116 protein-coding genes, 1 other RNA gene and 1 pseudogene (1 of these 118 cut by a window edge) are annotated in these 112918 nt (G+C 70.6%); 81 read left to right on the top strand and 37 right to left on the bottom strand.

All coding sequences use genetic code 11. The features are described 5' to 3' along the window. The 3 genes from BM204_RS17095 to BM204_RS22770 all read right to left on the bottom strand — a co-directional run. A protein-coding gene (locus BM204_RS17095; protein WP_091115849.1) for a hypothetical protein crosses the window boundary here: on the bottom strand, positions 1 to 60 show its start. The gene continues 483 nt to the left of window position 1, outside the view; 60 of the gene's 543 nt are visible here — the first part of the coding sequence; its start codon is at positions 58 to 60; its stop codon lies off the left edge, out of view. 136 nt (positions 61 to 196) lie between these two features. Next, positions 197 to 1150, bottom strand: a complete 954-nt coding sequence (gene dapD, locus BM204_RS17090) for a 2,3,4,5-tetrahydropyridine-2,6-dicarboxylate N-succinyltransferase (protein WP_091115847.1) — start codon at positions 1148 to 1150, stop codon at positions 197 to 199. Positions 1151 to 1168: 18 nt separating this feature from the next. Beyond that, positions 1169 to 1309 (bottom strand): PepSY domain-containing protein, encoded by a 141-nt coding sequence (locus tag BM204_RS22770; RefSeq protein WP_170259248.1) that lies wholly within the window; start codon positions 1307 to 1309, stop codon positions 1169 to 1171. A gap of 31 nt (positions 1310 to 1340) precedes the next feature. On the opposite strand from BM204_RS22770, the gene BM204_RS17085 reads away from it, so the two are divergent. The 3 genes from BM204_RS17085 (at position 1341) to ileS (ending at position 5868) form a co-directional block, all read left to right on the top strand. Beyond that, the gene (locus BM204_RS17085; RefSeq protein ID WP_091115844.1) at positions 1341 to 1688 is read left to right on the top strand and encodes a DNA polymerase ligase N-terminal domain-containing protein; all 348 of its coding nucleotides are present in this window, start codon (positions 1341 to 1343) and stop codon (positions 1686 to 1688) included. Next, complete coding sequence (locus BM204_RS17080) at positions 1685 to 2302, top strand: ATP-binding protein (RefSeq protein WP_246166439.1); 618 nt, start codon at positions 1685 to 1687, stop codon at positions 2300 to 2302. The genes BM204_RS17085 and BM204_RS17080 overlap by 4 nt, the downstream gene beginning before the upstream one ends. 230 nt (positions 2303 to 2532) lie before the next feature. Next, positions 2533 to 5868 (top strand): isoleucine--tRNA ligase, encoded by a 3336-nt coding sequence (gene ileS / locus BM204_RS17075; protein ID WP_091115841.1) that lies wholly within the window; start codon positions 2533 to 2535, stop codon positions 5866 to 5868. Positions 5869 to 5891: 23 nt separating this feature from the next. Here the strand turns inward: ileS and BM204_RS17070 are convergent, their stop codons facing one another. Further along, a complete protein-coding gene (locus tag BM204_RS17070; RefSeq protein WP_091115839.1) occupies positions 5892 to 7628 on the bottom strand; it encodes an alpha/beta hydrolase-fold protein in 1737 nt (578 codons plus the stop codon). Between the two features lie 117 nt (positions 7629 to 7745). After that, on the bottom strand, positions 7746 to 8594 hold the full coding sequence (locus BM204_RS17065; protein WP_091115836.1) for an LLM class F420-dependent oxidoreductase: 849 nt from the start codon (positions 8592 to 8594) through the stop codon (positions 7746 to 7748). Positions 8595 to 8758: 164 nt separating this feature from the next. Between BM204_RS17065 and dapE the strand changes: the two genes are divergently transcribed. Genes dapE through BM204_RS17040 form a run of 5 tightly spaced genes read left to right on the top strand, consistent with a single transcriptional unit; the run spans position 8759 to position 12126 of the window. Then, positions 8759 to 9829 (top strand): succinyl-diaminopimelate desuccinylase, encoded by a 1071-nt coding sequence (gene dapE / locus BM204_RS17060; RefSeq protein ID WP_091115833.1) that lies wholly within the window; start codon positions 8759 to 8761, stop codon positions 9827 to 9829. A gap of 8 nt (positions 9830 to 9837) precedes the next feature. Further along, complete coding sequence (locus BM204_RS17055) at positions 9838 to 10566, top strand: LOG family protein (protein WP_091115876.1); 729 nt, start codon at positions 9838 to 9840, stop codon at positions 10564 to 10566. A 10-nt stretch (positions 10567 to 10576) separates the two neighbouring features. Further along, positions 10577 to 10885, top strand: coding sequence for a DivIVA domain-containing protein (locus BM204_RS17050; protein ID WP_246166437.1), 309 nt, complete (start codon positions 10577 to 10579; stop codon positions 10883 to 10885). A 15-nt stretch (positions 10886 to 10900) separates the two neighbouring features. Beyond that, positions 10901 to 11329 carry a hypothetical protein gene (locus tag BM204_RS17045; RefSeq protein ID WP_091115832.1) on the top strand — a complete coding sequence of 143 codons (429 nt, stop codon included), beginning with the start codon at positions 10901 to 10903 and terminating at the stop codon, positions 11327 to 11329. A 23-nt stretch (positions 11330 to 11352) separates the two neighbouring features. Next, positions 11353 to 12126 (top strand): M14 family zinc carboxypeptidase, encoded by a 774-nt coding sequence (locus BM204_RS17040; RefSeq protein WP_170259247.1) that lies wholly within the window; start codon positions 11353 to 11355, stop codon positions 12124 to 12126. An 11-nt stretch (positions 12127 to 12137) separates the two neighbouring features. Here BM204_RS17040 and BM204_RS17035 read toward each other — a convergent pair whose 3' ends face one another. Both BM204_RS17035 and BM204_RS17030 read right to left on the bottom strand, forming a co-directional pair. Beyond that, positions 12138 to 12932, bottom strand: a complete 795-nt coding sequence (locus tag BM204_RS17035) for an enoyl-CoA hydratase-related protein (RefSeq protein ID WP_091115826.1) — start codon at positions 12930 to 12932, stop codon at positions 12138 to 12140. 22 nt (positions 12933 to 12954) lie between these two features. Further along, entirely contained in the window at positions 12955 to 13731 is a 777-nt protein-coding gene (locus tag BM204_RS17030; protein WP_091115823.1) for a PaaX family transcriptional regulator, read from the bottom strand. A 126-nt stretch (positions 13732 to 13857) separates the two neighbouring features. On the opposite strand from BM204_RS17030, the gene BM204_RS17025 reads away from it, so the two are divergent. Next, positions 13858 to 14025 carry a DUF3117 domain-containing protein gene (locus tag BM204_RS17025; RefSeq protein WP_091115820.1) on the top strand — a complete coding sequence of 56 codons (168 nt, stop codon included), beginning with the start codon at positions 13858 to 13860 and terminating at the stop codon, positions 14023 to 14025. Continuing rightward, on the top strand, positions 14022 to 15590 hold the full coding sequence (locus BM204_RS17020) for a leucyl aminopeptidase family protein (RefSeq protein ID WP_091115818.1): 1569 nt from the start codon (positions 14022 to 14024) through the stop codon (positions 15588 to 15590). The genes BM204_RS17025 and BM204_RS17020 overlap by 4 nt, the downstream gene beginning before the upstream one ends. A gap of 42 nt (positions 15591 to 15632) precedes the next feature. Here BM204_RS17020 and BM204_RS17015 read toward each other — a convergent pair whose 3' ends face one another. Beyond that, entirely contained in the window at positions 15633 to 16238 is a 606-nt protein-coding gene (locus BM204_RS17015; protein WP_246166435.1) for an O-methyltransferase, read from the bottom strand. Positions 16239 to 16453: 215 nt separating this feature from the next. Between BM204_RS17015 and sigE the strand changes: the two genes are divergently transcribed. From sigE to BM204_RS17000, 3 genes are read left to right on the top strand one after another with little or no spacing between them, the layout of a single operon-like run. After that, entirely contained in the window at positions 16454 to 17089 is a 636-nt protein-coding gene (gene sigE / locus BM204_RS17010; RefSeq protein ID WP_246166433.1) for an RNA polymerase sigma factor SigE, read from the top strand. Beyond that, a complete protein-coding gene (locus BM204_RS22765; RefSeq protein WP_174813037.1) occupies positions 17086 to 17529 on the top strand; it encodes an anti-sigma factor in 444 nt (147 codons plus the stop codon). Before sigE ends, BM204_RS22765 begins: the two co-directional genes overlap by 4 nt. Positions 17530 to 17586: 57 nt before the next feature. Further along, complete coding sequence (locus BM204_RS17000) at positions 17587 to 18915, top strand: S1C family serine protease (protein WP_091115811.1); 1329 nt, start codon at positions 17587 to 17589, stop codon at positions 18913 to 18915. 2 nt (positions 18916 to 18917) lie between these two features. Here the strand turns inward: BM204_RS17000 and BM204_RS16995 are convergent, their stop codons facing one another. Further along, on the bottom strand, positions 18918 to 19154 hold the full coding sequence (locus tag BM204_RS16995; protein WP_091115808.1) for a helix-turn-helix domain-containing protein: 237 nt from the start codon (positions 19152 to 19154) through the stop codon (positions 18918 to 18920). A 100-nt stretch (positions 19155 to 19254) separates the two neighbouring features. On the opposite strand from BM204_RS16995, the gene BM204_RS16990 reads away from it, so the two are divergent. Continuing rightward, positions 19255 to 19932 carry a hypothetical protein gene (locus BM204_RS16990; RefSeq protein ID WP_143099818.1) on the top strand — a complete coding sequence of 226 codons (678 nt, stop codon included), beginning with the start codon at positions 19255 to 19257 and terminating at the stop codon, positions 19930 to 19932. Then, positions 19932 to 21179 carry a CpaE/TadZ family protein gene (locus tag BM204_RS16985; RefSeq protein WP_091115804.1) on the top strand — a complete coding sequence of 416 codons (1248 nt, stop codon included), beginning with the start codon at positions 19932 to 19934 and terminating at the stop codon, positions 21177 to 21179. Before BM204_RS16990 ends, BM204_RS16985 begins: the two co-directional genes overlap by 1 nt. Here BM204_RS16985 and BM204_RS16980 read toward each other — a convergent pair. Then, a complete protein-coding gene (locus BM204_RS16980; protein WP_091115870.1) occupies positions 21142 to 22464 on the bottom strand; it encodes a hypothetical protein in 1323 nt (440 codons plus the stop codon). The genes BM204_RS16985 and BM204_RS16980 overlap by 38 nt on opposite strands. 3 nt (positions 22465 to 22467) lie before the next feature. After that, a complete protein-coding gene (locus tag BM204_RS16975; protein WP_091115801.1) occupies positions 22468 to 22824 on the bottom strand; it encodes a cupredoxin domain-containing protein in 357 nt (118 codons plus the stop codon). Between the two features lie 126 nt (positions 22825 to 22950). Here BM204_RS16975 and BM204_RS16970 point away from each other — a divergent pair, with 126 nt between their 5' ends. From BM204_RS16970 to pruA, 3 genes are read left to right on the top strand one after another with little or no spacing between them, the layout of a single operon-like run. Continuing rightward, a complete protein-coding gene (locus BM204_RS16970) occupies positions 22951 to 24402 on the top strand; it encodes a WS/DGAT/MGAT family O-acyltransferase (protein ID WP_091115799.1) in 1452 nt (483 codons plus the stop codon). Beyond that, positions 24399 to 24734, top strand: coding sequence for a DUF6912 family protein (locus BM204_RS16965; RefSeq protein ID WP_091115797.1), 336 nt, complete (start codon positions 24399 to 24401; stop codon positions 24732 to 24734). Before BM204_RS16970 ends, BM204_RS16965 begins: the two co-directional genes overlap by 4 nt. Before the next feature lie 56 nt (positions 24735 to 24790). Then, on the top strand, positions 24791 to 26419 hold the full coding sequence (gene pruA, locus BM204_RS16960; protein ID WP_091115794.1) for an L-glutamate gamma-semialdehyde dehydrogenase: 1629 nt from the start codon (positions 24791 to 24793) through the stop codon (positions 26417 to 26419). 16 nt (positions 26420 to 26435) lie between these two features. Here the strand turns inward: pruA and BM204_RS16955 are convergent, their stop codons facing one another. Next, a complete protein-coding gene (locus tag BM204_RS16955; protein ID WP_091115867.1) occupies positions 26436 to 27509 on the bottom strand; it encodes an alkene reductase in 1074 nt (357 codons plus the stop codon). Positions 27510 to 27568: 59 nt separating this feature from the next. Here BM204_RS16955 and BM204_RS16950 point away from each other — a divergent pair, with 59 nt between their 5' ends. Next, positions 27569 to 27754, top strand: a complete 186-nt coding sequence (locus BM204_RS16950) for a hypothetical protein (RefSeq protein ID WP_091115792.1) — start codon at positions 27569 to 27571, stop codon at positions 27752 to 27754. On the opposite strand, the gene BM204_RS16945 is transcribed toward BM204_RS16950, so the two are convergent. From BM204_RS16945 to BM204_RS16935, 3 genes are read right to left on the bottom strand one after another with little or no spacing between them, the layout of a single operon-like run. Beyond that, a complete protein-coding gene (locus tag BM204_RS16945; protein WP_091115789.1) occupies positions 27739 to 28224 on the bottom strand; it encodes a DUF2505 domain-containing protein in 486 nt (161 codons plus the stop codon). The genes BM204_RS16950 and BM204_RS16945 overlap by 16 nt on opposite strands. Continuing rightward, the gene (locus tag BM204_RS16940) at positions 28221 to 28703 is read right to left on the bottom strand and encodes a DUF2505 domain-containing protein (RefSeq protein WP_170259246.1); all 483 of its coding nucleotides are present in this window, start codon (positions 28701 to 28703) and stop codon (positions 28221 to 28223) included. The genes BM204_RS16945 and BM204_RS16940 overlap by 4 nt, the downstream gene beginning before the upstream one ends. A gap of 8 nt (positions 28704 to 28711) precedes the next feature. Beyond that, entirely contained in the window at positions 28712 to 29662 is a 951-nt protein-coding gene (locus BM204_RS16935) for a glycoside hydrolase family 25 domain-containing protein (protein WP_143099817.1), read from the bottom strand. 75 nt (positions 29663 to 29737) lie between these two features. On the opposite strand from BM204_RS16935, the gene BM204_RS16930 reads away from it, so the two are divergent. The 7 genes from BM204_RS16930 (at position 29738) to BM204_RS16900 (ending at position 43923) form a co-directional block, all read left to right on the top strand. Further along, positions 29738 to 34645 (top strand): NAD-glutamate dehydrogenase, encoded by a 4908-nt coding sequence (locus tag BM204_RS16930; protein ID WP_091115782.1) that lies wholly within the window; start codon positions 29738 to 29740, stop codon positions 34643 to 34645. Positions 34646 to 34726: 81 nt separating this feature from the next. Continuing rightward, positions 34727 to 36496 carry an ABC transporter ATP-binding protein gene (locus BM204_RS16925; protein ID WP_091115780.1) on the top strand — a complete coding sequence of 590 codons (1770 nt, stop codon included), beginning with the start codon at positions 34727 to 34729 and terminating at the stop codon, positions 36494 to 36496. Further along, on the top strand, positions 36493 to 38376 hold the full coding sequence (locus BM204_RS16920) for an ABC transporter transmembrane domain-containing protein (RefSeq protein ID WP_091115777.1): 1884 nt from the start codon (positions 36493 to 36495) through the stop codon (positions 38374 to 38376). Before BM204_RS16925 ends, BM204_RS16920 begins: the two co-directional genes overlap by 4 nt. Positions 38377 to 38408: 32 nt before the next feature. Beyond that, positions 38409 to 39815 carry an amidase gene (locus BM204_RS16915; protein WP_091115775.1) on the top strand — a complete coding sequence of 469 codons (1407 nt, stop codon included), beginning with the start codon at positions 38409 to 38411 and terminating at the stop codon, positions 39813 to 39815. 24 nt (positions 39816 to 39839) lie between these two features. Further along, a complete protein-coding gene (locus BM204_RS16910) occupies positions 39840 to 40739 on the top strand; it encodes an ABC transporter ATP-binding protein (protein ID WP_091115772.1) in 900 nt (299 codons plus the stop codon). Further along, positions 40736 to 41839 carry an ABC transporter permease gene (locus BM204_RS16905; RefSeq protein WP_091115770.1) on the top strand — a complete coding sequence of 368 codons (1104 nt, stop codon included), beginning with the start codon at positions 40736 to 40738 and terminating at the stop codon, positions 41837 to 41839. The genes BM204_RS16910 and BM204_RS16905 overlap by 4 nt, the downstream gene beginning before the upstream one ends. A gap of 92 nt (positions 41840 to 41931) precedes the next feature. After that, positions 41932 to 43923: a cation:proton antiporter gene (locus BM204_RS16900; RefSeq protein WP_091115768.1), complete on the top strand. Its 1992-nt coding sequence runs from the start codon at positions 41932 to 41934 to the stop codon at positions 43921 to 43923. On the opposite strand, the gene BM204_RS22760 is transcribed toward BM204_RS16900, so the two are convergent. The 3 genes from BM204_RS22760 to BM204_RS16885 are packed head-to-tail and all read right to left on the bottom strand — an operon-like array spanning position 43920 to position 47281. Continuing rightward, positions 43920 to 45251 (bottom strand): FHA domain-containing protein, encoded by a 1332-nt coding sequence (locus BM204_RS22760; protein WP_091115766.1) that lies wholly within the window; start codon positions 45249 to 45251, stop codon positions 43920 to 43922. The genes BM204_RS16900 and BM204_RS22760 overlap by 4 nt on opposite strands. A gap of 1 nt (position 45252) precedes the next feature. Beyond that, a complete protein-coding gene (locus tag BM204_RS16890; protein WP_091115765.1) occupies positions 45253 to 45678 on the bottom strand; it encodes a hypothetical protein in 426 nt (141 codons plus the stop codon). Between the two features lie 10 nt (positions 45679 to 45688). Beyond that, the gene (locus BM204_RS16885) at positions 45689 to 47281 is read right to left on the bottom strand and encodes an FAD/NAD(P)-binding protein (protein WP_218031305.1); all 1593 of its coding nucleotides are present in this window, start codon (positions 47279 to 47281) and stop codon (positions 45689 to 45691) included. 111 nt (positions 47282 to 47392) lie between these two features. Here BM204_RS16885 and BM204_RS16880 point away from each other — a divergent pair, with 111 nt between their 5' ends. Both BM204_RS16880 and BM204_RS16875 read left to right on the top strand, forming a co-directional pair. After that, complete coding sequence (locus tag BM204_RS16880) at positions 47393 to 48193, top strand: serine/threonine-protein kinase (protein WP_091115762.1); 801 nt, start codon at positions 47393 to 47395, stop codon at positions 48191 to 48193. A 13-nt stretch (positions 48194 to 48206) separates the two neighbouring features. Continuing rightward, positions 48207 to 49799: a hypothetical protein gene (locus tag BM204_RS16875; protein ID WP_091115759.1), complete on the top strand. Its 1593-nt coding sequence runs from the start codon at positions 48207 to 48209 to the stop codon at positions 49797 to 49799. On the opposite strand, the gene BM204_RS16870 is transcribed toward BM204_RS16875, so the two are convergent. After that, positions 49768 to 50619, bottom strand: coding sequence for a PP2C family serine/threonine-protein phosphatase (locus tag BM204_RS16870; RefSeq protein WP_091115757.1), 852 nt, complete (start codon positions 50617 to 50619; stop codon positions 49768 to 49770). The genes BM204_RS16875 and BM204_RS16870 overlap by 32 nt on opposite strands. Further along, positions 50616 to 51314: a vWA domain-containing protein gene (locus tag BM204_RS16865; RefSeq protein ID WP_170259245.1), complete on the bottom strand. Its 699-nt coding sequence runs from the start codon at positions 51312 to 51314 to the stop codon at positions 50616 to 50618. Before BM204_RS16865 ends, BM204_RS16870 begins: the two co-directional genes overlap by 4 nt. 115 nt (positions 51315 to 51429) lie before the next feature. Here BM204_RS16865 and BM204_RS16860 point away from each other — a divergent pair, with 115 nt between their 5' ends. The 3 genes from BM204_RS16860 to BM204_RS16850 are packed head-to-tail and all read left to right on the top strand — an operon-like array spanning position 51430 to position 55357. Further along, positions 51430 to 52740, top strand: a complete 1311-nt coding sequence (locus BM204_RS16860; RefSeq protein WP_091115753.1) for a protein kinase domain-containing protein — start codon at positions 51430 to 51432, stop codon at positions 52738 to 52740. After that, entirely contained in the window at positions 52737 to 54425 is a 1689-nt protein-coding gene (locus BM204_RS16855; protein ID WP_091115750.1) for an FHA domain-containing protein, read from the top strand. The genes BM204_RS16860 and BM204_RS16855 overlap by 4 nt, the downstream gene beginning before the upstream one ends. 11 nt (positions 54426 to 54436) lie before the next feature. After that, entirely contained in the window at positions 54437 to 55357 is a 921-nt protein-coding gene (locus tag BM204_RS16850) for an SDR family NAD(P)-dependent oxidoreductase (RefSeq protein ID WP_246166431.1), read from the top strand. Here BM204_RS16850 and BM204_RS16845 read toward each other — a convergent pair. Together BM204_RS16845 and BM204_RS16840 are read right to left on the bottom strand one after the other, a co-directional pair. Further along, the gene (locus BM204_RS16845; protein ID WP_091115746.1) at positions 55286 to 56053 is read right to left on the bottom strand and encodes a sulfite exporter TauE/SafE family protein; all 768 of its coding nucleotides are present in this window, start codon (positions 56051 to 56053) and stop codon (positions 55286 to 55288) included. The two genes, BM204_RS16850 and BM204_RS16845, sit on opposite strands and share 72 nt — an antisense overlap. Continuing rightward, positions 56050 to 56790: a FadR/GntR family transcriptional regulator gene (locus BM204_RS16840; protein WP_091115744.1), complete on the bottom strand. Its 741-nt coding sequence runs from the start codon at positions 56788 to 56790 to the stop codon at positions 56050 to 56052. The genes BM204_RS16845 and BM204_RS16840 overlap by 4 nt, the downstream gene beginning before the upstream one ends. A gap of 105 nt (positions 56791 to 56895) precedes the next feature. Here BM204_RS16840 and BM204_RS16835 point away from each other — a divergent pair, with 105 nt between their 5' ends. Genes BM204_RS16835 through BM204_RS16825 form a run of 3 tightly spaced genes read left to right on the top strand, consistent with a single transcriptional unit; the run spans position 56896 to position 60899 of the window. After that, complete coding sequence (locus tag BM204_RS16835) at positions 56896 to 58215, top strand: SLC13 family permease (RefSeq protein WP_091115742.1); 1320 nt, start codon at positions 56896 to 56898, stop codon at positions 58213 to 58215. A gap of 15 nt (positions 58216 to 58230) precedes the next feature. After that, positions 58231 to 59439, top strand: a complete 1209-nt coding sequence (locus tag BM204_RS16830) for a CaiB/BaiF CoA transferase family protein (protein WP_091115739.1) — start codon at positions 58231 to 58233, stop codon at positions 59437 to 59439. Then, the gene (locus BM204_RS16825; RefSeq protein ID WP_091115737.1) at positions 59436 to 60899 is read left to right on the top strand and encodes a carboxyl transferase domain-containing protein; all 1464 of its coding nucleotides are present in this window, start codon (positions 59436 to 59438) and stop codon (positions 60897 to 60899) included. The genes BM204_RS16830 and BM204_RS16825 overlap by 4 nt, the downstream gene beginning before the upstream one ends. Here the strand turns inward: BM204_RS16825 and ku are convergent. The 4 genes from ku to BM204_RS16805 all read right to left on the bottom strand — a co-directional run bounded on the left by ku (position 60896) and on the right by BM204_RS16805 (position 65183). Continuing rightward, positions 60896 to 61846, bottom strand: a complete 951-nt coding sequence (gene ku / locus BM204_RS16820; RefSeq protein ID WP_091115735.1) for a non-homologous end joining protein Ku — start codon at positions 61844 to 61846, stop codon at positions 60896 to 60898. The two genes, BM204_RS16825 and ku, sit on opposite strands and share 4 nt — an antisense overlap. Before the next feature lie 108 nt (positions 61847 to 61954). Next, positions 61955 to 62935: an SDR family oxidoreductase gene (locus tag BM204_RS16815; protein ID WP_091115863.1), complete on the bottom strand. Its 981-nt coding sequence runs from the start codon at positions 62933 to 62935 to the stop codon at positions 61955 to 61957. After that, positions 62932 to 63879, bottom strand: a complete 948-nt coding sequence (locus tag BM204_RS16810) for a bile acid:sodium symporter family protein (protein ID WP_091115732.1) — start codon at positions 63877 to 63879, stop codon at positions 62932 to 62934. Before BM204_RS16810 ends, BM204_RS16815 begins: the two co-directional genes overlap by 4 nt. Next, positions 63876 to 65183, bottom strand: a complete 1308-nt coding sequence (locus BM204_RS16805) for a flavin-containing monooxygenase (RefSeq protein ID WP_218031304.1) — start codon at positions 65181 to 65183, stop codon at positions 63876 to 63878. Before BM204_RS16805 ends, BM204_RS16810 begins: the two co-directional genes overlap by 4 nt. Before the next feature lie 9 nt (positions 65184 to 65192). Between BM204_RS16805 and ligD (BM204_RS16800) the strand changes: the two genes are divergently transcribed. The 6 genes from ligD (BM204_RS16800) (at position 65193) to BM204_RS16775 (ending at position 70198) form a co-directional block, all read left to right on the top strand. Continuing rightward, a complete protein-coding gene (gene ligD, locus BM204_RS16800; protein ID WP_091115730.1) occupies positions 65193 to 66128 on the top strand; it encodes a non-homologous end-joining DNA ligase in 936 nt (311 codons plus the stop codon). Continuing rightward, positions 66125 to 67045, top strand: a complete 921-nt coding sequence (gene ligD, locus BM204_RS16795) for a non-homologous end-joining DNA ligase (protein ID WP_091115728.1) — start codon at positions 66125 to 66127, stop codon at positions 67043 to 67045. The genes ligD (BM204_RS16800) and ligD (BM204_RS16795) overlap by 4 nt, the downstream gene beginning before the upstream one ends. 142 nt (positions 67046 to 67187) lie before the next feature. Then, positions 67188 to 67682 (top strand): hypothetical protein, encoded by a 495-nt coding sequence (locus BM204_RS16790; RefSeq protein ID WP_091115725.1) that lies wholly within the window; start codon positions 67188 to 67190, stop codon positions 67680 to 67682. A gap of 31 nt (positions 67683 to 67713) precedes the next feature. Continuing rightward, entirely contained in the window at positions 67714 to 68271 is a 558-nt protein-coding gene (locus tag BM204_RS16785; RefSeq protein ID WP_091115723.1) for a signal peptidase I, read from the top strand. A gap of 30 nt (positions 68272 to 68301) precedes the next feature. Further along, positions 68302 to 68997 carry a response regulator transcription factor gene (locus BM204_RS16780; RefSeq protein ID WP_246166429.1) on the top strand — a complete coding sequence of 232 codons (696 nt, stop codon included), beginning with the start codon at positions 68302 to 68304 and terminating at the stop codon, positions 68995 to 68997. Then, the gene (locus tag BM204_RS16775) at positions 68990 to 70198 is read left to right on the top strand and encodes a HAMP domain-containing protein (RefSeq protein WP_091115719.1); all 1209 of its coding nucleotides are present in this window, start codon (positions 68990 to 68992) and stop codon (positions 70196 to 70198) included. Before BM204_RS16780 ends, BM204_RS16775 begins: the two co-directional genes overlap by 8 nt. Positions 70199 to 70222: 24 nt before the next feature. On the opposite strand, the gene BM204_RS16770 is transcribed toward BM204_RS16775, so the two are convergent. From BM204_RS16770 to BM204_RS16760, 3 genes are all read right to left on the bottom strand, one after another. Then, the gene (locus tag BM204_RS16770) at positions 70223 to 70630 is read right to left on the bottom strand and encodes an alpha/beta fold hydrolase (RefSeq protein WP_091115716.1); all 408 of its coding nucleotides are present in this window, start codon (positions 70628 to 70630) and stop codon (positions 70223 to 70225) included. A 190-nt stretch (positions 70631 to 70820) separates the two neighbouring features. Beyond that, a complete protein-coding gene (locus BM204_RS16765; protein WP_246166426.1) occupies positions 70821 to 72149 on the bottom strand; it encodes an FAD-binding oxidoreductase in 1329 nt (442 codons plus the stop codon). Between the two features lie 82 nt (positions 72150 to 72231). Further along, a complete protein-coding gene (locus tag BM204_RS16760; protein ID WP_091115711.1) occupies positions 72232 to 72594 on the bottom strand; it encodes a cupin domain-containing protein in 363 nt (120 codons plus the stop codon). 154 nt (positions 72595 to 72748) lie between these two features. Here BM204_RS16760 and BM204_RS23455 point away from each other — a divergent pair, with 154 nt between their 5' ends. Then, on the top strand, positions 72749 to 75685 hold the full coding sequence (locus tag BM204_RS23455) for an ATP-binding protein (protein WP_091115709.1): 2937 nt from the start codon (positions 72749 to 72751) through the stop codon (positions 75683 to 75685). Between the two features lie 17 nt (positions 75686 to 75702). On the opposite strand, the gene BM204_RS16750 is transcribed toward BM204_RS23455, so the two are convergent. After that, positions 75703 to 75972: a DUF4242 domain-containing protein gene (locus BM204_RS16750; RefSeq protein WP_091115706.1), complete on the bottom strand. Its 270-nt coding sequence runs from the start codon at positions 75970 to 75972 to the stop codon at positions 75703 to 75705. Between the two features lie 624 nt (positions 75973 to 76596). On the opposite strand from BM204_RS16750, the gene BM204_RS16745 reads away from it, so the two are divergent. From BM204_RS16745 to BM204_RS16735, 3 genes are all read left to right on the top strand, one after another. After that, positions 76597 to 77070: a matrixin family metalloprotease gene (locus tag BM204_RS16745; protein ID WP_091115704.1), complete on the top strand. Its 474-nt coding sequence runs from the start codon at positions 76597 to 76599 to the stop codon at positions 77068 to 77070. 59 nt (positions 77071 to 77129) lie between these two features. After that, positions 77130 to 77564, top strand: a complete 435-nt coding sequence (locus BM204_RS16740; RefSeq protein WP_143099813.1) for a hypothetical protein — start codon at positions 77130 to 77132, stop codon at positions 77562 to 77564. Between the two features lie 488 nt (positions 77565 to 78052). Continuing rightward, positions 78053 to 78595 (top strand): hypothetical protein, encoded by a 543-nt coding sequence (locus BM204_RS16735; protein WP_256215759.1) that lies wholly within the window; start codon positions 78053 to 78055, stop codon positions 78593 to 78595. A 24-nt stretch (positions 78596 to 78619) separates the two neighbouring features. On the opposite strand, the gene BM204_RS16730 is transcribed toward BM204_RS16735, so the two are convergent. Then, positions 78620 to 79714 carry a tyrosine-type recombinase/integrase gene (locus tag BM204_RS16730; protein ID WP_091115700.1) on the bottom strand — a complete coding sequence of 365 codons (1095 nt, stop codon included), beginning with the start codon at positions 79712 to 79714 and terminating at the stop codon, positions 78620 to 78622. After that, on the bottom strand, positions 79714 to 80229 hold the full coding sequence (locus BM204_RS16725; RefSeq protein ID WP_170259323.1) for a helix-turn-helix domain-containing protein: 516 nt from the start codon (positions 80227 to 80229) through the stop codon (positions 79714 to 79716). Before BM204_RS16725 ends, BM204_RS16730 begins: the two co-directional genes overlap by 1 nt. 102 nt (positions 80230 to 80331) lie before the next feature. On the opposite strand from BM204_RS16725, the gene BM204_RS16720 reads away from it, so the two are divergent. The 18 genes from BM204_RS16720 to BM204_RS22300 all read left to right on the top strand — a co-directional run bounded on the left by BM204_RS16720 (position 80332) and on the right by BM204_RS22300 (position 94069). Then, positions 80332 to 80544 (top strand): helix-turn-helix transcriptional regulator, encoded by a 213-nt coding sequence (locus BM204_RS16720; protein WP_091115857.1) that lies wholly within the window; start codon positions 80332 to 80334, stop codon positions 80542 to 80544. Further along, a complete protein-coding gene (locus BM204_RS16715) occupies positions 80541 to 80843 on the top strand; it encodes a hypothetical protein (protein ID WP_091115695.1) in 303 nt (100 codons plus the stop codon). Before BM204_RS16720 ends, BM204_RS16715 begins: the two co-directional genes overlap by 4 nt. Continuing rightward, a complete protein-coding gene (locus tag BM204_RS16710) occupies positions 80840 to 81151 on the top strand; it encodes a hypothetical protein (protein WP_143099811.1) in 312 nt (103 codons plus the stop codon). The genes BM204_RS16715 and BM204_RS16710 overlap by 4 nt, the downstream gene beginning before the upstream one ends. Then, positions 81133 to 81405 carry a hypothetical protein gene (locus BM204_RS16705; protein ID WP_091115691.1) on the top strand — a complete coding sequence of 91 codons (273 nt, stop codon included), beginning with the start codon at positions 81133 to 81135 and terminating at the stop codon, positions 81403 to 81405. The genes BM204_RS16710 and BM204_RS16705 overlap by 19 nt, the downstream gene beginning before the upstream one ends. Next, positions 81402 to 82688: an AAA family ATPase gene (locus BM204_RS16700; protein WP_091115689.1), complete on the top strand. Its 1287-nt coding sequence runs from the start codon at positions 81402 to 81404 to the stop codon at positions 82686 to 82688. Before BM204_RS16705 ends, BM204_RS16700 begins: the two co-directional genes overlap by 4 nt. Next, positions 82685 to 82969, top strand: a complete 285-nt coding sequence (locus BM204_RS16695; RefSeq protein WP_091115687.1) for a hypothetical protein — start codon at positions 82685 to 82687, stop codon at positions 82967 to 82969. Before BM204_RS16700 ends, BM204_RS16695 begins: the two co-directional genes overlap by 4 nt. A 523-nt stretch (positions 82970 to 83492) precedes the next feature. Then, positions 83493 to 84938, top strand: a complete 1446-nt coding sequence (locus BM204_RS16690; protein WP_091115684.1) for a terminase large subunit domain-containing protein — start codon at positions 83493 to 83495, stop codon at positions 84936 to 84938. Between the two features lie 66 nt (positions 84939 to 85004). Beyond that, positions 85005 to 87854: a phage portal protein gene (locus BM204_RS16685; protein ID WP_143099809.1), complete on the top strand. Its 2850-nt coding sequence runs from the start codon at positions 85005 to 85007 to the stop codon at positions 87852 to 87854. After that, the gene (locus BM204_RS16680) at positions 87851 to 88249 is read left to right on the top strand and encodes a hypothetical protein (protein WP_091115680.1); all 399 of its coding nucleotides are present in this window, start codon (positions 87851 to 87853) and stop codon (positions 88247 to 88249) included. Before BM204_RS16685 ends, BM204_RS16680 begins: the two co-directional genes overlap by 4 nt. A 15-nt stretch (positions 88250 to 88264) precedes the next feature. Further along, the gene (locus BM204_RS16675) at positions 88265 to 88618 is read left to right on the top strand and encodes a hypothetical protein (protein ID WP_091115678.1); all 354 of its coding nucleotides are present in this window, start codon (positions 88265 to 88267) and stop codon (positions 88616 to 88618) included. Then, a complete protein-coding gene (locus tag BM204_RS16670; RefSeq protein ID WP_091115676.1) occupies positions 88618 to 88986 on the top strand; it encodes a hypothetical protein in 369 nt (122 codons plus the stop codon). Before BM204_RS16675 ends, BM204_RS16670 begins: the two co-directional genes overlap by 1 nt. Before the next feature lie 10 nt (positions 88987 to 88996). After that, positions 88997 to 89428: a hypothetical protein gene (locus tag BM204_RS16665; protein ID WP_091115674.1), complete on the top strand. Its 432-nt coding sequence runs from the start codon at positions 88997 to 88999 to the stop codon at positions 89426 to 89428. Next, the gene (locus BM204_RS22755) at positions 89428 to 89601 is read left to right on the top strand and encodes a hypothetical protein (protein WP_170259324.1); all 174 of its coding nucleotides are present in this window, start codon (positions 89428 to 89430) and stop codon (positions 89599 to 89601) included. The genes BM204_RS16665 and BM204_RS22755 overlap by 1 nt, the downstream gene beginning before the upstream one ends. Further along, positions 89601 to 89972, top strand: a complete 372-nt coding sequence (locus BM204_RS16660) for an HK97 gp10 family phage protein (protein WP_091115672.1) — start codon at positions 89601 to 89603, stop codon at positions 89970 to 89972. Before BM204_RS22755 ends, BM204_RS16660 begins: the two co-directional genes overlap by 1 nt. Positions 89973 to 89987: 15 nt before the next feature. Continuing rightward, on the top strand, positions 89988 to 90410 hold the full coding sequence (locus tag BM204_RS16655) for a hypothetical protein (protein WP_091115670.1): 423 nt from the start codon (positions 89988 to 89990) through the stop codon (positions 90408 to 90410). A gap of 62 nt (positions 90411 to 90472) precedes the next feature. After that, a complete protein-coding gene (locus BM204_RS16650) occupies positions 90473 to 93103 on the top strand; it encodes a hypothetical protein (protein WP_091115668.1) in 2631 nt (876 codons plus the stop codon). Between the two features lie 16 nt (positions 93104 to 93119). After that, complete coding sequence (locus BM204_RS16645) at positions 93120 to 93821, top strand: hypothetical protein (protein WP_091115666.1); 702 nt, start codon at positions 93120 to 93122, stop codon at positions 93819 to 93821. 83 nt (positions 93822 to 93904) lie between these two features. Further along, positions 93905 to 94069 (top strand): DUF4236 domain-containing protein, encoded by a 165-nt coding sequence (locus BM204_RS22300; protein WP_143099808.1) that lies wholly within the window; start codon positions 93905 to 93907, stop codon positions 94067 to 94069. A 3-nt stretch (positions 94070 to 94072) separates the two neighbouring features. Here BM204_RS22300 and BM204_RS16640 read toward each other — a convergent pair whose 3' ends face one another. Both BM204_RS16640 and BM204_RS16635 read right to left on the bottom strand, forming a co-directional pair. Beyond that, positions 94073 to 94354 (bottom strand): hypothetical protein, encoded by a 282-nt coding sequence (locus BM204_RS16640; RefSeq protein ID WP_091115664.1) that lies wholly within the window; start codon positions 94352 to 94354, stop codon positions 94073 to 94075. Further along, positions 94351 to 94662, bottom strand: coding sequence for a hypothetical protein (locus BM204_RS16635; protein ID WP_147095108.1), 312 nt, complete (start codon positions 94660 to 94662; stop codon positions 94351 to 94353). Before BM204_RS16635 ends, BM204_RS16640 begins: the two co-directional genes overlap by 4 nt. Here BM204_RS16635 and BM204_RS23670 point away from each other — a divergent pair. The 10 genes from BM204_RS23670 to prfB all read left to right on the top strand — a co-directional run bounded on the left by BM204_RS23670 (position 94627) and on the right by prfB (position 101320). Then, positions 94627 to 95769: a TadA family conjugal transfer-associated ATPase gene (locus BM204_RS23670; RefSeq protein ID WP_439895897.1), complete on the top strand. Its 1143-nt coding sequence runs from the start codon at positions 94627 to 94629 to the stop codon at positions 95767 to 95769. The genes BM204_RS16635 and BM204_RS23670 overlap by 36 nt on opposite strands. Continuing rightward, the gene (locus BM204_RS16625; RefSeq protein ID WP_091115660.1) at positions 95769 to 96623 is read left to right on the top strand and encodes a type II secretion system F family protein; all 855 of its coding nucleotides are present in this window, start codon (positions 95769 to 95771) and stop codon (positions 96621 to 96623) included. The genes BM204_RS23670 and BM204_RS16625 overlap by 1 nt, the downstream gene beginning before the upstream one ends. Positions 96624 to 96625: 2 nt before the next feature. Further along, positions 96626 to 97561: a type II secretion system F family protein gene (locus BM204_RS16620; protein ID WP_246166608.1), complete on the top strand. Its 936-nt coding sequence runs from the start codon at positions 96626 to 96628 to the stop codon at positions 97559 to 97561. A 23-nt stretch (positions 97562 to 97584) separates the two neighbouring features. Continuing rightward, positions 97585 to 97782, top strand: coding sequence for a hypothetical protein (locus BM204_RS16615; RefSeq protein WP_091115655.1), 198 nt, complete (start codon positions 97585 to 97587; stop codon positions 97780 to 97782). Beyond that, a complete protein-coding gene (locus tag BM204_RS16610; protein ID WP_246166607.1) occupies positions 97782 to 98174 on the top strand; it encodes a TadE/TadG family type IV pilus assembly protein in 393 nt (130 codons plus the stop codon). The genes BM204_RS16615 and BM204_RS16610 overlap by 1 nt, the downstream gene beginning before the upstream one ends. Beyond that, on the top strand, positions 98171 to 98626 hold the full coding sequence (locus tag BM204_RS16605) for a hypothetical protein (RefSeq protein WP_091115653.1): 456 nt from the start codon (positions 98171 to 98173) through the stop codon (positions 98624 to 98626). The genes BM204_RS16610 and BM204_RS16605 overlap by 4 nt, the downstream gene beginning before the upstream one ends. After that, positions 98623 to 99075: a Tad domain-containing protein gene (locus BM204_RS16600; protein ID WP_091115650.1), complete on the top strand. Its 453-nt coding sequence runs from the start codon at positions 98623 to 98625 to the stop codon at positions 99073 to 99075. Before BM204_RS16605 ends, BM204_RS16600 begins: the two co-directional genes overlap by 4 nt. 97 nt (positions 99076 to 99172) lie before the next feature. Continuing rightward, positions 99173 to 99628 (top strand): CAP domain-containing protein, encoded by a 456-nt coding sequence (locus tag BM204_RS16595; RefSeq protein ID WP_091115853.1) that lies wholly within the window; start codon positions 99173 to 99175, stop codon positions 99626 to 99628. Positions 99629 to 99701: 73 nt separating this feature from the next. Next, a complete protein-coding gene (locus BM204_RS16590; protein WP_170259322.1) occupies positions 99702 to 100151 on the top strand; it encodes a CAP domain-containing protein in 450 nt (149 codons plus the stop codon). Positions 100152 to 100195: 44 nt separating this feature from the next. After that, positions 100196 to 101320 (top strand): peptide chain release factor 2, encoded by a 1125-nt coding sequence (gene prfB, locus BM204_RS16585; protein ID WP_091115646.1) that lies wholly within the window; start codon positions 100196 to 100198, stop codon positions 101318 to 101320. A 48-nt stretch (positions 101321 to 101368) separates the two neighbouring features. On the opposite strand, the gene BM204_RS16580 is transcribed toward prfB, so the two are convergent. Together BM204_RS16580 and BM204_RS16575 are read right to left on the bottom strand one after the other, a co-directional pair. Then, positions 101369 to 103273, bottom strand: a complete 1905-nt coding sequence (locus BM204_RS16580) for a zinc-dependent metalloprotease family protein (protein ID WP_091115644.1) — start codon at positions 103271 to 103273, stop codon at positions 101369 to 101371. A 64-nt stretch (positions 103274 to 103337) separates the two neighbouring features. Beyond that, positions 103338 to 103973, bottom strand: coding sequence for a hypothetical protein (locus tag BM204_RS16575; RefSeq protein ID WP_091115641.1), 636 nt, complete (start codon positions 103971 to 103973; stop codon positions 103338 to 103340). A 40-nt stretch (positions 103974 to 104013) separates the two neighbouring features. Here BM204_RS16575 and BM204_RS16570 point away from each other — a divergent pair, with 40 nt between their 5' ends. From BM204_RS16570 to ssrA, 9 genes are all read left to right on the top strand, one after another. Beyond that, positions 104014 to 105981: an alpha-amylase family protein gene (locus BM204_RS16570; protein WP_091115639.1), complete on the top strand. Its 1968-nt coding sequence runs from the start codon at positions 104014 to 104016 to the stop codon at positions 105979 to 105981. 11 nt (positions 105982 to 105992) lie between these two features. Beyond that, positions 105993 to 106685 (top strand): cell division ATP-binding protein FtsE, encoded by a 693-nt coding sequence (gene ftsE, locus BM204_RS16565; protein ID WP_091115636.1) that lies wholly within the window; start codon positions 105993 to 105995, stop codon positions 106683 to 106685. Beyond that, positions 106685 to 107596: a permease-like cell division protein FtsX gene (ftsX, locus tag BM204_RS16560; protein ID WP_091115635.1), complete on the top strand. Its 912-nt coding sequence runs from the start codon at positions 106685 to 106687 to the stop codon at positions 107594 to 107596. The genes ftsE and ftsX overlap by 1 nt, the downstream gene beginning before the upstream one ends. A 93-nt stretch (positions 107597 to 107689) precedes the next feature. Further along, positions 107690 to 108913: a peptidoglycan DD-metalloendopeptidase family protein gene (locus BM204_RS16555; RefSeq protein ID WP_143099807.1), complete on the top strand. Its 1224-nt coding sequence runs from the start codon at positions 107690 to 107692 to the stop codon at positions 108911 to 108913. Positions 108914 to 108954: 41 nt separating this feature from the next. After that, on the top strand, positions 108955 to 109434 hold the full coding sequence (gene smpB / locus BM204_RS16550; protein WP_091115631.1) for an SsrA-binding protein SmpB: 480 nt from the start codon (positions 108955 to 108957) through the stop codon (positions 109432 to 109434). Next, positions 109427 to 110308, top strand: coding sequence for an amidohydrolase family protein (locus tag BM204_RS16545; RefSeq protein ID WP_091115629.1), 882 nt, complete (start codon positions 109427 to 109429; stop codon positions 110306 to 110308). Before smpB ends, BM204_RS16545 begins: the two co-directional genes overlap by 8 nt. A 59-nt stretch (positions 110309 to 110367) precedes the next feature. Next, positions 110368 to 111015 carry a maleylpyruvate isomerase family mycothiol-dependent enzyme gene (locus BM204_RS16540; protein WP_091115627.1) on the top strand — a complete coding sequence of 216 codons (648 nt, stop codon included), beginning with the start codon at positions 110368 to 110370 and terminating at the stop codon, positions 111013 to 111015. A 94-nt stretch (positions 111016 to 111109) separates the two neighbouring features. After that, entirely contained in the window at positions 111110 to 111970 is an 861-nt protein-coding gene (locus tag BM204_RS16535) for a trypsin-like serine protease (RefSeq protein ID WP_091115625.1), read from the top strand. 94 nt (positions 111971 to 112064) lie between these two features. Continuing rightward, positions 112065 to 112435: a transfer-messenger RNA gene (ssrA, locus tag BM204_RS16530) on the top strand. A 295-nt stretch (positions 112436 to 112730) separates the two neighbouring features. Here the strand turns inward: ssrA and BM204_RS16525 are convergent. Then, positions 112731 to 112918 (bottom strand): annotated as a pseudogene (locus tag BM204_RS16525) (IS1380 family transposase); the annotation flags it as partial.

Here is a 112918-nt window from a genome sequence, read left to right as displayed (position 1 = left end):
GCAGCCGACGAGGAGCGCGCCGAGGAGAGCGACGGCAACACACCGACCGACACGACTCATGGCGCAGGCCCTTCCCGAGAATCCCGCGCCCGAACCAGCAAAGCGCGACAGAAGGGACCGTACCCACGTTCACACGCCCGTGGAACCCCCTCCGTGACCCCTGTGGAGGACGAGACGGACGAGGTGAGGGACAACCTCAGTTGGCGTGGAGCGCCGCGTTGAGGGCGATGCCGTCGCCCTTCCACGGCACGGCCTCGATCGCACCGGAGACCGAGTTGCGGCGGAAGAGCACGTTGCTGGCGCCGGACAGCTCGCTGGCCTTGACGACCTTCGGCTTGCCGTCTAGGTCGGCCAGCGTGACCTTGGTGCCGGCCGTGACGTAGCAGCCTGCCTCGACCACGCAGTCGTCGCCGAGCGAGATCCCGATGCCGGCGTTGGCGCCCAGCAGGCACCGCTCGCCGATCGAGATGACGGTCTTGCCGCCGCCCGACAGCGTGCCCATGATCGAGGCGCCGCCGCCGACGTCGGAGCCGTCGCCGACCAGGACGCCGGCGGAGATGCGGCCCTCGACCATCGAGGCGCCGAGCGTGCCGGCGTTGAAGTTGACGAAGCCCTCGTGCATGACGGTCGTGCCCGACGCGAGGTGGGCGCCGAGGCGCACGCGGTCGGCGTCGGCGATCCGCACGCCCGACGGCAGCACGTAGTCGACCATCCGGGGGAACTTGTCGACCCCGAAGACTGTGACGTGCACGCCGGTCGCGCGCAGCCGCCCGCGCGTGAGCTCGAACCCCTCGACGGCGCAGGGGCCGGCCGAGGTCCACACGACGTTGGTCAGCAGCCCGAAGACGCCGTCCATGGAGATCGTGTGCGGCACAACGAGCCGCGACGACAGCAGGTGCAGGCGCAGCCAGACGTCCGCGGTGCTCGTGGGAGCAGCCGACAGGTCGGCGATCTCGACGAGCCGCACCTCACGTCGTACGTCGCGCGCCTCGTCGTCGCCCTCCAGGGCAGTGAGCGAGGCCGGGGCCTGGGCGTCGCCGGCGGACCCGAGGGCCGGGGTCGGGAACCAGACGTCGAGCACCGCGTCGGACGCGTCGAGGGTGGCGAGGCCGTGGCCCCAAGCGGCGAGGGCAGCGGGAGTCTCAGTCACGGGACCCCACCCTAGGGCTCAGTCGTCGAGCTCGGTGCGCAGGACCTCGCCGGTGACCGCGTCGATGGTGACGGTCTGCTCGGAGGCGGTGTCCTCGCCGAGCTGGACGTCCCAGGTCGCGATGCCGTCGTCGTAGTCCAGGTCGTCAAGGGCAGGCAAAGGTGTGGCGCGGGTGGGGCAGCATGGGGCTGTGAGCGTCCGCCCCGTCTTCGTCCTGCACGAGCACCACCGCCCCCGCCACCACTTCGACCTGCGGCTCGAGGAGCACGGCGTCCTTCGCAGCTGGGCGGTGCCCAAGGGCCTGCCCACCAGCTCGCAGCACGACCGGCTCGCGGTGGCCGTCGACGACCACGACCTCGACCACGCGACCTACACCGACGAGCACAAGGAGATCGCCGACCACGGCTGGTGGGAGCTGCTCGACCGCACCGACAAGCGGTCGCTCATCGAGCTGCACGGGACCGCCGGCGCGCGTCGCTACGCGCTCATCGACACCGGCCGCGACTGGTTGGTCCACCTTACGAAGGAGCAGCCGTGAACAGCGCTCAGGACGCCGGCGAGCTGATGGTCGTCATCGGCCCGCCCGCGGTCGGCAAGATGACGGTGGGGCGGGCGATCTGCGCCGCGAGCGACTTCCGGCTCTTCCACAACCACCACGTGATCGAGCCGCTCGCCGACGTGTTCGGCTTCGCCAGCCCGGCCTTCGAGGCCCTCAAGGACGACCTGCGCGTCCGGGTGATCGAGGCGGCCGCCGAGCACGGTGTGCGGCTCGTCTTCACCTTCGTCTGGCCGGTCGAGGACCCCGACGACGCCGCCACCGTGCGTCGCTACCTCACGCCGTACGTCGACCGCGGGCTGCGGATCACGTTCGTCGAGCTCTACGCGGGGCTGGAGACGCGGCTGGTCCGCAACGTCCAGCCGGACCGGGTCGCGGCCAAGCCCACCAAGGCGGACCTGGTCTGGTCCGACGCCCACGTGCGCGAGTCCCACGCCACCCAGCGGCTCAACACCGACCCCGACGACCCGACCACCCCCGCCGACACCGTGCTGCGCGACTTCGCCCACCTGCGGCTCGACAACACCGACCTCAGCCCCGACCAGGTCGCAGAGCAGGTGCTCGCCTGGCGGGCGAGCCTCGACGACGGCAACTGATTCGCGCGCGCGACGAGCGCCGCCGTACGCTGTGAGCACAGGCGTCTGAGCCGTCATCAGCGGTGAGCCTCCGGAAGAACGGCACGCGAGTGCTCACTAGACCCGGACGGGTAGGCCCGTCACAGCCGTGAACGAGTGGTCGTCCTGCACCTGGGACGGCAATCGAGGTGGTACCGCGGCTCCCCAGTCGTCCTCGTCGAGCCAGACCCGACGAGCGCAGGAGCCCGAAGATGACCTACCCGAAGACCGGCGCCGACGCCGTGCCGTCGAACCCTCGCTTCCCCGAGATCGAGGAGCGCATCCTCGACTTCTGGGCGCAGGACGGGACCTTCCAGGCGAGCATCGACCAGCGTGACGCAGGGGACGACGCCTCCAACGAGTTCGTCTTCTATGACGGACCTCCGTTCGCCAACGGGCTGCCGCACTACGGCCACCTGCTGACCGGCTACGTCAAGGACCTGATCCCGCGCTACCAGACCATGCGCGGACGCAAGGTCGAGCGCCGCTTCGGCTGGGACACCCACGGTCTGCCTGCGGAGCTGGAGGCCATGCGCCTCAACGGCATCAAGACCACCGACGAGATCGTCGAGATGGGCATCGCCGAGTTCAACGAGGCCTGCCGCGAGTCGGTCATGAAGTACACCGGCGAGTGGCGCGACTACGTCACCCGCCAGGCGCGCTGGGTCGACTTCGACCACGACTACCGCACGATGAACCCCGACTACATGGAGTCGGTCATCTGGGCCTTCAAGCAGCTGCACGAGAAGGGCCTGGTCTACGAGGGCTTCCGCGTGCTGCCCTACTGCTGGAACGACGAGACGCCGCTGTCCAACCACGAGCTGCGCATGGACGACGACGTCTACCAGAACCGTCAGGACCCGGCTGTCACCGTGGGGTACGACGTCACGACGCCGGACCCCGTCAACGGGCAGAGCCTCCAAGGCGTCAAGCTCCTCGTCTGGACGACGACCCCGTGGACGCTGCCGTCCAACCTCGCGGTCATGGTCGGTGACGACATCGACTACGTGGTCGTCGAGACGGTGTCGGACTCGGGGGCGAGCACCCGCTACCTGATCGCCGACGCCCGCCTGGCGTCGTACGCGCGTGAGCTCGGGGACGAGCCCGAGGTGACGTGGCGCGGCGTCGGCGCCGACCTGGTGGGGCTCACCTACACCCCGCCGTTCTCCTACTACCTCGGCCACGAGAACGCGTTCCGTGTCGTGGCTGCCGAGTTCGTCACGACCACCGACGGCACCGGGCTGGTGCACACCGCCGGCGCCTTCGGTGAGGACGACAAGGTGGTCACCGACCGCGAGGGCATCGAGGCGGTCATGCCGGTCGGCAAGGACGGGAAGTTCACCCACCCGGTCGTCGACTACGAAGGCCTGCTGGTCTTCGACGCCAACCTGGAGGTCATCGAGCACCTCCGCAACGCCACGTCGGGCGAGGGCAGGACGGGCTCCGTCACGCCCGGCACCGTTCTGCTGCGCCGCGAGACCTACGACCACTCGTACCCGCACTGCTGGCGCTGCCGCGAGCCCCTGATCTACAAGGGCGTCTCGTCGTGGTTCGTCGAGGTGACCGCGGTCAAGCAGCGGATGCTCGAGCTCAACCAGGAGATCCGCTGGGTCCCCGACCACATCCAGGACGGCCAGTTCGGCAAGTGGCTGGAGAACGCCCGCGACTGGTCGATCACCCGCAACCGCTTCTGGGGCTCCCCGGTGCCGGTCTGGAAGAGCGACGACCCGGCCTACCCGCGCATCGACGTCTACGGCAGCTTCGAGGAGATCGAGCGCGACTTCGGACGCCTGCCAGGGAAGGGTGACGGCGTGCCCGACCTGCACCGCCCGTACGTCGACGACCTGGTGCGCCCCAACCCCGACGACCCGCGCACGCCCGAGGAGGGGCAGTCGTCGATGCGGCGCGTCGACGACGTGCTCGACGTGTGGTTCGACTCGGGGTCGATGAGCTTCGCCCAGGTGCACTACCCGTTCGAGAACGCCGAGTGGTTCGACGGTACCGCCGAGAAGCAGGGGCACTTCCCCGGCGACTTCATCGTCGAGTACATCGGCCAGACCCGCGGCTGGTTCTACACCATGCACGTCCTGGCCGCCGCGATCTTCGACAAGCCTGCGTTCAAGTCCTGCATCAGCCACGGCATCGTGCTCGGCTCCGACGGCAACAAGATGTCGAAGTCGCTGCGCAACTACCCCGACGTCTCCGAGGTCTTCGACCGCGACGGGGCCGACGCGATGCGCTGGTTCCTCATGTCGAGCTCGATCCTGCGCGGCGGCAACCTCGTCGTCACCGAGCAGGGCATCCGCGACTCGGTGCGCCAGGTGATGATCCCGCTGTGGAACAGCTGGTACTTCTTCCAGCTCTACGCCAACGCCGCGAATGCCGCGAACGGCGGGGCCGGGGCGAACGGCGGGGCCGGGTACGACGCGCAGTGGTCGACGGCCTCGCAGGACCCGCTGGACCGCTACCTGCTGGCGAAGTGCCGCCAGTACGTCCAGTCGATGACCGCGCAGCTCGACGACTATGCCGTGGCCGACGCCTGCGACACGACCCGATCGTTCCTCGACGTCCTCACCAACTGGTACATCCGGCGCTCACGCACGCGATTCTGGAGCGACGACGCCGACCGGCACACGGGGGCGTTCGACACGCTCTACACCGTGCTCGAGGTCGTCTGCCGTGCGACCGCACCGCTGATGCCGCTGACGACCGAGGAGGTCTGGCGCGGCCTGACCGGCGCTCGCTCGGTGCACCTCGCCGACTGGCCGCTCGCCGGCGACCTGCCGGCCGACGACGCCCTCGTGGCGGCGATGGACCAGGTGCGCGAGGTCTGCTCCGCGACCTCGGCGTTGCGCAAGGCAGGCAGCCTGCGCAACCGGCTGCCGCTCTCGACGCTGACCGTCGTCGTGGACGACCCGGCTGCGCTCGCCGGCTTCGAGTCGATCATCGCCGACGAGGTCAACGTCAAGACCGTGCGGCTGCTGGGCGTCGACTCCGACGAGGCGGCCTCCTACGGCGTCGAGCAGAAGCTGACCGTCAACGCCCGCGCCGCCGGTCCCCGCCTGGGCAAGGACGTGCAGCTCGCGATCAAGGGGTCCAAGTCGGGCGACTGGACCGTGGCCGAGGACGGCACCGTCACGGCCGGTGGGCTGGCGCTGGTCGAGGGCGAGTTCGCCCTGGAGACCGTCGCCGGGTCGGCCGACGCCGACACCGCCACCGGTGTGCTGCCCAGCGGTGGCTTCGTCGTGCTCGACACCGCGGTGACGCCCGAGCTGGCCGCCGAGGGGCTCGCCCGCGACCTGGTGCGCGCGATCCAGCAGGCCCGCCGCGACGCCGGCCTCGACGTCTCCGACCGCATCGCGCTGACCGTCGTCGGCTCGACGCTCGTCCAGGAGGCGGCCCGCACCCACGAGCAGCTGATCACCAGCGAGACCCTCGCGACGTCGTACGACGTGCGCGGCGGAGCCGGCGATGTCGGTGGCGTTGGTGGCGCTGACGTGGTGGTCGGTGAGGGCGAGAAGGCGACCGTGGTGGTGGCGAGGGCCTGAGCGTGCTGCGCGGGTCGTGCGGGTCAGCGGTCCCGGAAGTTGTCCGAGTGCAGCTTGAAGGAGGCGTAGAGGTGCGGCACCCAGCACGCGTCGTTGTGGCGACCACGCGGGTAGACGACGCTGCTGTGCTCGACGCCCTTGGCGGTGAGCTCAGCATCCATGACGCGGACCGCGTCGTCGAAGTCGAAGTCGTCGTCCTGACAGGCATCGAAGAAGTACCGGTAGCGGGAGAGGAACTGCGAGGAGCGTCCGGTGACCTGGATCGTCGGTGTCTGGTCGGAGTGGCTCGCGACCTCATCGGGAGTGCCGGCCAGCGGCGGTAGGTCGAGGGCACCCATGTGGGAGGCGATGGAGGAGAAGAGCCCGGGGTGGGCCCACCCGATGGTGAACGCACCGTGGCCTCCCATCGAGACCCCCGTCAGTCCTCGCATGCCGCGGCGGTCGCGAGTGCGATAGGCCCGGTCGACGAGCGGCAGCATCTCCTTGATGAACATGGAGCGGTAGGGCGACTGCGAGGAGTCGACGTACCAGAGCGACTCCGCGTCGGGCATCACCACGATCGCCTCTGCGAGGTCACGCCGACGCACGAGCCGGTCGATGCGTCCCTGGATGTCACGCGTCGCCCACTCGGCGGCGCCGCCGTTGATCCCGTGCAGCAGGTAGATGGTGGGATAGCGCCGCCGCGGGTGGCTGACGTAGGAGGGCGGCAGGTAGACGGCGAAGTCCCGCTCCCGCCCTTCGAGCTTGGACCGGACCGAGTCCAGGAAGTAGCGCGATCGGTTGCCACGCTCGCGCAGGGCCCCCGTCGCGGGGTTCCGGGAGAAGTAGAGGAACTCCTGCGACACCTCGGCCACGACTTTGGTGCCGGAGCCGTCCTGCCCGACGATCGAGCGGTTGGTGTCTGCGATGAGCGCACCCGACCGACGGTCGCGAAGCACCTGCACCTCCGTGTCACGGACGCGCAGGGGGCCGAAGCGACGACTCAGCGACCTGAGGTCCGACACGCGTCGCTGGCGGGTGTCCCCGTCGTGGAAGAAGCGAGCGGCGAGGCTGCCGCGGTAGGTGGCCCACCGACCGGCCCGGATGGCGTCGGCCTGTCGGCGCATGACCCGGAGCACGGAGCTGCGCTCGGACCGGCTCGCCGGGGTGGCCTGGAGGCCGTAGAAGGTCTCCCTCAGGGCCGCCTTGGAGTAGAGGCCGACGGGGCCGGCGTACCAGCCGCCTCCTCCGGTGAAGTCGTTCATCCGCACGGCCAGCACGTTCGTGGCCCCGTAGCGCGGAACCGACGCCGGCACGGGGTAGAGCCGTTGCTCGAACCACTGGCTGTCGTCGTCAGGAGGGAACGTGCCCGTGCTCCCGATCCGTTGACCGTTGAGGTAGGTCACGTCCGCGTCGTCGATGCCCCCCAACGCGGCCACGAGGGGTGTTCCCTGGGCCGACGCCGGGAGCGTGAACTCCAGTCGGAACCATGCGTAGCCGTCGTAGTTGGCGAAGACCGGTTGCCCACCCTCCTGCGGCACCTGGGCGGTCTCCCAGCCCGAGTCGTCGAAGCCGGGCCGGGACCAGGCGACGTTGTCGCCGGTCTTGAGCCGCCACGAGTCCCCGGCGAGGTCGAGCGCGAAGTCCTGCGTGGTGGCAGGGGCGGTCGCGGACGGTGGGCCGGACGTCGGACCGGCCTGGGACGCGGCGACGTCCACGAGGGAAGCGGTGAGCATCCCGGCGACGAGCAGGGAGAAGGTCACGTGTGAGGAGCGCCACATGAGAGCGAGGCTAGGCGAAACAAACAGTTCTGCACAGATTTAAACGCGTCTCGTGATCGAACCTGTTCGTCTGGACGCACCGACTCGCCCGGTGCTGGCGGTCGGTCAGCCGGTCGCTCAGCCGGTGAGCCCGATCCGCCCCGCCAGCTTGTCGAGGTAGACCAGCACCTCGTCGCGCGACTTGTCCGGCACGCCCCAGATCAGGTCGGTCGCGCCGGCCTCGGCCCAGGACGCGAGGTCCTCGGGGGAGGGCCGCATCGCGATGAGCACGTGGATCTCCGGCGCGCCCGCGCGATCGGCGGCGGACCACGCCTCGCGCAGCGCGTCGGCCTTGCCACTGATGTCCTTCTCGACCGGGGTCGTCATCCAGCCGTCGGCCGTGCGGGCGATCCACTCGAACGTCTTGGGCCCGCCGCCGGCGCCGATGACCAGCGGGATGTGGGGCTGCACGGGCTTGGGGTAGGCCCACGACTTGCCGAAGCTGACGAACTCCCCGGCGTAGGACGCCTCCTCCTCGGTCCACAGCGAGCGCATCGCCTCGACGTACTCACGCAGGACCGTACGCCGCTTGGCGGGCGGCACGTGGTGGTCCTCGAGCTCGTCGGTGTTCCACCCGAAACCGGCGCCGATCGTGACGCGGCCGCCGGAGAGGTGGTCGAGCGTCGCGATCTGCTTGGCCAGCGTGATCGGGTCGGACTCCACGGGCAGCGCGACCGCGGTCGACAGCCGGATCCGGCTCGTCACCGCGGCGCAGGTGGCCAGCGAGATCCACGGGTCGAGGGTACGGGTGTAGCGGTCGTCCGGCAGCGTCTCGCCGCCGGTCGGGTGCGCCGCGTCCCGTCGTACGGGAATGTGGGTGTGCTCGGGCACGTAGATCGTGTCGAACCCACGCTCCTCAGCGGCCACGGCCAGCTCGGCGGGGGTGATCCCGCGGTCGGAGGTGAAGAGGACGAGTCCGTTGCGCATGGCTGAAGACTAGAACGTGTTTCAGTTTCGGGGAAGTGGCGGCGGACTTGGCGGGCGAGTCGGTCACTTGAGGGGGGTTGCAACACCCCTCAAGTGCAGGAGTCCCCGGACATCCGGGTACTCATGCACCCGGCCGGCCACCCCCCGGCTGGTTGACTGGCGCCGTGCACCTCGACCTCACCGCTGACGCCGTCACCCTCACCCAGCAGCTCGTCGACATCGAGTCGGTGAGCAGGGACGAGCAAGCCATCGCCGACGCGGTGGAGGCCGCACTGACCCCGCTCGAGCACCTCACCGTCATCCGGCGCGGCAACACCGTCGTGGCACGCACCGAGCTCGGCCACGCCGAGCGCGTCGTGATCGCCGGCCACCTCGACACCGTGCCGCTCAACGACAACCTCCCGAGCCGCCTCGACGAGGCGACCGGGCTGCTGCACGGGCTCGGCACGTGCGACATGAAGGGTGGTGACGCGGTCATCCTGCGTCTGGCCCAGACCATCACCCGGCCCGACCGCGACCTGACCTTCATCCTCTACGAGGGCGAGGAGATCGACACCGAGTTCAACGGCCTCCACCACCTCAGCCAGAGCGACCCCGAGCTCATGACCGCCGACTTCGCGATCCTGATGGAGCCCTCGAACGGCGTCGTCGAAGCGGGCTGCCAGGGCACGCTCCGCGTGGACGTCCGTACGACGGGCGAGCGGGCCCACTCCGCGCGCAGCTGGAAGGGCGTCAACGCGATCCACAAGGCGGCCGAGATCCTCGCTCGCCTCAACACCTACGAGGCGCGGAGGCCCGTGATCGACGGGCTGGAATATCACGAGGGACTCAACGCGGTGTTCGTCCGTGGCGGCGTCGCAGGCAACGTGCTGCCCGACGAGTGCGTGGTCGAGGTCAACTTCCGCTTCGCGCCGGACCGTTCGGAGGAGGAGGCCGAGGCGTTCGTCCGCGACTTCTTCGACGGCTTCGAGGTCACGCTCACCGACATGGCGCCCGGCGCGCTCCCGGGGCTGGACCGGCCGGCTGCCAAGGCGTTCATCGACGCCGTGGGCGGTGAGGTCAACCCGAAGTTCGGCTGGACCGACGTCGCCCGCTTCACCGCACTCGGCGTGCCGGCGGTCAACTTCGGCCCCGGCGACCCGATGCTGGCGCACAAGCAGGAGGAGCACGTGCCCGTCGACCAGATCCGCAGCTGCGAGCGCGCGCTGACGCAGTGGCTGGGAGGAGCCTCGTGAAGTCCAAGATGAAGGGCCCTGTCATGCAGCGCCGCGACCAGGTCGACGGCACCACGACCGACCAGCGCCTGCTCGACTCCCGCGGCCCCAGCGACTGGGTCCACACCGACCCCTGGCGGGTGCTGCGCATCCAGGCCGAGTTCGTCGAGGGCTTCGGGGCACTGGCCGAGCTCGGGCCGGCGATCGGTGTCTTCGGCTCCGCGCGCACCGCGGCCGACCACCCGTCGTACGCGATCGCGGAGGTGGTGGGTCGTCGCCTCGTCGAGGAGGGCTTCGCCGTCATGACCGGCGGCGGGCCGGGTGCGATGGAGGCCGCCAACAAGGGCGCCTGCGAGGCCGGTGGCGTCAGCGTCGGGCTCGGCATCGAGCTGCCGTTCGAGACCGGCCTCAACGAGTGGGTGGACGTCGGCATCAACTTCCGCTACTTCTTCGCCCGCAAGACCATGTTCGTGAAGTACTCCCAGGGCTTCATCGTCCTGCCCGGAGGCCTCGGCACCCTCGACGAGATGTTCGAGGCGCTGACGCTCGCGCAGACGCAGAAGATCACGGCGTTCCCGGTCGTGCTGATCGGCGTCGACTACTGGTCGGGCCTGCTCGACTGGCTGCGCGACACCGTGCTCGCCGACGGCAAGATCTCCCAGGGCGACCTCGACCGGCTCGTCCTCACCGACGACGTCGAGGAGGCCGTGCGGATCATGGTCGACGCCAGGCCGCAGGCCAGCGGAGCCCAGGCGTGAGGAGCCGGCCATGATGTGGGTCTTCGCCATCCTGATCGTGCTCGCCATGGGCGGGGTCGCGATGGTCGCCGCTGGTCGTGGCACCCCCCTCCAGCCGTTGTACGACGACCGCCCGTCACCGCTCGCCTCGAGCGAGGGCCCGCTCGGGAGCGAGGACCTGCGCCGCGTGAGGTTCTCGCTGGCGTTCCGTGGATACCGGATGTCCGAGGTCGACGCGCTGCTCGACCGGTTGGCCACCGAGCGCGACGACACCGACCGCGCCGAGCAGACCGATGACGACCCCGTCCGCGGGGCTCGTGGCGGCGACCCCGCCCCGTAGGGCACACTGCCCACCGTGTCGACCGAGGTCATCGTCTACGTCCTGACCGCCCTGGCGGCTCTGGTCATCGTCCTGACGCGCCTGCGACTCGGCCGTGACGACGGCGCCGCCGGCCGGCTCCACGTCGGCCGCCTGCTGCTCAACGTCCACACCGGCAGCGGCGCCACGGCACTCGTGGTCTGGCTGGTCTTCCTCGTCGCCGGGGGCTCGCTCAGCGACAACACCGCCGGGGTCGTGGGGATCGTCGCGCTCGCACTGTGGTGGGTCGTGGTCGTCGCCGGTCTGCTGATCCTGGTGCGCTGGCTGCCCAGCCGTGGCAAGCACGCCGCCAGCGGCACCGAGGACACCTGGTCCGAAGGGCCCGGCCTGTCGGTTCTCGCCCACGTCGGCATGCTCGTCGGGGTCATGGTCTTCACCTACTTCTACGCCGCACCTCCGACATGAGGCGTGGTCCCAGGATCGGCGTGATGGTGACCGCTCTGGTCCTGGCGTCCGGTCTGCTCGCTCCCTCTCCAGGCGCCGGTGCTGCGCCGCTGGAAACGGCGAAAGCTGCACGCCCCGCGGTGATCGAGAAGCGCGTCATCGGAGAGTCCGTCCGCGGTCGTCCGATCGTCGCCTGGCACCTCGGTGAGCCGGACGTCGAGGACGTTCCGACCGTCGTACTCATCTCGACGATGCACGGCAACGAGCCCGCCACCCGCCGCATCCTCGAGACGTTGCGAGACGGCGCGCCCCTGCACGGCATCGACGTGTGGGTGGTCCCGACCTACAACCCCGACGGCCTGGTGCGCGGCAGCCGCAAGAATGCCCGCGGCGTGGACCTCAACCGCAACTTCCCCTATGGCTGGAAAGACCTCGACGGCAACTACGAGTCGGGCCCCGAGCCGGCCTCGGAGCCCGAGACCCGCGCGATGATGGGCTTCCTGCGTGACGTGCGGCCCGAGCGAGTCCTGAGCTTCCACCAGCCCTTGCTCGGTGTCGACACCGCGACCAAGCGGCCGGCCTTCGCTCGGCTGGTGGCCCGCAAGCTCGACCTGCCCCGCCGCACGCTCGACTGCGGTGGCGTCTGCCACGGCACCATGACGGGGTGGTTCAACCATGGCTTCCAGGGCAACGCCCTGACCGTGGAGTACGGCGCCAGCCCCTCGCGCAAGCGCATGACCAAGATCGCGCCCGACCAGGTGCTGTCCGTCTTCGGCGCCTATCGCGGGCCGCAGAGCCTGGAGCCCGCCCGCGGCTGACGGCCGACGGCTCAGCGGCCCTCGAAGACCGGCTTCTCCTTGGCGACGAACGCCGCCACCGCAGCGCCGTGGTCGGCGGTGGCGCCGGAGAGCTGCATCATCGAGCTCTCGAACTCCAACGCCTCGACGAACGTGTGGCCCGACGCGTAGGCCACCGAGCGGCGCATCGCCCCGAGCGCGACGGTCGGCCCGGTCGCCAGCCTGGTGGCCAGCGCGGCAACCTCGGTGGCGAGGTCGTCGGCCGGCACGACACGCGTGGCCAGCCCGAGCGACAAGGACTCCTCGGCCTTGATGGTGCGGGGGAAGTAGAGCAGCTCGATCGCCTTGGCGTGCCCGACGAGCTGGGGCAGGTGATAGCTGGCGCCGGTGTCGCAGGAGAGCGCGACGTTGGCGAAGGCGAGGTTGAAGCCGGCGGTGTCGGCGACGATGCGCAGGTCGCACGCGAAGGCGAGGCTTGCGCCGGCACCGGCGGCGACCCCGTTGACCGCGGCGATGACCGGCTTGGCCATCCCGGCCAGCGCGGTGACGATCGGGTTGTAGTGCGCGTCCACGGTGTTGAACAGCTGCTCGCTGCCGCCGTTGTCGAGCAGGCCGATGTGCTCCTTGAGGTCCTGGCCGGTGCAGAACGCCCGCCCGGTGCCGGTCAGCACGACGCAGCGCGCGGCGGGGTCCTCGGCGACGGTCTGCACGATCTCGCGCAGCAGCACCTTGGTCGCGATGTCGAGGCTGTTCATCGCGTCGGGGCGGTTGAGCGTGATGGTGGCGACGCCGTCGGTGACGTCCAGGAGCACGGGAGCATCAGTCATGCCGGTCAGTCTCGCACTGACCTCACCCGTCGAGGCAGCGGACCACGAACCGGTCGGACGCCGGCTTGAGCCGCTCGGCCTCACGGGCGAACACCTCGGCCGCCGAGCGCCCGGGCCAGTCGTGGGCAAGCAGCTCGTCGGGCAGGCCCGGGTCGGCGAAGAGGAACTTCCGCCAGCCGTGGACGAGGTGGAAGCGCGCCGCGAACGCCGCCTCCTCGGGATCTGCGTGCGCGGCCAGGTGGCGTCGCAGCAGGTCGGGCGCACTGCCCAGCCACTCGTCGTACGCCGCTCGCAGGGCGTCGAGGTCCCAGGCCGAGATGGGCGGGGGGTCGACGTCGAGCGCTCGGGCGGTCCGGGCGGTCGCGCCCGCGCGGGTCAGCACCGAGGACAGCTGGCTGCGGGGGAAGGGGCTGACCCACACCCGGTCGGTGAGCTCGGCGTAGCCGAGGAAGGTGAGGTCGGCGTTGAGGCGGCTTCGCGTCGCCCGACCCGAGGGGACCTCGACGAGCACGAGCTGCCAGCTGCCGTCCCAAGGGCGCGCGGTGCGGCGGTAGACGCGGTCCGCGGCGTCGGCGAGGTGGCTGGTGGCCTGCTCCGTCGCGTAGTAGCCGCGGGCGCCGCCGATGGTGGCGGGCTCCAGCCAGCCCTGCGCGACCATGCGGGAGATCGCGGTGCGCACGGCCGGAGCGGCGATGCCGACGGCGTCCAGCAGGCGCACCAGGGAGGCGACCGGTGCCTGGCCGTCGCGGGCCTCGAGGTGGTCGCCGTAGAGGTCGAAGAGTGCCGACCGTGCGTGCATGGCGGCGAGTCTGCCAGGGCTGTGGTCCCGATCACTCCCTCGATAGGGGATAATGGACCTCAGCGTCATCAGGCAGAGAGCGGCAGGTCACCTGCGTGCTTCGATCGGGACAGGAAGAGGTGCCGCATGGCGGCAATGAAGCCGCGGACGGGCGACGGTCCGCTGGAGGTCACTAAGGAAGGACGCGGCATCGTGATGCGCGTTCCGCTCGAGGGTGGAGGCCGGCTGGTCGTGGAGCTCAACGCCGAGGAAGCCGGCTCGCTCGCCGAGGCCCTCCAGAACGTCGTCGGGTGACCAGTACGCCCACGATTCCCATCCTGCCCAGCCAGGTCTCACCCCCGGAGTTTGCGATCAGCGGGCTCCGGCCCCATGCCATCCTCGGGGTCGACGTCGTCGCCGTGCCGGTCCTGCCGGCCGACGACGACCTCGACCGTGACGGATCGGTGCTGCTCGGACCCGGTGGGGTGGAGCTCGGCGAGGTCCTGGACCTCGACCTGCTCGGGATCCTCGAGGTCAGCCGCGCCACCGGTGCCGTCGGGGAGGTCCACAGCGTCCCCGTGCCGCTGGGGGCGCCCGACAACGCCGGCCTGAGGCTGGTCCTCCTGGTCGGGGTCGGACAGCAGACCCCCACCGACTTCCGCCGCGCCGGTGCCACCCTGGCCCGCGCGGTGCACGACCGCACCGCCGTGGCCACCACCATCCCCGCGCTCGACCCCGACGAGGGCCTGAGCGCCTTCGTCGTCGGGATGATGCTCGGCTCGTTCGGCTTCCAGTGGCGCTCCACGCCGCCCGCGTCGGTGCCGGTGCCCCACGTGGTGCTCGCCGACCTCGCCGACACCGCCGAGCAGAAGGCCGTGCTCGGTCGCGCGATCGCGGCCGGCGGTGCCGGCTGGCGGGCCCGCATGCTGGCGACGGTGCCGTCCAACCTCAAGAACCCGCAGTGGCTGGCCGACCAGGCTGCCGAGCTCGCCGCCGCGGCCGGGCTCGGCTTCCGGGTCTGGGACGAGCAGGAGCTCGCCGACAGCGGCTTCGGCGGGATCGTCGGGGTCGGCAAGGCCTCGGCCACGCCGCCGCGACTGATCCGTCTCGACTACACCCCGCCCCGGGCCGATCGCAGGACGAAGACCGTGGTGCTGGTCGGCAAGGGCATCACCTTCGACACTGGTGGTCTCTCGATCAAGCCCGGTGAGGCCATGTCGACGATGAAGCGCGACATGACCGGTGGCGCCGTCGTCATGGCCGCCATGGCCGCGCTCGCCGACGTCGGCTGCGCCCTGCGCGTCGTGGGGCTCGTGCCGGCCGCGGAGAACGCCGTCTCCGGCAACTCCCTGCGTCCCGGTGACGTGATCCGCCACTACGGCGGCCGCACCAGCGAGGTCACCAACACCGACGCCGAGGGGCGCCTGGTGATGGCCGACGCGCTGGCCTACGCCGTCGCGGAGATCGAGCCCGACGTGATCCTCGACGTCGCCACCCTGACCGGCGCGATGAAGGTGGCCCTCGGCCAGCACACCGGCGGTTACTTCGCCAACGACGACGCGTTGGCGACGGTGCTCTTCGATGCCGCCGAGAAGGCGGGGGAGCCGCTGTGGCGCTTCCCGCTCTACGCCGGCTACGAGGAGAAGCTCGCCTCCAAGATCGCGGACGCCGACAACGCTGCCGGAGGTGCCGGAGCCATCACCGCGGCACTGTTCCTCCAGCACTTCGTCGGCTCGACCCCCTGGGCCCACCTCGACGTCGCATCGGCGGGCGACTCGCCCGACGACCGCTACGAGTGGAGCAAGGGCCCGACCGGCTTCGGCGCCCGGGCGCTGCTGGCCTGGCTCGGCTCCGAGGACCCGCTCGCCGGCGTGCGCTGAGGCTCGTGGGGGCCCGTCCTCACGCGCCAGGCCTCCCCGGGGTCAGTCGGTCTCGGCGAGCCACTCCTTCTTGGCGACCAGCAGTCCGTCGCCGACGGGGAGCATGACCGAGACCAGCGACTCGTGCTCGGCCACCGTCTTGCCGAGGTCGCGGATCGTCACGGTCTCCTCGTCACGGCGGGCCGGGTCGGCGACCCGGTCGTGCCACAGCGCGTTGTCGAAGACCACCACGCCGCCGGGGCGCAGCAACCGCAGCGCCTCGGTGAGGTAGGCGGCGTACTCCGCCTTGTCGCCGTCGCAGAAGACCAGGTCGTAGTGACCGTCGGTCAGGCGGGGCAGGACGTCCAGCGCAGAGCCGGCGATCGTGCGGACCCGCTGGTTGGGGAAGCCGGCCTCGAGGAACGACTCCTTGGCCAGACGCTGGTGCTCGGCCTCGATGTCGACCGTGGTCAGGACCCCGTCGGAGCGCATGCCGCGCATCAGCCACAGGCCGGAGACGCCGGTGCCGGTGCCGATCTCGACGACGGCGCGCGCGTCGATGGCCGAGGCCAGGAAACGCAGAGCGGCACCCCCGCCGGAGCTGATCGGGGTGACGCCGACCTCCTCGGCGCGCGCACGGGCGGCGGCGAGGACGTCGTCCTCGGGCACGAAGGCCTCCGCGTAGGACCAACTCGCGGGCGTGAGCGGGGTAGTGATGACAGCCTCCTGGATGCGAAAGATCGAGCGGGCAACACCGTATCGCCAGCAGGGCCCCGGGAGCGGGAACACCGCCCGTGCGCCGACCGTTGGGAGTGTGAAGCCCACTTCACGGCATGCCCTGCACAGGGCGCCTTCACAGGGAACCTTCAGACAGGACCTCTAGCGTGAGACTCACCAAGCGACGAGAGCCGCAGGACACCGACGGGGGAGCCACGATGCAGGAGACGACGAACGGCGTTCCCTCGTGGCACGAGATCGTCGAGCAGCACTCCGATCGCGTCTACCGCCTCGCCTACCGGCTGACCGGCAACCGTCACGACGCGGAGGACCTCACGCAGGAGGTCTTCGTGCGGGTGTTCCGCTCGCTGTCGACCTACACGCCCGGCACCTTCGAGGGCTGGCTGCACCGCATCACCACCAACCTCTTCCTCGACCAGGCGCGCCGCAAGCAGCGGATCCGCTTCGACGCCCTCTCCGACGAGCGCGCCGACCGGCTCACCAGCTCCTCGCCGGCTCCCGACGTCGCCTACGCCGACCAGCGCTTCGACGACGACATCGAGCGGGCCCTGGCCACGCTGCCGCCCGACTTCCGCGCCGCGGTCGTGCTCTGCGACGTCGAGGGCCTCACCTACGAGGAGATCGCCGGCATCCTCGACGCCAAGCTCGGCACCGTCCGCTCCCGCATCCACCGCGGTCGCGCCATGCTCCGCACCGCCCTGTCGCACCGCGCGCCCGCCGACGGGAGGGCCCGCTACTCCGGTCCCGCTCCCGACCCGGCAGCCGCGTGGAGCACCTCGTGATCGGGCATCTCGGCCCGCGTATCTCCGCCCTCCTCGACGGGCAGCTCTCTGCCGAGGAGACCGAGCGCGCGTGGGCCCACGTCCACCTGTGTCACCAGTGCCGCGACCTGGTCGAGCACGAGGGCTGGGTCAAGACCCGCCTGGCCGGCATGTCACATCGCGCCGACTCGGCTCCTGAGCACCTCAAGGGCTCCCTGCTCGGCGTCACGCCCGGCGAGCTCTACCTCTCCATCGCCCGCGACGACCCCCACCGCTCGCGGCGCACGGTCGGCCTGGCCGCCCTCGGCGGTGGGGCGGTCGGGGCCGCGGTCATGGGCGTCCTCGCGCTCGGGGCCGCGCCCGCGGACGCGCCGCCGCTGGACCGTCGTACGCCGGTCACGTCGGTGACCACCCCGGTTCCCTCGCCGCTGGGCGGGGCGACGCGGCGCGACCTGCCCTGAGCGGGCGCCCGGCGGTCCCGCGACGCCCGATGCCCACCCACGGGGGATGATGGTGAGGTGAACGACCCTGACCAGCCGTCGCGCCCGGACGACGCCCACGAGACCACCCAGCCCATCGCGCCCCAGGCCCAGCCGGGGCAGCCGGGCCCGCAGGTCTCGCCGTCCTGGCTGCCGCCCTCTCCGCCGCCGGCGATCCCGCCCCCCGCGCCCTGGGCCGGCTTCCCGCCCCCGGGCACACAGCCGATGCCGGTCGAGCCCGCCCACCGGGCCCCGGCCAGGCCGCGGGTCAGCGGGTGGGTCTGGCCGCTCGTCGCCTCCGTGGCACTCGTGGTCGGCGTGATCGGCGGGGTGGCCGGCAGCGTCGCCTACGACGAGCTGCGCACCGACACCCCGGGGACCACACCCGGAGGTCTCGCGGACGTCGACACCGTCTCGCTCCCGCCGCTCTCCGACGACGCGGCCGGATCGGTGGCCAAGGTGGCGCAGGAGGTGCTGCCCAGCACCGTGCAGATCTCCGCCGCGCTGGACGGCCAGGACGGTGGCGCCACCGGCTCAGGTTTCGTGCTGGACCGCCAGGGGCACATCGTCACCAACAACCACGTCGTCGAGTCGGCTGCGGAGGACGACGGCCTGATCGAGGTCGTCGACCAGGACGGAAACCGCTACGAGGCGACCGTCGTGGGTCGCAGCCCGGTCTACGACCTGGCGGTGCTCTACGCCGAGGACGCGACCGGGCTGAAGCCCGCCTCGCTCGGCTCGTCCAAGCGGTTGCGCGTCGGCGAGGGCGTCGTGGCGATCGGCTCGCCGCTGGGGCTCAGCTCCACGGTCACGTCCGGCATCGTCAGCTCGCTCAACCGCCCGGTCACCACGGGGGAGTCCGACGACCAGTCGTCCTACATCAACGCGGTGCAGACCGACGCCGCGATCAACCCCGGCAACTCCGGCGGTCCCCTCGTCGACCTGCGCGGCCAGGTGGTGGGCGTCAACTCGGCCATCGCCACCACCGGGGGAGGCACCTTCAGCGGCGAGGCCGGCAACATCGGGGTCGGCTTCGCGATCCCCGTCGAGCAGGTCATCGTCACCGCCGACCAGATCCTCAAGACCGGCGAGTCCAGCTATCCCGTCATCGGCGCCCAGGTGCAGACCGGGGTGCGCGACGGCACGGGCGCCGAGATCTCCAAGGTGCTCGGCGACAGTCCTGCCGAGGACGCGGGCCTCGAGAAGGGCGACGTCATCATCGCTGTCGAGGGGGAGCGCGTCACCGACGGCATCGCGCTCATCGTGTCGATCCGCACCCGGCAGCCGGGCCAGACGATCGAGTTCACCTACCTGCGCGACGGCGACGAGCGCACGACCGACATCACGCTGGACGGCGAGACCGGCTGAGCTCAGTCGGTGGTGTCCGCGTCGACGAAGGGGTGCTGGGCCACGAAGTCCTCGGCCTGCTTGTACATCCGGGCGATGTAGTCCTCGAGCATGCTCGACTCGACGCGCCACTGACCGCGGCCACCGATCTTGATGGCGGGCAGGTCGCCGCGACGCACCAGCGCGTAGACCTGGGCGCTCGAGGTGTTGAGCACCTCGGCGACGTCGGTGAGGGTGAGGAAGCGGGGCGTGGCGACCATGTGCCCATCGTCGCACCTCGTGCCACCTCCTCCACAGGGAGCCGCCGTCGGCTGTGGAGGAAAGCGTGACTGATCCGGTGCGACATTGCATGATGTCCCCGTGGCCAGGAATCTCGGGAGCCAGGGTGCGTCGACGCCGCCCCCTGCTGTGCGCGCCTCGACGCCCGGCTGGCGCGACCCACGCCTCTGGATCGGCATCGCGATCGTGGCCGTCTCGGTCGTCGCCGGGGCACGGTTGCTCGCCTCGGCCGACGACACCGTCGGGCTCTGGGCCGTGAGCGCCGACATGGGTGCCGGTGACGTGGTGAGCGAGGACGACCTGGTGGTCCAGCGCGTGCGCTTCGCCAACACCGCGCGGATCGACCTCTACTTCAGCGCCGACGAGGAGCTGCCCTCCGATCTCGAGCTGCTCCGAGGGGTGGGAGGGGGCGAGCTGCTGGCGCGCGGGGCCGTGGGCTCCTCGGCCGAGTCCGACGTCCTCCAGGTGCCGATCTCCGTGGCCTCCGAGCGGGTGCCGGTCTCCATCGAGGCAGGCTCGGTCGTCGACGTGATGATCGTGGCCCGACCGGCGCAACCCGGGGCCCGCGCGCCGATCGGGCCGGGCGAGGCGGCGCTCGAGGGGGTCACGGTGGTGGCCGCGCCGCCCTTGTCGGAGAGCTTCGGCACCTCCGGCGAGCGCCAGCTCGACCTCGCGGTTCCCGAGGCCGACGCCCAGGCGTTCTTCGAGCTGCTCAACTCGCTGGAGAGCCCGGTGCTCACCGTCCTGCGGCGCGGCTGATGATCGTCGTCCTCGTGGTCGCCGCCGGTGCCGCGTGGGAGTCCACGGCGCTGACCGAGCTCGGGAGGCACCGCGAGATCGTCGTCCTCAAACGCTGCGTCGACGTGGACGACCTGCTGGCCTCTGCCTCGGCCGGCCAGGCCGAGGTCGCCGTCGTGGGTCTCGACGCCCCGGGTCTCGACGCTGTCACGGTCGACCGCCTCCGCGGTCACGGCGTGCGTCCGGTGGCGGTGGTCGCCGTGGACTCGTGGGACGCCGGCCGGCTGCGGGCCTCGCGGATCGGCATCGCGACCCTCATCGCCGACACCGACCTCGCTGCCCTGCCCGTCGCCGTCACCACCCCGGAGGCGCCCTCCGCTCCCGTCGTGCAGCCGCCGGTCGACGTCGTCGAGGGCGTTGCCGTCCCGCGGGCACGGGTGATCGCTGTCTGGGGCCCGGCCGGCGCCCCGGGGCGCACCACGGTGGCGGCCGCGATCGCAGCCGAGCTGGCCCGTCGGCGACAGCGCACGATCCTCGTCGACGCCGACCCCTACGGCGGCACGGTCGCCCAGCAGCTCGGCATCATGGACGAGGTCTCGGGGCTGCTGGCCGCCGGCCGACTGGCCACCTCGGGGGACCTTGCGGAACGGTTCTTCTCCGTCCAGCGCGGCATCGACGCCCACCTCTCGGTCGTGACGGGGCTGCCCCGGGCCGACCGGTGGGTCGAGCTGCGACCAGGTGCGATCGAGCACGTCCTGGAGACCGCCCGCGAGCACGGCCAGGTCGTGGTCGACACCGGGTTCAGCCTCGAGGAGGACCCCGGTCAGGACTACGGCACGCGCCCGGCGCGCAACCAGCTCACCCTCGGGGCCCTCGCGTGCGCCGACGAGGTGGTCGTCGTGGGCACCGCCGACCCCGTGGGGCTCTCGCGCCTCGCCCGCGCGCTGGTCGAGCTCCGCGACCTCACCGAAGGTGCGCCCGTGCGCGTCGTGGTCAACCGGATGCGCCCGACCCTGGGCTGGTCGGAGAAGGACATCGCCGGCATGGTGGGCGGCTTCGCCCGGCTCTCCGGGCTGCACTTCCTGCCCGACGACCGCGCGGTCGTCGACCGGGCGCTCGTCGCGGGCCGCACGCTCGTGGAGACCGGGGACTCACCCCTGGTGCGCGCGGTCGCCTCGCTGGTCGACGCCCTCCTGGGACCCGTGGGACCGGCAGGGCCTGCGGGGTCGGTCAGGCCGCGAACAGGAGATACAGCCCACCCACGGTGAAGGCCACCATCGCCATCAGCAGCGGCAGCTGTCCGGTGAGCTGGTGCCGCTGGGGCAGCAGCTTGATCGCCCGGTCGTGGGCGGCGACGACGCCGAGCACGTGACCCACGACGACCGCGACCACCTTGACGTTGGCCAGCAGGGTCGGGTGGTAGGACAACCAGTAGTTGACCGACCAGTCGCCCGTGCCGAGGATGTCGGCCCCGTTGCTGAAAGGGTCACTCGCCTGGATCAACGTGCGTTGCCCGAACTCCACGAGGTAGGTCAGGTAGTGGGCCGCGATGTAGCCCACGACGATCGGCACGATCGAGTGGGCGAACCTGTCCGGCAGCGACCAGCGGCTGGTCCCGACCTCGACGCCCGTGAGCACGCAGCCGAGCGCGAAGACCAGGCCGGTGCCCACGCAGAAGGCGACGAGCATCAGGTTGTTGAGCAGGTAGGACGAGGTCTCGGTCGACTGGATGTACTGCACCCAGCTGGAGGAGTCGCGGAAGGAGTCGAACGCCGTGCTCCCGAACAGCACCGCCAGCACCGCCACCAGCCCGGGGCGTACGACGACCGTGTCGAGGTTGGCGAGCGGGCTGCGAAGCAGCAGGTGGCCGTCGCGCGAGCCCCAGACCGAGAGCTTGGCGACCAGGCTGGAGTAGACCTCGAAGGGGTCGGCGTGCTCGTAGAAGGTGTTGCCGAAGAGCGCGCCGCCGACGAGCATCACGGCGACGTAGATCGCGCACCACAGCCGCAGGGGGCCGAGCTCGGTCATGAACGGGTAGACGAGCTCCAGCCAGACGAACGCGAAGAGCCCGAGCGCGGCCGGCCAGTGCCCGAGCCACCGGGGGTAGTCGAATACCCCCACCTCGGGATCGCTGCCGGAGAGCTTGGCGAAGAGCAGGTTGATCGTGCGGACCGGGCTGATGGCCTTCCAGAACGGTCCGAGGAACAGCGAGAGCGGCACGAGGCCGACCCACCACCACACGTAGACGATGCCGAAGATCGGGTTGGTCAGCAGGTCCTCGCCGAAGATCGCCACGGTGACGGCGTAGGCGAAGACGACGAAGCCGAAGACCCTGAGGCCGGCGCGGAAGCCGACCGAGCGGACCAGGCCGTCGAGCCACGGCGGGACGGGGCGTTCCCCCTTGGCCTCGTCGTAGCGCGGGGTGCGCCAGGCGACGGCCAGGACGGTGAACGAGACCACCAGGGCGGCGACGGCCCCGGCGATCGCCAGCGAAGGCGAGATCGGCAGGTCGGCGGAGCCGCCGATGCCGTGGGCGAAGGGGGCCTCGCCCATCACTCAGCTGACCTCGAGCTGGACGATGACCTGCTCCAGGTCGTGCGACTCGACCTCGACGACGCCGGGCTGGTCGATCGTGAGCTTGAGCGTCGTCGTGCCGGCGGCGTACTCGAACTGCTGCTCCGGCTCCGAGTGCACGTGGATCTCACCGGGCTCGTCGGCCTTGACCACGAGGTCCACCGGCTGGCCGGCGCCGACCTCGACGCGCTCGCCGTTGGGGGTGACCGTGCCGTCCTCGAAGGTGATCTCGATCGTCTCGATGTCGCCGGTGTCGGTCGCGGGGGTGTCCTCACCGCAGCCGGAGACCAGAGTCAGCGTCGAGACGAGGATGGCCGTGGTCGCCATCAGTCGGCGCATGGTGAGATTCCTTATCGTTCGGCGGACGCGTGCCACGACCGTGACACACCTCTGTCAGAATCCCATGCGTGGCCAACGTGGCTGCTGGGGGGTCACGGTGGGCACGCACGAGGTTGGGAGAACCCGATGAGTGAGCGGTTGCGCCCGCGGGACCTGGCGTTCCTCGCCGAGGAGACGGCTCAGACGCCGATGCACAACGCCACGATCGAAATCTTCGACCCGGGCGAGTCCGGCTTCGACCACGAGCGGCTGATGGAGCTGATCCAGGACCGCATCTCCTTCGTGCCGCGCTACCGGCAGCGGTTGCAGAGCGTCCCGGGGCAGCTCGCCAACCCGGTGTGGGTCGACGACGCCCACTTCGACCTCGGCTACCACGTGAGGCGCTCCGCGCTGCCGCGTCCCGGCTCGCTCGACCAGCTGCGGGAGCTGGTGTCGCGGATCGTCTCGCGACCCCTCGACCGCAGCCGGCCGCTGTGGGAGATCTACTTCGTCGAAGGCCTGAGCGAGGGGCGCGTGGCCCTGCTCTCCAAGACCCATCAGGTGCTCGTCGACGGCGTCGAGACCGTCGACCTCGGGCAGGTGCTGCTCGACACCAGCCCGACGCCCAGGTCGATGGAGTCCGACGACTGGTATGCCCGCCGCGCACCGTCGCCGTTCACCCTCCTCGCCGGCGCCGTCAAGGACTCGCTCACCGAGCCCGACACGCTGGTCGACACCGTCCGGACCCGCACCGACGCGGCGCTGCGGACCGCCGGTGCGGCCACGGCCAACGCACGACGGGTCGCCAACGCGCTCAGCGGTCGCCGTCCGGTCAGGACGTCACCGATCTCGGGCTCGCTGTCGCAGCAGCGCCGGGTGGTCACCGTCGACACCCCGCTGGCCGACTACCGCACGATCCGGGCGGCCCACGGCGGCACCGTCAACGACGTCATCCTGGCGACCATCGCCGGTGGCCTGCGAGGCTGGCTGATGACCCGGGCCGAGTCGATGGGTGGCATCCGCCAGATCCGTGCGGTCGTCCCCGTCTCGGTGATCGACGCCGAGCTCGAGGCCACGTCGCTGGGCAGCCAGATCGCGGCCCACTTCGTCGACCTGCCGATCCTGGAGGCCAGCCCGGTCGTCCGACTGCACCAGGTCTCCTACTCGTTCCAGGCGCACAAGGAGGCCGGGCGCGGTGTCGCCGCCAACCGGTTGGCCGGCATCGCGGGCTTCGCCCCCACGACGTTCCATGCCATCGGCTCGAGGGTCGCGGCCCACGAGCGGCGCAGCTACCAGCTCAGCATCACCAACGTCCCCGGCCCGCAGTCACCGCTCTACGCGGCCGGCGCGGAGATGGTGAGCAGCTATCCCGTCCCGCCGTTGCTGCCGGGGCACCCACTCGCGATCGGGGTCACCTCCTACAACGGGCGGGTGTTCTACGGCATCACCGCCGACCGCGACCAGATGCCCGACGCCGACCTCCTCGGGACCTGCATCACCGAGTCGCTCGACGAGCTCATGGACGCCTCCAGCGGGACCCGTGTGCGGGCCCTGCGCGGTCGCAAGCGCACGCCCCGGTCGACGGCGAAGAAGCCGTGAGCGTGCGTCTCTACATCCCGGCCTCGCTGGACCTCCTCGCTTCGTGGGCAGGAGCCGGTGAGGTCTCGTGGCCGGAGGAGCCGATCCTGGCCGCCGACGTGGACGAGGAGTCCGAGTACGCCGCGCTGATGACCGCCGCGGACGCCTCGGCCGAGCTCATCGGCGGCGTCGGTCGCCGGGTGGTCGTGGTCGTGGAGGACGGCTCGACGGGTCATCCGATCGCCCTTCGCCGCGTGGTCGCCGTCCACGCCGACGTCGAGGACTTCACCGATCCCGACGACGACCTGGCGTGGTTCGCCCCGCAGGAGATCGACCAGCTGCTCCACGGCTAGGGGTGGGGAGCGAGGCCGCTTTCGACAAGTGTGTCCGGCGGTGACAACATCCCAGCATGGACGCGATCTCCTTCCCGCCGGCACCCGTCAACGAGCCCAACCTCACCTATGCACCCGGCAGCCGGGAGCGTGCCGAGCTGGTCGCGGAGCTGGAGAAGCAGGAGCGCACGCAGCTGACGCTGCGCGCCCACGTCGGGGGCCGCAAGCGCTCCGGTGGCGGCGAGGAGATCACGGTCGTCCAGCCCCACGACCACCAACACGTGCTGGGCGTCATGAAGAACTCCACGACCAAGGACGCCGAGGCGGCGGTCAAGGCGGCCGGCAAGGCGGCGCCGGAGTGGCGCGCCATGCCGTTCGACGAGCGGTGCGCGATCATGCTCAAGGCCGCCGACCTTCTCGCCGGACCGTGGCGTCAGCGACTCAATGCGGCCACCATGCTCGGACAGTCGAAGACCGCCTTCCAGGCCGAGATCGATGCCGCGTGCGAGCTCATCGACTTCTGGCGCTTCAACGTGACCTACGCCAAGCAGATCCTCACCGACCAGCCGATCGCCAACAGCCCCGGCATCTGGAACCGCACCGACCACCGCCCCCTCGAGGGCTTCGTCTACGCGATCACGCCGTTCAACTTCACCGCGATCGCCGGCAACCTGCCCACCGCACCGGCGCTGATGGGCAACACGGTCCTGTGGAAGCCCTCACCGACCCAGCAGGTCGCGGCGTCGCTGACGATGGAGCTGCTCGAGGAGGCCGGCATGCCGCCGGGCGTCATCAACATGCTGCCGGGTGACGGACTCGAGGTCTCGCAGGTCGCGCTGGCGCACCCGGACCTCGCCGGCATCCACTTCACCGGCTCCACCCCGACATTCCAGCACCTGTGGCGCACGGTCGGCGAGAACATCGCGGGCTACCGCTCCTACCCGCGCATCGTGGGGGAGACCGGTGGCAAGGACTTCATCGTCGCCCACCCCTCCGCGGACCCCGATGTGCTGCGGGTCGCGATGCTGCGCGGGTCCTTCGAGTTCCAGGGCCAGAAGTGCTCGGCCGCCTCACGCGCCTACGTCGCCCGCTCGGTGTGGAACAGGATGAAGGACGACTTCCTCGCCGAGGTCGAGGGGATCGCGATGGGCGACGTCACCGACTTCTCCCACTTCATGGGCGCCGTCATCGACCAGCGCGCCTTCGCCAAGCACCAGGCCGCGATCGCGCGCGCGAAGAGGACCAAGCACCTGACGATCCTCGCCGGTGGGCAGGTCGACGACTCCGTGGGCTACTTCGTGCGCCCGACGGTCGTGGAGTCCTCCGACCCGACCGACGAGATGTTCTCGACCGAGTACTTCGGCCCGATCCTCGCCGTGCACGTCTACGAGGACGGCGACTTCGAGAAGGTCGTCACCCAGCTCGAGTCGTTCGCGCCCTACGCCCTGACCGGCGCGATCATCGCCCAGGACCGCTCCGCCATCCGCTGGGCCCAGGCGACGCTGCGCTTCGCGGCCGGCAACTTCTACATCAACGACAAGCCCACCGGTGCCGTCGTGGGGCAGCAGCCCTTCGGCGGTGGTCGCGCGAGCGGCACCAACGACAAGGCCGGCGCGGCGGTCAACCTGCTGCGCTGGACCTCGCCGCGGTCCATCAAGGAGACGTTCGTGCCGCCCAAGGACTACCGCTACCCCTACCAGGGATAGGCCCGCCTCCCGAGGCTCAGGCCTCCAGGAACGGGTAGTCCGTGTAGCCCTCGGCGCCGCCGCCGTAGAAGGTGTCGGGGTTCGGCTCGTTGAGGGGCGCACCGGTCTGCCAACGCTTCGGCAGGTCGGGGTTGGCGAGGAACAGGCGCCCGACGGCGACCGCGTCGGCCAGGTCCTTATCCAGGATCTCCTGGGCGCTCTCGCGGGTGGTGACCTCACCGAAGCCGTCGTTGGCGATCAGCACACCGCCGAAGGTGCGGCGCAGATCCTGCACCAGGTCGAGCCGCGGCTCGGCCAGGATGCTGAGGTAGGCCAGACCGAGCGGTGCGATGGCCTCGACGAAGGTGGAGTACGTCGCCTTGACGTCCGCCTCGTCCTGCTCCGTGGCGCCTTGGATGTTGTGGGCCGGCGAGATGCGGACGCCGACCTTGTCGGCACCGATCGCCTCGGCGACGGCGCGGGTGACCTCGATGGCGAAACGGGCCCGGTTGGCCGGGGACCCGCCGTACTCGTCGGTGCGCTGGTTGGAGCCCGGTGCGAGGAACTGGTGGATGAGGTAGCCGTTGGCTGCGTGGACCTCGACGCCGTCCAGCCCGGCCTCGATGGCGCTCCTCGCGGCATGCACGTAGTCCTCGACGACGCCCGGGATCTCGGAGAGCTCCAAGGCGCGGGGGACCGGGTGGGGCTCCATGCCGTCCGCGGTGAACATCTCGGCCGGAGCGGCGATCGCGCTGGGGGCGATGGTCTCGAGGCCGTGCTTGTTGTCGGGGTGCGAGACGCGTCCAGCGTGCATCAGCTGCACGACGATGCGGCCGCCCTTGGCGTGCACGGCGTCGGCCACGCGGCGCCAGCCGGCGACCTGCTCGGGCGTGTGGATGCCCGGCGTCAGCAGGTAGCCCTGGCCCACGGCGCTGGGCTGGGTGCCCTCGGTGATGATCAGGCCGGCGGAGGCGCGTTGTGCGTAGTACTCCACGGCCAGGTCGCCCGGGACTCCCTGCGCGTCGGCGCGGTTGCGTGTCAGCGGCGCCAGGACGAGACGGTTCGGGACGGTCCAGGACTTGATGGTCAGGTCATCGAAGAGATCAGGCATGTCCAGCACAACCGGGTCGCCCGGGCAGTCATTCCGACGAGGGTGGAGAATAGGGGGCGATGAACGTCACCCTGCTGCACCTGGGCTCGCTGCATCCGATCGAGCAGGCCCTCACGCTGGTGCTCGCCTTCGGACCGTTCGCCGTGCTCGGGATCGTGGTGCTGGTCCGTCGTCGCCACGACCGGGCCGATGAGCCAGCCCCGAAACAGGCCCCGGAACAGGCCGAGGGTCAGCGCGAGAGGTAGTCGCGCCCCACCTTGTTCTCGGCCTTGAGGGCCTTGAGCAGCAGGGTGGAGATGAGCGCCTCGATCTTGCCGCCCAGCAGCGGGATGCCGACCTTGATGGCCAGGTCGACGGTCTCGGTGGTCGTGCCACCGGACTCGCTCAGCGTGGCCGTGCCGCGGATGTCGCCGGGCTTGCCCGGGATCGTCACGACGATGTCGCCGAGCAGCGGGGTCGACCACGACTCGGCCTGCACGACGTTGGTCTCGTCGCCGACGATCGTCTTCGCGAACGACGGGATCCCGGAGGTCGACTGCCACTGGTCGATCACGACCTCGGTGTGACCCTGGCTCGGCGTGGTGATCGAGATGTCGGCACGCAGCACGCCCTGGAAGTCGCAGACGGCCTGGCGGAAGGCCGGGTCGGCCAGCATGGCGGCGACCTCGGCGGCCGGCGCGTCGTAGATCAGCTCGTGGACGAGACGACGACTCAACGCTCGCCTGCCAACCAGGCCGATCCGACCCGCTGCTCGACGTCGTAGCCGGCCTGGATGCTGTCGACGAGGAGATGCTCGAGCTTGCCGCCGATGAGCGGCACCTTGACCTTGATGGTCAGCTCGACGACCTCGGTGGTGCCGGCGCCGGCCTCGACGAGGCGGATGCTGCCGGAGACGTCGGTCGGCTTGCCGGGCGCCTTGATCTCGAGCGTGCCGCCCGAGCCGTCCTTCCAGGTCTCGGTGATGATCGCCGAGGTGGTCTCGCCGACGAACTTCTTGGCGATCGAGGGCAGGCCCGAGGTGTTCTGCTCGGTGGTGACGACCGAGGTGAAGCCCGCGCCCGCCATCTCGATCTTCACGTCGCACGAGACGACGTGCTGGGCTGCACAGACCTTCTCGCGGAACGCGGGGTCGGACAGCATGGCGAGGACGGCATCAGGGGCAGCGTCGTAGGACTGCTCGGTGCGGAACAACATGTCGCACATCATGCACCCCGCGGCGACACCCGTCCCTGACAGGCCGAAAGTGCGCCGTCGAGGCCCCGCCCGGTGGTGAAGGGGACGACCTGGTCATGCGGCGGCGCGGTGATCGAGACGGGCAGCCCGCGCGCGGTGAACGTCGTGTCCACCGAGTAGCCCGAGAGCAGACCCGGTGTGTCCAGAACCTCGCTGCGAGGTTCGTAGCCGGCGTCGAGAGCGGCGACGTGGATCGAGTCCATGTAGGTGCTGAGGCCGGTGACCTCACCGTCGAAGACGTCGACGTCGACCTGCACCTCGATGGTCGATCGTGGCGGGATGCCGAGGTTGTCGGCCAGCGTCTGCGTGGTCGTGCCTGCCACGAGACCCAGCGGAGCGGTGGCCGTCACCTGGCCGCTCCCCCTCTGGACGGAGACCGGCCGAGCCTGGTCCACCACGGCCACGGCCGCAGGCACCCCGCTCAAGGTCGGCAGGGGGATGCCGGTCTCCTCCTCGATCAGGTCGGCGTCGAGCAGGAGCCAGCAGCTGTCGGGGTCGTCCGAGGTGGCGGCATCGGCCAGGGTGAGCCAGATCCGTTGGTCGACGGACACCATCTGGAGCTCGATCGAGGGGTCGCCCTCGGCGCGGAACGTCACCCGGTTGGTGCTCGACTTCCGGGCGATGTCGTAGTCACCCTCGAAGGCGATGCTGAGCCCGGGCAGCACCATGCGGGTCTGGTAGTGCCCGGTGCGGTGCTGCGCCAGGCTGGACAGCGCTCGGTCCGCCGCCCTCAGCGCGGAGCGGTGTTGCCGGTCCGGCCCGTCCTTGGCGAAGGGGTCTCCCGGGGTGGGGAACTCGTCTGGCCCGGGCAGGCTCGACTCGCTGGTCGGTGCCGGCCCCGGGGGCTCCGAACCGCCTCCGCAGGCGAGGAGCGCGGGGGACGACAGGAGCAGGACCAGACCCGAGAAGCGACGCAGCACCACGGGACCCTACGTCAGTCCGGAGCGATAGCGCCCCGTGTTGTGACAGGTGTGACCGGGGCCTAGTGTCTGAGGGTGTCAACGACGACGCAGGACGTGGACAAGACCGAGCTCCTGGACCAGGCCATCGCCCTGGCCCAGCACGGCAAGGGCAGCGGCGGACCGCCGCACGACGAGGTGCGGGCGTTGCTTCGGGCCTACTACCGTCATGTCGCCCCCGAGGACATCCTCGGGCGCAACGACGTGGACGTGTTCGGTGCGCTCGCCTCCCACTTCAAGCTGGCCGCCGACCGGCCGCAGGGCACGGCGAGCGTCCGCGTCCACACGCCGACGCTGAGCGAGCACGGCTGGACGGCCGGCGGGCACTCGGTCGTCGAGGTCGTCGTCGACGACATGCCCTTCCTCGTCGACTCGCTCACCATGGAGCTCTCGCGACAGCTGCGTGACGTGCACCTGGTCATCCACCCCAACTACGACGTCGTGCGCGACATCACCGGCGCCCTGCGGACCGTGAGCCCCGTCGATGACGGTTCCTCGATCCCGGCGCAGGGCGCCACGCGCGAGTCCTGGATGCACGTCGAGATCGATCGGATGCGCGAGGGCGACGACCCCGCCGCGATCGTCGAGGACGTCCAGCGGGTGCTGCGCGACGTCCGTGAGTCCGTCGAGGACTGGGAGAAGATGCACGCCCAGGTCCGCGCCATCGTGGCCGGCCTGGTCTCCGACCCGCCGCCCCTCGATCACGAGGAGGTGACGCAGGCGGCCGCCCTGCTCTCCTGGCTCGCCGACGAGCACTTCACGTTCCTCGGCTACCGCGAGTACTCCCTCGACCGGGCCACCATCGACGGCACCGAGGACGACGTGCTGCGCGCCGTCCCTGGCACCGGTCTCGGCATCCTGCGCGCCGACCAGGAGATGTCGGCCTCCTTCGGTCGGCTCCCCGAGCTGGTGAAGGCGAAGGCGCGGGAGAGGACCCTCCTGGTCCTGGCCAAGGCCAACTCCCGCGCGACCGTCCACCGTCCGGCCTACCTCGACTACGTCGGGGTCAAGACGTTCGGCGGCGACGGTGAGGTGACCGGCGAGCGTCGGTTCCTCGGGCTTTTCTCCAGCGCCGCCTACACCGAGTCGCTGATGCGGATCCCGTTGATCCGCGAGAAGGCCGAGGCAGTGCTCAAGCGCAGTGGGTTCGACCCCCGCAGCCACGCCGGCAAGGCGTTGATGGACACCCTCGAGACCTATCCCCGGGACGAGATGTTCCACACCGCCGTCGAGGAGCTCGGCCCGATGGCCGAGGCAGCCATGGTCGCCCGGGAGCGTCGTGGCCTGCGCACGTTCGTGCGCAGCGACACCTACGGTCGCTACGTCTCCGTGCTGGTCTACCTGCCCCGCGACCGCTACAACACCAGCGTCCGCGAGCGTTTCTCCGAGATCCTCCAGGACCGACTGGGTGGCGACTCGGTGGAGTTCACCGTCCGGATCAACGAGTCGACCACGGCCCGCGTCCACTTCGTGGTGCACCTCCCCAAGGGCAGCGCCGTCCCCACCATCGACACCCAGGACCTCGAGCGCCGGCTCACAGAGGCCTCGCGGTCGTGGCGCGACGACTTCACCGCCGCCGTCATCACCGAGTACGGCGAGGAGGTCGGCTCGATCCTGGGTCGCCGCTACCTCGACTCCTTCCCGGAGGCCTACAAGGAGGACTTCTCCGCACGCACGGCCGCTGTCGACCTGGCCCGGCTGGAGGCGATCGCGGGCGAGGAGGGCATCGACATCTCGCTCTACGAGGAGCTGGACGCCGGTCGCGGGGAGGCGCGGCTCAAGGTCTTCCGGATCGGGCAGCCGCTGTCGCTGTCGGAGATCTTGCCGATGCTGTCCTCGATGGGCGTCGAGGTCGTCGACGAGCGCCCCTACGAGCTCACCGGGCTCGATCGGGCGTCCTACATCTACGAGTTCGGCCTGCGCTACGGCAAGTCGCTTCCCGGTGATGCTCGCGCGCTCTTCCAGGACGCCCTGCGCGCGGTCTGGGACGGCTTCAACGAGATCGACGGGTTCAACGCCCTGGTGCTCGGCGCCGGCCTCACCTGGCGCCAGGCGACGGTGCTGCGCGCCTATGCCAAATACATGCGTCAGGGCGGCTCGCCGTTCGCCCAGGACTACATCGAGGGCGCTCTGGGCAGCAACGTCGAGATCACCCGACTGCTGGTGCGGCTCTTCGAGGCCCGTTTCGACCCCGGCTCCAGTGACCTCCCAGCCGACGCCGAGGCGCGCACCGCACAGATCGAGGAGATCAAGCAGCGCATCGGCCGCGCCCTCGACGACGTCGCCAGCCTCGATCACGACAGGATCCTGCGGTCCTACCTGACGCACGTCCTGGCGACGCTGCGCACCAACTACTTCCAGACCTCCCGGGTCGACGGGGCAGCGGGCGCTCCGCACACCTACATGTCGTTCAAGCTCGAGCCGTCGCACATCCCCGACCTGCCTGAGCCGCGACCCCGCTTCGAGATCTTCGTCTACTCGCCCCGCGTCGAGGGCGTCCACCTGCGCTTCGGCGCGGTCGCGCGCGGGGGCCTGCGCTGGTCCGACCGGCGTGACGACTTCCGCACCGAGGTGCTGGGCCTGGTCAAGGCGCAGATGGTCAAGAACACCGTGATCGTGCCCGTGGGCGCCAAGGGCGGGTTCTTCTGCAAGCAGCTGCCTGCCCAGGGCTCAGGGCAGCCGGCCGATCGCGACGCCTGGCTGGCGGAGGGCGTCGACTGCTACCGCACCTTCATCTCCGGGCTGCTCGACATCACCGACAACCGCGTCGAGGGCCGGACCGTGCCGCCCGCCCGGGTCGTGCGCCACGACGGTGACGACTCCTACCTGGTGGTGGCTGCCGACAAGGGGACCGCGACATTCTCCGACATCGCCAACGGTGTCGCCAAGGACTACGGCTTCTGGCTCGGCGACGCCTTCGCCAGCGGTGGCTCCGTGGGCTACGACCACAAGGCGATGGGCATCACCGCGCGTGGCGCGTGGGTCTCCGTGCGCCGCCACTTCCGTGAGATGGGGATCGACTGCCAGAGCGAGGACCACACCTGCGTCGGCATCGGCGACATGTCCGGTGACGTCTTCGGCAACGGCCTGCTGTGCTCCGAGCGCACCCGGCTCGTCGCGGCCTTCGACCACCGTGACATCTTCATCGACCCCGCGCCCGACGCCGCCACCTCCTACGCCGAGCGGCGCCGGCTCTTCGAGCTGCCACGCTCGAGCTGGCAGGACTACGACAAGACGCTGATCTCCACGGGCGGGGGTGTCTTCCCGCGCTCGGCCAAGTCGATCAGGCTCAACGCCGAGATCCGTGCGGCGCTGGGGATCGTGGGCGCCGTCGACACCATCACGCCGGCCGAGCTGATGCGGTCGATCCTGCTCGCGCCGGTCGACCTGCTCTGGAACGGCGGCATCGGCACCTACGTCAAGGCGCAGGGCGAGTCCAACGCCGACGCCGGCGACAAGGCCAACGACGCCATCCGGGTCGACGGCGGCGCGCTGCGTGCACGGTGCGTGGGCGAGGGCGGCAACCTGGGCTTCACCCAGGGAGGCCGGATCGAGTACGCCCTCAACGGCGGCCGGATGAACACCGACTTCATCGACAACTCCGCCGGGGTCGACACCTCCGACCACGAGGTCAACATCAAGATCCTGCTCGACCGGGTCGTGCTCGCGGGCGATCTGACGGGCAAGCAGCGCAACAAGCTCCTCGTCGAGATGACCGACGAGGTCGCGCAGCTCGTCCTGCGCGACAACTACGAGCAGAACCTCGCGCTGGCCAACGCCGCGGCCAACGCGGTGCCCCTGCTGCACGTCCACGAGTTCTGGATGAAGAAGCTGGAGAGCGACGGGGTCCTCAACCGGGAGATCGAGGGCCTGCCCTCGAGCCGCGCCGTACGACGCCGCCTCGACCAGCACGACGGGCTGACCCTCCCGGAGCTGTCGGTGCTGATGGCCTGGACCAAGATCGTGCTGGCCGACGCCCTGCTGGCCTGTGACCTGCCCGACGACCCCTACCTGGACCTGGACCTGCGCGCCTACTTCCCGACGCAGGTCCGCGAGGGCTTCGTCAGCCAGGTCAGCGATCACCCGCTGCGCCGCGAGATCATCGTGACGCAGGTGGTCAACGACCTCGTCAACGGCGCCGGCATGACCTACTGGCCACGTCTGGCCGGCGAGACGGGTGCGGACGTCGCCGACCTGACCCGGGCCAACTTCGTGGCGCGCGAGATCTTCGCCTCGCTGCCGTTGCGCCAAGAGCTGGAGGCCTTCGACAACGTCCTGGACGCCGGCGTCCAGACCAAGATGCGCCTCGAGATGCGCACCCTGGTCGAGCGGGCCTCGCGCTGGCTGGTTACCAACCGACGCCCGCCGCTGGACAGCCAGGCCACGGTCGACTTCTTCTCCGGCCCCGTGCAGCAGACGCTGGCCCGGCTGCCCGAGCTGATGGTGGGCCGCGAGCTCACGGCCTACGAGGCGCGCAGGGACGCCCTGGTCGCCCAACGCGTGCCCGACGACCTGGCCTCACGCGTCGCCGTGCTGCCGACGGCTTACATGCTGCTCAACGTCATCGAGATCTCCGAGGCCTCCTCGCTGGATCCCGCCGACGTGGCCCGCGTGCACTTCGCCCTGGGGGAGCGGCTCGGTCTGCCCTCGCTCGTCCAGCGGATCCTCGCGCTGCCGCGCGACGACCGGTGGCAGACGATGGCCCGGGCCGCGCTGCGCGACGACCTGCACTCGGTCCACGCCCAGCTCACGGGGCAGGTCCTGGCCTCGACCTCGGCCGACGAGTCCGCCGCCGTGCGGATCTCGGGCTGGGAGGACGTCGACGGTGTCATCGTGAGCCGGGCGGCCTCGACCTTGCAGGAGATCTGTGCCGACGAACAGGCCGACCTGGCCCGGATGTCGGTGGGGTTGCGCGTGGTGCGGGGGCTGCTCGCGGGCGGCTGAGCCCCTGGACGAGGTATTCGCGACGGTGCTCCCGAAACCGATTGGCATCAGGCCCGGCGGCCGACATAGGCTGCTGCTCAGATGAGTGCGACCACCGATCAAGAGCCCCCCGCAGGAGTCCGTTCCCTGTGGCGGCTGCGCGGCTACCTCCGGCCCCACCGCACCGCGTTGGCGATCATGCTCGGCACGTCGCTCGTCGGCGTCGGGCTGTCGATCGCGATCCCGCTGCTGACCAAGGCGATCATCGACGGCCCCATCACCGACCGGGACATCTCGCCGGTCCTGCCGCTCGGCCTGCTCGCGCTGGGGCTCGGGGTGCTCGAGGCGGTGCTGATCTTCTGGCGCCGCTGGGTGCAGTCCACCGCCGTGCTCGGGGTCGAGACGGCGATGCGCGGCGACCTCTACGCGCGCCTCCAGGTGCTGCCGATGAGCTTCCACAGCAAGTGGCAGTCGGGCCAGCTGCTCTCGCGCGTCACGACCGACCTCTCCGCGATCCGCCGCTTCGCCGGCTTCGGGATGCTGTTCCTGGTCATCAACATCCTCCAGGTCACGGTCGTCACCGCCGTGCTCCTCGCCATGTACTGGCCGCTCGGCCTCGTGGTCGCCGCCACCGCGGCTCCGATCGTCTGGCTCTCGATGCGCTTCGAGAAGCGCTACGTCGTCGTCTCGCGCCGCGTCCAGGACGAGCAGGGCGACCTCGCGACCCTGGCCGAGGAGGGTGCCGTCGGGATCCGCGTCATCAAGTCCTTCGGCCGCAGCGAGCACGTCTCGCGGCAGTATGAGGACGCCGCCCGCGGCCTGCGCGCCACGAGCATGGACAAGGTGCGGCTCTCGGCGAAGTTCTGGACGTTCCTCGAGGTCATCCCGAACCTGGCCGTGGTCGTCGTGCTGCTCCTCGGCGCGATCGGGGTCGGCAACGGCCGGCTCACGCCCGGTGAGCTGGTCGCCTTCATCACGCTGATGCTCTCGCTGGTGTGGCCCGTGTCGTCGTTGGGCGTCATCCTCGCGATGGCCCAGGAGGCGATGACCGCAGCAGCGCGGGTCCTGGAGATATTCGACACCGAGCCCGACATCGTGAGCGGCGACCGCCGGGTCGACCAGCCCCGCGGGCACCTGCGCTTCGAGCACGTCGACTTCGCCTTCCCGGACGCGCCTGACGAGCCGGTCCTCCGCGACGTCAACCTCGACCTCGCCCCGGGCGAGACGGTCGCGCTGGTGGGTGCCACCGGCTCCGGCAAGACCATCCTCACCGCGCTCGTGCCACGGCTCTACGACGTCACCGCGGGCCGCATCACCATTGACGGCATCGACGTGCGCGACCTGGAGCTGGCCCACCTGCGCACCCTGGTCGCCACCGCGTTCGAGGAGCCCACGCTCTTCTCGATGAGTGCCCGCGAGAACCTCACGCTGGGCCGCGCCGACGCCAGCGACGCCGACATCGACGAGGCGCTCGAGATCGCGCAGGCGCAGTTCGCCCACGACCTGCCGTGGGGCCTCGCGACCCGCATCGGCGAGCAGGGGATGGCCCTGTCCGGCGGTCAGCGGCAGCGTCTCGCCCTCGCTCGCGCGGTGCTCGCCCAGCCGATGATCCTGGTGCTCGACGACACCCTCTCAGCCCTCGACGTGCACACCGAGAAGCTGGTCGAGGAGGCACTGCGCCGAGTCCTCGCGGCCACCACCGGCCTGGTCGTCGCCCACCGCGCCTCGACCGTGCTGCTCGCGGACCGGGTCGCCCTGATCCAGGACGGCACCATCACCCACGTCGGGGACCACCGCGAGCTGCTCGGCAGCGTCCCCGCCTACCGCGAGCTGCTGGCCGCCGACGCCGACCACGAAGCGGCACGCGCATGAGCCGACCTACCGTTCAGCCGACCTCCCAGCCGACCTCCCAGCCGACCTCCCAGCCGACCTCCCAGCCCACCTGGCGCGGCGTCTCCGCGACCGACGCGGAGGAGGCCGCCGAGCTGGAGGTCGAGCGACGCTTCACCGGCGGCTCCGGGCAGCTCCTGCGTGAGCTGCTACGGCCCTACAAGAAGGCGATCCGGATCCTGGTCCTGATCGTCGTCGTCGAGAACGCCGCGCGGCTCTCGATCCCCTACCTCGTCAAGCTCGGCATCGACAACGGCATCGACCCGATCCGCATCTCAGGCGACAAAGGGCCGCTGTTCCTCATCGTCGCGATCATGCTCGTCGCGACGCTGACCCAGGCCGCCGCCCGCCAGGTCTTCCTGGTCCGCTCGGGCCGCATCGGCCAGGACATGCTCTTCCAGGTCCGGCGCCGGGTCTTCCGGCACTTCCAGGTGCTCAGCCCGGCCTTCCACGACGACTACACCTCGGGGCGGGTGATCTCGCGTCAGACCTCGGACATCGACGCGATCTACGAGATGCTCGAGACGGGCTTCGACGGCCTGGTCACCGCCGCGCTCACGCTCGTCGGCACGGCCGGGCTCCTGCTCTTCCTCGACGTCAAGCTCGGCCTGGTCGCCCTGACCTGCGGACCGTTCCTGTTCTGGGTCACCAACTGGTTCCGCAAGGAGTCGGGCAAGAGCTATCGCGTCACGCGCGAGAAGGTCGCGCTGGTGATCGTCCACTTCGTCGAGTCGATGGGCGGCATCCGGGCGGTCCAGGCGTTCCGCCGCGAGGCCCGCAACCAGGAGATCCTGGACGACGTCAACGAGCAGTACCGCGCCGCGAACCTGGTCGCCTTCCGGCTGGTCGCGTGGTTCATGCCCGGCATCCGCCTGATCGGCAACATCACCATCGCGGCCGTGCTCCTCTACGGCGGCTACCTCGCCTACCACGGCGAGGTCACCGTCGGCGTGCTCGCGGCGTTCCTGCTCTACCTGCGCCAGTTCTTCGAGCCGATGATGGAGATCTCCCAGTTCTACAACACCTTCCAGTCGGCATCGGCGGCGCTGGACAAGCTCGCGGGCGTGCTGCGTGAGGAGCCGAGCGTGCCGGACCCCGCCTCGCCGACGCGCCTCGACGACGCGCAGGGCGAGCTGCGGCTGGAGCAGGCGCGCTTCTCCTACGTCGACGATCGGCCGGTGCTTCCCGGGCTCGACCTGGTCGTCCCGGCCGGGCAGACGCTGGCCCTGGTCGGCACGACCGGGGCAGGCAAGACCACGCTCGCCAAGCTGGTCACCCGCTTCTACGACCCCGACGCCGGGCGGATCCTGCTCGACGGGATCGACCTGCGCGACCTCACGGCCGACAACCTGCGCGAGGCCGTTGTCATGGTGACCCAGGAGAACTACCTGTTCTCCGGCTCGATCGCCGACAACATCCGCTTCGGCAAGCCGTCGGCGACGATCGAGGAGGTCCAGCGGGCCACCCGCGCCCTGGGCGCCCACGACTTCATCATGGCGTTGCCGGAGGGCTACGACACGCAGGTCGCCAACCAGGGCGGGCGCCTGAGCGCTGGCCAACGCCAGCTGGTCGCCTTCGCCCGCGCGTTCCTGGCCGACCCAGCGGTGCTGATCCTCGACGAGGCGACCTCCTCGCTCGATGTGCCGTCCGAGCGGCTGGTCCAGCAGGCCCTGCGCACCGTGCTCGCCGGCCGGACCTCGCTGATCATCGCCCACCGGCTCTCGACGGTGGAGATCGCGGACCGGGTGATCGTCATGGAGCACGGCCGCATCGTCGAGGACGGCGCCCCCGCCGACCTCGTGGCCGGCGGGGAGGGTCACTTCTCCGACCTCAACGACGCCTGGCTTGCCTCGCTCGCCTGAGCGGAGCCCACCCCGAGCGCTACCCTCGGCGCGTGACCGACCTGAGCCGCGCCAGCGCCGCCGACACCGCCCGTCTCATCGCCGAGGGAGACCTGACCGCCCGCGTCGTGCTGGACGAGACGCTCGACCGGGTGGCCCGTCAGGACCCGCGGCTCAACGCCTTCTCGGTGGTGCTGGGCGACCAGGCGCGGGCCGAGGCCACCGCCCGTGACCAGCAGGCCGCCCAGAAGGCCGACCAGCTGGGCCCCCTGCACGGCGTACCGATCGCCATCAAGGAAGAGCTGGACGTGGCCGGTTGCGTCACGACCTTCGGGGGCGAGGGCAACTCCACGCCCGTGGCCCACGACGGCGAGGTCGTCCGACGCCTGCGCGCGGCCGGGGCGGTGATCGTGGGGAAGACGACGATGCCGGAGTTCGGGGCGTGGCCCTACACCGAGTCGGTGTCGCGCGGCATCACCCGCAACCCGTGGGACACCACGCGCACGCCCGGCGGCTCCAGCGGAGGTACGGCGGCAGCCGTGGCCAGCGGGATGGTCCCGGTCGCCATCGGTGGGGACGGCGGCGGCTCGATCCGCATCCCGTCCGCGATGTGCGGCCTCTTCGGGCTCAAGCCCCAGCGCGGCCGGGTGACCGCGGCCCCGCACCCGCACCTGTGGCTGGCCCTGGGCACGGTCGGTCCGCTCGCGCGCACCGTGCTCGACAGCGCGCTGGTCTACGACGTGATCCGCGGGAGCCTGCCGAGCGACCGCTTCGTCGCGGGGGAGTCCGGCTCGTTCGTCGAGGCCGCCGGCCGCGAGCCGGGTCGCCTGCGGATCGGGTGGTCGGTCAAGCCCGTGACGCTCGGCATCAAGCCCGACCCGATCCACGTGCGGGCCGTCCAGGAGACCGCGCGGCTGCTCACCGACCTCGGGCACGACGTGCGCGAGGTCGACCCGCGCTACCCCGACCCGACCGCTGCCTTCGTGCCGCAGTTCTTCGGCGGCATCCGTGCGGAGGCGGACGGCGTGGAGCACTACGAGCGGCTCGAGCGACGGACCCGCGAGACCTACCGCCTCGGCTCGTGGGTGACGCCCCGGGTCGAGGAGTGGGCGGTGCGCGCCAGCGACGGGGTCTGCGCCAAGGCCAACCGGGTCTTCCAGGACGTCGACGTCCTGCTGACGCCCTCGATCGCCCACCGACCGCCGCGCGTCGGCGTGCTCGACGGCCGCGGCTCGCTCGCCGCCTCGCTCCTGGCGATGCCCGCGATCGCCTACGCCGCCCTCTGGAACGTCGCCGGCAACCCGGCAGCCTCCGTGCCCTGCGGCATCGCCGAGGACGGTCTTCCTGTCGGCATCCAGCTCGTTGGGCGCACCGACGACGAGGCCACGCTGCTGAGCCTCTCGGCCCAGATCGAGAAAGCCCGGCCGTGGCCGCTGCTGGCAGGGGACACGCTCGCGTAAAGAGTGCTGTGTAGGGTCCGGCCCATGGCAGCCATCGAGGTGCTCGACCTGACCAAGACCTACGGGGAGCTGCAAGCGGTCGACGCGGTGAGCCTCGAGGTCGCCGAGGGGGAGTTCGTCGGCATCCTGGGCCCCAACGGCGCCGGCAAGACCACGCTGCTGGAGATGGTCGAGGGCCTGCGCAGGCCCGACGCCGGCACTGCGACGGTGCTCGGCCTCCCGGTCTGGCCACGCAACGCCGATCTGCTCCCACGGATGGGCGTGCAGCTCCAGGCCTCTGCGTTCTTCGAGCGGCTCACCGCCCGCGAGCAGCTGCACACCTTCGCCTCCCTGTACGCCGTGCCCTCCGCCACGGCCGACGAATGGTTGGAACGGGTCGGGCTCGACGACAAGGCCGGGACGCGCGTCGAGGACCTCTCCGGTGGCCAGGCCCAGCGTCTGTCGATCGCCTGCGCGTTGGTCCACGACCCCGACGTCGTCTTCCTCGACGAGCCCACCGCGGCCCTCGACCCCCAGGCCCGACGCAACCTGTGGGACCTGCTGTCCGGGCTCAACAACTCCGGGCGCACGGTAGTCCTCACCACGCACTACATGGACGAGGCCGAGGTGCTGTGCGATCGCGTCGCGATCATGGACTCCGGTCGGATCCTCCAGGTCGACTCGCCCGCCGCGCTGATCCGCAGGCTCGACGCCCCGGCCCGGATCACCGTGGCGCCTGGCGCCGTCGGACTCGAGGAAGCGCGCGGCATCGCCGCTGTCGACGACGTCCAGGAGTCCGTGGACGGGGTCGTGCTCACCACCCGCGACCCCGCCCACGTGGTCGCTCGGCTGGCCGAGCGTGACCAGCTCGACGGGGTCAGGGTCCAGACCGGCACCCTCGAGGACGTCTTCCTCGACCTCACCGGACGGGAGTACCGCGCATGAGCAGCACCTCGGGCCGCCCCTCCAGCCGGTCGGCGTTCGTCGCCCTGTCGGTGGCGATCTTCAAAGGCTTCCTGCGCGACAAGGGCGCGGTGTTCTTCGCCCTGGTCTTCCCGCTGATGTTCCTCGTGCTCTTCGGCGGCATCTTCAGCGACCAGGACCAGTCGAAGGTCGACCTCATCCAGGTCGGTGACGTCGCCCTGGTCGACGACCTGCCCGAGGGTGCGGCCGAGGCGTTCGCCGACACCTTCGAGGTCACCACCTCCGACGACCTCGCCGACGCCCTCGAGCAGGTGCGCAAGGGCGACGCCGACGTCGCGATCGAGCAGCGGGGCGACGAGCTCGTCGCGCACTACACCCAGACCGAGCAGGTGAAGTCCGCCATCACGCAGGGCACCCTGCGCGCCTTCGTGGACGCCACCAACGTGGCGCAGCTGGCCGCGCAGACCGGTGAGCAGCCGGCGTACTCGTTCGAGGCGGTCAGCGTCGAGGACGACTCGCTGACCGCGATCCAGTTCGTCACGCCGGGGCTCCTGGGCTGGGCGGTCGCGATGAGCGCGAGCTTCGGTGCGGCGGCGACGCTGCAGGGCTGGCGGCAGTCCAAGCTGCTCCGACGCCTCCAGCTCTCACCGGTCTCGACCAGCACGATGGTCGGGGCCCGCGTTGCGGTCACCATCGCCGTCGCCCTGATCCAGATGGCGATCTTCCTCGGTCTCGGGTCGGTCGCGTTCGGCCTGACGCTGTCGGGGTCCTGGTGGATGGCGATCCCCACCCTGGTCGTCGGCACCCTGTGCTTCATGGCGATCGGGCTCCTGGCCGGCGCTATCGCCAAGACCACCGAGGGTGCGGTCAACATGGCCAACTTCTTCGTCCTGCCGATGGCCTTCCTCAGCGGTTCCTTCTTCCCGTTGGACGCCGCCCCCGCGTGGCTGAGGGCCTTCAGCAACGTGCTGCCGCTCAAGCACCTCAACGAGGCGATGTTGGACGTGATGGTGCGCGGGGAGGGTCCGTCGGCGGCCCTGGTGCCGATCGCGGTCCTGGCTGCCTTCGCCATCGTGGTGACGGCGGTGGCGGCCCGCCTCTTCCGGTGGGACACCGCCTGACCTGCCCCCGCCTGCGCCGGAAAACTGGTGCGTGACCGCTCGGCTCCCAAGCCCTACTGTGATCGCACCACCGCGACCGTAGGAGTGGGCCCATGCACGCCGCCGACATCACCACCATCCTCGTGGAGCTCGCGCTGATCATGGTCCTGGCCAGGGCGGCGGGCTGGGTCTTCGTCCGCATCGGCCTGCCCGCGGTGGTCGGCGAGATCTGCGCCGGCATCCTGCTCGGCCCCAGCCTGCTGGGCCCGGAGTTCAGCGAGTTCCTCTTCCCGCTCGACACCCGACCGTTCCTCACCCTGCTGGCCCAGATCGGCCTGATCCTCTTCATGTTCGTCGTCGGGCTCGAGCTCGACGTCTCGCTCATCAAGGGCCGCGGCAAGGTGGCGGTCTCGGTGTCGCTGGCCTCCATCGTCCTGCCGTTCAGCCTCGGGCTCGGCCTGGCCAGCTTCCTCCAGGACCAGAACATCCTCAATGACTTCTGGCCGTTCGCTCTGTTCGTCGGGGCCGCGATGTCGGTGACGGCCTTCCCCGTCCTCGCGCGGATCCTCACCGACCGCAACATGCATCGCACCGAGACCGGGGGACTCGCGCTCGCCTGCGCTGCCACCGACGACGTCCTGGCGTGGACCCTGCTCGCCGTGGTCATCGGCATCGCCGGTGGCGGCGGCGACCACGCCTCCTGGGTCGTGGCGCTGGCGATCCCCTTCGCGCTGTTCGCGTTGCTGGTGATCCGCCCGCAGCTGAACCGGCTCACCAAGGCCTACGAGGTCGCAGGGCGACTCACCCCCGGGATCCTCTCGGTCGTGCTGGTCGGGCTGCTGCTCTTCGCCGCGACCACGGAGTACCTCGGCGTTCACTTCATCTTCGGCGCCTTCCTGCTCGGGGCGATCATGCCGCACGAGCGGGCAGCCGCGATGCGCCACGAGATCCTGGTCCGCCTCGAGCAGATCTCGGTCCTGCTGCTGCTCCCCGTCTTCTTCCTGGTCTCCGGACTCAACGTCAACCTGCGCGGCCTCAGCTCGGAGAACCTCGTCCAGCTCGCGGCGATCCTCGCCGTCGCCATCGGCGGCAAATACGTCGGCGCCTACGTCGGCGCGCGCCTCAGCGGCGTCCCCCACTGGCAGGCCAACTCCCTGGGCATCTTGATGAACACCAGGGGACTGACCGAGCTGGTGATCCTCAACGTCGGCCGCGAGCTGGGCCTGCTCGGTGACACGCTCTTCACGATGCTGGTCGTCATGGCCGTGGTCACCACGATCATGACCGGACCGCTCCTGCACTTCGCCTATCCCGCGCGTCGGGTGGCCCGCGACATCGCCGAGGCCGAGCGGGCCGCGCTCGGTGACCAGGCGACCACCCGGGCCCTGGTGGTCTCGGCACCCGGCGAGGACAGCGCAGTGGCCCTCGACGTCGCGATCGCGATGATCCGCTCCGAGCTCAACCCCGAGGTCGTGGTGGCCGCGCTCGAGCCGCAGCAGAGCGCCAAGCTCGAGGTTGGCAGCGGGCTGACCGACGAGCTGGCCAAGATGACGGCCTCCATGGAGCGCCTCGAGACGCTCGTACGACGCGGCCAGGCGCACGGCGTACCCGTCCGGATCCTCAACCATCCCAGCGCCGACGTCACCGCCGACGTGGTCGAGCTCGCCACGGTGCTGCGCCCACAGGCCCTCGTCGTGGCCGCCGACAACCCAGGAGCGGAGGCTGTGGCCGCGGTCGTCGACTGCGTCACGGTGACGATCGCCCCGGGGGCACCGGCGCCGGCCGACCGGACCTGGGTCACCGTCACCTGGACCCCCGACAGCGACGGCGACGCCGCCGTCGTCCTGGCCACCCGGGTCGCCACCTGCTTCGGCGCCCGGCTGCGGGTCGAGGCCGGGCGCGAGCACCGACGGTTCGAGCCGATGATCGAGGCACTGGCCGGCCGCGGCGTCACCATGGCGGACGGGTCCGAGATCGGCGACGCGTTGCGCGTGGGGATCGCGGCCGGGGACGAGCAGGTGCTGGTGCGCGCCGAGGTCGACGCCGAGCCGACCGACTGGAGTGAGGTCGACGTCGGCACCGTTCCGGCCGAGGCCGCGCCCTAGGAGACGCTCTGACCTGCGGCGGACTGACCGCCGTGGGTGTTGAAAGCCAGGGTGCGGTGCCCGATGCGGATCCGGGTGCCGGGGGTGAGGACCTCATCTCCGCCCGCCGCCATGCGCCGCCACTCGACGGCCTTGGGGCTGTTGACGAACGTGCCGTTGGTCGAGGTGTTGTCGACCAGGACGACGTCCCAGCCGCGCAGCTCGAGACGGGCGTGCACGCGCGAGACCATGTTGGAGGTGTCGATGATCGAGATGCCGCGACAGTCACCGTGGCGCACCCGGTCGTCGGCGTCGGGATCTCGGCCGAGCAGGTAGTCGGTGTCGAGCTGGAAGACCGCTCCGTCGTCGAGCACGACGACGCCGAGCGGCGGGCGCTCGCCGTTCACGAGCACGGGCGTCTGCTGGACCATGTTGATCCCGCAGACCGCGCAGAACAGGACCCGTGGGTCGTTGAAGTGCCGGTTCTTGCAGAAGACGCCGCGCACCTCGGAGACCACGCCGGAGGCTTGGACGTCACGCTGGTCGGCCACGATCGGCAGGGGCGTCACCGGCTCGTCGTCCTCGAGGTCGCGCAGCTTGACCGAGTCGAAGCTGGCGAACGCGTCGGGCATCGCGGCCAGCACCGGCCGGTCGCCGGCGGGTGTCGGCGGTGCGACGACGTCCGGAGCGGGCGGCCGCACGGGCACGGGCACGGGCACGGGCACGGGCACTGGGACCGGCTCGGGCGCCGGGGCGGGCGCGGGCGCGGGCGCCGGGACGGGCGCCGGGTCAGGGATCGACGCGGCATCGCCCACGACCTGGCTCATCGCCATGGTCGGCGTCTCGTCCACACTGACCGAGACGCCGCCTGCTGGGATCACGCCGGCGCCCAGGTCATAGAGCGCACCGAGCGGGGTGCCGCCCGGGTCGACGGTGGCGACCAGCCGAGCGATCGGCCACGGCACCAGGCGCTCCACCCAGGACAGGGATCCCTCGCCGGTGATGGTCTCGTCGTCGACGGTGACGCTGGCGGCTCCGGAGACGATGACGGCCAGCCCGCTGCCGTGCGGTGCGAGGGCGGCGAAGGCCGGCTCGTCGCCGGCACCCGACGAGAGCTGGAGCGCGAAGCCGCGCACCAGCTGGCGCCCGTCACCGCCGTTGGCCGCGACCATCTGGGCCTGGTCGAGGAGCGGCGCGACGGCCGCAGGGTCGGTCGACGCGACGAGCAGCACGACGCCGCCCAGCCGCGCGAGCGTGCCCGAGCCCGCGTGCGGCGCGAACGCCGCGGCGGACCAGTCCGCCGCCGACCCCAGCTGCGAAGGGGCGTGCGAGGGGGAGTGTGGGGTCACGTCAGACCAGCCTTCCGCCGAAGAACCGCCAGCGGATGTTGAAGATCCGCATCGGTCCGTTGGTCCAGATCCAGATGAACACCCAGATCACGAGAAACATCACGAGGAACGTCGAGAGGGGCACACCGGAGTCGAGACCGGGGACGACTCCGAGCTCGAGCAGCACCCACACCAGCAGGCCCTCGTTGATCGCGTTGAGCAGGCCGAAGAGCGTCGGCCAGTCCTTCTCCCACCTCCACTGCATGAGCCCGTGGTAGGCGAGCTCCCACCCGACGCCGAGCACCAGGACCGTCGCGAGGACGGTGTAGGTCATGGAGTAGCCGGGATCGCCGGGCAGCACCGGGGTGATCAGCAGCGTGATCAGCCCGCCGAGGACGACGAGCATGAAGATCCGGGTCTGGATCCGTCCGTTGAGGGTCGGCAGCATGTGTCGGCTCCTAGATCTGCTTGCCGGAGAACCACTTGAGCCACTGCGAGGTCGACCGGACCGTGCCGATCCGCTTGCCGAAGCCACGCTTGGCGAGGTCGGCCTGGATCTCCTGCGCGGCCACCTGGAGGCCGAGGAAGGTGTCGACGCCGGGGAAGTAGCCGCCCAGCGTCGAGGACCCCGACGCATAGAGGACACCGTTGCCCGACACGGTGCCCTTGAGCTCGAAGTTGCGGTCGACGTCCAGGCGGCCGACCGGGTTGCGACCCGCGCCGCCGTGGTCGAGGAGGTCCTTGAGCAGCCGGTGCTCGGCGATGTCGGCCTCGAGCCCGGTGCAGTCGATGACGAAGTCGACCTCAAGCGGGTAGACGCCCTGGGCGGTCTTGAGCTGGTTGAGGATCCGCCCGTGGTGGGGGGTCATGGAGTCGACCGTGCCGATGGCCAGCTGGTACCAGCCCTCCTGACGGCCCTGGTTCATCTGCTGCTGCCAGTAGCGTCGGTAGGGGGTGTTGGTGCCGCCCATGACCTTGTATTTCGCGGCGCGCTCGGCCCCCTCGAGCTTGCGCATCTCGGCCTTGAGCTGACCGCCCCACACGGACTTGGGGTAGTTGAAGCCCTGGTAGGCCCAACCGTCCGCGCCCTTGCGCTTCATGAACGGGTGCGGAGTGGACGAGCCGGTGCCGTCGTTGGGGCCGTCGATGAACGTGCGGAAGAGGTGGACGATCGTGGTCTGGGCACCGCGCAGGAGGCGGTCGTCCATCAGTCGTTGCAGCACCCGGGAGGCCACGATCCCGCCGCCGCGCACGAGCACCGTGCTGGGCGTGGTCATCAGCCGCTCGTAGACGTGCTCGTGGGACTCGTAGGCGTTGACCACGTGCTGGTAGTCGTTGTGCTCGGTGCGGTAGGCCTGCAGGTCGGGCAGGAAGCGCAGACCGGGGTAGCCGACGGCCAGGTGGACGTATTGCGAGCGGAAGGCCAGGCGCTTGGTCGCGGTGGCGCCGTCGGGAGGCGTCAGGATGGTGAAGTAGCCACCACCGGCCCGGCGTCGTACGACGCGGACCAGGCCCTTGGCGAGCATCTCGTCGTAGCGGATGCGCTTGGCCTCGCGCTCGATCTGCTCGAAGACGAAGCCGGCCTTGGGGGTGTAGAAGTCCGCGAAGGTCGGCTCGACGAGGACTTGCCAGAGGGTCGCTGGGTTCTTGGAGCGCCACGCCTCGCTGACGGCGTAGGACGGGAAGCCCCAGATGTTGTCGGGGCGCGAGGCTGAGTCGGAGCGCAGCCGCTCGCCGCGTGGGATCTGCGAGACCCGGGTGAGGTACTCGTAGGTCTCCCAGGGGTGGTCGAGGGCGGAGAGGATGCGGATCTGGCTGGTGTCGACGCCACCGATGCGCAGGTAGTCGGCCGTGACGAAACTGCCGATGCCGCCGCCGACGGACACGAACGGCACGTCGACGATGGGGATCCCGGCCGACGCGACCAGCTCGTCGGTCCACCAGTCGGTGGCCAGCAGTGCGTCGGTCAGGTCGCCCGCAGCGGGCTGGGAGGGCAGGTAGTTCTGGGCTCCCGGGGTCGGGAACACGGTGCCGGCGGACGGGTCGATCACGGCCATCCCTTCGACGTCGCTGATTGCGGGGAACCGTACTCCAGTTGGGGCGCGGTGATAAGAGCAAAATTGACCGGAGACCTGTGGGGCGTTTGGTGCCATGCTGAGCCCGTGCACGGGATCGCCGACTACGAGTTCGTCCGGGCCCTCGGGGTGTCGAACTACGGGACCAACTACCTCGCCAGAGCGCCCGCGCGCCTCGGCATCGGCGACGCGCAGGTGGTCGTCAAGGTCATCTCCGGTCCGACCTCCGACGACGCGTTCCGCCGCGCGACCCGCGAGCTCAAGCACTTCAGCCTGGCCGAGTCCGACAAGCTCGTGGCGGTCTACGACGCCGGCCGGCAAGGAGGGGACTTCTTCTACGCCATGGAGTTCCTGCCCCTCGGCTCCCTCGAGCAGCCGACCGGGAGCCTGGACCGGGCCCACGCGATCCGCGCCGTGGCCGATGTCGCGCTGGCCGCGCACGCGCTGCACGAGCGCGGCATCGCGCACCGCGACATCAAGCCCGCGAACATCCTGATCGCCGAGGACGGTGGTCGCCTGGCCGACCTGGGGCTCTCACAGCTGCTGTCACCCGGCATGGTCGTGACCGGGATGGGACAGATCGGCCTCGAATACACCGACCCCGCGATCATGCTGGGGGCCCAGGCGTCCCGGGCCAGCGACATCTGGTCGCTGGGCGCGAGCCTCCACTTCGCCGCCACCGGGGTGGGGGTCTACGGCGACCTTCCGACCCGCGAGCCGTTGCTGCTGGTGCGCTCGATCCTCGCCTCCAGCCCCACGATCCGCCCGGAGGTCGGGCCCGGTCTGGGCGCGCTGATCGCTGCGTGCGTCCACGCCGACCTGGCGATGCGACCGCCGACCGCGGCCGAGGTGGCGACCCGGGTCGCCGCCCTGGGCGCCGGGGACTGAGGGACTGAGGGACATGGAGCTGCACGAGAACCTCTACGAGCTGGGCCTGAGCTTCGGTCGCGACGTCTTCGACGACGCCGACGGGCTGCGCGCGGCGCTGGACGACTTCCTCGACGAGGGCGCCGCGTCCACGGGGGACATCAACCTGCTCGTCGACGCCGTGCGCCTCGGCTCCTTCCAGTGGATGCTGACGACCATCGACAGCGGGGCCGAGCCGTCCCGCGCGATCGAGTCGGCCGGCGACCTCCTCGCCCGGGACCGTGGCAGCGCCGATGTCGCCGGCTCGCGCTGGGCCGTGGCGGTGCTCGGCTTCGCGGTCGGGAAGGTCGCGGACACCGACGTACGTCGTTATCGCACGCAGGGTGCGGTGCCCCCGACGCAGAGCCAGGCGCCCCCGCCCACGAGCCCCGTGCCGCCGACGATGTCTCCAACCGGTCCGCCACCCCCGGCGCCGCCGGCTATGCCGTCGGCCATCCCGCCTCAGAGGCCGCCCTTCGGGATCGCGACCCCCCCCACCCAGTTCCCCCAGCAGCAGTCGGTGCCCCAGCCGGTGCCCCAGTGGTCCAGTCCACCTCCGCCGGGCCAGCCGGGACCACCGAAGAAGAGCAAGGGCCTGCTGCCCCTGCTGATCGGCGCGGGGATCGGGCTGGTGATCCTGGCAGTCGTCTTCGGTGTCCTGCAGCTCACCGGTGGCGACGACGAGCCCCTGGTCGGACCCGCGGGCCCGACCTCCGGGCAGACCAGCGACGGGCCGACTGACGGGCCCAGCGACGGGCCCAGCGACGTGGTGACCGAGGGCCCCGACCTGGCCTTCGACGCGATCAACCAGCGCTACACCTCGCTCGGCACGCGCGTCACGACGGGTCAGTCGGACTGCGCGGAGGGCGCGGCGCTCTCCGGGCAGACCGAGGCGATCGCCTGCACCTTCCCGCGCGGCACGCTCGAGCTCACGACCTACGACACGATTGACGAGCTCCGGGCGGCGCGCTCCCGCGCGGTCAACACCGACGTGGGCGGCCGCTTCGCGGAGGGCTCCTTCGGGGTGATCTTCAGCTTCGACACCGAGTCGACGACCCCGACGCTCTACTGGGACAACGAGGCCGCGCTGCAGAGCGGCCTCTACAAGGGCGGCACCGCCGACGTCGAGGTCGACGAGCTGGCCGCGGTCTATGGCAGCGTGGAGAGCTTCCTCGACTACCCGACGCGGATCAGCAACTCCGAGCTGTTCGACTTCGCCCAGTTCTGGCTGCGCCCCAACCAGTGCGACCGGATCCAGACGCTGTCGCCGGGGGAGATCGAGGAGAGCCAGTGCAAGGCCCGGCGTCAGATCACCGTCTACGTCGCCAAGATGGCCACCAAGAAGGACCTGATCGACTACCGCCAGACCCGGCTCCGTGACTCCCGACGCGACGGGCTGATCCTCAGCCCGCCCGACTGGATGTTCGGGTCGGGCGCAGTCGAGGGGCGAGTCGCCGACTCCTACGCCGAGGGCGACCGGATCCTGCGCTACTGGGACCAGACCGCGTGCCTGTGCTACATGGAGGCCTACTACCCGACCAACGACCAGGACGCCCTCATCGCGTGGTGGGAGTCGCCGAAGCAGTAGCGCCCGGGTCGATCGCGGTCAGGCCGACCAGCGCCAGCGTGGTGTCGTCGCCGCCGATCGCGGCCGGCTCCTCCAGCCAGCCGGGGAGCCGAGCGTCGATCCACGCGAAGCCGTGCTGGCGGGCGAAGCCGACCAGCTCCTCGCCGGTCTGGCGCCACCAGCCGTCGGCGTCGACGCGCGAGGTGCTGAAGCCGTCGGTGCAGAGGTAGCCGAGCACCAGGTCCTCGGCGTGCACGTCGAGTGCCCCGACCCGCAGCGAGGCCCCCGGGTCGGGCTGACACAGCGACGTCGTACGGCTGCCGTCGAGGTCGGGGTCCTCGGGGACCGGGCGCAACGACGTGCCCGACGCGGTGACGACGACGGCGTCGCCGTCGCCGATCTGCAGGACACCCAGGAGGGTGTCGGTCGCGACCATGGCCAGGACCGTGCTGCCGTAGGGGCGCGTGGTCCGGCCGGGGTCGGTCGGATCGACCAGCGCCAGGTCGTCACCGGCGAAGGGGTGCTGAGTGACGTGATCGCCGACCGCGCGGGTCCACCGGGAGATGAGCTCGGTCCCGACCTCGCGCAGCACCGCCGGGGCGGTGACCGGGTCGGTGAGGCGGGGCAGCGCTGCGGTGAGGAGCTCCGAGGAGATGCGGACCGCGAGGGCGGACCCGACGTCGCTGCGGAAGTGGAGCCGGTGACCGTGGCCGTCGGCGACGGCGATGACCGCGGTGTCGTCGGCGACCAGGACGGCATGGGCGTCCTGGAGGGGAAGACCGTCGCGGATGTGGACCGAGCCGATGTGGGTGCCGGACAGGGCCGTCCAGCGGCGGCTCATGCGAGCGTGCTCCAGATCGGGTCGCCCCCGGAGGCGGACGGCGGGGTGTAGGTCACGGGGGAGGACCCGATGACCGGCCGGGAGGCGCCACGACTGGCGGCCTTCGAGGCCCACACGATGTATTCGACGAGCTGCTGAGGGTTGTCGGCGCGCAGCAGGGGGACGTCCTCGTTGCCGATGAAGCGGCGCAGGGAGTTCATGTCGGCGTCGCGCCCGACACCCAACGCCAGCCTGATCGCGGCCGCGCCCCACCGCTCGTCGAGCACCTGCTGCAGCCCGTCGGCGAAGCTGACACCGGTGCTGTCGGTGGGGCGACCGTCGGAGACCAGGATGATCGCGGGCGGGTAGCCGCTCGCGTTGCCCATCTCGTGGAGGCTGTCGGCGAGCACCGAGAGGGCGCTGCCGAGCTCGGTGAACCCCTTCGGTGTGGCTGGCAGCCGCTCCCAGTGGAACTGCTCGATCGGCGTCGGCTCCTCGACGACCCAGGTCGTCTCGGTCGCGAAGGCCAGGACCCGCACCAGCAGCTCGGCGTGGGGGTTGGCCCGGGCCTCGTCGCGCAGGTGGGGCACGACCTCCGCCATGGCGTTGTTGAGGGCCTGGATGCGGCCGCCGCGGAGCATGGAGCCGGAGACGTCGAGCACGAAGATGAAGTGCAGGGGCTTGCGCCCGAGGGCACCACCCAAGCGATCACTCATGCTCCACCTGCCTTCGATGCCGCGGCCGTGGCGAGGATATACCCTGTTGCCGCTCCCCGCGGGGAGCTTCCTCGTCTCGTGATCCACGGCTGTGAGCGGAGGTGACTGGCGCCCCATGAGCCTCTCCAATGGGACGGAGGTCGACCTGGGTCCGCTGGGTCGCGCCCGGATCACCGAGCTCCTCGGGCAGGGCGGTCAGGGCTTCGTCTTCGAGGTCAGGCTCGCCAACGGTGAGGCGCTCGCGCTCAAGTGGTACCGCCCCGAGTGCGCCTCGGTCGAGCAGTTCAACGAGATGCAGCGCCTGGTCGAGTCGGGTTCGCCGCACGAGCGGTTCCTGTGGCCGATCAGCATGGCCCGGGTGGCCGACCAGCCGTCGTTCGGCTATGTCATGCGGCTGCGCGAGAGCCGGTTCCTCGAGCTCAGCTATCTCCTCTCCAACACCGACCGTGAAGGCCGGGTGCTCTCGGTCTCCTTCGCCTCGACCATCGCGATGTGCCGCCAGCTGAGCTACAGCTTCCTGCGGCTGCACGCCCGCGGCATGTGCTACCGCGACATCTCCTTCGGCAACGTCTTCTTCGAGCCTGAGCACGGCGACGTGCTGATCTGCGACAACGACAACGTCGGCGTCGACGACGGCACCAGCCGGGTGCTCGGCACGCCGTTCTTCATGGCGCCCGAGGTCGTGCGCGACCTGACCTACCAGACGCTGCCGAGCACCGACACCGACCGGCACTCGCTCGCGGTGCTGCTCTTCTACACGCTGTTCCTGGGGCATCCGTTCGAGGGCGCGCGCACCGACGCCGGGCTCAGGGACACCTCCTGGCTGCTGACCTACTTCGGCACCGAGCCGGTCTTCTGCATGGACCCCGCCCGCGAGGACAACCGTCCGTCGGGGATCGTCCAGCAGTACTGGGCGATCTATCCCCGCTTCCTCCAGGACCTCTTCGTGCAGGCCTTCGTCGCCGGTGCCCACCAGCCCGGGCTACGGATCACCGAGGGCCAGTGGATCAAGGCGATGGACCGGCTGCGCGACGGCATGGTCACCTGCCGTGGTTGCGGCGCGACCGGCTTCTGGGACGTCGCCGAGCCCGAGCGGACCTGCCGCTCGTGCGCCACCTCGCTCCAGCCGCCCTACGTGCTGAAGATCGGCCGGCGCACGGTCGCGGTGAGCCCCCTCGCGACCCTGCGCACCGACCACCTGGCCTCGGGCGTCGACGACTCGGTCGTGATGGGCCAGGTGCGAGCCCATCCCCAGGATGCCAGCCGCTGGGGGATCCACAACCTGTCCACCCGCCCGTGGGAGGCGACGTACGGCGCCGGGCAGGTCGTGCGGCTCGAGCCGGACCGCACCATGGAGATCTCCGACGGCATGCGCATCTCCATCGACTCGACCACGGTCCTGGCCACCCGCTGGCAGGGAGGATGAGCGCACTGCGCGTCGTGGTCGACGGGAGCACCGTCCTCGTCGACCCGCCACGGCTCCTCCGGATCGGTCGCGCCGTCGAGTCCGACATCCTGCTGACCGGCGACTCGGTCTCCCGGGTGCACGCCGAGCTGCGGCCCACCCGCGCCGGGTGGGTGCTCGTCGACGTCGCGAGCGCGCACGGCACCTTCGTCGACGGCGAGCGGGTCACCGAGCTCCGGCTGACCCGGGAGACCCGCGTGCACTGCGGCCCCGAGGGCGCGGGCAGCGACTTCACCGTGACGCCCGTGGCGGCGCCGGGCGACGCGGTCGTGCCGGTGCAGCAGGCCGCTGCTCCGGTGGCTCCGGTCGCACCCGCCCCTGTCGACGAGCGCCCGACGCCGGCGCGTGCCCCCGGCCGGACGCCGCCGGATTCCGGCTTCGAGGACACCATGGTCGTCGCATCGGCGGTGCGTCCGGGCCAGACCCCCGGCGTCCCGTCCTCGCGCACGGGCCCGACCCTGCTGATCTCGGCGGAGGGTCGTGAGCACCGCTTCTCGCATCCGGCCGCGGTCACGGTCGGACGGCTTCCCGACTGCGCCGTGGTCCTGACCGACCCGGTCTGCTCACGGCTGCACGGGCGGGTTGACGCCGTCCCCGACGGTTGGCTCTACACCAATGCCTCGCGGGAGGGCACCTTCGTCGGTGGTCGCCGGGTGGACCGGCTGGTCATCAAGGAGCGCGTCGTCCTTCGGCTCGGTCACCCGGTCGCCGGGCCCGAGGTGTCGCTCGTGCCGATCCTCTCCGCCCAGGAGGAGGAGCGCCGGCTGGCCCGCGCCCGCTGGGCCCGTCGCCTGGCCGTGATCGGCGGCGGCGCCGCGGTGCTGCTCGTGATCGTCGCGTCCGGGGTCACCGCCGCGGTGCTGCTCGACCGGGCCGACCCCGCGCAGGTCGTCGGCTCGTCCACCCCTCCCTCGACCCCGGACCTGCTGACGAGCGATGAGCTCGACAGCGCCAGGATCGCCACCGTGCTGATCGGTGCGGAGTCCACCGACAGCGACGGCACCACGGTGACCTGGTCGGGCTCCGGCTCGATCATTAGCGCCGACGGGATGATCCTCACCAATGCGCACGTCGCGGAGCCGCAGGCCGACGGCCTCGCCCAGCAGTACGGCCCGACCGACGAGGCCAACCCCGACTACCTCGAGATCGCGCTGATCGAGGACGCCGACGACTCGGCCGCCGCTCCGGGCTACCGGGCCCGGGTGGTCGTCAGCGACGGCTTCATGGACGCGTCGGTCATCCAGATCTACGCCACGATCGACGGTGGCCCGCTCGAGGCGCCGCTCGACCTGCCGACCATCCCGATCGGCTCCTCGGCCGACCTCCGCACCGGTGAGGACGTCACCGTCCTCGGTTTCCCGGGCATCTCCGGGTCGACCGGCGTGTCCGTCACCCGGGGAGTCATCTCCACCTTCCTCGACGACGACCGCCTCGGCCCCCGCTCCGAGATCGACACCGACGCCCGCATCGCCCCGGGCAACTCCGGGGGAGCGGCGATCGACAACGAGGCCGAGATCGTCGGGATCCCGTCGGCCACCTTCTCCCAGCAGGGCTCGTCGGTGGTCTCCGGGCGGATCCGGTCGATCGACGTCGTCAAGCCGCTCATCGCCGAGGCCGAGGCGCAGGCCTCGGGCTCGCAGGACTGAAAGGTTCCCCTGTGGGACTGCTGCTCCAGACTCCTTGCGCGCTCGTACGACGAGCCCTGCGGCCCGGCGCGCCCAGCCCGCTGGCAGGGCGCACCGTGCTCGTCACGGGCGCCTCCTCCGGCATCGGCGAGGCCACGGCGCTGGCCGTCGCGGCGCGGGGTGGTCACGTCCTGCTCGTGGCCCGGCGTGCCGCCGACCTCGAGCGGGTCCGGGCGCAGGTCGAGGCGGCCGGTGGTCGCGCCACGTCGTACGTCTGCGACCTGGTGGACGGCGACGCCGTCGACGCCCTGGTGGCACGGGTGCTCGCGGAGCACGGGGCCGTCGACTACCTCGTCAACAACGCGGGGCGCTCGATCCGGCGTTCGCTGCACCTGTCCTACGACCGCTTCCACGACGTGGAGCGCACGACGGCGATCAACTACCTCGCGCCGGTGCGGCTGACGCTGGGGCTGCTGCCGGCGATGCGCGAGCAGCGCTTCGGGCACGTGGTCAACATCCTCAGCTGGGGCGTGCAGATGAAGGCGCCGAAGTTCTCCGCCTACCTCGGCTCCAAGGCGGCGCTCGACACCTGGTCCCGGATCGCTGGGCGCGAGACCTACGGCGACAACGTCACCTTCACCAACATGCGCTTCGCCCTGGTGCAGACGGCGATGACCGCGCCGACCGAGGCCTACGCCGGGCGCGGTGCCACCGCAGAGCAGGCGGCTGCGCGGGTGGTGCGGGCGCTGGAGGACCGGCCGATCACGGTCGGCACGGTCGCGGGGCAGGTGGGGGAGGTGCTCAACCTGCTCGCCCCGCGGCTGACCGACGCGTTGTTCCACCGCTTCGATCGGGCGTTCGATGACTCGAGTGCCGCTGCGTCAGGTCAGCATGGTGACCGCGGCCGTGCTGCCCGCGAGCACGACCAGCACGCGGAACAGCGTCGGCGGTAGCCGCCGCCCGACCCGGGCGCCGACGTAGCCCCCGACCACCGAGCCGGCGGCCAGGAGCGCGACGGCCCTCCAGTCGACCTCGGCCACGGCCACGAAGATCAGGGCGGCGATGAGGTTGCCCGAGAGGATCGCCAGCGTCTTGAGGCCGTTGACGACGCGCAGCTCGAGATCGAGGCCGAAGCCGAGGACGGCCACCATCATCACGCCCGACCCGGCGCCGAAGTAGCCGCCGTAGGCGCCGACCGCGGTCGAGAAGCCGGTCGTGATCGGCGACATGCGGGTGCGCGCCGCCGGCTCCTCGCCCTCGGGGTGTCGACGGCGCAGCCGGCGCGAGATGGTCGGCTGGGCGCCGACGAGCAGGCAGGTGCCGAGGATCAGCCACGGCACGACCGCCTCGAAGACGCTCGAGGGCAGGGCCAGCAGGAGCACGGCGCCCAGGACCGAGCCGACCGCGCACGTGGCGATCACCGTGGCCGTCACCCGCGGGTGCTCGCGCAGCTCCTCGCGGTAGCCGAACGACCCGCTGAGCCCGGCCGGGGTCATCCCGATCGTGTTGCTGACGTTGGCCACGACCGGGGGCAGGCCGACCGCGACGAGAACGGGAAAGCTAAGCAGTGAGGCCACGCCGACGGTCGACGTGAGCACGCCGGCCCCGAGCCCCGCCGCGAGGACGGCGAGCTGCTCGAGACCACTCACGGATGCTCGCGCAGCAGCGCCACGTCGCTCACCATCGCGACGTGGGCGTGCATGGCCGTCGACGCGGCTGAGGGGTCGCCCGCGCGGATCGCGTCGGCGATCGCCTGGTGACCGGCGAGGGAGTCGCGCGGTCGGCCGGGTTGGATCAGCGACTCGATGCGGGTCTCCTTGATCAGGTCGGCGATCTCGTCCATGAGCCGGGCCAGCAGCAGCGAGTGGGCGGCGGCGGTGACGGCGCCGTGGAAGCGCTCGTCACCCTCGACCCCGCGCCCGCCGGCCTCGATGTCGGCCGCCATGGCGGTCAGGGCGTCGTCGATGCGCGCGAGGTCGTCGTCGGTGCGGCGGGTGGCCGCGAGCGCCGCGATCTTGGTCTCGAGCGCGTCGCGGGTCTCGATGACCTCGGGCAGCCGGTCGGCGTGGGACCGGATCGCCTCCACGATCCGGGTCGCCCCGAGCGGCCCGGTCACCACGGTGCCGTCGCCATGGCGCACGGCCACGACCCCGATCACCTCCAGCGCGACGAGGGCCTGGCTGAGCGTCGCGCGGCTGACGCCGAGCCGGGTGGCGAGCTCGCGCTCGGGCGGCAGCCGGTCTCCGGCGCCGAGGCCGTTGTCGGCGATCCACGTCGTGATCTGCTCCGCGACCTGCTCGTAGAGGCGGGTGCGCGTCAGGCGCTGCGGAAAAACGGGGCCAGGGATGGGGTCGGCGACCGGGCCCGAGGCTGCGGAGTCCGTCATGGGGGCCATGCTATTGACTTCCGGCCTATTGACCTATTGGCTAGGCCACTGGTCCAGCAAGGTGGCCCCGGTCACAGCGACCGGCACTCGGGTGCAGGAGGAACGATGGGTCCGGAATGGGTAGCGATCATCGCCCTGGTGGCGTTGTTCGTCATCGGCACGGTGTTGCCGATCAACATGGGAGCGCTGGCCTACGTCGCCGCGTGGTTGGTCGGGATGTACTCCCTCGGCCTTGACGAGAAGGAGATCCTCGCCGGGGTGAGCGCCGACCTGGTCCTCACCCTCATCGGTGTGACCTATCTCTTCGCCATCGCGCGCAACAACGGCACGGTGGACGTGATCGTGAGGTCTGCCGTGCGCAGCGTCGGCGGTCGTGTGGCGCTGATCCCGTGGGTGATGTTCGCCGTCACGGCGCTGCTGACCTCGATCGGAGCCGCCAGCCCGGCGGCCTGCGCGATCATCGGTCCGATCGCCCTCGGCTTCGCCGGGCGCTACAAGATCAACCCGCTCATGATGGGCATGTTCGTCGTGCACGGCGCCCAGGGCGGCGGCTTCTCGCCGATCAGCATCTACGGCACCATCACCAACTCCGTCATGGAGGACGCCGGCCTGCCGACGAGCGAGCTCACGGTTTTCCTCTCCAGCCTGGTCGTCAACACGATCATGGCCGCGATCCTCTTCGTGCTGCTCGGCGGTCGTGAGCTGATGTCACGTCGGATCGACGCCTCCGAGGAGGAGCACCTCACGGAGGACCTGCACCGCGGGGGCGTCAGCGTGCCTGCCCGTGGCACCGGAGCCACCGCGCTGACCGGCACCCAGGCCCTCGGTGTGCGTCGTGACCAGGTCCTGACGTTGGTCGCCTTCGCGGCGGTCGCCCTCATCGCGTTGATCTTCGACAAGAACATCGGCTTCGTCGCGATCACCGCCGCGGTCGTCCTCGCGATGCTCTCGCCCAACGAGCACAAGGACGCCGTCAAGCAGATCGCCTGGCCGACCGTGCTCCTGGTCGCGGGTGTCAGCACCTATGCCGCGATCCTCACCGCGTCCGGCTCGCCGGAGTTCGTCGGGAAGTGGGCCGCTGGCTTCAGCGTCGTCGCCCTCGGGGCCCTGATCCTCTGCTACGTCGGCGGTGTCGTCTCGGCCTTCGCCTCGTCCACCGCGCTGCTGCCGATCATCATCCCGATCGCCGTGCCGCTGATCGCCGAGGGCGGCATCAACGCCGCGCTCTTCGTGGCTGCCCTGGCGGTGTCCTCGACCATCGTCGACGTCAGCCCGTTCTCCACCAACGGTGCCCTGATGCTGGCCAACAAGCCCGACACGATCAGCGAGCCTGTCTACTACAAGCAGATCCTGACCTACAGCGTGATCGTCGTGCTCGTCGGACCGCTGCTGGTCTGGGCCACGCTCGTCCTGCCCAGCTGGTGACCCCGGAAGGTGCCCATGACTGACCCTGCCCCCGACCGCTCGACCGGTCCGCTCGACGGCGTGCTCGTCGTCGACCTCTCCCGCGCGCTCGCCGGGCCGCACGCCACGATGATGCTCGGCGACCAGGGCGCGCGGGTGATCAAGGTGGAGACGCCCGACGGCGGCGACGACACCCGCGGGTGGGGCCCGCCGTTCGTCGGCGATCCCGACGCGCGCGAGTCGACGTACTTCCTCTCGACCAACCGCAACAAGGAGTCGATCACCCTCGACCTCAAGGACGCCGGTGACCGCGAGCTGCTGCTGCGGCTCGTCGACCGGGCCGACGTCCTCGTGGAGAACTTCCGCACCGGCGTGCTCGAGCGTCTCGGTCTCGGGATCGCGTCGCTCCAGGAGCGCAATCCGCGCCTCGTGGTCCTCTCGATCACCGGCTTCGGGCACGACGGACCCGAGGGCGGTCGCGCCGGCTACGACCAGATCGCGCAGGGCGAGGGCGGGATGATGTCCCTGACCGGCTCCGGCCCCGACGACCCCCAACGCGTGGGCGTGCCGATCGCCGACCTGCTGTCGGGGATGTACGGCGCCTACGGCGTCCTCGCCGCGCTCCACGAGCGCGAGCGCACCGGCGTCGGGACCGTCGTGCGCACCTCGCTGCTGGCCGCGATCGTCGGCGTCCATGCGTTCCAGGGCACGCGGTGGACCGTTGCCGGCGAGGTCGGTCGCGCCCAGGGCAACCACCACCCCTCGATCGTGCCCTACGGGCTCTTCCGCTGCCGCGACGGCGCGGTCCAGATCGCGCTCGGCTCCGAGGGCCTGTGGCGTCGCTTCTGCGAGGGCTTCGGGCTCGACCCGATGGCCGAGGGCCTGGCCACCAACCCCGAGCGGGTCGCCGCGCGCGAGCAGGTGCTCGAGCTGGTCGAGGGCATCTTCTCCGCCTGGGACGCCGAGCCGTTGCTGGCCCGGTTGGCCGAGGTCGGGGTGCCGGCCGGCAAGGTCCGCACCCTCGACGAGGTCTACACGTGGGACCAGACGATCAGCCAGGGGCTGCTCGTCGACGTCGAGCACCCGACGCTCGGGCCGGTCACGCTGCCGGGCCCGCCGCTGCGCTTCTTCGCGGCCGACGGTGACGAGGTCACCCGGCGCGACCACGTCTCCCCGCCGACGCTCGACCAGCACGGCGGGTCGATCCGGGCGTGGCTGGAGTCGGGTCCGGAGTCACGGGGATGAGCCGTCGGTGGGGCGCGCAGGACCTGCTCGACCTGGTCCTCGACGAGGGCTCCTTCACCTCGTGGGATGCCGCGATCGACATCACCGGCCACCCCGAGCACTACCGGCGCGAGCTCGAGGCCGCCGCGGCCAAGGCCGGCACCGACGAGTCGGTACTGACCGGTCGTGGCCAGGTCCACGGCCGGCCGGTCGCCGTGGTCGCCAACGAGTTCCGCTTCCTGGCCGGGTCGATCGGCCGTGCGTCGGCTGACCGCATCGCGAGCGCCGTACGACGGGCCACGGCGGAGGGGCTGCCCGTCCTGGCCACGACCAGCTCGGGTGGCACCCGCATGCAGGAGGGCACGCCTGCCTTCGTGCAGATGGTCGAGATCTCGCGGGCGCTGATGGCGCACCGGGCGGCCGGCCTGCCCTACCTGGTGCACCTGCGCCACCCGACCACCGGCGGGGTCTATGCCTCCTGGGGGTCGCTCGGCCACGTGACCGTCGCCGAGCCGGGGGCGCTGGTGGGCTTCCTCGGGCCGAAGGTCTTCCAGGCGCTCAACGGCGAGGCGTTCCCCGAGGGCGTGCAGACCGCCGAGAACCTCGCGGCCAAGGGCGTCATCGACGCCGTGGTCTCTGCCGAGGACCTCCCGCAGCTCGTCGATCGGGCGCTCGGCGTTCTCGTCGACCCGCCCACGGTGGCGACGCTGCCGTTGCGACCCGCGGTGCCTGCCCCGGCGTCGCGGCCGGTGTGGGAGTCGATCGAGCTGACCCGCCGACCCGAGCGGGTCGGGGTCCGCGACCTGCTGCGTCACGGCTCCACCGGCACGCTGCGGCTGCGCGGCACCGACGAGGGTGAGCGCGACGAGACCGTGATCGTGGCGCTCACCCGGATCGACGGCCAACCCTGCGTGCTGGTCGGCCAGGACCGCTCGCGACAGTCCCCGACGCACCCGATGGGCCCGGCCGCGCTCCGCGAGGGTCGACGCGCGATGCGCCTCGCCGAGGAGCTCGGCCTCCCGCTCGTCACCGTCATCGACACCCCCGGTGCAGAGCTCTCGCAGCGCGCCGAGGAGGGCGCCATCGCCGGCGAGATCGCCCGCTGCATCGCCACCCTGACGACCATGACCGTGCCGACGCTGTCGGTGATCCTCGGCCAGGGGTGCGGTGGGGGAGCGCTCGCGCTGCTCCCGGCCCGCACGGTCATCGCCACCGAGCACGCCTGGCTCTCGCCGCTCCCGCCCGAGGGTGCGAGCGTGATCGTCCACGGCGACGTCACCCACGCGGCCGAGATGGCCGCGGCACAGCGGGTCGGCGCGGCCGACCTGCTCGCCGACGGCACCGTCCAGCACGTGGTGCCCGAGGTCGAAGGGGAGTCCGCCCGCGACCTCGCCATCGCCGTGGCCGCCGAGATCGGGGAGCAGCTGCGCCGCCTGGGCGCCGTACGACGGGTGGGTAGGGGTCTTCTGACGCCGCGCTAGCTCGCCTTCTTGGCAGCGGCCTTCTTCGCGGGAGCCTTCGTGGCGGTGGTCTTCTTCGTGGCAGCTGACTTCTTGGTGGCGCTCTTCTTGGCCGGCGCCTTCGCGGTCTTCTTCGCCGCAGGCTGCTCGTCAGCCCCGTCGTCAGCCTCGTCGGAGTCCGAGTCCGTCGACTCGCCGCGTGCGGCCTTGGCGGCGTCGACGGAGCGCTGGAGCGCGGCGAGGAGGTCGACGACCTCGCCGGAGGACTTGGTGGAGGTGGGGGTGCGCTTGATCTCGCCGCCCTCGATCTTGGCCTTGACCAAGGCCTCGACGGCGCCGGCGTAGTCGTCCTCGAACTCGGAGGCGTCGAAGTCGCCGGCGAGGGTCTCGACCAGCATCGTGGCCATCGTGACCTCGGCCTCCTTGATCTCACCGGGCTCGACGGTGAAGTCGGGCTGGCGGATCTCGTCGGGCCACATCATGGTCTGCAGCACGATGACGTCGTCGCGGACGCGGAGCACGGCCACCGAGGTGCGCTGGCGCAGGGCGACCGTCACGACGGCCATCCGGTCGGCGTCCTTGAGAGCCTGGCGCAGCAGGGCGTAGGGCTTGGCGCCGGTCTTCTCGGGCTCGAGGTAGTAGCTCTTCTCGAAGAGCATCGGGTCGATCTGGTCGCTGGGGACGAACTTCTCGACCGCGATCTCGCGCGACGAGGTCGACGGCAGCTCGGCCATGTCGTCGTCACTGAGGATCACCATCTCGCCGTCCTCGGTCTCGTAGCCCTTGGCGATGTCGGCGTAGGGCACCTCCTCGCCGTCGATCGAGCAGACGCGTTGGTACTTGATCCGCCCGCCGTCCTGGGCGTGCACCTGCCGGAAGGACACGTCGTGCGACTCGGTTGCGGCATAGAGCTTGACGGGCACGCTGACCAGGCCGAAGGAGACCGCGCCCTTCCAGATCGCTCGCATGGGGAAGCCTCTCGCTGTGCCAGGTGATGTGCCAAGTGATGTGCCAGGTGATCGGACCGGTGGTGCCGATGTGGACCGCCGCGGCGTCCAGTATTCATCGCGACCGCGTCAGCGGCCACCACCCTGCGGCGTGCGACTGCCCGTCCCGCGAGTGCGCCACGCGTCGAACGCCTCGCGCGAGGTCTTGGTCGGGGTGTAGCCGAGGACGTCCTTCAGCCGGTCGTTGGCGAGCACGGGGCGGAACTGGAGGAACCGCGTCTGCTCCGGACCGTACGACGTGAGGCCGAGCCGCTTGCCGACCATCAGTGCGATCCGCAGCGTCGGCTCGGGGACCTCCAGCACCCTCTTCCCCAACGACGCAGCGATCTCCGAGATGGTCAGCGATCCGTCCCCGGCCACGTTGAAGACGCCTGTCGCCTCGCCCGTGACCGCCCGCTCGATGATCGCCACGACGTCGGTGTCCCAGATGAACACGAAGGGGGAGTCGGCGCCGCGGATCTTGAGCAGCCGCGGCCGCTCGAAGAGCGCGGTGATCTGGTTGTCGACCCGTTCGCCCAGGATCGTGCCGATCCGCAGCACCACCTGCTCCAGCTCGGGGTGCTCGACGCGCGCAACCGCCAGCATCTCCTCGACCTGCCGCTTGTGGTCGCTGTAGGCGAACTCCACGTTGCCGCGCACCGGGTCGTCCTCGGTCAGCCAGCCGCCGTGGGCTCGACCGTTGTCGGGGTGGTAGCCGTAGGCAGCGCCGCTCGAGGACACCACGACCCGCCGCACCCCGTGCGCCAGGCAGGCGTCGAGCACGTGGCGCGACCCGTCGACGTCGACGGCCCGCTCGAGCTCGCGTGAGGAGTCTCTGCCGGGTGTGACGATCGATGCGAGGTGCACCACCACCTCGGGCCGGCAACGCTCCACGGCAGCAGACACCAGGCCCGCGTCGCGGACGTCGACCACCACGTGGTCGACCCCCGCCACCGGAGCGTCGGGCACCCGCAGGTCGGCGCTGGTGACGGCGTGACCACCACCAGCGAGCCCCCGGACCACCGACGAGCCGAGGAACCCGTTGCCGCCGGTGACCAGCACCGCGGTCATGCCGGCGCCCCCGACGATGCACCCGACGGCGCCCCCGAGACCGCCGCCGCTCCGCGCACCCGGCGCCACAGCACCGCCACGGTGAGCCCGGCGATGATGTCCCAGATGCCCCACCAGGCGGCGACCAGCGCCATCCCGCCGAGTCCGTCGAAGTAGGTGAAGACCAGCAGCAGGCCGAGCCCCGCGTTGCGGATCCCCACCTCGAAGGTCATCGCGCGCACGCTGGCGTCCGGCAGTCGCGTCGCCCGGCCGATGCCGTAGCCGAGCAGCAGCGCCAACGCGTCGTGGAGGAACACCGCGAGCAGCACGACACTGATGTAGTCGACGAAGATGTCCCAGTTGTTGGCGACGCCGATGACGATGATGGCGGCCAGCGCGACGTAGGACAGCGGACCGATGACGCGGTGGCCGACCGAGGCCACCCGTGGCCAGAGCCGGGCGATGGTGATGCCGGCGACGAACGGCAGTCCGATCACCAGCCCGACCTCGAGCAGCATGTCGAGCGCGCTCAGGTCGATGTCCTCGAGCACCTTCTTGCCGGTCGGGTGCAGTCCGCCCCAGAACGCGACGTTGAGCGGCATCAGCACGATCGCGAGCAGGTTGCCGACGGCCGTCATCGACACCGACAGCGCCACGTCGCCACCTGAACGGTGGGTGAGGATGTTGGAGACGTTGCCCGGCGGGCAGCACGCCACCAGGATCAGCCCGAGCGCCACCGACCCGCGCAGGTCCAGCGCCAGCGTCAGGACGAAGGTGATCGCCGGCAGCAGGAGGAACTGTGCGACGACACCGATCGCGATCACCCCGGGCCGACGCAGCGCAGCGGCGAAGTCCTCGAAGCGGGTGTCGAGCGCGATGCCGAAGAGGATCGCCCCGATGACGATCTTGAGGGTCGTCAGCGACGACTCCTCGAAGGCGATCCTGATGTTGTCGACGTCGGTCACGACGTGAGCCCCTCGATCTCGGCGCGCACCGCGGAGCGGTAGGCGTCCTTGTTGACGTAGTAGGACATCCGCTCCAGCCCCAGGTAGCGGTAGCCGCCGGACAGGTCCGGTCGTGGCCCGGCAGCCCGCCGGTCCAGAGCGCGAGCGGCGGCCGGGTTCTCGCGCCGCGCCCTCAGGTACGACGCCACGAGCTCGGCCTGCTCGTAGCGACCCTGCCAGCCGATGCCGGACGCCTCGATCATGCCCAGCACGAAGAGGTCGGGGTCGGCCTGGGTGAAGATGTTGAGGTAGAGGTCCGGCGCGGTGCCGCGCCCCTTCCACTGCAGCAGCTCGGGATCCACGAACGGGTAGTGCAGGTGGTAGCCGGTCGCCAGGACCACCACGTCGTAGGGCGAGCGGCTGCCGTCGGCGAACTCGACCTCGGACCCTGCGAGCCGTCGTACGTCGGGCCGCACGCGGAGGTCGCCGTGCCCCAGGTGGTGCAGGACCAGCGTGTTCACGATCGGGTGCGACTCATAGATCTTGTAGTCGGGCTCGGGGAATCCGAACCGGACCGGGTCGCCGGTGAAGAGCTTGAGCACGCGGGAGTCGATCGCCTGCTTGATCCGCGGCGGCAGCGGCTTGCCCTGGTTGAGGGTGTCGGCGGGCTTGCCGAAGAGGTACTTGGGGACGAAGTAGTAGCCCCGACGCACTGACAGGTCGACGGACGTGGCGTGGTGCACGGCGTCGACCGCGATGTCGCAGCCCGAGTTGCCGGCCCCGATGATCAGCACCCGCTTGTCGGCGAAGACACGCGGGCTCTTGTAGGCGCTGGTGTGCAGCACCTCGCCGTCGAAGGAGCCGGGGAGGGTCGGGACCGACGGCTCGCTGAGCGTTCCGTTGCAGACCAGGACGCCGGCGTGCTGGTGCTCGGTGCGCACGCCGTCGACCTCGACCGTGACCGTCCAGCCGCCCTCGGCGAGCGGCACCGCCGCCACGACCTCGGCGCCGAACGTGAAGCCGGACGTGAGGTCGAAGCGGTCGGCGAAGTCGCGGAAGTAGGTGAGCAGGTCGCGGTGCGAGGGATAGTCCGCGACCTCGTCGGCCATCGGGTGCTCGGCGAACTCGGTGGTCCGCTTGGACGAGATCAGGTGGGCCGACTCGTAGACCGTGCTCCGCGGCCCGTCGATGTCCCACAGCCCGCCGACCCCCGCGGCGAGCTCGTAGCCCACCCAACCGATCCCCGCGCGCTGCAGGTTGCGGGCGGCCGCGAGCCCCGACGGCCCGGCCCCGATCACGGCATAGGTCATGTCCACGACAGGCATGATGTCGTCATGCGTCCCATGCTCGCCACCAAGGGCACCCTGGTGCCCGTCGGCGAGGCCTGGTCCCACGAGGTCAAGTGGGACGGCGTGCGGATCCTCGCCGACACCCTGCGCGACTCCGGGTCGACCCGGATGTGGAGCCGCAACGGCAACGACGTGACGCCCGCGTGGCCCGAGATCGCCGCCGGGCCGCTCGCGGGTCGCGACGCGCTGGTCGACGGCGAGGTGATCGCCCTCAACGACAAGGGCGTGCCCGACTTCCGGGTCCTCCAGGACCGCATCCACACCCGCAAGGCCGCGACGGCGCTGCGCCTCAGCGCGAGCATCCCCGCCACGTTCATGGTCTTCGATCTGCTGCGTCTCGACGGCACCGACCTCACCGGCCAGCCCCTCGAACGCCGGCGCCAGCTCCTGGGCGAGCTCCTCGGTGGCCTCGAGCCGGGCAGCACCTGGCAGGTGCCGACGTCGTACGACGACGGGCAGATGCTCCACCAGGCGACCCTCCAGCAGGGGCTGGAGGGCATCGTCAGCAAGCGCCGCACCTCCCGCTACGTCCTCGACCAGCGTTCCCCGCACTGGATCAAGCTCGCGCACCGCCACCGGCTCTCCTACGTCGTCGGTGGCTGGCGGCCCCAGGAGGGGACGACCGACCGGCTCGCGGCGGTGCTCGTGGGGGAGTCGACGCCCGACGGCCTGCTCTACCGCGGCCGGGTCGGCAGCGGTATCGGCGGCAAGGCCGGCCGGTTGCTGAGCGACCTGCTGGCGCCGCTGAGCACGTCGAGCAGCCCGTTCGCCGACGAGGTCCCGCGCCTCGACGCCCTGGGCACCCGGTGGGTCGAGCCCAGCGTCGTCATCGACGTCGACACCCATGGCGTCGGCTACACCCGCCTGCGCCAGCCGTCCTACCGCGGTGTCCGCACCGATGTGAGGGCCGAGGACCTGTGAGCCCGAGGAAGCAGGCCTACGACAAGCAGGAGGTGCACGTCGACGTCGAGGGTCGCACCCTCAAGATCAGCAGCCTCGACAAGGTCCTCTTCCCCCGCACGGGCACCACCAAGGCCGAAGTGCTCAGCTACTACGCGCAGATCGCACCGGTCCTGCTGCCGCACCTGAAGGACCGCGCGGTCACCCGGATCCGCTGGCCCCACGGCGTGGGGGACATGAGCTTCTTCGAGAAGAACGCACCCGCCGGCACCCCGTCGTGGGTGCGCACGGTGACCGTCCCCACGACCGGCAGCCGCATCGGCACCGGTGACGGCACGCTCACCTTCCCGATCGTCGAGGACCTCGCCACGCTGACCTGGATGGTCAACCTCGCGGCGCTCGAGCTGCACGTGCACCAGTGGACCGTCGGGCGCAACGGCCGCCCCCGCAACGCCGACCGCATCGTCGTCGACCTCGACCCGGGGGAGCCCGCCGGCCTCCACGAGTGCTGCCAGGTCGCGCTCCTGGCGCGCGCCAAGCTCGCCGAGCGAGGCCTGACGGCCAAGCCGGTCACCAGCGGCAGCAAGGGCCTCCACCTCTACGCCGACCTGCCGCGCCGCCTGCCCAGCGACGCCGCGACGGCGCTCACCAAGGAGGTTGCCGAGGAGCTCCAGGGCGAGCACGCCCGGCTCGTCACCGCCACCATGACCAAGGCCAGGCGCGGCGGCAAGGTCTTCTTGGACTGGTCGCAGAACGCCGGCTCCAAGACCACGATCTCGCCCTACTCCCTGCGCGGCAAGGAGAAGCCGTACGTCGCCGCGCCGGTGTCGTGGGCCGAGGTCGAGGAGGGGGCCGGCGACCCCCTCGGGCTGGAGCAGCTGCGCTTCGAGGAGGTCCTCGAGCGGGTCGCCGACCACGGCGACTTCTTCGCGTCCTGACCGGTGTCCTGACCGGCGTCCTGACCGGTGTGCCGAGGGTGTTACCCAACCGTGGACCCAGCGTGGGCCCGACGTTCCCGCGACGTGGCGGGTCGGCTCGTAACGTCATGGACACGCTCGTCGTCGGGCCCTGGGAGGTGTCATGAAGATCGCAATCACGCGCAAGCTCCTGCTGGCGGTCGCCTCGGTCCTCATGGTGGCCGCCGTGGCAGCCCTCAGTGGCGTCCCGTGGAGCCAGGCCAGCGGCTCCGAGGCGGGCGTCGAGCTCGTCGCGGAGGACAGCTTGGCCACGCTGACCGTCACGGGCATCCAGCCCGGCGACTCGGTCGTGCGCTCGGCCACGATCCGCAACTCGACCAACGCATCGGTCCGGGTCGCGTTCACCGAGCAGGGCGCGCCCTCGACCGCGCAGGACGGGCTCCTGCTGCTGCGCATCGAGAGCGAAGGCCGTCAGGTGTTCGCGGGCGGGTTCGGCGCCATGGCCGACCTGACCCAGGACGCCGGGGAGCTCGCCCCCGGGGCATCCGCCACCTTCCGGTTCACCGTGGCGCTGCCCGACGACGCGTCGTACAACCCCCCTGGCCAGGAGGTCGCGCAAGCGACCTACGCATGGGTCCTGGTCCCCGTCACCACGTGACGCTCACGCACCATCTCGGGAAGGAACTGCTGTGGAGATCGCGCCGGCACCGCCGCGACGCCGGACCTCTCCGCGCGCCCGGATGCTGCTGGTGCTGGGCATCTTCGGCCCCGTGACGCTGCTGGCGCTGCTGCCGACGGTGCTCGGGCTCCAGCGCTACGTCGTCACGAGCGACTCCATGAGCGGTGGCATCGAACGCGGCTCGGTGGTCTTCGAGCGCCGGGTCCCGGTGGGTGACCTGCGCGTCGGCGATGTCATCACCTACGAGCGCCCCTCCTCCGCGGGCTCCGACGGGCTCGTCACGCACCGGATCGAGTGGATCGAGGGTGCTTACCTCCAGACCCGCGGCGATGCCGAGCCGGGGCCGGACCCGTGGCTGGTGCCGTTGGGCCAGCCCACGATGTCGCGCGTCGTCCTGAGCATCCCCTACGTGGGATATCCGTTCGTCGCGCCGATCGGGCAGTCGGTGTGGCTGCTGGTCCTGGTGGTGCCGGGCGCGCTGCTGGGCTCCCTGCTCGTCCAGGACGCCCGCCGGTCACGAGCGAGCCCGGCGCGGATGTCGCACCGAGTAGGCACGTCTGCGCGATAGGCGACGCTGAGAGCCCCTATGCTTCGCAACGTGGCACATAGGGTTCTGGTCGTCGAGGACGAGGAGGACATCGCTATCCCTCTCGTCCGCACCCTGGAGCGCGAGGGCTACGACGTCCTGTGGGTCGACAGCGGCCAGAAGGCGCTGGACGAGCTCCAGTCGCGGTCGGCCGAGGTGGTCATCCTCGACCTGGGCCTGCCCGACATGGACGGCCTCGAGGTCTGCCGCAGGGCCCGCGATGCCGGCTACGAGGGTGCGATCATGATCGTCACAGCCCGAGCCGGCGAGCTCGACCGCGTCGTGGGGCTCGACTACGGCGCCGACGACTACCTCGCCAAGCCCTTCGGCCTCGCCGAGCTGCAGGCGCGCGTCCGCGCCCTCATCCGGCGTACGTCGGGTGCCAACGGCCATGGCGACGGCATCGACGAGGGTGCCCTGCGCATCGACGTCGCCGCGCGCCGGGTCTATGCCGGTGAGGACGAGGTGCCCCTGACGGGCAAGGAGTTCGACGTCCTCAACATCCTGGCGGCCCACCGCGACAAGGTGGTCTCCCGCGGTCGGTTGATGGCCGATGTCTGGGACGAGAACTGGTACGGCTCGACGAAGACGCTCGACGTGACGATCGGTCGCCTTCGCCAGAAGCTCGAGAGCGTCGGAGTCTCGGAGCGGGTGGTTGCTGTTCGGGGCGTGGGATTCCGCCTCGAGGGCAGCACCCCCGATGCGTGAACGGCTGACCCTCAGCTTTGTCCTCGTCACCCTGGGCCTGCTCGTGGTCGCTGGTCTGGTGCGCTCGGTCGCCCTCGACGGGATGCAGCGCGAGCGCGAGGGCGAGCACATCTTCCGCGAGGCGACGACGCTGGCGGCGGTGGTCGAGGCCCGCCAGGAGCGGCGGGAGGTCATCGACGCCGCGTTCCTCGACGACTACGTCGGCGCCGACACCGCGATCGTCTTCGTCCCCGCCCCCAACGGTGACGGTGGCGACAGGGTCGAGGTCCGGGGACCCGCCTACGAGCCGGGTGAGGGCGAGATCTCCTCGACGGTCACGCTCGACGACGGCGACCTGACGGTGCGGCAGTCCGCCGACGCGATCGGCGGGGTCTTCCGGCAGGACGTGTGGTCGCTGGTCGTGCTGTTCCTGCTGGTCGGGGTCGTCTCGGCGCTCATCGGCTTCGCCATCTCCCGCGCGCTGTCGGCGCCCTTCCAACGACTCGCCGTCGCCGCGAGCGCGCTCGGCCGCGGTCGCTTCGACCTGGATCTTCCGGAGACCCGGGTGCCCGAGGCCAGGGCCATCTCCGAGGCGTTGCGCACCAGCGCCGTGGCGCTGCGGGACCGGCTCGAGCGGGAGCAGGCGTTCTCCATGCACGCCTCCCACGTGCTGCGCACGCCGCTCACCCGCCTGCGCCTCGAGCTCGAGGAGCTGGCCCTGGACCCCGAGCTCCCCGAGGCGGCGCGGTCGGCCGTGGTGCGGGGCATGTCGGCCGTCGACGAGGTCAACGAGGTCGCCGGCGAGCTGGTGAGCCTGTCGCGCCAGGGGCTGATCGGTGGTGAGCAGGTCCCGTTGCGCGAGCTCGCGACCGGTTCCGCCCAGGTCTGGGCCGACGAGCTCGCCGACCTCGGACGGGGGCTGACCGCGGCCGTCGAGGGCGACCTCGAGCTCACCTTCACCCCCGGCCCCATCGAGCAGATCCTCGACCTGCTGCTGCGCCACGTCGTACGCCACGGGACCGGTGACGCGCGCCTGGTCTTCGAGGGCGACTCCCGGGGTCACCTGCGGATCACCGTCGGCGCCGCGCGACTCACCTCACCGCGCGAGGAGCTGCTCGTCGAGGAGGCGCGCTCGGTCGTCGAGGCGCTCGGTGGACGGCTCCAGTCCGACGTCGGCGACGACACGGGCATCGACCTCTCGGTCCTGCTGCCGCGACGCTGACCTGTCCCTCCAGGCGGGCTCAGCTCAGGCGTCGATGAAGGTGCTGATCGCGTCGTTCACGATGTCGGGCTGCTCGAGCTGGAGGAAGTGGCCGGCGTCGGCGACCACCCGGATCTCCGCGCCGTCGGGCAGCCGGGTGGCGGCCCGCTCGGCGATCGCCGCCTGGAGGCAACCGTCGTCGGCGCCGTGCAGATGGAGGCTCGGCACGGTCGGCATCGCGGTCCAGGTGCGATGCCAGTCGGCGTAGGCCTCGGGCACCGCCCACACCCGCGGCACCGCGCGGTAGTAGCCGATCACGGCCGAGCGTTGCTCGGGCGTCCCGACGCTCGCCAGCAGGTGCTCGAGGTCCGCCGTCGCGTCGTAGCCCGGTGACCAGGCCGCCCACAGGTGGTGCACCAGCCCGGACGGGTCAGCTCCCCCGCTGACCCCCACCGGCGCGGTCCAGCACAGAACCGCCCACGACCAAAGCAGGCGAGGCGAGGGGCCGCGCAATTTCCTAGGCGCGTCGGAACAAGCCACGGGAAACGCCATGCCCTTTCGGCCCCCCTAGGGAATCGGTCGGGGCGGACATGACCTGTAGCCGTGAAGCAGACACGCCCACACTTGGTCCGCTGACACGGGTCTACTCCGCTGGAGCGATGTTTTGGTTGAGGCGGAAGAGGTTGGTCGGGTCGTAGGCCTTCTTGATGGCGGCGAGGCGCTCGTAGTTGGGTCCGTAGTTGGCGCGGATGCGGCTCTGGTCGTCCTCGGCCATGAAGTTGATGTAGCCGCCGTCGCTGGTGTGGGGCTCGAGTGCCGCGTGGTACTCACGCACCCACTCGGTGTTGGCGTTGTTGTCTGCAGGGTCGGGCCACATGCCGGCGATCACTGGGGCGAAGTTGGCGCCCCGGTAGGCGAACGCGGTCGCGTCAGCCGCGACGTCGTGGACTGCGCCGTCGATTGGGTAGAGGTGCATGGTGGACTCCATGGCCGGCACCTGGGTGCCGTGCTCGAGGTGGACGGCGATGGCGTCGTCGGTGAGCTCCGGTTGGAAGGCGGCCTTCCAGTAGTGCTGGAGGCCCGGGGGCAACAGGCCGTCGAACGCGCTGTTGAGTGCTGGGTAGGGCATCCTGCCGACGTGCTCGGCGACGGGCTTACCGACCGCGCGCAACTCTTGGAGGAGCACCTCGGCGTCCTCGTCGCTGCCGTTGAAGCAGGACACCAGCAGAGCGAATGGCTCGCCGACCCGGTCCTCGGGGACGAACGGGAGCGGTGGGGCGATCTGGAACGCCGGGAAGGCGCCCATGGTGCGGGGTGCGGCGGCGATCCACTCGCGGTAGGTCTTGAACAGGTCCTCGGCGACGTTGAGCTCGAAGAACATCGGGCCGCCGTAGATGGTGTCGACCGGGTGCAGGTCGAACTCGAGCTCGGTCACAACGCCGAAGTTGCCACCGCCGCCCCGCAGCGCCCAGAACAGGTCGGGATGCTCGTTCTCGCTGGCGGTCACGAAGGTGCCGTCGGCGAGTACGACGTCGGCCGAGCGGAGGTTGTCGATGGAGAGTCCGTGCGCGCGGGCGAGGTAGCCGATGCCGCCGCCGAGGGTGAGGCCGGCGACTCCGGTGGTTGAGATGATCCCGCCGGTGGTGGCCAGACCGAAAGCGTGCGCAGCATGGTCGAAGTCGCCCCAGGTGCAGCCGCCCTGCACGCGGGCGATCCGCTTCTCGGGGTCGATGCGGATTCCTTTCATGGCGCTGAGGTCAAGGACGATGCCGTCGTCGACGGTCCCGAACCCCGGGACGCTGTGGGCCCCGCCTCGGATCGCGAGGTCGAGGCCGCTCTCGCGTGCGGCAGCGACGGCGGTGCGCACGTCCGCGACGTCGACTGCTTGCACGATGGCGAGTGGGCGGCGGTCGATCATCGCGTTGTAGACCGAGCGCGCCTGGTCGTAGTCGGGGGACTGCGAGGTGATCACTGGGCCTCTCGTTGCTTCGAGGGTGCTGAGTGCGGGTGTGCCGGTCATTGCTGCTCCCTGTGTTTGTCGGTCGAGCTTCTGGTCAGCTGAAGAGCCGCACGGCGTGGTCGTGGAAGTCCCGCATCGGGGAGACCGGCCCGATTTCGAGGAACACGGCCCCGTCCGCCGAGGTGGCGGTGTGCCCGGCGGGCCAGTGGTAGACCTCCCCGGCGGCTGCGGTCTCGATGGTTCCGTCGGCGTGCTCGAGCCGGATCGAGCCTTCCAGCACGATCCCCCAGTGGGGGCTGGGGCATCGGTCGTTCGGTAGGCCCTGTAGGACGGGGCCGAAGTCGGTTCCGGCCGGGACCCGGGCATGGCGGATGGCCATGTCGCCCAGCTCGAGGTACCTGGTCTCCAGGTCGCCCTGGGCGACTTCGACGGGCATGTCGGCGATCGGTGTTGCCATGGGAGTGCTCCTTCGCATCGATTGTTGCTGGCCCTGGCCACGCTACGGAGGATCAGAGGCCAGCACCTGACCTGATCTGACCGGATCGCCTCGGGCCGGGGAGGGGTCAGATCTGACTATCTCGGCGAGTGTTGGATCCGGTTAGAGTCGAGAGGTGATTGAGACCGCCCGGCTGCGCTCAGCAACGGTGCCTCTGCGGAGGGGTACCGCTTTCGTGGGTCGCCGGGCGGAGGTGGAACGCCTGGAGGCGGTCTGGGCTGCGGTCGAGGACGATCGGCGGCAGCTGGTCTTCGTGGGCGGGGAGCCAGGGGTCGGCAAGACCCGGCTGGTGGCCGAGGCCGCCGCGGCGCTGCGAGAGCATGGGGCCAGGGTCCTGTGGGGTGCCTGCCGTGAGGATCTCGACATCCCCTACCGGCCCTTTGTCGCCATCCTTGAGCAGGCACTTGAGCAGGTGCCACCGGAGGCGCTGCAGGAGATCCCGCCCGAGGCGGCTGCCCCGCTTCCGCGGCTGACCTCCGCCGCGTCCCGCCACTGGCCGGGAGTCGCGGAACCCTCCTCCGGTGACAGCGAGTCGCGACCGGTGCTCTTCGATGCGGTGCTGCGCGTGCTGTTGGTGGTGGCCGAACAGGGGCCGTTGGTGCTGGTCCTCGAGGACCTGCATTGGGCGCCGGAGCCAACTCTGGCGCTGCTTTCTCACGTGGCCGAGTCCACGGCCGGAGAGCAGTTGTTGGTGCTGGCCACGCGTCGGACCACGGCTCCGGACCGCACCGACGCCGTCACGTACGCGCTTGCGGACCTGCACCGCCTCGACGGTGTCGAGCGGATCGACCTCGTCGGGCTCGCGACCGGGGAGGTGGCGGAGTACCTCTTGGGGCAGCCCGGGGTGTCGCGCGCATCCGCCCGGGCTGCGGCCCCGGTGCTACGGGACCAGACCGGGGGGAACCCGTTCTTCCTACAGGAGTACTGGCACGACCTGGCCACCCGCGGAGGCCTGGCGGCGATGCGTTCGTGGACTGCCCAGGCACCACGGTCGGTCCAGGATGCGCTCGAGCGTCGACTGTCGGCCTTCGCCGCCGACCACGCTCGCGTCGTCGAGCTGGCCGCGGTCGCAGGCGACCACATTGATCCCTCCGTTTTGGTCCAGGCCTGCGACCTCGACGCGGAGGTCGTCCTCGAGGGGATCGACTTCGCCGTACGCGCTGGTCTTCTCCTCGCCGGTACCGACGATGGTAGGTACCGGTTCGCGCACGCGTTGGCCCGGCAGGCCGTCCTGGATCGGATGTCCTCCACCGGCCGCGCGGCTGCTCACGCGCGGGTCGCGGAGGCCCTCGAACATCGCCTGGACGAGGACGACCCTGGGCTGGTGGCCCAACTGGCCCACCACTACGTCCAGGCCCGCGCGCTCGGACATGGGGAGAAGGCCGTCCACTACTTGGTGCTCGCAGCCGAGCAGGCGGTGCGCAGCATCGCTCACAGCGAGGCCGCGGCGCTGTACGAGCGGGCAGCACAGCTGCACGTGGCTGAGGGCCCGCCGCGGGTCGAGCTGCTCTTCGCCGCTGCCCACTGTCACATGCACGCCGGCGACTTCACGACCGCCCGGCGCCTGTACGCGGACCTGGGCTCGGGCGAGAGTCCTCGAACCCGGCTGATGGCGGCGATCGGGCACGAGGACGCCTCCGCCAGACCGGGGGTGAACGGTCAACCTTCGCTCGTGATGCTCAGCGAGGCCTTGGCCGGTGCCGCCCTGGATCAGCACGATCCGCTGTACGTGCGCGCCCTGGCCAGCATGGGAAGAGCCTCCGCGTTCACCGGAGATACGCAACGGGCTCGCACATGGGGCGAGGAGGCGCTGGCGCGGGCACGAGCCGACGGAGACGAGGAGCTGGTCGCCCATGCGCTCGGCCGGACCCTATGGCAGGGGATGACGCCTCGGCTCGCGCCCGAGCTGTTGGCCCGGGCGGTCGAGCTCCACGAGATCGGGTCACGCCTCGGAGACGACGACCACCTTGGTCCGGCAGCCTTCTACCGCGGCGTCTTCGCCTACATCGTGGGCGACGAGCCCGCCTGGACCAGCGCCCAACGCGACCTCACCGAGCTGGCCCTGTCGCGCGGGCAGCCCTTCTTCCGGTACGTCGCCGGATGCTGCCGTTACGCCCATCGGTACTCCGTAGGGGACTACGCGGCAGCGGAGCGCATCGTCGCCTGGCTGGAGCAATTCAACCAGGAGTTCGACGGCGCGACCGAGGGGTCATGGGGAGTGCAGCAGTTCATGCTCCGGCGGGTCACTGGCGGCCTGGCACAGGTACGTCCGCTCGTGACCGGGCACGAAGACCTCGCGGACCACTGGCTTCCAGGCCTGTTGGCGCTGTACACAGAGCTGGAGATGTGGGCGCCGACCGCCCGTCTGCTGGCCCACCTGTGTGACCGGATCGACGACTATCGGGCAGGCGCCCAGTGGGGCGGGGTGCTGGCCTTCATGACCGAGGCGGCAGTGAAGCTCGATGATGCCCCGACGGCAAGAATGCTGCGGCCGCTGCTGGCCGACTACGCCGATGCCAACCTGATGACCGGGCAGTTCGTCGGCGTCTTCGGCAGCGCCGATCGCCGGGTGGCGGAGCTGGACTCAGTGCTGGGCGCGCCGGGCGCCGACCTTCGCTTCGAGCGTGCTCTCGCCATGGACCGGCGGATGGGCGCGGTCACACACCAGGCTGAGACCCTGGCCGCCTGGAGCCGCCATCGTGCCCGCGGCACGGGAACGGCGGGCGGACCCACCGCCGCGGCGCTGGCCGACGAGGCCGGCGCGCTCGCGCGACGGATCGGCCATCGCGGCGTCCTCCGTGACCTCGACGCTGTCCCGGCGCCTGACGCCGTGCACCCACCTCTTCCCAACGGTCTCACCGAGCGGGAGGTCGAGGTACTCCGCTTGGTCGCCGAGGGCCTGTCCAATCGCGAGATCGGTGAACGGCTGTTCCTCAGCGCAAACACGGCCGCCAACCACGTGCGCAGCATCCTGAGCAAGACCGCAGCCCCCAACCGCACCAAGGCGGCGATCTTCGCCACCCAGCACGGTCTGCTCCGACCCGGAGGATGACCCGACCCCCCGGCCATCTACATCGGTGTGAACGAGCCGTCCGGAGAGATGGTGCCGGAGAGCTCCAGGATGGCGTCGGCCGGGAGACCGGCGCGGACCGCGGCCGTCCGGATCGCGTCGATGTCGTCGGCCTCGTAGAGGCAGAAGGTCTTGCGCTTGTCGGCCGACAGGAACGAGGAGAGCCAGCGCACCCCGGAGTCACCGTTGATCTCGTTGATCTCGACGGCAGCCTCGGGCGCGACGTCCAACTGCTCGGCGAACTGACGTTCCACCATGAAGACCGGCATGGCTGTACCTCTCGCTTGTGACCGTGTGTGATTGACCGGAACGGCGGCCTAGGAACCCAACGTACCCAGGGGGCCGCTTGGGTGCAGTGGTTGAGCACAAACTCTCTCGCGGTTGTCGACGACGCTCCAAAACAGGTCTGGACCAGACACCCTGGTGATACCAGCCGGTAACCGTGACTTGTTCTAGACCGGAGCGTTGTGGAGCCGTCGGTGCTGGGACGCAGGAGGCGCTGACGCCAAGTCGAGCGAGGTAGTCATGCGGGGCTTGCAAGCTTCTCGGTTCGCGTTCGGCGTGGCGTTGGTGGTGGCCGCAATGGTCGGCTCGGGTGTCGCGGCGGCGAGCCCAAGAGACGAGACGGAAGCGAGTGGCGGGTGCCCCGCGCCGGAGGTGGAGCACACGCCCCGGTCGCTGCCCGAGGGCGTCAACGTGCTCCGCTGCGACTTGGTGGGGGAGTTGGTCCTGCGTGACATCCCCGGCGGGTTCGGTCTGGGGGTGGAGATTCCACACCCTGGTGAGGCCACTCCTGGTACGCCAACGCGAGCTGGTACATCAACCACGCGAACCGGCCGAGCAACATCACGGACAATCAGGCTGAGGAGCAGATTCGCGCAGCAAAGAACAACGTGGCGGGTGCCGACAACGACTGTGGCCGCGGCCACAACGTGAACCGGGACGCCAACTACGCCGGTATCACGAGCCTCAACCCGAACATCGCCCTGAACGCGGACGGGGACGTGATCTGCAGCGGCAACAGCGACAGCATCAGTGTGGTCGGTTTCGGCAAGCTGCCCGAAGGAGTGCTCGGCGTCTCCTGCCCGAAGCGGAGCTCGCTGGACAGCAAGGAGCTGATCGTCGACGACATCCGGATCAGCCAGGACAGCTCCACTTTCACGCTGACACCGAACGCGCTCGGGTGCGTGTCGCGCTACGACTTGCAGGCGCTGGTGACGCATGAGTTCGGGCACTTCTTTGGGCTGGGGCACGTCTCGGAGTCCAAGCGTCAGCAGATGACGATGAGTCCGCTCGTGGGTGCGTGCACGGCGGCTGAGCGCACGCTCGGCCTGCGGGACATGCTCGGGTTGGAGGTGTTGTTCTGATGTGGTCGGCGCGCGGCGAGCGGAGGTCTCGGCCCTCTGTCTCCGAGGCGGCGAGGGCGATGGAGAAGATGATCGTCACCACCGGGTTGGTGGTCTCGGGGTCGGTGTGGGCTGGGCCCGCCCAGGCGGCCGAGGTCGCCATAGACAGCTCGACTGCGACGACGGTGCGCACCATCGTGCGCACGACGTCGTGCGAGCAGGGTGGAACGATCACGACCACGATCCGCCGCAATGAGAGGTGGGTGAGCGTCAGCTTCGAGCTGTCGGGTGCGCTACCGCTGGAGCAGTATGGGTTCGGCGCGGAGTGGGTTGCCAAGCAGCGGGGAAAGGCGGGCCAGCCCGGCTCGTACGATGGGGCAACTGCCACGAGCTTGTTCGGCACTGCCGACCTCGCGGGCTTCGCCGCGCCGGTCAAGTCGCGGGTGACCTACAGGTTCGTGGCCTACAGCTCCAGAAACCAGTGCTTTGCCAAGGGGTTCGTCAGGCCCGCCTAGACCACGCCTAGGCCGTGCAGAGTCCGGTCGAAGCCGTCATCCTTCGTCCGGCGCTCCGCCCTCGGTCGGCGTTCGGAGAAGATCTACGGAACCGTCACCCTGGTCCACGACCTTCATGCCGATGTCCATGAGAGCCTCGTACACCCGCGACGACATAGACATGAAACATCCCTCCTGCGTCTTGTTTATATGCGCAGGTCAGAGGGCCTCAGGCAACGAGGGTGTATCCGCGAGGCGAGGCTCACGAGCAGGAGGGCGAGAGGGGTCGGAGCCAGTCGCTGCCGAGACGCGGTCGGCATTGCGCTCGCGGTCCCACGCCGTGCTTTCGCGTGGCACTGGGTGTCCTGCCTGGATCGTGCCCGTTGGATCTGTCCTCACCAGTCACATCAGTGGTACCTCTCCACAGATTCGTTTCGGACCCTGGCGTCACGTCGAGAGGTGGGCCTATGTTCGGTCCCAGGAACCTGACTCGGGAAACGGGGACCGTCGTGGCGACCACGCAGGCAGAGACGCTCGACCAGCACAGGACGCTGGTCGACCACCTCGATGAGCGCGTGCGCGCCCTGGTGCGCGGCGAGGGGGTCGACCCGCAGCGTGACGCGACCGTCGTACGACGGATCGCCGAAGGCGTCGTGCGCGAGCACGACGAGCGCAGCCTGACCGGTCAGGTCGCTCCGGTGCCGGACGTGGGCACGATGGTCGGGGAGCTGGTCGCCCGCGTCGCGGGCTTCGGGCCGCTCCAGCCGTTCCTGGACGACCCGACCGTCGAGGAGGTCTGGATCAACGACCCCTCGCGGGTCTTCGTGGCACGTCATGGCCGTCACGAGCTGACCAACCTGATCCTCACCTCGGCCCAGGTCTCAGAGCTGGTCGAGCGGATGCTCAAGTCGAGCGGTCGCCGCATCGACATCTCGCAGCCCTTCGTCGACGCCATGCTGCCCGAGGGGCACCGGCTCCACGTCGTCCTCGAGGGCATCAGCCGCGGGTTCTCGGCCGTCAACATCCGCAAGTCAGCCACGGGGCCACCGTAGGGGGTCTGACCTGCGCAAACGTGATCACTGCGCACCCTCGGTCCGCGTGGAGTCCGCAGCAGCGCCGAGCACGTCGTCGACGGCAGTGCGCGTGAGGTCCTCAGAGTCAGGCCAGATGTGGGCGTAGGTGTCCAGCGTCTCCTTCGCTGAGCCGTGACCCAGCCGGGCCTGGACGACCTTGACGCTCTCACCATGCCGGATCAGTAGCGAGGCGTAGTAGTGCCGCAGGTCGTGCAGCCGCGTCTTCACCGGCGCGCTCGTCGCGTTGACCGCCTTGCGGAAGGCGCGGGTCACGTGGTCGCGGTAGAGCAGCCCGCCGCCGGGCTCGGTGAAGATGGCGCCCTGGTCGCCGGCTGGGAAGTCGGCCAGGTGCGCCGCGAGGGCGTCGACGACGGTCTGGGGCAGAGGGATCGTGCGGTACGAGGCCTTCGTCTTCGGCGGCCCGAACGTTGGGGGCCACGTCAGCATCAGCTGGCGGTCGACGCGGAGTGTGCGTCGCAGGAAGTCGACCCGGTCCACCGTCAGGCCCGCGGCCTCGCCAGGGCGCAGACCGGTCCCGGCCATCAGCAGGACGATGGCTCGCCAGCGGGCAGGCATCGCTGCCTCGAGCTCGAGCACGGCCGACGTCTCGAGGAGCAGGATCTGAGGGTGCTCGACGAGCGGCAGCGTGATCCGTCGGCAGGGCGACTGCGCGATAACGCGGTCGTCGGCTGCGGCGCGGAACACCGCCCGCAGGTGCTGGTAGGTCACCTGGACAGTCGACGGGGCGACCTTGGTGGAGAGGTGCTGCACCCAGGCCTGGATCTCTGAGGGCCGGATCGAGGCCATCGGCCGGTTGCCGAAAATCGGCAGCGCATGCACCCGCAACGCTGAGTCGACAGCCGCCCGAGTGTTGGCCCGGTGCACCTGCCTGGCCTGCCACGCGGCCGCGTAGGCGCCGAACGTGACCTTGCCGGCCTTGGGGTCCACGTACTGCCCCGTGAGGACGGAGGCGGTCACCTCGTCGAGCCACCGCTGGGCGTCGACCTTACGGTCGAAGTGGCGGGCGTGCTCCTTGCCCGCGTCGTCGCGGTACCGGGCACGCCAGCGACCGTCAGGCCTCTTCGCGATCGACGCCATCAGTCCGTCCTGAGGTCCGGCAGGCTCCGCACCAGGTCGTCGATCCTCGTCCGAAGCTCGGGGTCCGATGGGTCGTCGCTGCTGTAGACCAGGTCCGTGACCTCGTCCATGGTGCGACCAAGAGACTCGGCGGCGCCCGGATTCGTCTCCGCGAGAAGCTTCATCGCTGCATCCACGGCATTCTTGACGGTGTCCCGGTAGCGGGTCGTGAAGTTGCCGAGCAGAAGCTTGCGCACGAGCGACCCGTCGCCGTACAGAGCGTCCAGCTGGGGAAGACCCAGCGCATAGGCCAACGAGATGCCCTCGGCCATGCTGACGGGTCGCCGGCCTGCCTCAACCTTCGCGACGGTGGTCTGCCGCCACGTCGGATGACCCAGCGCAACCATGCGTGCCGCCAGAGCCTCTTGCGACCAGCCAGGGCCTGGCGGGTGCTGCGCCTTACGCGAGGCTCGGATGTTGGCGCCGAGCAGAACGGCGGCGTCTGCGAGTACATCTGCCATCGATTCATCCTTCACGAGCATGAGGTTAATGCCCACAGAGTCTCGCCGATAGGCGTTGGTGGGCTTAGGCTGTTCTATGCCCTGGTCGGGTAACTGTCAACCTTTGGGAGCATGTTCATGGCGGATTCGCTGCTCGACATCGAGGAGGTGTCAGCGCGGACAACGGTCCCCGTCGGCACTCTCAGATATTGGCGTCACCTCGGCACCACCGGACCCCGCTCGACGCGGATCGGTCGACGCGTCGTCTATCGCGAGTCCGAGGTCGAGGCCTGGATCGAGGCGCAGTTCGCCAACGCAGTCGGTGACGACCTGCAGGCGGCTGGTCAGTGAGCGCCGCCGACCAGTTCCGCGAGCTCCTCGACGAGGAAGGCGCCGGCGACCGCCTCACCCGCTGCGCCGACCTCCTCAACCAGCGCAAGCTCGTCGCCGACACCATCGACGAAGTCCGCGCCCTCGTCGACCAGGCCGCCACCAAGATCGCGGCCGCGGTCGCGATCGACGGCACCACACCCCCACCCGAGCTCGTGACCGAGCACGACGGCCTCGTCGCAGCCTGGCGCGACCTCATCCGGTTCCAGCTCCACTCCGACGCACGGTGGGTCGACCTCCTCCTCGGGAACCAGGCTTGACGCCGCCGCGCCCGGGCGAGGTGAAGTGGACCCGCCAGATCGACCTGACGACCGTGCACGAGCGCGACCGCCGCAAGGCCGCCTGGGCCACCCACGTCCCACCCGGCGCGAGCGTCCGAGTCGTCGTCGGTCGGAACGCCGGCCCCTACGGCAACTTCGACACCTACGAGACCCCCCGCGGCGAGAACCACCGCGTGATCGACGCCGTCCTCGCGATGCTCGACGCCGGCATCCATGTCGACATCGTGGGCTCACCCGACGCGCTCACAGCCTGGGGGGAGGCCATCGCATGGCACCGCGGCAAGTAGTCGACCTCGACGCCTACCTCAACAACTTCCGAGCCCGCGTCGTCCAGGACGCCTTCCTTGAGGCGACATCGCGCTACTGGTGGCGCCGGGCCGAGCAGTTCGAAGCCGCACGACCCCGCCGCACCGACCACTACCCCCGCGACATCAGCGCGGCCACGGTCGCCGCCCAGGACGAGCGCATCGCCGCCACCGCGCAGGCCTGCCGCTACCGCGCCGTCATCGCCCACTCCACACGACTGGAAGCCGCCGAGTGACCGAATACGCCGACGCGAACGCCCTCGGCCTGGCACCGATGGGCGGACCCAACGAGGACGACGAGGACCTCGCCCGCCGCCTGGAACTCGTCCGAGACCACCGCCGGCAGGTCGACATCGAGAAGGGCCGGATCCTCGCCCGCGAGCAAGCCCACGCCGAGATCCGAGCCGACAAGGTCGCCGACACCGACTTCGCCAGCCTCTACCTCAGCCGCTCACAGCTGCTGAACATGCCGACCCCACAGCCCCTCATAGACAACGTCCTGCCCCGACACAGCTACGTGATCCTCCGCGGCCGCGACCAGTCCTTCAAGAGCTTCGTCGCCCTCGACTGGGCCTGCTGCCTCGCCACCGGCAAACCATGGCAGGGGCACACCGCCAAGCCCACCCCCGTGCTCTACGTCGCTGGCGAAGGCGGCTACGGGCTCGCCCGCCGCATCGAAGCATGGGAGTACGCCTGGAGCCACCTCATCGACGACCGCATGCTCACCGTCCGCAACGGCGCCCTCGACCTGCACCGACCCGGCCCCGCCTTCGACGACCTCCTCGACGTCGTACGCCGCGGTCAGTACGGCCTGGTCGTGATCGACACCCTGCGGCGCGTCTCGGGCAACGCTGACGGCAACTCGTCCGAGATGGGGGTCGTGGTCGACAACCTCGACCGGATCCGCCAGGAGACGACAGACGGCACCGTCCTGGCCGTGGCGCACACCGACAAGGGCGATAACGATGCCCGCGGCTACTCCGGCATCGAGGACGACGCCGACGTGGTCTGGTCGGTCAAGCGGGACGACATGTACCTCGCCCTCGAGCTCGCCAAGATGAAGGACGGTCCCGACGGCCGAACCGTCCACCTGCTCGCCAACAAGACCCTCGACTCGCTCACGCTCAGCGCAACCGGCGGTCTGCCCAAGCCCAACACCACCGAGTCGCAGATCAAGTTCCTCGACGTCCTCCGAGCGTCCGACCCAGACGGCATGCCCTCCGGCCGACTGATGAGCCTCTGCACGGCCGCCGGTATCGGCGAGTCGACCTACTACCGGGTGGCCCGGGAGCTCGCTGAAGCCGGTCACATCGTCAACCTCGGCACCCAACAGCGGAAGGTCTGGGCCATCCCACCGATAGAGGACAGGTCTCACGACCTCTCACCACAGGAAACCGCCCCTGACCTGGGCGGCTCTCACAACTCTCACGACTCTCAACCTGCACTCTCACTCACTACTCTCACTCTCACCTCCCTTAAGGGTGAGAGTGAGAGAGAAGTCCGAGAGGACCCCTCGTGACCCGCATCGAGGTCGTCTACGACCAGGTCACCAACCACCAACTCCCAGCCTGGGCGCGTGTCTGGCTCTGGGCCCTCGCCAATGCCAACGAGCACGGCCACGCGAGGGCCTGGCCAGGCGAACTCCGACGCGTCCTCCACGCCAACGCCAGCGACGTCAGCCGAGCCATCCGCCTCGCCCGCGAACGCGACCTCCTCGACCCCACCTCTAGCGCCTACTGCCTCGTCCTACCCGGCCGAGCCATCGCACCCTGCGAAGCCACCCACCGGGAGGCGTCATGACCCAGCAGCAGGCCGACCCCCTGACCCAGGACCCGCCACCCCAGCACCCCAGTCCCTGCCCCGGCTGGTGCTGCACCCCGACCACCACGGACCACGACGAGTGAGCGGCACCTGGTCCGGCCGCAAGGTCACCGCCGCCCGCGCCCTCGTAGCCGCCCGACTACCCGCACCCTGCGCCCGCTGCGGCCGCACCATCAACGCCGACGACAACCCACGCACCTGGATCGTCGGCCACATCAAACCCCGAGCAACCCACCCCCACCTCGAAGACGACCCACGCAACTGGCGCCCCGAACACCGACGCTGCTCCAACAAAACCGGATTCGCAACCGCACTCGCGAAAGCCCGACTCGACGGAGCACGAGCCGAACGACGCGGCGATTTTTCCCACGACGACGACGCTGGCAGCCACCACTTCCGGTCTTCTCTCTCCCCGACCTCGGACGGCCAGTGGGAGGTTCATCCGCGGCTGAGGTGGGCGCATCACGTCGCGACGGCGCCGGGTTGGCTCGCGCCGTACCTCGTGGTGCCCGAGGACGCGGCGCCGCCGCTGGCGATGACGGAGGTGCACCCTCTGGCGGTCTGCAGCTACGCCGCGGAGGGCTGCACGCACGGGTGGCGGGGGGTGCCGTTCGTGGTGGAGCCGTCGGCGATCGCGTGGGTGGAGCGGGAGCGGACGATCCGGCTGCGGTGGTGGCAGCGGCTCGCGATGGTGCGCCAGCTCGAGCACGATGTCGATGGTCGGCTGTTGTGGCGGGTGGTGGTGGAGTCGGGGTCGCGGCGGATCGGGAAGTCCGAGCGGCTGCGGTCGCTCGCGCTGTGGCGGATGGAGCGTGGGGTCGAGCTGTTCGAGCCGGAGCAGGTCGTGGTGCACGTTGGGCGTGATGTCGGCGTGGCCAGCGAGGTGCAGGCGAGGGCGTGGTCGTGGTGCCGGCTGCGCGGGTGGGACGTGAAGACGGGCAACGGCAAGGAATCCGTGACTCACACCAACGGGGCGCGGTGGTTGGTGAAGTCGCAGAACGCCGGCTACGGCTTCGACGTGCACCTCGGCCTGGCGGACGAGTGCTGGGACATCGTGCCGCAGAAGATCTCGGGGGCGATCGAGCCGGCGACGCTCGAGCGGGAGTCGTCGCAGCTGGTGCTGACGTCGACGAGCAACCAGGCCGCGACGTCGCTGATGAAGAACCGGATCAGCGCGGCGCTCGCGGCCGACGACGGGCGGACGTTGCTGCTGCTGTGGGGTGTCGAGCCAGGCGCGGACCTCTTCGACGAGGCGACGTGGCGGGCGGCGTCGGCGCACTGGACCGAGGACCGGCGGGTGATGATCGGAGCGAAGCTGCGGGAGGCGCAGGACGCTGGCCCGCAGGTCGACGACCCGGACCCCGTGGGGTCGTGGGCGAACAACTATCTCAACGTGTGGGACCTCGTGGTCCGCACGAAGGAGCGAGGGGACCTGGTCTTCGACGGCGACTCGTGGGGGCTGCTCGAGGTCGAGGTCCCGGAACGTGCGCCGGACGAGGCGGCGATCGAGTCGTGGTTCGGGGAAGGCCTGTCGGTCGCGTTGGCGTGGCGCCTCGAGGGTGGACCGGTGGTGGTGCGGGTGCTGGCGTACGACGACCTGCCGGCCGCGGTGGCAGCGGTGAAGGCGGCGCGGTTCCGTGGGACGACGACGGTCGGGGCGACGCTGCTCGGTGACCCGGCGCTGTCGAAGCTGCGGGCCCGGCCGGGGCAGGGCCGGACGTCGGACGCGGTGAAGGAGCTCGCGCGGCTGATGGGTGAGGACGCGGTGCGTCACGACGGCCAGGAGCACCTACGCGGCCAGGTTCTGGCGCTGCGGACGGTGCCGGGTGTCGACGGGCGGCGGGTGTCGTCGAAGGGCCGGGCCGACGCGGTGAAAGCCGCGGTGTGGGCGATCGGCTCGGCGCGAGCTCGCAAGGGCCGCCAGCGGCTCGTGTTGCCTAGTTCGTGACACGGGGTCGGCCAGATCCTGCAACGGCAGGGGTCGGCACCGACGTACTGGCTCACCATCGGCGACGTGGGTGTGCTGAGGTCGCTGTTCACGGGTCGTCCTGACCCGATGCTCGTTGCTGCCCTCGACGCCTCTCAGGACGGCGCTGAGACGTTCGCGGTCGACGCGGCGTCGGTGCCGGCCGAGGTGTTCGGGCTCGGTGGCTACTCGGCCTCGGTCGCGCCGGCCGCCCGGGTCCAGCGCCGCGAGGCGATCCAGGTCCCCGCGGTGAAACGCTCACGCGACCTGGTGTGCGGCACGCTCGGTGGTCTCCCACTCGACCTCTTCGACGGCAACCGGCAGCCGGTCGCGCAGTCGCCGTTCGCGCAGCCCGAGCGAAACGTGCCCCGGTCGGTCACGATGACGCGGCTCTTCGAGGACATGTTCTTCGAGGAGATCGCCTGGTGGCAGGTCACCGAGCGGTACTGGGCTCCGGCCGGCCAGCTCGGCTACCCGATGTACTTCAAGCGCCTGGCCCCGGGCCGCGTCCAGGTCGACGACGAGCGCGACCGGGTATACGTCGACGGCAAGGAAGCCAGCCAACGCGACCTGATCCGCTTCGACTCACCGACCGACGGACTCCTCAAGGCCGGCGCCCGCGCGATCCGCACGTGCCTCGCGCTCGACGTCGCTGCGGCCAACGCTTCCGACGGTGTCCCGGCGGTCCAGTACTTCATGCCGACCGAGGGCGCTGACCCGGCCGAGGACGACGAGATCCAGGAGCTCCTCGACGCCGCGCAGGAGGCCCGCCGTCGCCGCTCGATCGGCTACGTCCCGGCCTCGCTCAAGCTCGTCGACGGCACCTGGGACCCGGCGAAGCTGCAGCTGGTCGAGCAGCGCCAGCACGCCGTGCTGGAGATCGCCCGCGTGTCCGGTGTCGACCCCGAGGAGCTCGGCGTCTCGACGACGTCGCGGACCTACTCAAATCAGTTCGACCGGCGCAAGGCGTTCACCGACTTCACGCTCGGGCTCTACCGCCAGGCCGTGGAGGACCGGCTGTCCATGGGCGACGTCACGCCCCGTGGCCAGTACGCCAAGTTCAGCCTTGACGCGTTCCTGCGCTCCGACCCGCTCAGCCGTTACCAGGCCTACGCCGCCGGCCGCGAGGTCGGTGCGCTCGACGACAACGACATCGCCCGGCTCGAGGACCGCCCCGCGCCGGCAACACCCATCAGCACCAACACCGAGGAGTCCAACGTGATTACCCTGCCAGGAGTCGCAGCGTCCGCGACCGGCCCGATCGTCACCTTTGGCGACGCACCGGCCATCCGTCTCGACGCCCCGCAGAACACGGAGGCCTTCGAGGTCGACGTCGAGAAGCGCACGATCAAGGGCCTCGCCGTCCCGTACGGAGTGCCCGGCCGCAGCAACGGCAAGACCTTCCAGTTCGCGAAGGGCACGCTGAAGTACGCCGACGTGCGCCGGGTGAAGCTGTGGGTCCAGCACGACAGCAAGCAGGCCGTCGGCGTCGCGACCAAGCTCGACGACCGCGACGACGGTCTGCACGCCGAGTTCTCCGTCGCTCGCGGCGAGGACGGTGACCGGATCCTCGCGCTCGCCGAGGACGGCGTGCTCGACGGCCTCTCGATCGGCCTCGGCCAGGGTGGGCAGTTCCGTCTCAAGGACGGCGTCCACTTCGCCCAGCCCGGCGTGCCGCTCATGGAGATCTCCCTGACCCCGGCGCCCTCCTTTGACGATGCCCGTGTGCACGCCGTCGCTGCGTCCGCAGCTGGTGACGGCGGCGACGGTGCCGAGGCCTTCGAGGCCGCGACCGCCACTCTCGGCAAGGTGCTGCTGCAGGCCTTCGGGTCGCTCGGCACCAACCCGCTCAACCCCCAGGGCTCCGGCCCGGAGCAGATCTCCGCGACCCAGGGCCTCGCGGTGAACGAGCCCTCGCCCTACCGCTTCGACGGCGTCAAGGCCGAGCACTCGTTCACCGGCGACCTCCGCGACGCCCAGCAGGGTGACCCCGAGGCCCGCCAGCGCATCGAGGAGTTCACCGACGAACTCGCGAGCTTCGCGGTCACCACGACCAACACGGCCTCGCTCAACCCCACCAAGAACCGCCCCGACCTGTACGTGCCGAACCTGCAGTTCAGCCGGCCGTTGTGGGAGCTGGTGTCCAGCGGGGTCGTCGAGGACGTCACCCCGTTCACGGTGCCGAAGTTCGCCTCGGCCGCTGGCCTGGTCGGCGCGCACACCCAGGGTGTCGAGCCCACGCCGGGCTCGTTCTCGGCCACGGTGCAGACGATCACCCCGGCCCCGAAGTCGGGCAAGATCGAGATCAACCGCGAGGTCTGGGACCAGGGCGGCTCGCCGCAGGCCGACGCCATCATCTGGGGCGAGATGCTCAACGGCTGGTACGAGTCGCTCGAGACGATGATCGCCACGACGCTCGCCGCCATCGGCACCGCCGAGCTCAACCTGGCCGGCGCGGTCGACGCGCCCCTGGTCGACGCCCTGACCGGCTACTTCGCCGGCCTCCAGTTCGTCCGCGGCGGCAACCGCTTCACCCAGTTCGCCGCCGACGGCAACCTCTTCCCCGCGCTGGTTAGCGCCAAGGATGGCGACGGGCGACCCCTGCTCCCGATCCTCGGCCCGACCAACGCCCAGGGCAGCACCGACGGCAGCTTCGACCGCGTCGCCGTCGGCAACCAGAACGTCCGTGCCGCCTGGGCGCTGGGCACCGGCAACGACAAGAAGTCGTACAACTTCGTGAAGTCGTCGGTCTGGGCCTGGGCCTCGACCCCGAAGAAGTTCACCTTCGAGTACCAGGTGAAGTCGATCGACATGGCGATCTGGGGCTACGGCGCCAGCGCGGTCCTGCGGGACTCCGACGTCAAGCCCGTCGACTACACCACCTCGGACACCCCGTGAGCCCCCGTCGCAAGGCCGGCATCTCGCCGGCAGCGAAGGCAGGGCAGCCGGCGGCCGCGGACCCCACGGAGTTCGTCGGCCGTAACGACCGGGGTGCGGTGCGCCCGGCCGACGACCGGTACCTCGCGGATGCCGAGCTCGACAAGCGCGACGCATACCTGCTCGAGGTCACCGGCCCCGACGCCCAGCAGCTCATCGCCAAGCGCGAGGCGCTGCGGGTGCTGCTCGACGAGCTCACCGACGAGCAGCTCGCCGAGCTCATGCCGCCGGGTTACGAGGGCAGCCGCATTGCGCTGCTCGACCACCTCGAGGCCTCCGCAACCGAGATGCCCAACGCCGCCTACCGCGAGCTGCTCGAGGCCGCCACCGCGGCCAGCGCCACCGACGACGACTGACCGGAGAGCCACGCCATGACCGAGCCCGCACCCGAGCCCCCGCCGTACCCCTGGCTGGCGCCTCAGACGGTCCTGGCGTGGCTCAAGGTCGACCCGGCCAACACCCAGCGCGTGACCCTGGTCGAGGTCTGCCGGATGGGCGCAGCGTCGTGGATCGAGGACCAGCGCAAGGACCTCGTCGTCGCCGGCGTCTTCGTGGCCAAGGACCGCGTCGTGATGGCCGGCCTGCTCGCCACGGCCCGCCTGTTCGCGCGCACCGATAGCCCCAATGGGGTCGTCTCGTTCGACGAGCTCGGCACCGGTTCGATCCTCTCCAAGGACCCCGACGTCATGCGCCAGCTCGGCCGCAGCAATTTCAAGGTCGGCTGATGGGCGGCCTGGTCAACGCCACCACCGGCGCCGCTGCAGCGGTCAACGCGCTCGAGGGCGACGTCCGCTGCTACACCGACCCCGCGGACGCGATCAACAACCGTCCCTGCCTGCTCATCGCACCCCCGACGCTCGACTACGCCGACGGCACCATGACCGGCCCCACGGTGCGGTTCCGCATCATCGCGCTCTCGTCGTACGCCGCGGGTGTCTTCGACGCCCTGGCCGAGCTCGACGACCTCGTCGACGCCACCGACCAGGCGCTGACCGTCGAGCGCGCTGAGCCCATCCAGTACCCGCTCACCAAGGACGGGTCCCGGGTGGCCGCCTACCTGCTCACCACGACCGACTACCCGCTCAGCAACTGAGGAGAAACCGATGACCATTCAGTCCTACAAGATGGGGCCGGGCACCCTGAAGTTCGGGACCGGTCTCGCCACCGACGCGTCCTGCCAGGTGAAGTCCTGCCTCGTCACGTGCGAGGAGAACGTCGACACCGAGGACCCCGTACCCGTGATCTGTGGGGAGGAGCAGCCGGGCGAGGAGACCGTGCGGCTGACCTGGGGCCTTGAGGCGACGCTCCTGCAGGACCTCGCCGCGGCCGGGTTCGTCACCTGGACGTGGACGAACAAGATGACCGAGCAGCCCTTCGAGTTCATTCCGAACACGGTCTCGGCGCGCAAAATCAACGGTGTCATCCACGTCGTGCCCATCTCGATCGGTGGTGAGGCCAAGACCCGGCCCACCTCGGACATCAAGTGGCGCGGCAAGACCGGGTCCGACTTCGTGCTCGGTGCGGTCGTCGTCTGATGGCCGCCGCACGCAAGCAGCGCTGGCACGTCTACGACGCCACCATCGATCACGTCGTGTCCCCGGAGTTCGACGACGAGGCCGGAGCGAAGACCTTCGCCAAGCTCATCGCCGGCTCTCACGACCTGGTCATCAAGCGCATCGACGCCGACCCGCCGGCACCGCCCGACTGATGGCCGGCGAGCCCATCGTCGTCGAGGGCGCGGACGAACTGACCCGCACCTTGCGCGCCGCTGCGAAGGATCTGGATGACCTAGGCGAGGTCAACCAGAGAGCCGCGCAGACGCTGCTCGAGAAGGCCAACCCGCGCACCCCCCGCGAGAGCGGTGCGCTGGCCTCCTCGGGTGGTGTGGCCACCGACGGCGATGGCGCCACGGTCACCTACGACGAGGTCTACGCCGGCGTGATCCACAACGGCTGGGCCGAGCACGGGATCGATCCCCAGCCCTGGCTGGCCGAGACCGCAGCGCAGCAGGAATCCACCCTCGTCGACGTCTACGTCGACCACATCACCGATGTCCTCGGCCGCGTCCGAGGGCTCTGAAGGAGCAACCACCCCATGACCATGACTCTGCCCCGCTACACCGTGCTCGTCGCCGACGTCGAGCACCCCGGAGACCCCGACCACGCCAGTGAGCACCAGGTCACGATCCTGCACGGCGACCAGTTGCGCGCCGAGCTCGAGGGCCCCCGCAACATGATCCCCGGTATGGACAAGGCGCCGATGCACGGCATCACGCTGTGGCTGTGGGCCGCGCTGATGCGCACCCACGCGGTCGACCAGCCTTTCCAGGAGTTCCTCCCGCGGCTGCTCGCCTTCGAGGACGCTACCCAGACCGCGGCCGCAGACGTCGACGGGCTGGCCACGCCGGCGGACCCTACCCAGCCTCCAGTCGGGTCCGGCTCGCCCTCGGTCTCACCCTCCACTTCGGTGACCTCGACCGATGGCTGGCCGGTTTCGAGCCCGACCCCGACCGGCTGATTGCCACCGCGCTCGACGTGCTCGAGCAGATGCACCCCAACCAAGACGACTGAGGAGGACCTGTGGGTGGCGCAGTCGCACTGGCGATCAAGGTCTCCGCTGACGCCAAGTCGGCGACGGCGGAGCTCGACCAGGCCACCCAGACGACCTCCAAGCTCGGCACCGCAGGCAAGGCAGCAGGTCGGCTCCTCGCAGCCGGCCTGCTGCTCGCCGTCGGCGCGGCGATCAAGTTCACCGCGGCAGCCGCCGAGGACGCGCAGGCGCAAGCAAAGCTGGCTCAGACGGCCAAGCAGGTAGCCGGCGCGACCGACGAGCAGGTCTCCGCCATGGAGAGCTGGATCGCCGCTCAGGGGCGCTCGAAGGGCATCGCGGACGACCAGCTGCGACCGGCGATGTCGAAGCTCCTCACGGTCACCAATGACGTCGGGAAGTCGCAGAAGCTCGCGTCGCTGGCCATGGACATCAGCGCCCGCACCGGCAAGAGCTTGGAGTCCGTCACCCAGGGGCTCGCGAAGGCTCAGACGGGGTCGGTCGCCGGGCTCTCGAAGTACGGCGTGCAGACCAAGGACGTCGAGGGCAAGACCCGGAGCCTGGCCGCGGTGCAGGGTGATCTGGCCAAGCTCTACGGGGGCGCGGCCGCCGCGGCCGCCGACACCGCAGCGGGCAAGCAGAAGATCCTCGCCGTCCAGATGGACGAGCTGCAGGAGTCGATCGGAACCAAGCTCCTGCCGGTCATGCTGAAGCTGACCTCAGCGGGCCTAGCCGTCGTCGACTGGATCACGCAGAACCAAGAGGTCGCGCTTGCGATCATCGGCGTGCTGGGCGGGCTCCTGGCCATCATCAAGGCCGTCTCCGTGGCCCAGCAGGCCTGGTCCGCAGTCATGAAAGTCGTGGCGGCCGCACAGTGGCTCCTCAACGCCGCGATGGCCGCCAACCCCATTGGCCTCGTGGTCATCGCCATCATCGCGCTGGTCGCCGTCTTCGTCATCGCCTACAAGAAATCGGAGACGTTCCGCGACATCGTCAACGGCGCCTTCGACGCCGTGAAGAGCGTCGTCTCAGGGGTCATCGACTGGTTCCGCACGGCAGTCCCGGCCGCCTGGGAGACCGTCCGAGCGAAGACAGTGGCGGCGTGGGGCGCGGTCGTCGACTTCATCAAAGCCATCCCCTCGAAGCTCGTCAGCGCGTTCATGAACTTCACCCTCCCCGGGCTGATCATCAAGCACTGGGACGACATCAAGTCGAAGACCTCCGCCGCCTGGGGTGCCGTCGTCGACTTCGTGAAGGGCATCCCGGGCAAGCTCGTCGGGTTCTTCCTGACCTGGACCCTGCCGGGCCTCTTCATCAAGCACTGGGACGACCTCAAGAGCGGCACGATCCGGGTCGCGACCTCGGTCGTCGACTGGGTCGCTGGCCTGCCGGGCAAGATCATCGGCCGGCTCTCCTCGCTCGGCTCAATGCTCCTCGAGGTCGGCTCGTCCGCGTTCGGGCGGCTCCGCAGCGGCGCGGAGGAGAAGGCCGGCGCGCTGCTCGAGTACGTGCGCGGCATCCCCGGCCGGGTGAAGAACACGCTCAGCAACCTCGGCAGTCTCTTGCTCAGCGCCGGGTCGGCGATCATCCAGGGCCTCATCGACGGCATCCAGTCGAAGATCGGCGAAGTCACGTCGATGCTGCAGGGCCTCACGGACAAGATCCCCGACTGGAAGGGGCCCGCGGGCCGCGACAGCCGGCTGCTGCACCCCGCCGGCCGCCTGATCATGGACGGCCTCGTCAGGGGCATCCAGGACGGTTCCGCGGGCGTCGAGAAGGTGCTGGGCCGGGTCACCGCGCTCATCGAGAAGGCGCTGGCCAAGCGGTACGACGGCAAGGAGCTCAAGGCCCGCATTGCCGGGGTGGCGGCGGGGATCGCCGAGGAGACCAAGGCGCTCGAGCGCAACGGGCAGGCGCAGGACCGGGTGACGGCCGCCCTCGAGCGTGGTCGGGCCAAGCTGCAGGAGATCCGCGACACCGCCAGGCAGTACGCCGCGAGCATCGTCGAGTCTTACGCGTCCTTCGGGTCGGTGGTGGGGCTCGGTCAGGGCGAGGACGGCGCCGTCAGCCTGGGCGGCATCTTCGACCAGCTGAAGGACCGCGTGAAGGACGCGCAGCGGTTCACCGAGGTCGTCCAGCAGCTCACCGGTGCCGGGCTCAACCAGACCACGCTGCAGCAGCTCATCGGCGCCGGGGTCGACGGGGCGCTCGCCACCGCTGAGGCTCTCGCGAGCGGGGGCAGTGCCGCGGTCGCTCAGGTCAACCGGATGACCGAGCAGATTGAGGCCGCTGGAGCGTCGCTCGGGAAGTCCGCGGCCGCGGACCTTTACGGCGCGGGGATCAAGGCAGCCCAGGGCCTGGTCGAGGGCCTGGAGAAGCGTGCCAAGGAGCTCGACGCAGTCGCGGACCGTCTGGCCGGTCGCATCGTCAGCACTGTCCTGGGTCAGCTCAACGACAACCGGGACACCCTGACGCAATCGGCCGGCGGCAGTGACCTGGCGATCAAGGAGCAGACACGGGCGCTGAGTGACCTCGCGCTCGTCCAGAGCGGCGACCTGCGCGCCCTGGCCGACGAGGTCAGCCAGATGCGCAGGGAGAACAAGAAGGCCCCGGCCGAGACGTCACGTGCGCTGACCCAGTCTCTGCGCACGTGGCGACCGTAAGAGGAGGAGAGTAGTCATGACGACAACGTCCGTAGCAAGCATCGCGACCCTCGTGCACGGCTTCACACTCGCGCAGATCAACGAGGCGGCCTGGGCCGCCGCCCGGATGAAGGGCAAGGCTCAGGTACTGGACCCCCGGGACTCCTACGACAACGCGTGGCACGCCATCGTCGAGCTGCTCTACTCGCAAGACGAGCCCCCCACCTACTTCGACCTGGTTAACGTCGGCAAGCTCGCGATCCAGCGCGCGATCAACGACGAGTACCACCACGGCGGCATCGACAACAAGACCGGACTCGCTGGCCCCAACATCGGCAAGTACTGGGCCAGCGTGGTCGCCCCTCGCGAGGGCTTCGCCGACCGGCTCATCGATCGGCTGGCGATACCTCACATCCTCGGCAGCCTCACCGAGCTCGAGTACGAGGTCCTCGGCGCCACGATCCACCACGACACTCAACGGGACATCGCGGCCACCTTGGGCATCAGCCGGGAGAGCGTCCAGAAGAACATCGCCTCAGCTCGTGCCCGGTTCATCGCAGCGTGGTTCGCCCCCGAATCGCCGCCGGCCCCGCGAGCACGACGTACGACGTCGGACGACGAGTGCTCGGCGGGTCATTCCCGCGGGGAGCATGGCTTCCGACGCGCTGACGGCCGCCGGTGGGGATGCCGGGTGTGTCAGCGCAACGCCCAGCGTCGCTACCGCGCGCGCGGCCGGTAAGGACGGCCCCCTCAGACACCGCCGCGCCTCGTTCTGGGGTGGAGCCGGGGCGCGGCGGTCCCCATTCGACTATCGTCCGAACCATGGGGTTCACCTTCAACCGACGCAAGCGCCTCGGCCGCAACACCCTCAACGTCTCGAAGACCGGCGCGTCGCTCTCACGACGCGCCGGCCCCGTCACCCTCAGCACCCGCCGCCGCGGCACGGTCCGGCTCGGCAAGGGCCTCGGGTTCCGCTTCAAGCTCTGAGTGTCACCGGGGCGCCTTGTCCCCCCTTTCGAGCGCCGCGGCGAGTGCCCGGGCACAGTTCGCGCAGTCCTGCTCGCGGGTGAGCGCCACCAGGCCGCCCACGACCTCGATCGTGGTCTGCTGCGAGACCGGGAATGGCTTCTCGACCTTCGCTCGGCAGACGCTGACCACGGCAAGACCGAGCGAGCGCGCCATGTCGAGCTCGTCGGTCCAGTACAGGTGCTTGACCTTGCGCCGCACCTTCCCGGCCTGCTCGACGACGTGCTTCTCGACGGCCGCGCTCACCGGTCGACCGCCATGGCGAGGACCTGCACGAGGTGCCGGCGGAGGTAGTCCGCCTCGCGCAGCGTCAGCTCCACGTCGGAGTGTTCGCCGTCCGGCTTGTTGATCGTCAGCCTGACCGTGAGCTCGGCCGGCGGATCACCGGCGCTCAGGTCGGCGCGCAGATGCACGACGACCTCGGGGACGGTCACACCGTTGTCGACCATTTCGCTCTCGTAGCGCCGCCCGGTCGCGATCGCCGGTGACATGTCGGCCGCGCCGGTGTGGTCGGCGGGATGGTGCCCAGCCCCCTGGCCACACCAGGTGAACACCGTGCATGCTTCGGGGGTAGCGCTCTTGGGCGCAGGGGTAGTACCTTCTGTGTCAGACATCTACTTCCCTTTCGGGACCTGACCCTCCAGAGCTGCAACTCTGGGGGGTTTCTTCATGTCCGGGGGAGAGGCTGCAACCCCTCGCGCGGACCTGGTGAACGGTGCGGGACGCGTCCCGGTCGCGATCGCCGAGCTACACCAGGGGCACCCCCGGATTGCTCGCCGCACGGTCCGCAGCCAGTCCGCAAGAACTCCGCAAACGGTCATAACCCGTCAACGGTCGCCAACGACATTCGTGCAGGTCAGATTGGGTGCGGCACGCATCGCCGCAGGTCAGGCGCTCGCCGTGCGGACTCCATCCGCAAGTTCGTGCTGCGGGCGGCGCGGCTCTCCGACCTGGTCGAGCTCGGCAGCCTGACGCCGCGCGCGGCGGCGTTCCTCGAGGCATCGGTGCGGGCCGGGCTCAACATGATGGTCGCCGGAGGCACCCAGACGGGCAAGACGACCATGCTCAACTGCCTGGCTGCGGCGATCCCGGGCGGGGACCGGGTGGTGTCGGCCGAGGAAGTCTTCGAGCTGCGTTTCCCGCATCCGGACTGGGTGCCCCTGCAGACCCGCCAGGCGGGGCTGGAGGGCACGGGGGAGATCAGGCTGCGTGACCTCGTCAAGGAGAGCCTGCGTATGCGTCCCTCGAGGATCATCGTCGGCGAGGTCCGCTCCGAGGAGTGCCTCGACCTGCTGCTGGCGCTCAATGCCGGTTTGCCCGGCATGGGCACGCTGCACGCCAACAGTGCGCGCGAGGCACTGGTGAAGATGTGCACGCTCCCGCTCCTGGCGGGGGAGAACATCTCGGCCCGCTTCGTCGTGCCCACGGTGGCGAGCTCGGTCGACCTCGTGGTCCACCTCGGCATCGACCGGCACGGGATCCGTCGGGTCGACGAGATCGTGGGGGTGCCCGGCCGGGTGGAGAACGACGTCATCGAGACCGAGACGATCTTCGAGCGGCGCGGGGGCGACCTCGAGCGCGCCAACGGGATGCCGCCGCGGCCCGAGCTCTACGAGCGGGCCGGCCTCGACATCCACCAGATCCTCGGTGAGGGACGCTGATGGGTGCGCTGGTCGGGCTGGGCGTCGGGACCGGGCTGCTGCTCGTCTGGTCCGCCTTCTTCCTGCCCCGCAGCGCCGTTCGGCCCACGCGGGGCGAGAGCCGCAGCGCTCGGCTGCTGGCCCGCGCCGGGCTCGGCGACGTCTCACCGACCGGCTTCGCCCTGCTCTGCCTGGTCTCCGGCTCGGTCTGCACGGTCGTGCTCCAGGCCATCTCCCGCACGGCTCCGGTGGCGCTGACGTTCGGGGCGATGGGTGCCTACCTCCCGGTCGCGATCGTCGCGGGTCGGGCGCGGCGTCGTCAGCGGGAGTTCGCCGAGGTCTGGCCGGAGGCGGTCGACAACCTCGCCTCCGCCGTCCGAGCCGGGTTGTCGTTGCCCGATGCCCTCGCCGGCCTGGCGGTGCGAGGCCCTGAGCCGCTGCGCGACGCCTTCGACGCGTTCGCCCTGGACTACCAGGTGACGGGTCGCTTCGGCGACTGCCTCGACCGGCTCAAGGCCAGGCTCGCGGACCCGGTCGGGGACCGGGTCGTCGAGGGCCTGCGGATCGCGCGAGAGGTCGGCGGCGGCGAGCTCGGACGGCTGCTGCGCAACCTGTCCGGCTACTTGCGCGACGAGGCTCACACGCGATCCGAGCTCGAGGCCCGCCAGTCCTGGACGGTCAACGGAGCCAGGCTCGCGGTCGCCGCGCCCTGGTTGGTGCTGCTGATGATGTCGTTGCAGTCGGAGGTGATCCGCCGCTACGCCTCGCCCACCGGGGTCGTGGTGCTCGTGGTCGGTGCCTCGCTGTGCCTGGTGGCCTACCGACTGATGATGCGCATCGGCCGCCTCCCGGTCGAGAGGCGGATCTTGTCGTGACCATGCTGCTGTGGGGTGTCATGCTCGGTGGGCTTGCCGGCGCCGGCCTCGTGCTGGTCGTCGCGCGGGCGCGGGTGATCGGTCGCCCCCAGCTGGCGACCCGGGTCCTGCCCTACGTGCGGGACCTGCCGCAGGTGGGTCGCACCCCGGCGCTGCGGGTCGCATCGACCTCGCCGACGTCGGCCGCGGCAGGGGTGTTCGGACCGGTCCTCCGGTCGTTGGCCGACGGCGTCGAGCGGGTGCTCGGTGGCTCGGCGTCGGTGCGTCGCCGGATGCAGCGCGCCGCGATCGACAAGTCCGTCCACGACTTCCGCGTCGAGCAGGTCCTCTGGGGACTGACCGGCTTCGCGCTGGTCGCCGCCTACGGAGTCCTGAAGACCCTGACCAGCCCGGGTGGCGAGGTCACGCTGGTCGTGCTCTGTGCGATCGGCTTCGCCCTCGGCGTCATCGCTCGCGACAACCACCTCTCGGGCCAGGTCAAGGCACGCGAGCGCCGCATCCTGGCCGAGTTCCCCACGATCGCCGAGATGCTCGCGCTGGCCGTCGCGGCCGGCGAGAGCCCGGTGGCCGCCCTCGACCGCGTCGTAGGACGAAGCGGCGGCGAGCTCTCCGCCGACCTGGCCCGCGTCCTGGCGGCCGTCCGCACCGGGCAGCCGGTCTCGACTGCGTTCGACGACCTGGCGGCGACCAGCGGGCTGAGCCTGGTGTCCCGCTTCGCGCAGGGCATCGCCGTGGCCGTCGAGCGGGGCACGCCGCTGGCCGAGGTGCTGCACGCGCAGGCCGCCGACGTACGTGAGGCAGGGCGGCGCGAGCTCATCGAGGTCGCCGCGCGCAAGGAGATCCTGATGATGGTCCCGGTCGTCTTCCTGGTGCTCCCCATCACGATCCTGTTCGCCTTCTGGCCCGGCGTCGTGGGCCTCGACCTGACCACTCCGTGAAGCCTCCAGGAAGGGAAATCACCATGGGGAACACCGCACTGCTGCTCGTCACCCGTCTCCACCTCGCGCTCGTCGCGCCACGTCAGCGAGACGAGCGTGGTGACGTGCCGGGCTGGGTGCTCGTCACCGTCATGTCGGCCGGCATCGTGATGGCGATCTGGGGCGTCGCGCGCCAGGAGCTGACCGAGATGCTGAGGTCGGCGCTCAACTCGGTGCAGTAGTGCTGCACCGGCTGCGTGCCCGCTCCCAGCGTGGCGCGGCGGTCGTCGACGTCGTGCTGGTGATCGTCGTCCTCGTGCCGCTCGTGCTCGGCATCGTCCAGGTCGCGCTGGTGATGTTCGTGCGCAACACCCTGGCCGCAGCGGCCTCCGAGGGCGCACGGCTCGCCGCGACTGCCGACCGTGGTCCGGGCGAGGGTGTCGCGCTGACGCGTGAGCAGGTCGACCAGGCGATCTCGGGCCGTTACGCCCAGGACGTCACCGTACGACGGGTGCTCATCGACGGCGCCCCCGCCATCGAGGTCACCATCCACGCGCGGGTCCCCGCCCTGGGCCTGGGCGGGCCTGCCATCGAGCTCGACGTCGCCGGTCACGCGATCGAGGAGCGGCCGTGAGCAGCCCGCGGCCGCGCGGCGAGCGCGGTGAGCGCGGCAGCGCCGTCGTCGAGCTGACCTGGTTGGGCATCCTCCTGCTCATCCCGACGCTGTGGATCGTGCTGTCGGTCTTCGAGGTGCAGAAGGGTGCCTTCGGCACCAGCGCGGCTGCTCGCGCAGCCGGTCGGGCCTATGCGTTGGCGCCGAGCGACGCGGAGGGCCAGCGTCGTGCCGAGCAGGCGGCGCGGCAGGCGATGACAGACCAGGGGCTCGAGGACGTGCCGCTGACGGTGCGGGTCACGTGCGAGTCGCCGGGCACGAGCTGTCACAGCGGGGGAGCGGTCATCACCGTGCGGATCTCCTCCCGCGTCGACCTGCCGCTGATGCCGGAGGTGCTCGGTGGCGACAAGCCCAGCTTTGCGCTGGACGCCACCCACGTGGTGCCTGTCGGGCAATACCAGGAGGTCCGATGAGTGCCGCGCGAGCACGGGACGAGCGTGGCTCCTCCATCGTGCTCATCTGTGGCTTCGCGGTCTTCCTCCTGATGACGATCGCGATGGTGATCGACGCGTCCGCGGCCTACCTGCAACGGCAGAGCCTCGACACGCTCGCCGACGGGGCAGCGCTGCGCGGTGCCGACCTGGGTGCCACCGGCACCGACGTCTACGAGGGTGGGGTGAGCCAGGACCGGCTCGAGCTCACCGAGGCGCAGGCGCGCGAGGCGGTGCGTTCCTACCTCACCGACGTGGGCGCCCACCGACGCTTCCCGGGGCTCTCCTACGACGTGCGCGTCGAGGCGACCCGCGTCGTCGTCGACCTGCGCGCGCCGCTCGACCTGCCGCTCACCGTGCCCGGCTCGCCCGACCGTCCCGTCGTCGGCGCCACCGGGTCGGCCGTCGTCGCGCCTGACGAGGCGGGATGAGAACGGGCCCGAGTCGGGGTCAACCCGCGGTGAGGCTCCGCCAGCACTTCACCCGAAAGGGTGGCCGAAAGGGCTCTTGCTCGCTACCGTCGAGGTCATGCTCCCTCGGATCCTGGCTGCCCTCTGCCTGACCATGACGACGCTCGGGGTCGCGACCATGAGCCCCGCCGAGGCGAAGACCCCGGAGCAGGGCTACCAGTCCTCCGCCTTCGCCGCGACCAACCAGGCCCGGGTCGCGCACGATCGGCTCAAGGTCAGGGTCAACGGCTGCGTGCAGCGCTTCGCGGTCCGCCAGGCCAAGCGCATGGCCGCCCAGCAGGAGATGTTCCACCAGGACCTCGGCCCGATCCTCACCACCTGCGGGCTGAGCAAGGTCGGGGAGAACGTCGCCTACGGCTACTCCTCCGGCAGCTGGGTGGTCAAGAAGGGCTGGATGAAGTCCGCGGGCCACCGGCACAACATCCTCGACAACGACTTCGCGCTCCTCGGTGTCGGAGCACGCCAGGGCGCCGACGGCACCTGGTATGCCGCGCAGGTGTTCGGCCGGCGCTGACCCCTCCCGGGGCCATGCAGGACCGACCGATCGGACGATGCGGGTCCCCGAGCACGTCATTAGCGTCGGAGCCATGCTCTCTCGGATCCTCGTGGCCGCCGCGCTCGCGCTCGCGGTGCTCGTCGCGAGCCCGGCCGAGGCGCGGACGCCCGAGTCGACGTACCAGTCGGCGATCACGGTGACTACCAATGAGGTCCGCGCGCTGCGCGACCGGGTCAAGCTGCGCGGCAACGACTGCGTGCAGCGCTTCGCGGTGCGCCAGGCCAAGCGGATGGCAGCGCAGGAACGGATGTTCCACCAGGACCTCGGGCCGGTCCTGAAGGAGTGCGGGCTCCGCAAGGCGGGGGAGAACGTCGCCTACGGCTACGCCACCGGCGTCGAGCTGGTCCTCCAGGGCTGGATGAGGTCCACCGGTCACCGGGCCAACATCCTCGACCGCGAGTTCCGCCTGCTGGGCAGCGGAGCGCGCCGCAGCGAGGACGGCACCTGGTACGCCGCGCAGGTCTTCGGCCGCAAGGGCTGAGCCCGGATCGACGCGCCCACGTCCGACCCGTAACCTTGCCCCTTGTGGCAGGCCCGGATTACGACACCCAGATCAAGACGCTCCGAGCGACGATGCGCACCATCGAGCAGGTGCTCGACATCACCGCCATGCGCACCGAGATCGCCGACCTGGCCGACCAGGTCGCCGCACCCGACCTGTGGGACGACCAGGCCAACGCCACGCGCGTCACCGGCCGTCTCTCCGCGATCCAGGGCGAGGTCGACCGCTTCGAGTCGCTGACCGACCGCATCGAGGACCTCCAGATCATGTTGGAGCTCAGCGCCGAGGAGGGCGACGAGTCGGCGCTGGCCGAGGCTGAGATCGAGCTCAACCGGATCAAGAAGTCCGTCGAGGGCCTCGAGGTCCGCACCCTCCTCAACGGCGAGTACGACGCCCGCGAGGCGCTGGTCAGCATCCGCGCCGGCGCCGGCGGCGTCGATGCCGCCGACTTCGCCGAGACCCTCATGCGGATGTACGTCCGCTGGGCCGAGCAGCACAACTACCCCGTCGAGGTCTACGAGACCTCCTACGCCGAGGAGGCCGGCCTCAAGTCGGCCACCTTCGCCATCCACGCTCCCTACGCCTACGGCACGTTGAGCGTCGAGGCCGGCACCCACCGCCTCGTCCGGATCAGCCCCTTCGACAACCAGGGCCGCCGACAGACCAGCTTCGCCGCGGTCGAGGTCGTCCCCGTGCTCGAGCAGACCGACGAGATCGACGTGCCCGACGAGGAGATCCGCACCGACGTCTACCGCTCCGGTGGCCCCGGTGGTCAGTCGGTCAACACGACCGACTCCGCGGTGCGCCTCACGCACATCCCGACCGGCACGGTCGTCTCCTGCCAGAACGAGAAGAGCCAGCTGCAGAACAAGGCGAGCGCCATGGTCGTGCTCAAGGCCAAGCTGCTCGCGCTCAAGAAGGCCGAGGAGAAGGCCCACCTCGACGGGCTGCGCGGCGACGTCCAGGCAAGCTGGGGCGACCAGATGCGCAACTACGTGCTCAACCCCTACCAGGTCGTCAAGGACCTGCGCACGGGCTACGAGGTCGGCAACCCCACGTCGGTCTTCGACGGCGACCTCGACGGCTTCCTTGAGGCCGGCATCCGCTGGCGTCGCGGCACCGACAGGGCCGAGGCCGAGGCCAACTAGCCCTGCAACATCGCGCCGACTCGGCGGGCGGCGGTCAGCGGGCGGCGGTCAGCGGGCGGTGACGGCGTTGGACCGCGCGCTGAGCGCACCGAAGCCCACGGCGTTGTGAGCCCGTACGGCGAAACGGTAGCGCCCGGCGGGCAGGCCCAGCGATCCGGAGCGGAAGCCTGCGCCGACGACCTGGCTGGTGAGGGTCCGCACGACCGCACCCGCACTGTTGAGCTTGTGGGCGACGATCTGGTAGCCGTCGACGGCCGACCCGCCGGTGCCGGTCGGGGGCTGCCAGCGCACGACCGCGGTGACGGCGCCGCCGCGCGCGCCCGAGCTGGCCTGACCGATCACGGGGGCGCCGGGTGTGGTCACCACTGCCGGGACGCTCAGGCTCGCCACTGGTCCTGCACCGACCGTGCTCGTGGCGCGCACCTCGAGCGTGTGGGCCGCGGACGAGACCGCGCCGAACGTGTGGGTGAGCGAGCCGGAGGCGGGTGACCAGGCGCCGGCGTCGAGGCGCACCTCGTAGCCGCTGATCGGCCCACCGGTGGTGGGTGCGGTCCAGGTGAGCGTGATGGTCTGGGCGCTGACGTCGCGGGTCGCGGCCGGGGAGCCGGGAACCCCCGGCGCCACCGGCTCGGGCTCAGGCGCACCGCCGCAGCCCGTGACGGCCAACCGGTAGGCGCCGAGGCTGCCGTAGTCGTCGTACCCGCTCGACGGCGAGCCGTTGCCGACACCGTCGACCTCGGCGAAGTAGATGCCGCTCGCCACGCCCTGCGTGAGCGTGGCGCCGAGCCCGGAGGCCACGTCGAGGTCGACGGCGGCCGAGCTCGGGTTGGCGGTGGCGAGGATGGCACCGACGTCGTCGACCAGCTGGACCTGGAGGTCCAGGTCGGGGCTGACCGCCGCGACCGTCCCGGTCAGCGTGACGGCACCCGAGCACGTGCCGAGCGCGAAGTAGTCGACGTCGCTGCGCTTCGAGACGTACGCCGGCGCGCTGGTCGGCAGCGCGCTGCTGGCCGTGCCGCGCGTGCCGCCGTCCTCGTCGGCGCGGTGGGGCGCACCGTTGGCGGCGATGATGGCGACGTCGTCCTGGCCGGACCGCGTGGCGGAGGTGTAGTCGCCCTTGCTCCACTGGGTGATCGGGCGGCCGTAGCTGGCCCCCATGATCGGCGCCCAGGCGCCGTGGCCCTCGTAGTATTCGGCGCCGCCCTGGCCGTCGTGGTCCAGACCGAAGTTGTGGCCCACCTCGTGGGCGACCGCCTCCGCGATCGCCTTGGGGTCGTCGCTCAGCGCCTGCGGGAAGATCCAGGCCGGCTGGAACTGGCTGTGGGCGTCGGGCTCGTCGAAGACGTCGATGAAGGCCACGCCGCCGCACCCGCCACCGCAGATCGCAGCGATGGCCGCGTCGCTGGGGGTGATGAGGGCACGGGTGCCGAAGACCTGGTCCCCGGCGCCCTCGCGCGTGATCGCCGCGGCGCCCGGGTCGGCCGTGGTGACGTCGACATCGAAGGGCGCGTAGTCCTCGGCGACCCGAGCCCAGATGTCCTGGACCGTGGCCAGCTCGGAGGAGGAGAAGGTGGCACCGTCGCCGGCCGGGTCCCAGGCCGGGTGGTTGCCGGCGGGCAGTCCCGTCTCCGCGTTCCACGCGGTGCCGCTGACTCCTGCTCCGTCGAAGTCGAGGAAGATCGTGCGCTGCGAGCCCGGCTTGCTGTGCAGGGTGAAGCTGCGGCGCAGCGCCGTCCGTGTCTCCGGTGCAGCGGCAGGCGGTGCGATGCCCTCCGGCGCCGGGTCGACGACGTAGACCTTGCCGGAGGTGGTCGCCCGGTGGGTCGGGTCAACGTCCGACGCAGCCACCGATGCAGCCACGGACGCAGTGGGGGCGGCGAGGGCCGCGAGGCCCCCGACCACGGAGGTCAGGACGACGACGCTGGCGAGGGTCCGCCGGGTGGGCTGCTGCACGCGGACACGCTAGGCCCGGGTCGGCACGCTCCGCAGGAGAACGACCCGCGCATCAGCCGCTCGATCACTCCACCGGCGCAGCGGACTGGACCACGGCCGCGCACCAGCGGCTGGTGCGCTCGGTGAGGGCCTCGACGGGCACCGCTGCAGGGGCCGTCAGCTGGCAGGTCAGCCAGGCATCGCCGAAGAGCCCCCGGAACGACTGACGGCGACTCCCGCCCTCGGTGCAGGTGAGCGCGACGGAGGGCACGCCGTACGACGGGGCGCCGGCGAGCTGTGAGCACCCGGTGTCACCCTGCGCTGACTTCACGAGGGTCGTGGCGCGCTCGCTGGTCACCGGGGGAGCGAAGACCCAGGCCCGTGCGACCGTGCCGTCGGTCGCGCTCCACGCGCAGCTGAACTCGTGGGCGACGTCGCGCAGCGAGCCGACGATCCGCGCCCGCCGGCCGTTGCCGTAGGCGACCACCTCCTCGACCGGGCCCGCCACGGCGTCGGCCACGGCGTCCTCGGGGACCGACGTGCAGAAGTCGGTCCGGGCGACCAGCAGCTCGTCGGTGTCGAGCGACGACAAGGTCACCGGTGGAGGCGCAGCGGCGGGCGGGACGGGGGCCGGCTCGTCGCTGCCCACGATCAGGACACCCACCGTGACGGCCACGACGGTCGCCACGAGGGCGATCAGAAGGGTCCGGAGGGCGCGCACCCACACACGATACGGAGCGGGTGGTGCTAGAAATGCACGGGTGAGCACTCCCGACGCCGTACGCACCGCCGCGGTCGCGCGCCTCGGCACCCTCGGCGACGCCGCCCAGGAGACCTTCCTCCTGCGCCTCGAGCGGTGGTGGCCCGACCTGGACCGGGCCGTGCGCGAGGTCTACAGCACCACTCCCGACCTGGGCCTGAGGCTCGTCGAGACCGCCGCTGACGCCTACGTCGCGCGCTCGCCCGACCTGCGCCGCCTCGACCAGCAGCGGCTGCTGCGCCCTGACTGGATCCAGCAGCCCGACCGCTTCGGCTACGCCTGCTACACCGACCGCTTCGCCGGCGACCTGCCCGGGCTGAGCAAGCGTCTGGACTACCTCGACGAGCTCGGCGTGACCTACCTGCACCTGATGCCGCTGCTGCGCCCGCGCGAGGGCGACAACGACGGCGGTTATGCCGTGCAGGACTACGGTGCCGTGCGCGCCGACCTCGGCACGATGGACGACCTGGCCGAGCTCGCCACCCGGCTGCGCGAGCGTGGCATCAGCCTCGTGGTCGACCTGGTGCTCAACCACGTGGCCCGCGAGCACGCCTGGGCGGCAGCCGCGCGCGCCGGGGACGCGGGTGAGGAGGGCTACCGCGACTACTTCCTGATCCACCCCGACCGCACGCTGCCCGACGCCTACGAGGCGACGCTGCCCGAGGTGTTCCCCGACTTCGCACCCGGCAGCTTCACCTGGGACGACGAGGCGGCCGGCTGGGTGTGGACGACGTTCAACACCTGGCAGTGGGACCTCAACTGGGCCAACCCCGAGGTGCTGGTGGAGCTCGCCGGCGTCGTCCTCGACCTGGCCAACGTCGGCGTCGAGGTGCTGCGCCTCGACGCGATCGCGTTCCTGTGGAAGCGGATGGGCACGGCCTGCCAGAACCAGCCGGAGGTCCACTGGATCACCCAGGCACTGCGCACGGTCGCCAAGATCGCGGCACCGGCGGTGCTGTTCAAGGCCGAGGCGATCGTCGGGCCCCGCGACCTGGTGCCCTACCTCGGCACCGGCCCCCACGCCGGCCTGGTGAGCGACCTCGCCTATCACAACAGCCTCATGGTGCAGGTCTGGTCGATGCTCGCGACCCGCAGCACCGACCTGGCCCGCCACGCCCTCGCCGCACTTCCGCCCACGCCTCCCAGTGGCACCTGGATCACCTACGTCCGCTGCCACGACGACATCGGCTGGGCCATCGACGACCGCGACGCCGCCGCCGTCGGGCTGACGGGACCGGGGCACCGCCACTTCCTCAGCGACTTCTACGCCGGGGAGTTCCCGGGCTCCTGGTCCGAGGGCCTGGTGTTCCAGGCCAACCCCGTCACCGGCGACCGACGCATCGCCGGCACGGCCGCGTCGCTCGCCGGCCTCGGAGAGCACGAGCTCGACGTCGCAGGGGCGCTGGCCCGGATCTTCCTGGCCCACGCGATCGTCGCGGGCTGGGGTGGGGTCCCGGTGATCTGGAGCGGCGACGAGCTGGCCCAGCCCAACGACCCTGCCTGGGCCGACGAGCCGGGCCACGAGGGCGACAACCGGTGGGCCCACCGCCCCCGCATCGACGAGGCCAGGATCGCCCAACGCGGTCGCGCCGACACCCCTGCCGGTCAGGTGTTCGTCGCCATCGCCCACCTCGCGCGCGTCCGCGCCGGCCTCCCGCAGCTGCACGCGTCCGCGCCCGTGGAGACGCTCACGGACACCGACGACGGCATCCTCGCCGTCGTACGACGCCACCCGAGCGGGGCGTTCGTCGGTCTCTACAACGTCACGGACGAGCACCGGTCCTTCCCGCTCCGGCGCCTGCACGAGATCGGCCTCGACGCGCCCTACGACGCCATCGGCGGCCACGTGGTCACCGCGGGCCACGACGGCAACGTCTGGCTGCCGCCGTACGCCGCGTGGTGGGTGGTCCAGGCCGCAGGCGGGGCGCTGGCGGGGCGGGGTCCCCACCTGGGTGTGCCTCTCGGCTAACGTCGTCTCACGTGATTCGCTTCGAGAAGGTCACCAAGACCTACCCCGGCCCGGGCAAGCCTGCCCTCGACAACGTGTCGATCGACATCGAGAAGGGCGAGTTCGTCTTCCTCGTCGGCACGTCCGGCTCCGGCAAGTCCACCGCCCTGCGCCTGGTGCTGCGCGAGAGCCGCCCCACGTCCGGACGTGTCTACGTCGCGGGCAAGGAGGTCAACCGCCTGGCCGGGTGGAAGGTGCCGCGGCTGCGCCGCCAGATCGGCACCGTCTTCCAGGACTTTCGGCTGCTGCCCAACAAGACGGTCTCGGAGAACGTCGCGTTCGCGCTCCAGGTGATCGGCAAGTCCCGCAGCGAGATCGACCAGGTCGTCCCCAGCACGCTGGAGCTGGTCGGCCTGGAGGGCAAGGGCGACCGCCTGCCCGACGAGCTCTCCGGTGGTGAGCAGCAGCGCGTCGCGATCGCGCGCGCCTTCGTCAACCGGCCGATGATCCTCATCGCCGACGAGCCCACCGGCAACCTCGACCCCACCACCTCGGCCGGCATCATGAAGCTGCTCGGCCGCATCAACGAGACGGGGACCACCGTGCTGATGGCCACCCACGACGAGTACGTCGTCGACCAGATGCAGAAGCGCGTCGTCGAGCTCGCCCACGGACGGGTGACCCGCGATGAAGCGCGCGGCGGCTACGGATCGACGGTGGTCTGATGCAGCTTCGTCACTCGTTCACCGAGCTCCGCCAGGGGCTGCGCCGCAACGTCTCCATGCACATCGCGGTCGTGCTCACCCTCTTCGTCTCGCTCACTCTCGTCGGCCTCGGCGCCATGCTCAACCAGCAGGCCGTCAAGGCGGCCGACCAGTGGGGAAGCGAGCTCCAGATCACCGTCTACCTCTGCCGCGACGGTGACGACAACCCCGCCTGCCTCTCCGAGGTCACCGACCCGCAGAAGCAGCAGATCGCCACGGTCGTCGAGGACAGCCCCGAGGTCGCCGGCTCCTACACCGAGACCAAGGCCCAGGCCTTCGAGAAGGTCAAGGAGCTCTTCGGGCCCGAGCGCTTCGAGGGCCCCGACGCCGCGCTGACCGCCGACGACATGGCCGAGTCGGTGTGGATCACCCTCGAGGACCCTGACGAGTACGAAGGCATCGTCAGCGCGCTGAAGGGTCTGCCCGGCGTCGCCCGGATCCAGGACCTGCGCGACGTGGTCGGTCCCATCCTCAGCTCGATCGACGCGCTCAAGTACGGCGCGATCGGCACCGCCGCGTTCCTCGTGCTCGCCGCGCTGCTCCTCGTGGCCAACACCATCCGCCTCGCAGCCCTGGCCCGCCGCAAGGAGATCGGGATCATGCGGCTGGTGGGGGCCTCGACGCTCTACATCGCGCTCCCCTTCCTGATGGAGGCCCTGGTGACCGCGTTCCTGGGCGTGGCGCTGGCCGCCGGCGCCCTCGCGGCGTTCCTGAAGTTCGGGATCATCGACCGGGCAGCCCAGGGTCTGACCTTCATGCCGTGGATCGGCTGGGAGGACTATTACGTCACCCTGATCGGCATCGGGATCCTCGGACCGGTGCTGACGCTGCTCCCGACACTCCTGCTGACCCGCAAATACATCAAAGTCTGACCTCGGGCCACTACCGTCGAGGCGTTCACTTCCCCGAACGCCGAAGGCTTACCTGTGCGCTACTTCCCCAGCGCAGCACGTCAGCGTGTCGTCGTGGCATCTCTTGCCACGGCCGCCACGCTGGGCGGGCTCGCGATCCCCCTCGCCAACGCCGACGACGGCCTCAAGGACAAACAGAAGCGCGTCGAGCAACAGATCGAGGCCGCGCACGACGACCTCGGTGAGGCCAGCAAGCGCGTGCAGCGCACCACGGCTGCCCTCGAGGTGGCCCGCACCAAACTGGTGGGCGCCAAGGCCGGGCTCGACGACGTCCGGGCCCGCCTCGCCGACGCGCAGGCGCGCGACCGCGAGATGCAGGCCAAGCTGGTCCTGGCCGAGGAGGCCCTCGAGCAGGCCCGAGCCGACGTGCTCGCCGGCCAGGCCGCTCTCGCGGCCCAGCGGGTCATGGTCGTCAACACCGTCAACGACGTCTACGAGAACGGCGACCCGCAGCTGCTGGCCTTCGCCTCGCTGATGGAGGCCGACAGCCCCGAGGACCTGATGCGCCGGATGGAGGCCACCGACGCGGTCGTGGGCAGCCAGGACCGGGCCTATGCCGGGTTGCACGAGGCCGAGATCCTCCTGCGGGTCCGCGAGGGCGAGGTCGAGACCGCCCAGCAGGAGATGGAGACCCGTCGTGCCGACGCGGCCGCCAACCTGGCCATGGTGCGTGACCTGCTCGAGGAGGCGCGCGTCGCCAGGGCCAACGTCATCTCGCTGCTGCAGACCAATCGCGACGCCCGGGAGAAGGCGCTGGCTGCGCGAGCCAAGGACAAGCAGGTCCTGGCGACGCTCAAGCGCCGCGAGGACCGCATCAAGGCGCGGATCATCGCCGAGGCCGAGGCGGCCGCTCGTCGTGGCGGCGGCTACCAGGGCGACACCGGTGGGCTCCTGACCGCCCCGGTCAACGGCTACGTCACCTCGCCCTTCGGCTACCGCGTCCACCCGATCTACGGCTACTACGGCCTCCACGACGGCACCGACTTCGGCGTCAGCTGCGGCCAGTCGCTGTTTGCCGTCGCCGGCGGCACCGTCACCGACATCTACTACTCCTCGGTCTACGGCAACCGGCTCTACCTCAGCCTCGGCCAGGTCAACGGCAAGAACATGACGGTCGTCTACAACCACGCCGCCGGCTACCGGGTCGGCGAGGGGGAGCAGGTCGCCCGCGGCGAGGTCGTCGGCTACGCCGGCGACACCGGCTGGTCCACCGGGTGCCACCTGCACTTCACCGTGCTGGTCAACGGTGAGCCCGTCGACCCGATGAACTTCATCTGACCGACGCCAACGCGATTGACCGCTCCTGAGAGACTGGTGGGATGCCGAAGGAACAGGGGCGCAAGATCGTCGCGCAGAACAAGAAGGCGCGACACGACTACCTCATCGAGGACACCTACGAGGCCGGCATGGTCCTCCAGGGCACCGAGGTGAAGTCGCTGCGCATGGGACGCGCGTCGCTGGTCGACGGTTTCGTGGACATCGAGGGCCACGAGGCGTGGCTGCACGGCGTCCACATCCCTGAATACACCCAGGGCACCTGGACCAACCACGCCGCCCGCCGCAAGCGCAAGCTGCTGCTCAACCGGGTTGAGATCGACAAGATCGAGCGTCGCGTCAACGAGAAGGGCCTCACGGTCATCCCGCTGGCGCTCTATTTCGTCGACGGGCGCGCCAAGGTCGAGATCGGTCTCGCCAAGGGCAAGAAGACGTGGGACAAGCGGCACTCCCTCGCCGAGCGCCAGGCCACCCGCGAGGTCGAGCAGGCCGTCGGGCGTCGCCTGAAGGGCATGAGTGACTGACGACGCGAGATCGGACGGCGCCGCGGTCCGAGCGTTCTGGCAGGGCCTCGGGCTGCCGGGGCTCTTCGACGTGCACGTGCACTTCCTGCCCGAGCCGATCCAGCGCGCGGTCTACGCCGTCTTCGACGCCGCCGGTCCCAAGATCGGGCGCGACTGGCCGATCCGCTACCGCTTCGATCACGAGGAGCGCGTCGAGCTGCTCCGCGACTTCGGCGTTCGCCGCTTCTCGACGCTGCCCTACGCCCACAAGCCGGGGGTAGCGGGCTTCCTCAACGACTGGTCGCGCGACTTCGCCGCCGGCATCCCCGAGGTGCTGTGGTCGGCGACGTTCTTCCCGGAGCCCGACGCCCCGTCGTACGTCGGCGAGCTGGTCGAGGCGGGCGTCGACATCTTCAAGGTCCACGTGCAGGTGGGGGAGTTCCACCTCGACGACCCGCTGCTCGACCCGGTGTGGGGGCTGCTCGAGGACGCCGGGACGCCGATCGTGATCCACGCGGGCTCCGGGCCGGTCGGAAACGCGTTCACCGGTCCGACCTCGATGCGCCGCGTGCTCGAGCGCTTCCCGCGGCTCTTCGTGATCGTGGCGCACCTGGGGGCGCCCGAGTGCGAGGAGTTCCTCGTGCTCGCCGAGACCTTCGAGCGGGTCCACCTCGACACGACCATGGTGTTCACCGACTTCTTCGGCGTGGAGTATCCCCCCGCCCTGCTGCCCCGCCTCGCCGACCTGCAGGACAAGGTGCTGCTCGGCAGCGACTTCCCGACCATCCCCTACCCCTACGTCGAGCAGCTCGACGGCCTCGCCGCCACAGGCCTGGGCGACGACTGGTTGCGAGCGGTCTGCTGGCACAACGGGGTCCGGATCTTCGGCCTCTGAGGCTGGGAGGCAGGGAGGCAGGGAGGCAGGGAGGCAGGGAGGCAGGCCAGACTGTCGTCATGGACCTCTTCGCCGCCCTCGCCGACGAACGGCGGGCGATCGCCGACCGGCTCGACACCCTGAGCCCGGAGCAGTGGCGGGTGCAGACGCTGTGCCCGGCCTGGGACGTGCACGGCATGGTCGCCCACCTCGTCGTCCCCTGCGAGTTCTCCACCGTCGAGATGCTGACGACGATGGTCCGGGCGCGCGGGAACCCGGCCCGGCTCTCGGTGCTGATGGCGGCCCGGCGTGCCGAGAAGTCGCCCGCTGAGCTGGTGGCCCTGCTGCGGGCGAAGGCAGGCTCGCGCCAGGCGCCGCCGATCATCGGCATCATCGGCCCCTACACCGACGCGCTGGTCCACCAGCAGGACATCCTGCTCCCGCTCGGGCTCACCGACGAGCGTCCGGCGGCCCGCTGGCGCCCCTCGCTGGACTTCCTTGTCTCGGCCAAGGCCCGTATCGGCTTCCTGCCCGGGCGCATCCCCCCGCTGCGCTACGTCGCGACCGACTTCGACTGGTCCCACGACGCCGGCTCGGGCTCGGAGGCCCGCGACGCGGTCCACGGTCCAGCCGCCGCGCTCGCGATCGCGCTGCTGCGTCGTACGCCGCGCCTCGACGAGCTCACCGGGCCCGGCGCCGAGACGCTGCGGGACTGGGCGCGGGCCTAGGCAGCAGGACGCGCCGATTCGGCCCCCAGGGGGCTTCCACCCGGACCTGCCCCGTGGTCAGATGAGGACACACACCGCGATCTCGGGAGTCTCCATGCGCACACGCGTCCTCGCCCTGCTCTCCACCGCTCTGCTCTCCACCGTCCTGCTCGGCTCAGGCCTGGCCGCGTCCCCCGTCAGCGCCAGCACCGGTGGCACTCCTGACGGTGAGGCGCATCCCAACGTCGCCCTGATCCTCTACTACGCCGACGACGGTGGCCGCTACCGCTGCAGCGCCACGCTCATCGACGAGGACGTCCTGCTCACGGCGGCGCACTGCACCGACGGCGCGGTCGGCAGCGTGCTGGTGACCTTCAAGTCCGTGATCGCCGAGAAGGCGCCGTCGGGCTTCCCGACCGCCGCGAACCCGTCGAAGGGCTACACCGACGCCGAGCTGGCCGCAGCCGGCTTCGCGTCGGGCACCTCGTCCACGCATCCTGCCTACTCGGACTTCACCGACCCGGACAACTGGAACGACGTCGGCATCGTGCAGCTCGACGCGCCGGTCGCCGGCATCACGCCCGCGACCATCGCAGGTCTGGGTCGCCTCGACCAGATCGCGTCCTCGCAGCTGCGCAAGACCTTGTTCACGGCCGTGGGCTACGGCACCGAGGTTCGCCAGTCCGACACCGGCCCGCAGAACCCGACCCCGATGACCTACCCGTTGATCCGGCGCAACGTGCAGATGCCCGGTCAGAAGCTCACGCCGCAGATCCTGCAGGCCAACGGCAACGAGAACGACCCGTTCGGCACCGGTGGCACGTGCTTCGGTGACTCCGGCGGTCCGGTCTTCCTCGACGGCACGATCGTGGCTGTGACCAGCTATGGCTACACGTCGAACTGCCGCTACCTCGGTGGCTACCAGCGGGTCGACATCGCGGTCTCGCAGGACTGGATCAAGACCTTCCTGGACTGAGATGACCGCCGAGGTCGTCGAGAGGCAGGCATGCGGACCTTCTGGGTGGGGGCTCCCCGGTCTCGGCGGGGTAGCATGTCCCCATAACTCAAGAGGGGCTGATCGGTTTCGACTTGGGACGTTAGTTCCAGGGGAAGCGGGTCGAGGAGCCAACGTCATCTCGTAAACGATCGTTGGAAACCTATAACTGCCAACGCTAAGCGCAGTTCCTTCGCTCTCGCTGCCTGAGCAGTGATCGAAGCGTCAGACCGGGCACCCGTCTCCGTCCCGGACCCTGGCGTCATCTAGGAGACTTGCTGTTCAACTGACGTCGTGCAGGTTGAACGGGACTTTTGCATGACTGAGCCTGTCGGGGACGTGTCCGTGCGAGCCCCGGGGCCGAGAAAAGCGACAACACGGACTGCACCCGGAGAAGACCTGGTTCGACGCTCGAGGACGCGGGTTCGATTCCCGCCAGCTCCACCCTGGGGTCTTCGCAGAATTGGCGAAGATTCTTCGTAGAATCGCCGGTCCCGGTGGGTCACCCCACCGAGAGCCAGCCCTCTTGAACGACAGCCGCCCTGACACCAGTCAGCGCGGCTGTCGTGGTCCGCCCTCGAAGCTCCGGCCACACCGGTGGTTGAGCCCTGATTCACCGACGGCAAACTCTGCTTGCTGATTCGAGTGGCGCTAGACGGGACCCGGTGTGTGGGCGTGGCTGGATTGCCGGTCTGTCCGGTTCTTCCACTGTGGTCCTGGTCGTCGGGTCGAGGTCGAGGTGTCAGCCGCTGCTGGTGATCGCGGTGGCGTGCAGGTGTTGCCAGTGCTCGGCCCAGGGCCAGCCGGTGGGCAGGTGCAGGACGAGCCTGCGGCCGGTGGCCGCGATTCGGGCTGGTGTGTTGATGATGTTGCGGCGCACGGTGGCCCATCTGGCTTTGGCCATGTTCGCGGCGACGGCGACTGCGCGGG

This window comes from Nocardioides psychrotolerans, from assembly GCF_900113685.1.
GTDB classification, from domain to species: Bacteria; Actinomycetota; Actinomycetes; order Propionibacteriales; family Nocardioidaceae; genus Nocardioides; species Nocardioides psychrotolerans.
This window is presented reverse-complemented; position numbering and strand designations above follow the sequence as displayed.

Bases quoted from the DNA above. Each gene is read 5' to 3' on its own strand.
- ileS (WP_091115841.1), top strand. From the start codon at position 2,533: ATGACCTACCCGAAGACCGGCGCCGACGCCGTGCCGTCGAACCCTCGC.
- BM204_RS17070 (WP_091115839.1), bottom strand. From the start codon at position 7,628: ATGTGGCGCTCCTCACACGTGACCTTCTCCCTGCTCGTCGCCGGGATG.
- BM204_RS17065 (WP_091115836.1), bottom strand. From the start codon at position 8,594: ATGCGCAACGGACTCGTCCTCTTCACCTCCGACCGCGGGATCACCCCC.
- BM204_RS17055 (WP_091115876.1), top strand. From the start codon at position 9,838: ATGAAGGGCCCTGTCATGCAGCGCCGCGACCAGGTCGACGGCACCACG.
- BM204_RS17050 (WP_246166437.1), top strand. From the start codon at position 10,577: ATGATGTGGGTCTTCGCCATCCTGATCGTGCTCGCCATGGGCGGGGTC.
- BM204_RS17040 (WP_170259247.1), top strand. From the start codon at position 11,353: ATGGTGACCGCTCTGGTCCTGGCGTCCGGTCTGCTCGCTCCCTCTCCA.
- BM204_RS17035 (WP_091115826.1), bottom strand. From the start codon at position 12,932: ATGACTGATGCTCCCGTGCTCCTGGACGTCACCGACGGCGTCGCCACC.
- BM204_RS17030 (WP_091115823.1), bottom strand. From the start codon at position 13,731: ATGCACGCACGGTCGGCACTCTTCGACCTCTACGGCGACCACCTCGAG.
- BM204_RS17025 (WP_091115820.1), top strand. From the start codon at position 13,858: ATGGCGGCAATGAAGCCGCGGACGGGCGACGGTCCGCTGGAGGTCACT.
- BM204_RS16995 (WP_091115808.1), bottom strand. From the start codon at position 19,154: ATGGTCGCCACGCCCCGCTTCCTCACCCTCACCGACGTCGCCGAGGTG.
- BM204_RS16985 (WP_091115804.1), top strand. From the start codon at position 19,932: ATGATCGTCGTCCTCGTGGTCGCCGCCGGTGCCGCGTGGGAGTCCACG.
- BM204_RS16980 (WP_091115870.1), bottom strand. From the start codon at position 22,464: ATGGGCGAGGCCCCCTTCGCCCACGGCATCGGCGGCTCCGCCGACCTG.
- BM204_RS16975 (WP_091115801.1), bottom strand. From the start codon at position 22,824: ATGCGCCGACTGATGGCGACCACGGCCATCCTCGTCTCGACGCTGACT.
- BM204_RS16970 (WP_091115799.1), top strand. From the start codon at position 22,951: ATGAGTGAGCGGTTGCGCCCGCGGGACCTGGCGTTCCTCGCCGAGGAG.
- pruA (WP_091115794.1), top strand. From the start codon at position 24,791: ATGGACGCGATCTCCTTCCCGCCGGCACCCGTCAACGAGCCCAACCTC.
- BM204_RS16955 (WP_091115867.1), bottom strand. From the start codon at position 27,509: ATGCCTGATCTCTTCGATGACCTGACCATCAAGTCCTGGACCGTCCCG.
- BM204_RS16950 (WP_091115792.1), top strand. From the start codon at position 27,569: ATGAACGTCACCCTGCTGCACCTGGGCTCGCTGCATCCGATCGAGCAG.
- BM204_RS16940 (WP_170259246.1), bottom strand. From the start codon at position 28,703: ATGTTGTTCCGCACCGAGCAGTCCTACGACGCTGCCCCTGATGCCGTC.
- BM204_RS16925 (WP_091115780.1), top strand. From the start codon at position 34,727: ATGAGTGCGACCACCGATCAAGAGCCCCCCGCAGGAGTCCGTTCCCTG.
- BM204_RS16920 (WP_091115777.1), top strand. From the start codon at position 36,493: ATGAGCCGACCTACCGTTCAGCCGACCTCCCAGCCGACCTCCCAGCCG.
- BM204_RS16910 (WP_091115772.1), top strand. From the start codon at position 39,840: ATGGCAGCCATCGAGGTGCTCGACCTGACCAAGACCTACGGGGAGCTG.
- BM204_RS16905 (WP_091115770.1), top strand. From the start codon at position 40,736: ATGAGCAGCACCTCGGGCCGCCCCTCCAGCCGGTCGGCGTTCGTCGCC.
- BM204_RS16900 (WP_091115768.1), top strand. From the start codon at position 41,932: ATGCACGCCGCCGACATCACCACCATCCTCGTGGAGCTCGCGCTGATC.
- BM204_RS16890 (WP_091115765.1), bottom strand. From the start codon at position 45,678: ATGCTGCCGACCCTCAACGGACGGATCCAGACCCGGATCTTCATGCTC.
- BM204_RS16875 (WP_091115759.1), top strand. From the start codon at position 48,207: ATGGAGCTGCACGAGAACCTCTACGAGCTGGGCCTGAGCTTCGGTCGC.
- BM204_RS16870 (WP_091115757.1), bottom strand. From the start codon at position 50,619: ATGAGCCGCCGCTGGACGGCCCTGTCCGGCACCCACATCGGCTCGGTC.
- BM204_RS16865 (WP_170259245.1), bottom strand. From the start codon at position 51,314: ATGAGTGATCGCTTGGGTGGTGCCCTCGGGCGCAAGCCCCTGCACTTC.
- BM204_RS16860 (WP_091115753.1), top strand. From the start codon at position 51,430: ATGAGCCTCTCCAATGGGACGGAGGTCGACCTGGGTCCGCTGGGTCGC.
- BM204_RS16855 (WP_091115750.1), top strand. From the start codon at position 52,737: ATGAGCGCACTGCGCGTCGTGGTCGACGGGAGCACCGTCCTCGTCGAC.
- BM204_RS16840 (WP_091115744.1), bottom strand. From the start codon at position 56,790: ATGACGGACTCCGCAGCCTCGGGCCCGGTCGCCGACCCCATCCCTGGC.
- BM204_RS16835 (WP_091115742.1), top strand. From the start codon at position 56,896: ATGGGTCCGGAATGGGTAGCGATCATCGCCCTGGTGGCGTTGTTCGTC.
- BM204_RS16830 (WP_091115739.1), top strand. From the start codon at position 58,231: ATGACTGACCCTGCCCCCGACCGCTCGACCGGTCCGCTCGACGGCGTG.
- BM204_RS16825 (WP_091115737.1), top strand. From the start codon at position 59,436: ATGAGCCGTCGGTGGGGCGCGCAGGACCTGCTCGACCTGGTCCTCGAC.
- ku (WP_091115735.1), bottom strand. From the start codon at position 61,846: ATGCGAGCGATCTGGAAGGGCGCGGTCTCCTTCGGCCTGGTCAGCGTG.
- BM204_RS16815 (WP_091115863.1), bottom strand. From the start codon at position 62,935: ATGACCGCGGTGCTGGTCACCGGCGGCAACGGGTTCCTCGGCTCGTCG.
- BM204_RS16805 (WP_218031304.1), bottom strand. From the start codon at position 65,183: ATGCCTGTCGTGGACATGACCTATGCCGTGATCGGGGCCGGGCCGTCG.
- ligD (WP_091115730.1), top strand. From the start codon at position 65,193: ATGCGTCCCATGCTCGCCACCAAGGGCACCCTGGTGCCCGTCGGCGAG.
- BM204_RS16790 (WP_091115725.1), top strand. From the start codon at position 67,188: ATGAAGATCGCAATCACGCGCAAGCTCCTGCTGGCGGTCGCCTCGGTC.
- BM204_RS16775 (WP_091115719.1), top strand. From the start codon at position 68,990: ATGCGTGAACGGCTGACCCTCAGCTTTGTCCTCGTCACCCTGGGCCTG.
- BM204_RS16760 (WP_091115711.1), bottom strand. From the start codon at position 72,594: ATGGCAACACCGATCGCCGACATGCCCGTCGAAGTCGCCCAGGGCGAC.
- BM204_RS16750 (WP_091115706.1), bottom strand. From the start codon at position 75,972: ATGCCGGTCTTCATGGTGGAACGTCAGTTCGCCGAGCAGTTGGACGTC.
- BM204_RS16740 (WP_143099813.1), top strand. From the start codon at position 77,130: ATGGAGAAGATGATCGTCACCACCGGGTTGGTGGTCTCGGGGTCGGTG.
- BM204_RS16730 (WP_091115700.1), bottom strand. From the start codon at position 79,714: ATGGCGTCGATCGCGAAGAGGCCTGACGGTCGCTGGCGTGCCCGGTAC.
- BM204_RS16720 (WP_091115857.1), top strand. From the start codon at position 80,332: ATGGCGGATTCGCTGCTCGACATCGAGGAGGTGTCAGCGCGGACAACG.
- BM204_RS16705 (WP_091115691.1), top strand. From the start codon at position 81,133: ATGGCACCGCGGCAAGTAGTCGACCTCGACGCCTACCTCAACAACTTC.
- BM204_RS16675 (WP_091115678.1), top strand. From the start codon at position 88,265: ATGACCGAGCCCGCACCCGAGCCCCCGCCGTACCCCTGGCTGGCGCCT.
- BM204_RS16670 (WP_091115676.1), top strand. From the start codon at position 88,618: ATGGGCGGCCTGGTCAACGCCACCACCGGCGCCGCTGCAGCGGTCAAC.
- BM204_RS16665 (WP_091115674.1), top strand. From the start codon at position 88,997: ATGACCATTCAGTCCTACAAGATGGGGCCGGGCACCCTGAAGTTCGGG.
- BM204_RS22755 (WP_170259324.1), top strand. From the start codon at position 89,428: ATGGCCGCCGCACGCAAGCAGCGCTGGCACGTCTACGACGCCACCATC.
- BM204_RS16660 (WP_091115672.1), top strand. From the start codon at position 89,601: ATGGCCGGCGAGCCCATCGTCGTCGAGGGCGCGGACGAACTGACCCGC.
- BM204_RS16655 (WP_091115670.1), top strand. From the start codon at position 89,988: ATGACCATGACTCTGCCCCGCTACACCGTGCTCGTCGCCGACGTCGAG.
- BM204_RS16645 (WP_091115666.1), top strand. From the start codon at position 93,120: ATGACGACAACGTCCGTAGCAAGCATCGCGACCCTCGTGCACGGCTTC.
- BM204_RS22300 (WP_143099808.1), top strand. From the start codon at position 93,905: ATGGGGTTCACCTTCAACCGACGCAAGCGCCTCGGCCGCAACACCCTC.
- BM204_RS23670 (WP_439895897.1), top strand. From the start codon at position 94,627: ATGGTGCCCAGCCCCCTGGCCACACCAGGTGAACACCGTGCATGCTTC.
- BM204_RS16625 (WP_091115660.1), top strand. From the start codon at position 95,769: ATGGGTGCGCTGGTCGGGCTGGGCGTCGGGACCGGGCTGCTGCTCGTC.
- BM204_RS16620 (WP_246166608.1), top strand. From the start codon at position 96,626: ATGCTGCTGTGGGGTGTCATGCTCGGTGGGCTTGCCGGCGCCGGCCTC.
- BM204_RS16615 (WP_091115655.1), top strand. From the start codon at position 97,585: ATGGGGAACACCGCACTGCTGCTCGTCACCCGTCTCCACCTCGCGCTC.
- BM204_RS16600 (WP_091115650.1), top strand. From the start codon at position 98,623: ATGAGTGCCGCGCGAGCACGGGACGAGCGTGGCTCCTCCATCGTGCTC.
- BM204_RS16595 (WP_091115853.1), top strand. From the start codon at position 99,173: ATGCTCCCTCGGATCCTGGCTGCCCTCTGCCTGACCATGACGACGCTC.
- BM204_RS16590 (WP_170259322.1), top strand. From the start codon at position 99,702: ATGCTCTCTCGGATCCTCGTGGCCGCCGCGCTCGCGCTCGCGGTGCTC.
- ftsX (WP_091115635.1), top strand. From the start codon at position 106,685: ATGCAGCTTCGTCACTCGTTCACCGAGCTCCGCCAGGGGCTGCGCCGC.
- smpB (WP_091115631.1), top strand. From the start codon at position 108,955: ATGCCGAAGGAACAGGGGCGCAAGATCGTCGCGCAGAACAAGAAGGCG.
- BM204_RS16540 (WP_091115627.1), top strand. From the start codon at position 110,368: ATGGACCTCTTCGCCGCCCTCGCCGACGAACGGCGGGCGATCGCCGAC.
- BM204_RS16535 (WP_091115625.1), top strand. From the start codon at position 111,110: ATGCGCACACGCGTCCTCGCCCTGCTCTCCACCGCTCTGCTCTCCACC.